This is a genomic window from Chryseobacterium sp. UNC8MFCol, assembly GCF_000482305.1.
GTDB lineage: Bacteria > Bacteroidota > Bacteroidia > Flavobacteriales > Weeksellaceae > Chryseobacterium > Chryseobacterium indologenes.
The window spans coordinates 115344-210789 of record NZ_KI535291.1 but is presented as its reverse complement, the minus strand read 5'-3'; the positions used below and the strand labels follow the sequence as shown (position 1 = coordinate 210789).

Here is a 95446-nt window from a genome sequence, read left to right as displayed (position 1 = left end):
CTATGGTGAGATTTTTTGTTTTATATTCGTTTCATGTGTTATTGCTATATTCTTTATTCAGAGTCTTTAGATAAATATTATATCGGACATTCATGCGAAGACTTGCAGGAAAGACTGAGAAAACAACAAGCAATACAACAATCTTAAATAGTAGCAAAATAGCTGCTATCAAATTCAAATGTCATAATTTTGTCATTCTTTATTTTAATTCAATGAAAAATTTAAACTTCATTATTGCAAGTTGTTTACTTGCTGTGACGACCTCGTGTAAGACAGTAAATCCAACATCTGCCACAACAGGTCAAAACGCTCCTTATCAAAATCTGGGACATAACGGAAAGATTTACTCTGCCTTTTATCAGCAACGAGCCGCAGAATATGAAGCGCTTTGTCTGCAAGCTTACAATATCGCTAAATTTCGTCTGGATGAAGCTCTGACACAAAAATCAGACAGGCAGCTAGCTATTGTTTCAGATATTGACGAAACTTTTCTGGATAATTCCTATTATGCCGTTGAGCGTTCAAAAATGGGAAAAAACTATGATCAGAAAACATGGGAAGAATGGACGGCAAAAGGAATTGCTACACCTCTTACAGGTGCGCAGGAATTCTATCAGTATGCAGCAAGCAAAGGCGTTCAGGTTTTTTACATTACCAATCGTGCCGAGCATGAGCGTGCAGGAACTCTGAAAAATTTAAAAAAGTATAATTTTCCTATTCAAAATGATACCAACCTTATTCTTCGGTCAAAAGAAAGCAGTAAGGAAAACCGTCGTAATGATGTTGCCAAAAATTACAATATCGTTTTACTCTTAGGAGATAATCTTTCAGACTTTGCCGCGATATTTGATAAAAAGACCGAAGCAGAAAGGTCTGCAGCAGTAAAATCTTCTGCTAAAGATTTTGGTAAAAGGTTCATTATCATCCCCAACACAGGGTATGGAGACTGGGAATCCTCATTCTACAACTATAGATACGACTACACTGATCAGAAAAAAGATTCATTGATGTATAATGCTGTGAAAAGTACTCCCTAAATTTTCGGATGCATATTTTCAGTCATATAACACATTGTATAATACCTGCAACCTCACCCATCAAGTGGTGGGGTTTTTAGGTATTCCGTCGGAACACGCCCTACTTCTTTCCGCTCATTTGACGTTACAAATATCTATTTTCTTTATTCCTGCCCTTCTATGCGTACCTTTAATTTCGTATTGATAAGGATATCACAGAATTATTTTTTTACCAACGTTTGGTTCCCTGTTACCTCATCCTTTTTTATCATATAACCATCGGCTAGGTCAAGTGTCCAGCCTTCACCTGATATTTTCTTGTCTTCTGCCTGATTCGGATTGGTGATGGAAATTTTATCCCAATTGGGGCTCGTCAGCGCTCCTTTTTCAACGGTTAGTACTCCCCATTTATCCGTAACTCTGATTACAGGGTAAACCGTTCCTTTATCTTCTACCGGAATAATATTTCTTGGATCAAAAGAGACATTCATTTTCTCAAATTTTATTTCAAAATGAGGCTGCTCAATAAATTGAGATTTATACTCGGCAATCCGTTTTTTTTTCTTCTCTTCCCTTATTCCTTCCTCTTTAGCAATTGATGAACCGTTATAAAACAAAGACTCTTTTTTGACAGCATTTTCTAAATCTGATGAGATACTGATCTTGAATGCTTTCACAAAATAATCTGTTAAATCTGTTTTTGCCGTGATGTTTTTATTCCAGTTTTTATCTTTACCATAAAGCAAATATCCATAAACAGGAATTGTATGGTAGGCAAACGACCGGACAAATGTTGGATTATTGAAAAAGCCATTAATCCCGTCGGTTAGAAACTTTGCTGTTTCCCTTTTATTTCTGTTGCTGACAATTACGCCTGTAAACTCTGCCATTCCCTCATTTAATTCCAGAAGGTTTTCACTTAATGCAGATCCGTCATACAAGTTGTGCCGGTACTTTCTAAAAGACATCGCACGGGTAAGATGTTCCTTCAATTCTTTTTCTGAGACTGATTGAATAGCCTTCTTCAGTGCCTCAAGTTCTAACCGGAGATACATTCTACCATCTCTTTGATCCAGATGATTATTTTCTGTATTGTTAAGTTCAAATCCTAATAACGGCTGTATACGGTGGAATGATTCATGAGCCAGTAAGCCTATCCTTTTCTGTTTATTTTCAGGAAGCGGCAACATAATCATTGCCCATCTTTTTCCCTTCCAATTGATCGCTGTATTGGCAATATTAATGTTTACAGGTAAAATCCCCGTATATACATCAGCATTTAATTGTAGTAACCCTTCTGCATCCTTTTCGTTTGCGAAAATATCTCTGGTTTTTGGATCAATAAAAAGAACCGGACCGTATAATGCTTCATTCCATAACGAAGCACTTTTCTGAGAAGCTGTTTTAAGTTCATTAAAAAAAACGGAAATGCTATCATGTGAAATTCGCGGGCTTTGTCCGTTTATCGAGTAAAAAAATAAAGAAAAACACAGGATCGTAAATTTGCTTGCCCTCATAATTAATTAGTTTATTCATCATATTTCCCTGTTAAGACTAAAGGAAATGTGAATGTTACAAATATAACAAATTACGTTATTGAAAATGCCAAAGAAGAAACCTAAAATATTCATTTAAAGATCTCCTGTGCTAAGCTTCTTTGAGTTTCCATTGGGTTTTGGATGCTTCATATTTCTTATTTTTGTACTCTTCACGTTTCATTTTTCTGTATTCCCAGGGAGATATGGCATGCACATCCTGCCAAAGTCCTGTCTTATTACGTTGAGCGTTTTCCTGTAATTTTCCCAAAGAAAGATCTTTAGAATAAGGATAATACCACCATCCCATTCCGGCCTTTATCAATTCCTTGGAAAGGTATTTATCCTGGTCATAGTATACCTTGGCGATAGAGCGCCCATAACGGTCTGTAGTGGTTTCGATAAAAGTGACCGTCTTACCGAAAACCTGATTTGAAGTAAACTGTTTGGCATTTTTTCCGAACGGCTGGCCTTTTTCAGGACAATCTACCTCGGCAAGTCTTAATTTTTTTTGTCGTTTTCCGTCTATAAGTACGGTAATGGTATCTCCATCTGAAATTTTTATTACCCTTCCACTGTTTTGAGAAAATATCAGTAATGGGAAAAATAAACTCACTAGCATTAATCGTTTCATGGGGTAAAGATAGGAATTAGTACTTTTTGTAAGGATAAAAACCTTTTATTTTGCGATGTTTTGTTGACGTCCACTTGTATTCTATCTGAATTTTACTGTTTTATTTATACCTTAAAAGTCAGGAACCTTGTAAAATGAAGATAATCATCAAAAAAATGGGTGTCTATTTTATACCGCGATAAGTCAATGGTTATTAACAGGGTAAAGGTAAGAACTGCGTTATCTCAAAAAATTAATTGAAAATTATCGTAAATTTTATTTTTTTATTTCAAAAAGTATTGTACCTTTGCAACCGCAAAAACGAAGTAAAATTCGTTATTGATGACCATTAATCGGGGCGTAGCGTAGTCCGGTCATCGCGCCTGGTTTGGGACCAGGAGGTCGCAGGTTCGAATCCTGCCGCCCCGACTTTTTTTAGGGTGCGTAGCTCAGCTGGATAGAGCATCTGCCTTCTAAGCAGACGGTCAAAGGTTCGAATCCTTTCGCGCTCACTTTTAAGACTCTCAATTATGAGGGTCTTTTTTTGTGTTATATTTTTAATAGCAATACCTCAACAAGGATAGAGCATCCCGATCAAAAATCGGGACGGTCAAAGGTTCGAATCCTTTCGCGCTCACTTCTAAGACTCTCAATTATGAGGGTCTTTTTTTGTGGTATATTTTTAATAACAATACCTCAACAAGGATAGAGCATCCTGATACAAATCGGGACGGTCAAAGGTTCGAATCCTTTCGCGTTCACTTTTAAGACTCTCAATTATGAGGGTCTTTTTTTGTGGTATATTTTTAATAACAATACCTCAACAAGGATAGAGCATCCTGATACAAATCGGGACGGTCAAAGGTTCGAATCCTTTCGCGTTCACTTTTAAGACTCTCAATTATGAGGGTCTTTTTTTGTGGTATATTTTTAATAGCAATACCTCAACAAGGATAGAGCATCCCGATCAAAAATCGGGACGGTCAAAGGTTCGAATCCTTTCGCGCTCACTCTATGGTCATCAGGATTTTCTAAATTCTGATGACTTTTTTTTTGACCTTCTAATCCGCTCTTACTCAGCTTAATAAGATTAAGAAAAGCATTCGATTTAGGAGTTCGAAAAGTCTTGCCGTCAAACTCCAGTTTTTGGTAGTAAATTGAACTCGCAATCTTCCTTCTATCATCTAAACTACCTTCGACATATCTCTGCGCTAAATTGGATATACCATCTAATGCTAAAGACAGTTTGCCTGGGATATCTTGATCCTTACCCGCTTTAACAAGTCCTTTCAGATTTTCTTCGAGTTCTTCAAGTTTCTGTTTACATTCTTTTTTGACCTCAGTGTAATCATCCTCGTCCAATCTATCAGTTAAAAACAGATCTCTTGCCTTAGTTAACTTCTGGTTGACTTTCTCAATTTCTGCCATCACTGATTTCCTTTCGTCATCTACATTACCACAATATTTTTTGTAATTCCTTAAAAGAGCTACTTTTAGCAGGTCCTTATATTCAGGTAAGATCTCATATTTTCTTAAGTCATCTACAAACTTTTTGTTTAAATCATCAGAATTATGTCTGAATCCACATTTAGAATTACAGTGATAATAACTATAAAATTTGGTGTTACCTTTTGAAGTACTTGCAGTTAATGTGTTACCGCAGCGAGGGCAGATTAAAATCCCGCGCAAAGGAAAACTTTCATTGCTCAAAACCTTGCTCTCTCCGACCTCAGTCCTACTCTTTCTGCTTTTCCCCTCCAGGACCCGCTGAACCTTCTCAAATAGCTCTTCGCTAATTAAGGGTAAATGTTTCCCTTTAACGTAATGTGCAGGTTCATTCTCAAATTCCGCAATAAAAACTTTTCCGGTGTATACAGGATTTCGGATAGCAACCATGAAGGCATTTCTGGTCAAATTTTTACCCTGCCTTTTATTCATCAGCACGCGTATGTGCTCAGACGGCAGTTCGCCTTTCGCTATTTCTTCAAATGCCCATATAATATTATCAGCCTCGGGATGTAAAACACCTATATATTTCCTTCCATCCTCTGTACATCTGTTTATATATCCGTACGGCGGTGTGCCCATAATCCGGCCTTCTTTTCGTGCCCTCCTCATTCCATAAAATACATTCAGAGCCCTCCTATCATTTTCAACTTCCGGCGTTGAGAGATATATCGCCAGTACGATCTTGTTCTCCGGGATTTTAAGGTCTAAAGGCTGTTCTATTGCTTGAGGCTCTACTTGTAAGCTCTCCAAAACACTGATCATATGATATGCATCCCCAGCATTTCTACTAAACCGATCCCATTTAGTAAATAGGATTAACCGTGGCTCCCGATCTTTCTTACTTCTTTTCTTCAAATTTTTCAGATAAGCGGTCCATTCAGGTCGTTCAAAATTTTTAGCTGAATGATCCTCAAATATTACATTCTGAACTGCAATACCGTACTTTGCACAATATCCCTTTAGCCGCTCTGCTTGGTCTCTTTGTGAATAACCTTTGTCAGCCTGTTCATCTGTAGATACACGAATATACAAATCGGCTATTTTGCTGCCATAGTTCTTTTTCATACTAATACATTTAACTTTGAATAATTTTAGGAATTAACATGACTGGACTGCTGTCCTCGTCTTTATAGGACGGAAATCTGAAATGTAAATCAGCTGTCCCAAATAACTTAGTCTTTCTCATTGAACATTATTTATAATCTCGGTTATCGCGGTTAAACCAATAAGCTGAATGCTAATATTTTATCACCACGAAGGTCATTACAAAATTACAAAAAATAGATTATTCCGGAGAGAAGTACTGTTTAATGGTGACCCTTGTTAGCATATGTAAAAAATCGAGCATTTCGATAGCTTCTTCTTCGCTAACTTTTTTACCGGTTTTGCGGACAGCCTCCATAAACTCGTCTAGGGAAATTTCTTCCAGCTCAATAAAAGCGGATTGCTTCAACATCTCAAGGTTGAATTTTTTGCTTGCTTTGGAAGTTCCATATTTTTTCATATTAGCTGAAACCTTAAGGTAAAGCTATCTTAAAATATTCCCAACAGATCAAGAATGGAAATAAAGTGACTAACTTTTCCTACAATTTCCTATGAATATTTGCTTTCATTTCATTACGGAAAACCGTAAATGCTTTTAAATACATTTACCTATTTTAGTGTATAAAAGCATATTCAAAATAACAGCTGATAATTATTAAGTAGATGGATATTTTTCTCGACTCTCTAAGGCATTGTTTTTTAACTGACATATTGGCCTTAAGGATTGGATGGATGAAGGCTCAAATTAGGTAAAATTCCAAATGTAAGGACAAGGATTTTTGTATAAATGGGACAATTTGTCGTTAAAAAACTTAGGGCATAATTACTGTGATCTACAAATTACAAATTATAAACATATGGCAACCAGTGTAATTGCAAGACAGAGCGGTGACGACTTCCAATCAAAATTTTTTTGGCTAAAAGCCTGTGGATTAAATCTTCCACATACATGCATCAAAAAAGTTGCATGGGAAATGGATTCTACCTTTGGATTCGACGACGTTGTGGTATATTATGAGCCAGCAGCCAAAGAATCAGGGTATGACGTGACAGAAGACTACTACCAAGTAAAATTCCATGTTGACCACAAAAGAGGATTTACTTGCGACGCGCTAATGGACCCGGAATTTATTGGAAATAAGACAGAATCAATTTTACAGAGATTACATAACAATTATAAAAGTGATCCAACTAATTTTGCTTCTAAACGGTACAATATCGTAAATACCTGGGGCTTGGACCACAGTGATAATCTACGACTATTACTTGGTAATAATGGAGGTATTCGACTTGATAATCTTTTTAAAAAAGGACCGAAATCCACAAATGGTAAAATAAGGGAAGCTTGGAAGGCTCATCTTGAAATTCATAGCGATGATGAATTGCGGGAAATACTGGCACCGTTAAGAATAATGCACAGTTTTGGGGATGAACGCCATGTAAAGGATCAACTAAATTCTAATCTTTTACTTTCGGGTTTGAAACCTATACCTGCAGATCAACACTCCAGCAAATATAATGACCTTATTCAAAAATTGCACGCATCAGGCAAAAATATCTTTACTAAAGATGAGCTATTCGACATTTTAAAAGCTGAGGAACTTTATATTGGGAAGGCTACTGATGAGGAAAACTATTTTAAGGTAGGGGTGCGTAGCTTTAGAAAAGGTGCAGAAAATTTGCATAATGAAGTTGATCAAATCAGCTGTTTTCTTCACTGCTTTTCGAGTAGATTTATTTTGGAAGAATATGCTGGAATGGAATTCATTAACGAACAAATAAAGGCCACTGCAGAGAAAATAATTGAAAATAAAAAACCTGTCCTATTACATCTAGATACGCACCTATCCCTAGCAACCTTATTAGGATCTCAGCTCAATCCTAAATATGGCGTTCCAGAAATTACACTTGTACAAAAAACATTTAATGGTAAGAAGTTATGGAAAGCCGATACAGAAACCACACCAGCACAGGCTGCACCTTTTTGGACAATCACAGAGGAACAGCTCAATGAACACGGTGACGAAACGGTCTTGTCAATTAACGTGACACATAACATAATCGAAGATGTAAATGCATTTGTCGAAGAAAATCTCGCCCACGTCAAAGCAATTGTCCACGCAACCATACTGCCAAAAATTGGAGCTACCTCATTAATCAATGCCAATCACGCAGTTTCAGCACTCGAAGAACTAATAAATACAGTTAAAACGGTGAAACGTAAATGCTCAGTGATGGGGAAAGTTCATGTATTTATTGCCGCACCAAATGCCCTTGCTTTCTATCTTGGCCAGAAGATCAGCTTACTTGGAAAAGTGGTGCTATATGAGTTTGACTTTGAACAACAACGAAATGGTGGGTATCATGCCATTTTGGAAATATAATAACTTAATATTAAACCTACATGAAAATCAATTCGTATTTCAATGACTTTTTGTCAAATATTAGACTCACATCTTCTCAAAAAGAGGATTTAAAAAGAGGACATAAAACATTACGTGACCGTCTTAATACAGATGATGAACTTAAGGACATCATTATTTCAACATTCCTACAGGGTAGTTACAGAAGGTCTACAGCTGTCCGACCTTTAAATGGTAAACGCGCAGATGTTGATGTGATAGTAGTCACCAACCTGGACCGAAATGAAATTACACCTCAGCAGGCCATTGAAAAATTTATCCCATTCGTAGAAAAACATTATAAGGGAAAGTATGAAATTCAAGGTCGATCAATTGGAATTGAACTATCTTACGTCGATCTGGATATTGTAATAACTTCTGCTCCGTCTGAATCAGATAGAGAACTTCTAAAATCAAGCAGTGTGACCTCAAGTCTAATGCTTGAAGATTTTACCAACGATTATGAATGGCGCCTGACAAAAGGATGGAGCGATCCTGATCCTATGAAATCTTTTAATTTTTTGGCAGAATCTGTAAAAAACCAAGCGGAGTGGAAAATGGAGCCTTTATGGATTCCGGACAGTGAAGCTGATTCTTGGGACCAAACTCATCCACTAGAGCAGATCCGTTGGACTAGAGACAAGAATAAAAATACAAACAAGCATTTTGTAAATATTGTTAAAGCATTAAAATGGTGGAGGACGCTGAAGCTGACTGACCTAAAATATCCAAAAGGTTATCCAATTGAACACATGATCGGTGATTGCTGTCCGGACGGTGTCACTTCTGTTGCCGAAGGTGTTTACAAGACACTGCAGGGAATAGTTGACACCTACAGTTCAGAGAGATTATGGGGGACTACTCCTGTCCTACCTGACCGAGGTGTACCAGAACACAATGTGTGGAAAAGAGTTTCCAATGATGATTTTATTTCATTTTATGATTCTGTGGAAGAATATGCAGCTTTGGCGAAGGAGGCATTGGAGGCTGAAACTTTAAAGGAGCAAGTAGAAAAGTGGAGAGAATTCTTTGGTGATAAATTTCCATCTTATGACGGAGATGACACTAAAAATACGCTATCCTCTGGCTCAGCTGGGTTTACAACAAGAAAAGAGAATACAGATGCTGGACCAGGTAGATTTGCATAATTTGGAGCCTACCGAAATATTAAAAGCTGCTCGTAGACGACTGGAGGATATTAAAGGTTATCAAATGCTGGAGGACTTGGTCTGGAACCACTTTGTAAAAAAGTGGAAAATGACCTTTAAGATATCCATTGAAAGCTCAGACCAAGACCTAGTGCCAAACGAAACCGTTTGGCATGTTTTAGTTGACCATAAATATCCCGCAGGCAATATTTTGGTGGTGCCTGACCGCAAAGATGGCATTACAACCACTTTTCAACATCAGGATTTTAATCATATCGTTAAAGATCGACCATGGTCCAGCGGTAAATTATGTCTCGACGAGAGTCAAGGAAGCTGGGGAAGAAAACAATATCTTACTGAACCGAAATCCGCAACATCCAGACTTTATTGGCATATCGATAGATGTAAAAGCTGGCTGATCGCCGCCAGCAATAATACTTTGGTTGAAAATGGTGATCCCTTTGAATTGCCAGCATTCCCACCAAGACAAAAATACCAGCTTTTCTTTAACGAAAGCAGGGCTACTTTTGACAGCTGGTGTAAAAGTGATTATAAGGATGGAACTTTCACTTACAAGCAATTGAGGAAGGATATTTATGCAGTCCTTCAATTCAAAAGTGACAATTTTAGCCTGGAGCCGGATTGGGGTAAATACATTACAGATAACCAAAACGGTCATCAGCACGGTATTTGGCTACTTCTTGACAATATTCCTGTAATTAGCCCGTGGCAGATTCCCACTACTTTTGGAGAATTAATTGAGATATTAAATCTTCAAAAAATTGATCTGCTATCAACTTTTGTACGACAAACACAGAATCTAAAGAGACAAGGCTTACATCCTAATGTTGTTTTTTTAGGTTTTCCTGTGGCAGAGCGGATCGGACAGGACCATCATTTAATGCATTGGTTTGCGTTCACATATCCACAATTACCAAAAATAAAAGGATTCCGTCCCAATGCTATCGGCTTATCAAAACATCTTATTAAACTGGCCTTACAGCCTAATAAAAGAATAAACTGGATCAAAACAGATAATTGGAGTCAGGAACAATTAACAAATAGAGGTAGAATGACAAAAAATATGTCGGAAATAAAAGTATTGCTAATTGGTGCAGGATCTGTCGGCTCAATTTTCATTCAGTCACTGGTGAGGCTTGGTATGAACGAAATTAAAGTAATAGATCCTGATACGGTGGTAGCAGGAAATTTATCGCGCCACGTTTTGACTCTAGACTCTGTGGGTGTTCCGAAAGCCGAAGCATTATCAAATCATCTGAACAGCATATTCCCTTCTGTACATAGCACATATGAAAATTCTTCACTTGAGGAGGCCATCAGTCAAAATAAGCTAACCTTATCAGATTTTGATATTATTATTGAAGCGACTGGTCAAGATTCCGTCATTGCTTTTCTCAATGACAGTTTGGTGGATTGCACATGTTTGTTTACATCCATATCAACAGGCTACATGGCAGACACTTTGTACCTCTATATGAGTCGCCTTAGCAGGGGAGAACAAAATTTTTTAAGTGACTTTAATGCAAAATCTAAGAAGTGGCTGGAAATGGATGCAAAAAAGGTAAGCGGAGAAGAACAATTAATTGAAGGTATCGGTTGTTGGCACCCCTTATTCCCTGCTAGAATAGATGACATACAAATGCTTGCAGGTGCCGCAGTGAAAAGTTTTGAAAAGCAGATTTTTGATGGTGACACAGCTAAATTAACCATCATCCAAAAACAATATAACAACAACGATACATTTATAGGTATCAAAATATTCGAAGAATAACGATGGTCTACGCTAATATTGAAAATAATTTAAAAATTCATCTTTCCGAAGATCTACTTTTTGAACTACAAACGTATTGCACCCAGTCCGGACATTTAGAAACCGGAGGAATACTAATCGGACTATACACGGACAATAACATGTCCGCAAAAATTACGGCTGTCACCGGTCCACCCAGTGACTCTAAACATGGTAGAACAACATTTTTCAGAGGAACGAAGGGATTAAAAAAAACCTTAGACACCAACTGGAAAAAAGGTCAGTATTACCTCGGAGAATGGCATTATCATCCCTACGCATTACCCGACCCAAGCTTCCAAGATATCAACCAGATTAAGAAAATATCCACCGATCATAAATATCATTGTCCAGAACCATTGATGATTATTATCGGAATGGACGGAAAAAGCTTCATAAACCGTATTTTTGCGTCTTTAAAAGGGCAAAATTTAATTGAGTTTCATCCGCTAGAAAGAATAACCCCCTGATGTAAATTAAAATGATCCCGTTTCACTTGTATTTCCCCGAATTTCATAGTTTTTTCATTCTTTAATTTTGCAAAGATCAAGAAGAAAACTTTCTGCGTTTTTTCGACATCAACGAAATCGAAAATACACCTATTATTTAGTCTGATTTATCCATTCACTTAAAAATTCATTTACATCCAGTAAATATTGCTCAGCATCAACTTTTGATTTTAACTGTCCGGCATGCGCTACGGCATTTCTGCGTATCCTGAGATCATCGATCTTTTCAATCAGCAAATCCCTCGGCGTATTGAAAATATCTGCCAATTGGGTTACCAGAATCGCAAATTCAGTTGAAGAACAGCCCGGGGTTAAAGAACTCCGACCGAATTTAAATTTTTCCAAAGACGATTGCATACCTCCTAACATCCATTTTTTAACAGGATCGACTCTGTAAAAAACTTTTTTCAACTCATTTTCAAGAGCTCTGCCATATTGCAGTATAACTGGAGAAAAGTCACTTGACAATATAATCGTATTTAATAAGAACTGACCTGATGCTAAATATTTGACCGTTGTAGTTTCGAGCTTCGACGTATCGAATAAAACTTCTAAGTTTGCTTGATAAAGGGATATATCCATTCTCGCGTCAAACTCGTCAATCTTTTCCTCCAATCTAGAAATTTTTTCTTCACTATCCTCCAGATTCGTCTTCATCGATTCAAATTCCAACACAAAGTTATCTCTCCTGATATTGAGTAAGCTCAACTGTAAATTATTTGATTCGTCGAAGAATCCACCATCAAACACTTGGAACGCTATACTTCCATCATGTTGAATTTCAAGAACTTCAACCTGTTTATTCCCACCATTAATATTCTTAAAATGTCGAAGATAAAAAATTTTAACAAGGTCAACAGCATTTTGCGCTGCTACCAAATTTTGAAACTTACGAATCAAGTACTCACTGTGAGTTTCGATAACCAGCTGTATATTGAATTGTTTGTTGGCTTCAAAGAACATTTCTGCAAGCAGGGACTGCCATTTCGGATGTAAATTCGTCTCTGGTTCTTCGATCAATAACAGGCTAGGCTCAAAAATTTCCCTCCAATATTCACCATCTCCATCATAAACTTGGACTTCCCTCTTATTTTTTTCGGCCTGAACACAAATCTGAATGAGCAATAAAATGAGCTGCTTTATCCCGTAACCAAAATCCACAAGCTCGCGTTTCTCGCCATTCAAATCAATTACAGAAACAAAAATTAACTGGTAATCTTGCTTAAAATCTATATAAATCCTTCTCCCGATCTCAAAAGCTTGTAAATATCTATTTAAAAATGAATTTCTATCACCCTGTAATGGAAGGAAGCCCTTTAGTAGGTTAATGAAAGGAGTATTTAAAGATGCATTATAAATTCTTACATGCTGTTCCCTTACTGTAGAAAGGTAATTAACCGAAAACAGACGCTGCTCTAAGTGAGACATAGTCTGTATAAATGCATGCTCAATAACATTGTAGTTTCTTTGATTATTAGTATCAACATCAATCCATTTTAGATTGTCCCTTAAGATCTCAAGACAGCTTGAATAAAAAACACCCTCAATCTCCAGTTGTGGATAAAAAAATTCAGGGGGATCAAAGTCTCGATCTGAAACTTTTAAGGACCCCCGAAGTATTTTCTTCTTTAAGCCTTTATTAAGAAAACTTTCCCATGATCCTCTATCAGCCACGGGCTTGAATGAGCTCATTAATATAGACGGAATAACTCGAAAACCCTCCTTCTCTAAGGCATTTTCCAACCAAACTTTATCGTACTGATTATCTTGATAAACATCATAAATTTCCAAGCCGTCGCTTAAAATGGATTTTAATTTTGCAGTATCGATCCGCCAATTAACAAAACCTATTGGAGGTTCTCCATCGGGTTTCCCAAAAATTCCGTATTTAGTATAAAAATCCCTCTTCTTGTAGGCTGGATCGGCTTTCAGCTTTTCGTACTCTTCAATATCTTTTTTATACTTTCTCAGATCTCTGTCTTTGTCAGCTTTGGAAGCATTCTTATAAGCAAGAGAAAGGAGAACATCGCCATCCAGAGCGTCAGAAAGCTGCACCTCCCTTAATTTCGCCTTGTAAGGATCAGCTGGCAGTACCACAAACGTAAGTGAGATAACTCCATGCCTCATCCCAAGGAAATTAAAGGGCAGCGAAACTGTTATTTTCTTCTTTGTTTTCTTGTAAAGTACATTTTCTAAATTTCCCAGCAGGTGTTCCTGTTCCGTGAGGTCGAGTTCATAAGGAAAAACTTTAGCACTAACGCTATTTTTTAACAGCTGTAGTCCTTTGATTATTGAACTTTTCCCTGAATTATTCGTACCTGTTAATAAATTTATCGCAGAAAAGTTTTCAAGAATTCCTTGCTGATCATCAAAAATTCTGAAATTTTTAAGACCAAAAATGTTTACTGGTAACATTAACAAATTTTATTAGTAAGATTAATTCTCTGCAACCTTAGTAGTTCTCCAAGTATTTACCTCAAATAAAACGGCCGCATCACCTGAATTATTCCAAACGGAACTCTTTAAATCCCAGTAGATAAAATATTTTTTGTTTTTTCCACCATTGATATCAGTTGATCTTTTAATGCCAACTTTTGAATAGAGGACCACTTCGTCACCTTTTTTTACTTCCTGGGGCTTGAACCAGAAAGTGTGCCTCATTTTGTTGGAAATTTTACCTTCATCAAGATATGTTGTGTCGGAAATGATAAAGTAATACAGATTTGTATCTTCCAAAACCGATAATTCAACACGCTCACTTTCCAATGTACCAAAGTCCACCACTTGGTTGATTTTTAATTTCATAATAGATTATATAGCTTTTAAAGCAATTTATGAAAATTTCAAAGGATACCAAACACATTTAAAACCTTTCTAAATATTTTCTTAAATTTAAGTAGGACTATACAGACCTCATAATAAAAAAATATGTTTGAAATTGAAATTCAAGGCTTGAAAATTGCTGTATCTGAACATATTGTAAATGGCCAGCAGGTCTTTAGGCTTTCATTTGCTGATAATAGAAAACCCCTGGTCGTTGCGCGCGCGAAAACATGGAATGGCGATACATGGACAAGCATTCCGCAGGGCCGTCAGAAGGAGGCCGAAGAGTTTGGAAAAGAAATTAGTAAACACTTAAAAGAATAAAACTATGTGTTATTACAATGGACAACGCGTTTCAAGGGAAGAATTCATCAGATTAATGGATCTTGAAAAAGCCGTTATGAACTATGATTTCCTTGATCAGGAAATACATGAAGGTTTTAATTACGGAAATATTGCTGTTTTAAGACCCACCGAAGACCGATGTAATTTCGATATCGTACAGATGGAATGGGGCTTTATACCATCCTATATAAAAAACAGAGAAGATGTCAAAAAAATGCGTTTTGGTTACAAGGACAGTACCGGTAAATGGCGTCAGCCCTACACGACATTGAATGCAAAAGGCGAAGAACTAATATTGATCGATGAAAATACTGGCCGTGAAAAAATGTTCCGGAAGGCAGCACTGGAAAGAAGATGTCTGATCTTATCCAGTGAGTTCTATGAATGGCGCCATATCCATCGACTGAACAAAAAAACCAACCTGCCACTTAAAACAGCTGATAAATATCCATACCATATCGGCTTAAAGGACAAGGCATATTTTTTTATCGCGGCCATATGGCAGAACTGGACTGATAAAGACACAGGGGAAACCGTCGATACTGTTGCCCTTGTAACCACCGAGGCCAATTCATTGATGAGACAGATTCATAACTCAAAGAACAGAATGCCAACAATGCTTCCTGACGAGCTTGCATGGGAATGGATGATGGAAGATCTAACAGAGCAGCGAATCACAGAAATTGCAACTTATCAGATTAAAGCTTCTGACATGGATGCCTATACGGTTGAAAAAGACTTCAGAACAACAGGAAGCCCATCAAAAGCATTTGTCTATTCCGAAGTCCCGGAGTTATCATATGAAGTTTAAAAGTAATCATCAATACAAACTAAATGATGCAACTTTTTTAATGGTTTGCTTTTCCTTATTTTGTAATTTTATAAGCAAATCGATATTATGGAAAGTACAGCACGAATTAAAGTTGATAAAGATATCAAGCCTTTGAAAGATCTTAAGTCTTGGAAACCTTTTGAGTTTATTGTTGGTGAAAAGTATTATGTCTCATTTCAAACGGGTTATGCAGTTCCTTGTAAATTGGTCGAGGTTTATCAAGAAGGACACCGTACGAGGCTTTTGATCGACTGTAAAAATCCAAGCTATAATGGAACTTATACTTTGTTTCAGGAAGAACTTGGACGTACACCAGAGGAAGCTGCGATCAATAAATTTGGACTTTTTTAGAAAGGTCCAGTTTTATTAAGTAATATCCCTTAGGCAGCTTGTATTTTTATGTCTTATTTCTCCGCAACTGCTTCAAATAATCCAGGATAGCTCTTCACTATACCTTGCTTATCCACAACAATTAATTCTACAATCATTAGGAATAATATTTCTGAAAACTTTAGCTGTATTATACAAAGGTCAGGGATGGGTGGCGAAGTGCTTTCCGACCCATCCGAGACTAATAATTAGGTAAGTGTGTTAGATCATCAAAAGATAAAACGGATCATAAATATTTGAATATCGCCAGGACCTTCGCAATGTAATCCTCAGCTGTATACCTATCGATCACATCATGGGTACACACAGCGTCATTATAGGTATGACCTGCACAGTTTCTGAGATCTTTTATATATCTAAAGGTATCAAATAGGCTTTCTGCATTATTGTAGTCACTCCAAAAACTTCTTAGAAAATTGGAAAATTCCAATACTAGTGGTACAGAATTATAATTGTACATAGCATTGCTTGTTGGCGATATGCTATGTAGTAATTCAAAGATTTGGGTCAAATTCCCGAACTTATAATCAGTAGTGGAATTTTTGCTATAATTCTTCAAGTGATCGATCATTACATTATTTCCATTAATTAGAATTGTGCCACTGCCATTTCCCCTAGGTAGCGGTAAATTATCAATAATGTGATTAATTTTGTCTTTATAGTGCGCATCTTCTGACCATATAGTCACGTTCGAACTGTCGATATAGTTCGTGAAATCATCCATCCATTTGATCATTTCAAATTCCACTGCACGACCAAACTGTATGATAACAGGAGCAAAATCGGCGTCATTGTCTAACGTTATCAATAGGAATTTACCTGTTGCTAAATATTGTAGCGTTTTATTATTATCGATTTTGCTTTCATCAACTAATAATTTTACTTCTGCTACGTATTTTGAATAATCGGTTTTTTCCAGGAAACGATCAATCATTTGCTGCTGTTGCTCTAACCCTAGCTGTAATTCAGATTCTATCTTATCTTTCTGCCTTTTGACTTCATTGATTTCTTCTTTAAGCTTGGCATGATCAGAATATGCACCTTCCAATTTATGCTGCAGCTGTTCCAATTCTCTATTTTTTTTATCAAGAGCAGTTTTGGACGCTATTTGCTTTTCTTTTATTTCGTCATAATCTTCAATAAAATGGTTTCTTTGAATGTTGAACAAGCTTAGCTTTAGATTATTCTGCTCATCAAAGAATCCCTTGCCAAAATATTGTTCATAGTCTATACTGCCATCTTTCTCAATCTTTACGTGACTGATATAATTTTGTTTGAAACCTGCTTTAACGTCATGGGGCTGATTAAAATAATACATCTTGACCTCACTGGGAGAAATTACTTTGTTGCCTATGTATTCCTGGAATTTATAGATAAGATATTCACTATGGGTTTCAATGAGAAATTGGATATTGAACCTGCTGGCGGCATCTATAAATAACTCTGCCATTTTTGACTGTAAAGATGGATGAAGATTGGCCTCCGGTTCTTCTATCAAAAGCGTCGATGGCATAAAATAAGTAGCTTCCTTTTCATAATAACCTTCATTACCATTAAAGTCGTATTCATGGTTCCTTTGGTACATAAAGGCAAGCGTAGCTATCTTCAGTATGATAGGAAGAAGTTGTGACACACCGTATCCCAGATCGACCAATGCTGTCCTTGTACCGTCAAAATTTATTAGGAAAATTTTGGTCATACCGATAGATTCATCCCTATCCACTGACAGTTCTTTTCCTATATTGAAACCTTTATTTTTGATTTCACCATTTTTATCCTTAAATTCTCCCTTGCCGATCCAGAAATTGACAAAATCCTGTATTTGTGGATAGCTTTCTAGATAGATAGATGTGAAATCCCTTACGATCTGTACGTCTTCCCCATTCTGCTCGTCTATAAACCATGCCCTATTTCTTCCGCGTGCAGTTGGCAAAAAATGGATTCGATTTAAACTCTCAACCTTTTTCTTGACAATTTCCGTAAAATCTTTTTCTATGGCCTGCGACAGATCTGAATAAATATCACTACTATCTGTTGTTTGAATCCAGGGCGAGTCGAAAATACTTTGTACGCTTGCTTCGTTACTGCCACTCTCCTCCTTGGATTCGGCTATCACAATGTCTCTACAGACGCCATAATACGTTCGGGAAAAGTTGTCATGGAAACAATTTAAGATCTTTTCATGATTGTTTTCTTTTCCATTAAGAAGTGCTGTCGTGACCATCTCTTCTATTTCAGACAGTTTTGACTTTTCGTGCTCCGATAATCCCGAATAGTTGGAAAATATGCTTTTTCCAGCTACCCTTTTTTTAAGAAAGTCTTTATAACTCTCGCGCTCGTAGGAAAAAAAGTTTTTCTCAAGCGAAATGGATTTGTATTTATCGATTCTACTAAAAAGGTTAATACTGCAAATATCGACAGTCTCTTCATCCGGCTCTGATTTTTTCATCTCCTTTAAAGGATTCTTTAAGATGAGCCTGATGATTTCTTTCAGATCAATACTTGTGGACATTTCCCAGTAATCGGCTTCTTCATGACCGTATCTGAATGCAATCACATTGGACCAGTGCAAATATTTACCTTTCCTTACAATCGCAATACTTTTGATATCATGGTTTACCACATCCTCTTCGATGGCACCTTTTCTATAGATAAAGCGGTTCAGTCCATACCTGATCTCAAGCATTGCATCTATTTCTCTACTTCCGCCGATTTTAATCGGAAATGCAAATACTAGATCTGAATCATCCTCAAAAATAGGCCTTTCCGTGGTTTGTGAACTATACTTCTTATGGAAATTAGAAATCCTTGAGTACATTTGCTCGCTCTGTTGATTCGAGTCTTTATAATGCTGCAATGCTTCCCGGTTAAAAATACGTTCCATATTTCCCAGTTCATGTTGCATATTCTTAAAATCCAGGTGTTGCGAAACAATCCCGTCTTTGTAATTGTGGACCATGAACTGAATTGCTTTAAAAACAGAGCTTTTTCCAGCATTATTTGACCCAGTAATAATCGTAATAGGTCCAAACTCAAGATTTTCCTTCTTGCTAAATGTCCTAAAATTCTGTAGGCCAATTCCCTCTAAATTTGGCATTATGATAGTTTAATATTTTATAAATTATGTATTTGAAGAGTCTTTGAAGTAACTTTAATTAAAAAATCACTACACCACACTTCGAGATGAATTATACCATGCTTTGCAGCACAATATATAACCTGGTTCAAGATACCTACTTCTACTCCTTTGTTTCCGCAAACTGCACTTACTGAAAATTAAATGCTATACAGTGTCAGGAATCTAATTAACGGTAAATGTGCCATTCCCCTTAAGGATCAGAAAAGAACCCTGTTTCACATTTTTTCTGATACCGCTGAACTTGCTAAAACTGCCCGTCAGCACCATCTGTTCATACCGTGTGGAATCAGCAGATTCCCAGTCCATTCCGCAGGGAACACCTTGAGCCCTCACGCTGTCCGCCGTCATTTTAGAATCCAGGTTTGCCCGCTCTAGCCTTGCATAACTGATGCGCATACATCCGCCTGGGTCCTTTGCAACAAGATAAAATAGCTTTATTGGTTCCTTACTGTCGGGTAACTTAAGGTCAAACTGTTCCGTAATGGTATCGCCTGCCACTTTCCAGTCCGCGTGGCCTGTGGCAAAGTCTTTTTCAAAAAATATTTTGGAATTTGCGCTGTTAGTGCATGCTGATGCAACTAGGTACAATAGGAACATGCCTATCACTTTTTTAACTGTTTTCATATTTTTAGGTTATTAGCTGACACTAATTTAAAAAAAAAATCATTTTTATCTGCTTAAAACATAAAGAAAGTGATACTTGCTGGGATTGGCCCCTAAACTCAAAAAAATAAGCAAAATACTGAGGTCACTGACCTTTGTCAGTACATATTGAAATCAGCATTGCACCTCGAAAAGGTGACATAAGTGTCTTCGTCAAAAAACTGAAAATCTATATTTATTACAATCAAGTAAATAAGTGATTTCCGTATTTTTTTATCGTGTTTTACGGATTACGCAATAACCAAAATTTGCTTAGTAAACTATTAGAAGGCTCGTCTTAACAATTTCACTCACATCCTTAATAAATATGGTATTGAAAAAAATACAAAACATGCTCAAAACCTCGATTCGCCTGGACTTCATCAATAAGATCTGTCAGATGGTCTGTTATGTAACTGGTGCTATACTTTCCATTTTGCCGATTACAATGCACCAAAAACCAATCCCGTCGTTCCACCAAAAAAGCCCGTGAAAATATTTGCAGTATATTCTGCGGTTAGAGATTCATTGATGAACCTTAGCGCAATATCTATATATTAAGAAAATGCCTGATCCTTTTGATAATAGACCGTGCTGGTTTTTCTAAATCTACAATTCGATGTGATTCAGTGATATTACGGAGCTTTATATAATTTTCAAAACTAAAGTAGGTATTTTCATTGCCGTATTTTTCAAGACAAATCACATAATAATTGGTCTGAAAATCTTCGATTGCGTATTCCTCCTTATTGATAATATCTGCCCATTGATAAATTTTTTCAAGCAGGTCTCGTTTGAGCAGGTTTTCCAGCGGATCATTCAGATCCTGATCCTCCAATACCCTCAAACAGCAATCAATTCTTTCTAAATTCAGCATTAAATCGAATTCTCTTTTTTGCGGGAAATCTTTAAAAGAATAACCAAAATAACCCTCCGTAATGCAGCGTCTTTCGACCGGGTGCATTTTCAAATACTTGTATAACAATCCAGCCTCAATATCATTGATGCTAACTCTTATGCGAATATCATATAGAACTTCCATTACAAATATTTATACAAAAAACTTTCTTGCGATCGGTACGTCAGATAGCGAGCGTTTGACCGGCGGCGTTAAAAATTCTTATTGATACCCAAGACGATATGGAAAGGTATCAGCTTCTGCGTGTACAGGCTCTCACTGATATTATCGATAGAATACTTAGTTATGCTATTGGAATTCAGCAAATTATTCCCCTGCAGATAAATATCGCTATTGTATTTTTTCCACGTGTAGTTAAGCTTGATATCCCAAAAATGAGTTGGATCCTGACCTGTATTCCCAAATTTATAATATTCCATCGACGACTCGATCCTGAACATTGGACTTACCCTAAAATATACATTCGCGAAGGCTTTTTGATCCTGATAATTGTTTGAGTTTACATCCGAGACAATCTTATTGAAGGCGATCTCATAACCGAGTTCATAATTGAAAAATCCCATAAAACCTGATTTCATCTCGAAACCTGTTTTGAGGTTAGAAAACCGTGATTTGATCAGAGGCCCGCTATTGATGCTGTTTTCATATTCCGAATCCGAATAAGAACCTAAAAGACTTATTCTGGTCTTGATAAAATTCAGGTATTTGCGAAGTTCCAGGTTAGCGGAAAACGTGCTGTTATCTTTTACCAGGATCGCCTGACTGAACGTAAAAGTTGGATTCACGATCATATTATTTGAAAGGTAGCTGTCATTTTTTGAAAAATTAGCGTTAAAGGACAGATATTGCGAGCTGATCTGCCCAACGTTATAGCTCAAGTTAAAACTGTAGCTTGGTAGCATTGAAAACCCTACCTCACTCTTGTTAAAATTTCTGTTTCCCTGATAAATGTATCCAGTATAGACATCGTTGATGCCTACTGTTGAAAATTTTCTGGATGCGCTTAAACTGATATTTCCGGCCCTGCTGTTTTCATACCCGATACTGACGGTCGGAAACAGGTGAAATCCTGCCGTATTCTCGTCTCTGAGATCAGAGTAAATAAACTGACCCAGCATCGTAGCGCCATAACGCCACTTCTTGTTTTTCCGCAGGTATTTTCCCTGCGCATACAGGTTATTCTGCTCAAGCGACACATCATTACTAAAAGTCCGGTCATCGTAATTAACCTTATTGTTGTCCGCATCAAAAAGTGAAAGATCCGAAGATAACCGGTTCCTCCGATATTCATTTCCTGCCTGAATCTCAACCGATTCTTTTTCCGAATATTTTTTAAGGTAGGAAACCTTAACTCCACCAAAATTCATTTTTGAGCTTATGGTCTGCCGGGATTTTCTGACGTCCGGATTACCGGTGACTTTTTGGAATACATCATTATCATCAGTAAAATCATAAGGCCTATCCTGAAAAATATATCTTGCAACAGCAACTACAGCTTTGGAAGAGTCAATTTTCTTGGTATAGACGAATTTATTCTCAGTAGACAACAGCCTGTTGGTTCCTATCTGTTTATTCAGCTGTTCATTGAAGACAAAAATATTATCGTTGTTTTCTCTCAGGGATGATGTTTTACTGTAAAACTGAAAATTCGAATTATTCCTGAATTCCTTTGAAATTTCCAGTTTTCCGACCAGATTCGTGTTGTTCTGTTTCCAGGTCTTATCCTCAACGTTTGCGAAATTTTGTCCCGCATAGTTGAACCGGTAAAAACTGGAGATGTAATTTCTGTTCTCGATGTCGTTGAATACAGTGATGAATTTAATTTTCCAGTCATTCTTGAAGTTGTAGATATAATTCAGTGAACCAAGCTTATCATTGTTGAAGTTGGTACGCTTATCCTGAAAGATGCTGTTTTTTTGATGAAGATTCACAACCGACAGTATACCCACGTTCGTCCCCACATTCTCAACCTCATTCTCCGAAGCCGGATCTATCAGGTATTCAACGCCTTTCATTTCGTTCAGTCCGAGATTGTTCGCATTAAGAAGAAAATAGACCTTTCGTCTCTTGGTGAAATTCATCACGTTGACCTTCCCCTGTCTCATGTCCTCTTTGTAGCTTGTCGAAGCAAGCAGTAAATTCCCGAACCATTTTCCCTTCGCATCTTCTTTTAGTGTAAGATTAAGGGCGATACGGTTTGTATTTTCGATGTTCTTTAGCAGTTTATTCTTGGAGTAGTTCTCCAGCACCTGAACTTTTTCAAGGGGTTTGGAAGGCATATTCTGTGTAAGGGTCTGATAACCTTTTTCAAAGAGGTCATCATTTTCTATCATGACCCGCTCAACCTCCCTGTTCCTGAATTTTATTTTTCCGTCACTTTCAACCGTGATGCCGGGAAGTTTTTTTAGCAGTTCTTCCACATTACGTTCTGTTCCGTTGGAAAAACTCAGCACATTAAATTCAGTCGTATCTTTTTTTAGCCTGACCGGTGTGTTCCTGGTAATAACAACTTCTTTGATTTCCTTGATTTTATCCCTGCTAAGTTCGATAGCGTTAAGATCGATAACTGAGTTCTTTTTGATGAACGAGATCGGAATATTTTTCTTTTCATGCCCCGCCGCGGTAACCTGCAGGTTAAAGCTGCCATATTGATCCGTATTTAACGAAAAGCTTCCGTCCTTATTGCTAAAGACGAAAGCTATGATATTATCATGTGTATCCGTAAGAATGATACTGGCTCTAAGAAGCGGCTGCTTACTATCTGAAAGTACAGTTCCTGCAATCTTCGTTTGCGCGGAGATCTTAAGAATTAGTATAAAGGATAATAAACATAAATATTTCATTAAGGCTTCTTGGTGTCAGGTTCCCATTCAAAGTGGGTTTCCATTGACATCTCTCTGATGTTGGGCACTTCGTACTCGGTTCCTGCTGGCAATGCAGCGATAGATTTGTTCATATCGTCCTGCAAGATAACATTTTCCAATTCTATCATTTTTTTGAACGGCATAATGGGGTCAGTCGTTTTTTTCTCAAAAATTGCTAGAATTTTAGGTGGAAACTTATCCTGCGAATTTAATGAAATTGTTTTTGCAGTACCCCTTATAAAACCATCTTTATCCTGAAATTCCAGAATAACACCAGGTAGTCCCTTAAGTTTCCAAGGAAACACTTCGACATTTAGATCCTTGGTGAACCATACCGTATATTCTCTTCCCCTAAATTTAGCGATGGCCAGAAAGGCTTTGTAACCGAGAATATCCTTGGATTCCTTCGTGATTTTCCAGTCAAGGTTCTTCAGCTTTTCGGAAGCTAATTTCGGGAGCGGCTGTTTTTCCTTTTTCGGAACCATGTACACCCGCTGGTAGAGATTTTCATTGGAAAAATCATAGTCATAGACATGATACGGATTAATTGATGTAAAGTCAGTTTCTATTAATTTTTTATAACTGACAGATGGATCGCTGGCAAAGAAAAAATAAGAGTTTTTTTGATCACTTATGACAAACGATTTTAAATTACTCATATGCGCAAAAGTATAATCGTACTCCACGATAATTTTATCCTGAGCGCCAGCATATCCAAAAATGGCCAGCAATAAAAAAGTTAATACGTTTTTTAAGGCCATAAGTCAATGTATGGATCTAGTGTATGTACATAAGTGGTTGTAGTTGAACCTTCCAGCTGTCCCGAAGCACAGGGTGCCGCAACACGTGGACCTGCTACAGATCTAACATAATTACCTTGCTTATCCTCATATTGCGTGATGGTCTGCGTGAAACAGCCAACAAGCTTCTTCTTGTTAACTTTTTTCACTCCGGGAGCGGCATAAGTTAAGCCACTTAAACCTAGAACGGTCGCTGTTAAAATGATTCTTTTCATATTTTTTTATTTTAGATTAAGGACAGCTTGTTGCTTGGTTAGGATCTGAACCTGGGTTCCATCCACCTTCTGTTCTAACTTCGTAATACGTGGAGGTTGAACCTTCCGCCTGTCCCTGTCGGCAATTGACAGTATATTTTGGACTAGCCGAAGAATACAGATACTGTCCGCAGGTATTTTCAACGTTTACAATAACTTGGGCGTAGCAGTTTCCTTTGAACCACTGATCCTGATCAAGATCCTTTTCGATCTCAATGGTGTTGGCAAGAGCAAACGATGATGATCCTGCAATTAGGAATAAACCTAAAATGAGTTTTTTCATAAGATAAAATTTTTGTTGTTTATTGGTAATTATTCATATTCCTTACTCAGGTGAGTAATGATTCTACTTTTTTGAACCTGTTTTTCCTACAGATTTATAACTGATCTAAGCAGTTAAGGAAAACCTAGCCAATAGACAGCGAGCGGATGGATCTGATGGACATAGGTTGTTTGCGTAGAGCCTTCCAACTGCCCTTGTGCGCATTCAACTGACACTCTCGGTCCCACCGAAGAACTTACATAATTACCCTGAAGATCTTCATACTGTGTCACTGTCTGCGTAAAGCAACCGGCAAGTCGCTTTTCAGCAATAACTTTTTTTACAATAGGTGAAGAAGCATAAGATAAACCAGTAAACCCTAAAACGGTCACGGTCAAAATGAATTTTTTCATAGATTTTAATTTAATTATGGTTGGATTAGTTACAGCTTGATGGTGTTTGCAAGCACGTACGAAATTGTGCCTGACAGCGGGGATAATCCCAGGAAGAGTTTTTTCATAAGTTTTTAGTTATTTAATGGTAGTCAAATATATAAATTTTTATCACACAAAAATGATATTTTTAACTTATATTTAATATTTTATGTAATATTTTCTCCTAAAGACCGCCGATACGGCCTTTTATAAAATACTTACTTCACTAGTCTTGGATAAAATACAAGCTATTATTGTTCCCAATAAAACAATTTTCAATAAAACATTGTCTTCTGAAATAGAGAGTCTCCACTCTTAGCGCTTACAATTAAAAAAGCGAATAATTTTTATTAAATGGGCCTACGAATTAGGGCTGATTCTGAATAAGCACAGTGCTGCACTTTCAAAAGAAAAGGCAGGAAAATCGACATTGCAGTGGAAACAGACAGCTAAGAAATCGGCATGAATAATCGGTAACTAAAAATTTTAGGGGTATTTTATTGAGATGCATTGGCCATCACGATACGTTTTTATTATTTGAACAGGGCCATTTTCTGAATAATTCCATTCCCCGGTTCTCGTGCCGTTGATATAGTACCCGTCCTCCATCATGTTTCTGTTGAGGGTAATATCATAACGTTTTTCAATCCAATAGCCATTTTTTAAGTGATTTTTGCATAAGCCCTTTAGCTGGTAATCGCCCCATTTCTTATCAACTGACGGTGTGCTCAGGTAATCAAGGTACAGACCGTCTTTAACCTCATACTTTAAAATTCTATTAGCTGCCGGTGTCTTAAAATGGGTAGTGATTAGGCTTTGGTTGATCTCACTGTATCGTTGATATGTTTCTTCCGAATGTAATGCTTCATAAAGTAACAAACTACTATATTCTGCAGTCGACAAGTCATTAATGAGCAGAACAGCCTGATAATCTCCATCCTCGTAATTAACTTTTATATAAAAGCCCTTAAAATATGTGTCTCCAATAACCAGATCTTTATATTTATAAAATTGCAGTAAGGTATCATTAGATGAAACAAACAGATCCCACATAAAAGGTCTTTCTACATCTCTTTCCAGAGCGTGCCTCAATCTCTTTCGCAACTCAATGATACTATCCTGTGCTGTTATTATTTTTTGAATGGCATCTTTATCAATACCTCTCACTAAAGTTGAATCCGGCGCAGAAATTTTATTAGTATTGTTCCCTTTGTTTGTGAGAAAAAGGGAAAAAAATATGCAAGTAATAATAAAACGTAACATAAATTCCTCTTTACTATATCTATAAATACTTATCACGATAAATTGGTCGTCCCATATCCCTGCATTCTTTTGCACAGCATGAATTCCCCCTGATAACCTCCGCACTTGCTCTTCCAATAATTTCTTAAGACGGTGCTTGGAGTAATGAACACTTTGCTAAAATCGAGCTATCGTTCACACTATTCTGTTGCTTCTAACTTTGTTAGCCTTCTATATTCAACAGAGTACCGCGTTGCCTGCTTGGGATCATATTCAACTGTCACGTTTTCATCGTTTTTAAATTCTGCATTATCAGACCAGTTGTAAGATCCTGTTATGACTATTTGATTATCAATAACACAAAATTTATTGTGCATCAATCCACCTCTAACCCCTCTCTTTAACTTGACATTTGGGACAAGATCAATGTTAACACCGTGCTTTTTGTTGATCCCATCATCATAAATGGCAATTTTAACCTCTACGCCCTGCTTCTGCTTTTCCAAAATTTTCTGAAACAACACTTTATTTGTAAACCAAGCTATTACAAGTGTGATCGAAACTTCAGCACTATCCAGTGCATCCAGGATTCTATTTTGGATATCCTGGAAATGAGCTTGGTTTACAACTGGCGGCGCTTTGACAACGACGCCGCCCTGCACATGATATTCCCCATTAACAACGCTGATCCCATATTTTTCAGGGTGCAATATCTCTTGAATTTCTGGAATTAAACCTGTATTGTTTTTTATAAAGTCATTAAGCAGTTCCCTTAATGACTGACTGTCGTTAAGTTCCGCCAACCTCTTCTTGGCAAACTCTGTCCTTGACGGACGTTGATTATTGGGCTTTCCAATATCCGGCAGTCCCATTTCATCATAAATATCTCTAAATCCAAATTTATTAAAGAGACTGACAATTTCTCTACCTTTCTTGCCGTCAATTATATATGCTGTAAGTTTATCTATGGCATATGGTGTAATTTTCATTTTAATCAAAATAATTTTAAGATGGTCTATATTTTATTGTGCCGTTGCGGCAATAGTTATGCTTATAATGCAAGATAACAATTTACTATTTTAAAATCTGTATTCCCGAAATTTTTAAAACATGAAAGAAAATCCGGGCTTCCATTCACAAGTCGGATACAGATCCAACTAACTTTACCAGTGCTATCCTAAAAAATTTCTAAATGGGCCTCGCACTAGAAATCATACTGAGTATATCAAATAGCTATTACATCATCTGAAGAATAGGGGGAGCTGCTTTATCTGTTTTGCTGGCGTGTACCTTAAAGCAACGGGCTTTGTGCTACAAGTCCTCGTTCCTGCGGGCTTTCCACGTCAATCCCTCACGCGAAATCATTTTTTTTAATCGCTGTTTTCAGATAAACCTTAAGGTTCTTGCCATTCACGGCAAAGCACATTTCCTCCATCGCAAACCTTAAGCAAAAAAGAGCTTTTTATGCCTCCCATCATAGCAAATCGAAAGCTATCCATATCCGGTCCCACGGGCAAATACCTTTCAATTACCTATGAAATAACACTGCCTTTAAAAACGCTTGAGAATCTATTGGTTGTACAAAGATTTGGAAATCACTTTTTATCAAAAGAACAGTCGAAAAAGACATTCAAAGGTACATCGTGCAGCCAACCCACATTCCGCAAAAGACTACGGCATAAACACGTGCCGCCCCCCTATCCCATCCTTTATTCCGTTTCCTTTTGCCTTACAGCAATTGCCCGATTTACTGATTGACTTTCTTTTTTTTCCTGTTTTTTCTTTTGAAAAAAATGCTTCGGGGCCGAGGCTCAGCACGACAGGAAGAATGAAAAACTTAACAGGATTGTAGAACAACTAAAACAAAAAGTTATGAACATTTCAGGAAGACTGACACAAGATGCAACGGTCAGTAAAACAACAACAGGTAAGGAAGTGGTAAACTTCAGTGTAGCGGTAAATGAGGGCTACAAAAACAGACAAGGGGAATGGGTGGACAATACCGCATTTATCGAATGTGCCTACTGGCGAAGCGCAAAGCCAGTTTCTTGGCTCAAACAGGGGCTATATGTCGAACTAACGGGGCAGATCAGTGCAAGGGCGTGGACTGGAAAGGACGGCAACCTAAAAGCAGGGCTGAACTTCACAACCTCCTATATTAAACCCGCATGGGGTACAGCATCGGAAAAAGATTCCGTACAAGCTAGTAGAAAACAGGAACCTGTTAACACTGCCAAAGAGGACGAAAAAGACGACCTCCCATTCTAAGCAGGACAGCGCAAAATCAAATCATTTTAACCCTGTAATAAATAGAAATCATGGGACATAATTTAAATTTCAACAATAGAACAGGCAGATATTCCTTTTTCAGTGTTAAGGAAAAGGCTTGGCACGGCTTGGGGCAGATCGTGCAGGACTACCCGACCAGTGCCGAAGCAATCAGACACGCAGGACTGGACTACGAGGTGCAAAAAAGCCCTCTTTATACCAAAGGTTCGGGCATAGTGGAAATTTCTGACGGCATCGTTATACAGGACACTGAAATTGAAGTGCCAAACTATTTTGCCAATATCCGCACGGATAACAATACCGTACTCGGTGTAGTTGGTAGAGACTACCACATCGTTCAGAATAAAGATGCCTTTTCATTTTTTGATTCTATCGTAGGTGGTGGCAGTGGAATACTGTACGAAACCGCAGGGGCACTCGGACAGGGCGAACGCATATTCATTACCGCAAAACTTCCTAACTATATCCGCATAGGAAATTCAGACGATGTCATTGAAAAATACATCTTCCTGACCACAAGCCATGACGGAAGCGGAAGCATAACGGCTGCCTTCACTCCTATCCGTATCGTCTGTCAGAACACCCTGAACGCTTCCCTGAGAAATATGAGCAACGTTGTACGCATCAAACATACCGCAGGGGCTAAACAACGGCTCAATGATGCACATAAAGTCATGGGACTGGCGAATAATATGACCACGCAGATGGACGGTATTTTCAACTATTGGTCAACGATCAAAGTAAAGGACAGCGAGGTCAGAAAACTGATACAGCTCGCCTTATGCCCGAACAAGGAATCATATAACCTGCTCAAAAAAGGTGCGGAGGACGAACTCTCAACAATGTTTAAAAATACCGTGGATGATGCCTTCGCCTATGCCATGATGAACGACACACAGCAACTGGAAACGACCAAAGGAACGCTGTTCGGAGCATACAATGCCGTCACTGGCTATTTTCAGAATGTCCGCAATTACAAGGATGGAGAAGCGAAATTACAGAGCATTGTACTTGGTGGTACTGCACAGCTCAAATCACAGAAGGCGTTTGACCTCTGCACTTCATTTGAGAAGATAGGAACGGACATATTTCAGTTGAATTAAGCAAATCTTAACAGGTGGCAGAATTGAAAAAAACTGCCACCTACTTAAAACACTCGATCATGAAAGCATTAACAGAAATGAACAACACGGAAAGGGCGTTTGCGGTAGCAAGGCTTTTCCCCGATCACTTTGGAACTTTGACCGACTTTATAAAAACTGAAATAGCACACCTGCGGGAAAGAGCAGGATATCAGAAAAGCGTGGCCACCCAATTGCGTTGCAAGTGCAGATTATTGGTACAGGCTTGTAGAAAACGCTGAGCAGACAATCGAAAAATTCGGTGTTCTACTTTACAGAAACCCGAGGATTTTTGCAGACCAATTTTTCTATCAGGACAACTGCGTTTTTGGTATCCACTGCCTGATCAGACTGGCAGGTTCGCAGGACTTACCACCCATGCTGAGACTGGCAATAGAACTCTATTTCGGGGACGACAAGGTGGTCACCATCGACTTTAAAAAGAAACCTTAAAATTTAAAAAAATGAAAAACTTACAGCAGATGAACAATTTGGAGAGGGCGTATTTACTCGCAAACCTATTTCCCGATGAACTGCAAGGGCTGACCGAGTTCATGAAAAAGGAAGCCGATCTATTCACGGAAAATCGGGAGCAGGTCTATGCGCAGTGGACAGAAAAAAATATAGATGCTGACCTCTGGTTTAGGTTTATAGCAAATTTTCAGAACAGCTACAAAAGGAACGGTACAAGACTGTACAGAAATAAAAAAACGTTTAGGGATCAATTATTTGACGGCTACGATTCCCTGTTTACTTTACACGCTATCCTGCATTACACCGAGAAGAAAGAATGTAGCAGTGAATTAAAGTATGCTATATACATGCTGTTTGGAACAAGGAAACTTATTATAATCAACTTCAATACTTCGCCATGAAAAAATCAGCTAAAATGACGGATGTCATGCTTTTAAAAGCATTCAGCGAGAAAGGGCGGAATAATCACGAGGTAGCCATTATCCCCCTTTGGGGGGACTGGCTACAAAAGTCAGTGGAGACAACAGACCTGCTCGAACTGCTGAACGTGGAATCCTTTTCGGGCTACATCGCCCGAAAAGATCACGGCATTTCTTTCCTGCTGTGCAGGACAGCAAAAATACCATTCTACGAGCAGTGGCTCGATGGAAATGAAATTGCTTTCTTGGAAGCTCAGGAATGCGAAATAGAACAGCTATGCAGACATTTTGATTGCATCAAAAGTGACAGCCTTCGCGTACATCCGAACGGGATGGCAAATTATGAAGCATTTGAGGACATGAAATTCAGGACGGTTGATTTCGACCTCAGACTGATACAGGAAATACTAACCTCCAAAAATTAAACATCATGACACGATCAAACTTACATATCACCTTATCCAACGGCCAGCAGATTATCTGTGTTGCCGATAGCTCGAGCGCACCCGAACAGGGCTACATCGTAGAGCAATTATTCATTCCCCTGCTCAGCTTTAACAACAGTCATAGCGAAATTGAACTGCTTAAAAGACACTGTACAATGGACGAGAGACGTGCTAATGCAGATTACCGCTATTATATCAATTTGGTAGATAAAGAGGTAACCATGTTTGAGGAACATTTTAATTACACTTCGGAGAAGTTCAGAAAAGGGAAAGAAATAACGCAACGCTATACAAGCTACGTAGAAAATCTAAATGCCAAAGATCATGGATAATCAAACTGATACTGAACCGAAAGCATTACAGACTATTGCTGAAATGCTGATGCAGTTCGGACTTCTTCACGTTCTGAACATTCGCCAAGAAGACCGGAAACGACTGCACATGGTCAGGGAATGCCTTGAAAAAATAATCCATGACAACGGCTTCCGCATGAACTACGACAGGAATTTAAAAAACAATCTCATAAAACTTTAAAAAATGGAAACACTGGCTAAATATAAGTTCGCAGACTGGCTCTATAACAGGTTTGTCGAAAATTACAAAAATCAGAACATTACCGAAGCATTTACCTTCTTGGATATTCTTTCACGGTATCAGATGTTCGCAATGGAAGTGCGTAAACTTTCCGATCAGCGCAGGCATATCAAAGAACTATATCGGGATATTCAAAAGGCACTTAAAAATGGAACGGCACATAAACTATTTCTAACAGGCGAGGAAGGTGCAGCACAATTTAAAAGGGAAATGAAAGCCTATGAAAATTACCTGCGGGAACAGGGCTTTTCAGAATCCTATATCACAGAATGCGTAAGCGATAAAGCAATGAACTATTATGGAAACAGCTAATTTTTTCAGACAGATTGCGAAGATGGACATTAACAGCAAATTGACGCTATCCATTACAAAGGCAACAGAAAGCACGATACTCGTATCTATCTTGATTGAAAACGACAGTTGCGGGGACAAAGCGAAGAATATCATTCCCCCTTTTAACCTGAAAGGAAGCCCCGAAGAACTGGACAGTGGGTTCTTTGAACACATCAAAAAACCTGTTCAGATGGCAGACGGACTGATTTCAAATATGCAGAACTTTCTTAAAGGTCTGGAGACGGCTCAGGCGAGTTCCGCAATGGAAAAACAGAAATCAGACAAAGAAAAGGCTAAGGGCAAAAAATACGGCGAAGCAGTCCAAAAAGCCGATGCCCTCGCTAATGCAGGCAAATACAAGGAAGCTTGGTCTGCTCTGCCAAAAGTCGCGGACTATCCTGAGCATAAAGAAGAAATCAGAAAAAAACAGGACAGCTACGAAAAACAGTTTGTCCCCGATCTCTGGTCAGCTTCGGAGCCAAAAGCAGAAAAGCCCGAACAACAGGAGTTTAACCCTTAAAATACAATATTATGTTAGTAGCAACAACACTTCAGCGGGTATTTATCCTCAAAGAAAAAGAACAGGAGATCAGGCTTGATGATCCTGAACCGAAATGGAATCTACAGGCGGTACTCAATTTTTATTCGAGCAACTACCCTGCCCTGACAACAGCGAAAATTTCACGTCCGACAATCGTTGACGATATCGTAGAATATCGCTTCGAGACGGTAATCGGAACAAAAGGTTAATCCAAAATTCAAAACCCATGAACCATGCAACAAAAATATCCGCAGACGGTAAAACTTCCTACTCTCGAAAGCCAGTCACAACTGCACCGCCAATTGGGCGAGTTCACGAAATGGATGAAACGTCCAAAAGATGCAGGCGAACTCCGCAGGGACAGACGGCAGTCCGTACCACCTGCGATGTTACCAATGCCTTTTTGAAAGTGCAATTCTATTCTAGGTTGCAGGAGCCTGAAATTGGAGAAAAACACCACAGTACCAAATTGGAGAGGGAATTTTATCAGTCCCTCTCCATGATCTCCAAAAAACTGAATATTTCGGTACAGGATTGTAAAAGCCTTCCGTTTCCGTACAACGTTTCTGAGTCGCTCAAACATTTTAAAGAGCAACTTAAAATCCATACCAACGACTGGAAAGAAATTAGGTTGGTCAACGATGGAACAAGTACATTTTTTGCTCGGGAAGACAGATATAACACAGGTTCCACATTATACTATATCCCTGTGATTCCACTTTATACGATCTTACATAAAAGAAAGACAGTAAAATCCAGTAAATTATTGATCTCGGTTTATGCTTACATCTATCAGGTGCTTGCTGTACCCTATTATAGAAATGAAGACAGCTATCTGCACTCGATGTATGACATGCTTGAAAACTCCTATGCCGAAGAGGATGAGGAGGACGAGTTTAACGATGAAAGTTCATTGGAGTTCAGTGATGCCGAGCTGATCGGAGATTTTATCAAAGAGTTAATTACAGATAAAAAGCATCTGCTGTCTTTTCAGAAACTCCTTACCACCTTTAAACCAAAAAATAATTTTGAGAGCGATGTCCTTCGGATTGCCAGTTCTTTCTATGAAATTTATCAGACCTATCCAAATGTACGTATTGACCGCAAATACTTCCCCTTGCGATACAGGGAAATAACCGATGAATATGACCGTCCCATCACAATGGACAACTATGTTTCATTCTGCGCATCTATCACAGGAAATCTATTTGAAACACTCTGCGACTTCGTAAACAATGACCTGCAGGAATGTTCCGAAGTAGATGAACCAACACGATTTTTACCCTTCGACAACAGAAAAATTGAAAACAACAACTTCAATTTTGAAAACAAGGTTTTTGATTCCATCGACAGCCTTATCAGACTTTGGCAGGAACATAATTTTTAACAATTGAAATCATGGAAGATATTACAAACAGTTTTGGAACCTATTTTGAGCCAATATGCGCACTGGTATTTTTTCAGGGTAATAGCGGATATAATGAATCTTATGTCGAATACTTTGATATGGAAAATGGCGTGCCTGTAAATCCGCATCCCCTTTCAGTGATGGAAGGTCAAAGGCTTTCCACGGCATTGCAGGTCAATGAGGAAAATCTGAACCTCCTAAAATCGGACGGCATCCTGCAAAGCAACCTGCTCTCCTTTGATGCAACATCATCTACAATAGTCTGGTTTACAAAAGCAGGATTTCGGGAACTTTTCTTTGATAAGAACCTCGGTATAAAGTCAGGTAAAGCGCATATTCCTCCCTTGATATGGATCGCAGACCGACAGACACTACATCTGTATGCCCTTTCAACAAACAGAAAACCCATGCTGAACACCCCCCTCTATTATGCCCCATTTTTTAATGTCTATGAAAATGGATCGGTTTGCATGGGTACGGTAGATATTGCCACCACTGAAACAGGATCAGTCAATGAGCTGATGACCCTGTGGGAGAATTACTTTTTCAACAGTTACTTTTCCCATCTAATGTCTGACCATAATCCTGTTAACGGGAACTGCGTGATACTGTGGGAAAATCTTGTAGGTACTGGAAAAAATTTTCCGAATGACAAGCTCGTAAAAACAGCTAAAAAACTTAAAGACATTTTGTTATGAGAAAAGCGAAAACAAATATCCATTTTTTGGACAATTACCTGTTAAGCCCCACAAATCCGATACGTGTCCATGTCATCGGTGCAGGTGGCACAGGTTCAAAATTTATGACCGCCCTGATGGAAATCAATCATAGTTTACTAGAACTTGACCACCCTGGTTTGGATGTACATCTGTGGGATGATGATATTATTACTGCTTCCAATATCGGAAGGCAACGCTTTGCAGAATCTGAAAAAGACCTTTATAAATCTCAGGCGATCATCAACCGTCTCAACCGATGGGCAGGTACAAACTGGAAAGCAGAAACAAGAAAATTCCAGCGTGAAGATAATGGCAATCTGCCAATAGGCGCAGGGGCATCGATTTACATATCCTGTACAGATACCGTTACTTCACGGATCGAAATTGCTGAAATACTTAACAGTCTCGGTAAAGAATATGGTTTTCACAGGGACAAAGGACGTTATTGGTTAGACATGGGCAATACCAGATTTTCAGGACAGGGATTATTGTCCACGATCGGAAAGATAGAACAACCGACCTCAAAAAAATTTAAGACTTTTGAAAAACTGCCGTCAATCATTGAGGAGTATGGCGAAGTTATGCGAAACTCCGAGCAAAATGATGATACGCCAAGCTGTTCACTTGCTGAATCACTAGCCAGACAGGATCTTTTCATTAACAGTACCATTGCACAATTGGGGGCCTCCCTTCTTTGGAACCTGCTGAAAAATGGAATGACAGAAAATCGGGGCTTTTTTCTGAATCTCCAAAATTTTAAATCTCAACCTATCGCAGTCGGCAGTTGAAAAAACTGCCGGCGGCCAAAAGCCGTTGGCTTTTGGCGCAAAAATCGGCTGCAACGGCTTTCTCCATCTACTTATCCCCGCTTCGACAGCCGTTGCGGGTTATTTGTGGGATACACTGTATCCCAGTGGCTTCGCAGATAAGTCTTCTAATAATTTTAATCTTGAGACTCATCTGAATCGTTATTGTTACCTCGTTTTTCGAGCGGCGTAACATCATTTAAAACGTTAGGAATTCCCTGTTCCCTGTATTCGGAGTAGACACTGACCTGAATTACTTCTCTCGTATCTTTCCAAAGTATGACACTTAAAAAAGCTAATGACATCTGAACTTTAAGGTCTTGATCACCAGCTTCACTATCTAAACTCCATCTGTCTCTTGTGGAACGGTTTTCCGCTTTGTTGATATCTATGACCGAACCGTAAATCTTTAAATTTTCATTAATCAGTACAAGCTGTAATTCATCGATTTCATTCTGCTGCAATACCCTATGTTCTATAGCGGGCAAATCCTCTTTTCGCAAAATAAAAAACAGATCTTGGGCGCCAAACTCTGTTGCTGGTATAGCTATTACCTGATCTTTAAATCCACTACCGTCAATAATCTGCTGAACCTGATACTGTAGATTAACTCCAACAATCACCACGCCTGACTGTCCATTTATCAATTTTGTTAATCCCGTAATGAGATCTTCCGGTTTAAGCAAATATCTTTTTGTTCTTGCAATTGCAAAAGAGTTTGGTATATACTTCCTTATACTTTCTCTCACCAAGGCCGAGGCTAAAAATGAATCAGAGTTCATATGAGGGATATCGCCTTCGGTGAATGCGGATTTGGAAATCAACATCGTACTGCCCGAAACCGTTAGTTTTATTTTAGCTTTTTCGTGCTCTTCATCCGCTTCAATAAAGATCGGATTGTACTCTTCAAAAGCCTGTTGCAGAACAGCACTGGAAGCTTCATAAAAATGTTGGATCATCTGCGGTGAAAGCTCCGCCTGAAGTTTTTGCTGTCCAATTTTGTCGATTATATCTTGTCTTAATTTTACTAGAAATTCTCTCAATTCTTGCTCTTTGGCTTCATCTACCTCATAATTCAAAGTTCTAAGTAGCTCAGAATTCTGCAAAACATCATTTAAGCATTGCTCAAAGAAAGTCATCCGATCAAGCCAGTTACCCAGCTCTATTATTTCATCGGGTAAATTTGGTGCGACTATAGTCTCCCGATACCGCTGAGATTGACCTATGAAAAATTGCCTGATGAACAGGACTGCGATATAACAGCATATCCAATAACTCACCTGTCTTCTATTGCCGAGATTGTCAAGCTCGGGATAATAATATTTAAAGTCAATGGGTGCACCTATATTTTTGAATTCATTTCCGAAATACTCGAACCACTGGAATATATCAGTCATTGTTCTTGGCAATAAAACATATCTTGGTGGCTGTGCTTGCGTGTATTCTAAAAAATACTTCAATACTTCATATTTGCCACGATAAAGCATAAGGCCTCCCAGCGCATAATGAAATTCAAGAAACCGCTGGCGTTCAAGATTCCTTTGTTTAATGTCCTCCGAATTGCTGATCACTCCCCCAGGTTCAATGTTTGCGATTATTAATCTTAATCGGTGATCATAATACTGATGTGAATGAGCCCAGAACATTTTGACCAACTGTGGAAAATCACAGATCGTATAAATATTCCACCATAGTGTCCTATATGTGTCATCGGATATGATGATCTCCTCAAAATCTTCACCGAGAAGCCATACTCCACTGACAGCTCGATGCTCAATGCCCCGCAGTTTTCGGTTGTGAACCACTGTAGCTTCTTCATTGATCTTGTTGACCATAAAATAAAGATCAACGGGATATACCAAAGCTTCATTTTTCGGATGCTTCCTTCTGATATTTGCAAATGTTTTGTAATAAAACTGCAGCAGTGTTTCCTGCAGGTGCTCGTCCTGCTTTTCTACTGCATAATATGTGAGTTCATTGATAGCTTTTAGATAATATTGCCGCTTTTCATCATTTTCCGGAAGCTCATCATTTTTTCTGATAATGTGACTTAATAACGCTGTAGATTTTCCATTAAAAAGACTGACTTTCTCTAACCATTTAAAGAACTTGACAGTTAACACTATCGTAAAAGCAAAAACAACAAAATTTGCTGAATTATTGATAAACAAGTTATCCCAGCCGAAAGGCGGTTCCACTTTAAAAATTATAAACAAAAACGAAAAAAGGGTTGCGAAAAGAATGAGTTTAAATGTTGAGATTTTGAACTCCCTTCCTCTAATCGTAAAATTAAAAGGTTTTTGAGGATCTTCATAGTTGAATAAAGTTAAAAGATACTCGGATTGATATTTGTCGCCGATATTGGAGGTTTTATCCACAATTATGGGATATGCAATACCCAGGATCGCAATATCTATGGCTACACAAATTTCAACAATATTATCAATATTTATCATAAAATCTATTTGGTCTTTAATTGGCTTCTTGCTAAAAATGAAAATATTAAAATTAATCCAGATATTTAGAAGACTTTTACGGTTTTCCGCAAGGATTGAAATAATAAATTATCATGGATCGATGATGATACCGTCCTCATATTTATTTTTACGGATAAAGTCTGAAAATGATATTCCGTTTATTTCAGTAAATAGTGCGGAAAAATTTGTTCGGGAAGCAATCCCACATTCTTTCGCCAGCGTCGCACTGTTATATTTTCGGTACAGTGGATCGGTAATCAGTTTTTCAGTAATATAATTTATGCGCAATTCACTAAGATATCGATTGAAGCTTGCTCCCTTATGCTCGTTTATGACATTGGAGAGGTAATTGGAATTGACCTCAAACTTCTTTGCGACGGATTTCAGATCTATCTTTTGTTCAAGAAATTCCTTATTCACCTCAAACTCCGTTAGCTTGCTCAGAATTTCATCAACAACGTCCTGCCCTATTTCGGTTCTGCTATAATGGCGTATTCTAAAAGTACCGTCCTGAATCGGTATAGGAGAACTACTGCCAAAGTTAATACCAAACAGGCTGTTGTTTCCTGCGCCCTTCTTTCTTGACCTGATGCGCAAGACGACATAGAAGGCAATGAAAGCAGTAATAAAAATTGCCGTTATAATCAGCCAACCTCTCATTGATATCTGCCTTTCAAGCAGCGCTTTCTCCTGTAGAAGCCTTTTGGTATCATATTCTTTATGGATTTTAGAGGAGAGGTAAATAAAATCCTTTTCTAATACCTTATCAACTTTAATAAGCTGGGTAGTATAATACAAAGCTTTACTCGCGTCATTTTTCTCTTTATAATAAACGATAAGGTCTTCATAAACATCCCTTACTTCGGGCAGCACGAAAGAATGACGGTTAAAGATCGAATCAATTTTATCAAAATTCTTAATACCCTCTTCGGCGTGCCCCAACTTCCATTGAGCCTTTCCCAGATAAGCATAAGATACCGTCAACCATGAAAAGTCATTGATTGCTATCAGGTTCTGCAATGAATTTTGGAGAGATCGGATTGCGCCGTCAAAATCACCTTTCCGATACCTGTTTATCCCCTCTTCCTTTAAAAAATAACTGTGTTCCTGTTTATAATCACTGTTCTTCCATGTATTTCCCAGCCCCATAGCAACTAGCGAATCGGCCTTTTTAAAATCATGCAGGTTCCGATAACACACCGCCATCTGGTGTAAGGTATTGTTATATCCGCGCTGGTTTCCATACATGAGGTTCGGGTGCAGGTCTTTCTTGGTTTCATTTTCAAAAAATTGCCGTGCTTCCTCGAAATCACTCAGCGCATCGGCATAATATCCGATATAACTTTTTACAACACCGATATGGTAATTGATCTTATTGCGGTAATATGGATCTTTTCTGCTCTTGTTTTTTTCAAATGCTTTTAAATATTCATTCAGTGCAAGCTTATATTTTTTTAGATAGAAGTAGTAAACAACTCCCTTACTCAGATAGGCACTGCTAAGAAGGCTGTCATTCTTCTTTTTTACAGCAACGGATATTGCACTATCTGCATATTTTAATTTTAGTGCGGGATCAGGTGAATAGTACCTGGCGTCAGTGTAACCCAGGTACAATTGCATCTGGTTTTCTTTGGCTTTTGCCATTCTGATCAGCTTTTGAACCAGCGGTAAAGCCGTTGAATCATTTTCTGCCCTGCTTTCATATTGTCTTTGGATCAGATAAAATTCGCTCAGTTTTTCCTTTTGTGCAAACAACGATTCACACAGAAAAAGGAATATGATTGACAAAAAACGAAAAGGCAGGTGGTTCATGGCTAAGTATTACCATAAAATTAAGAAAAAATACAATATACTACATAAATCACCGCACAGATTGTTGGCACACCATCTACTTCATTTATTTAATACTGATTATCAAATACTTACAAACCTATAAATAATAAATTATATCACCGTCCGAGGATTCTAATACACGTCCGACCTTGCTAATACACTATTAAAAAGATCGCAAAGCAAAAATTTTCTAGGGTTGTAATAGTTCATTTTCTTTCAGTTCGTTACACTTCGGGAAACCACTATTAATAGACTGTCCGTGTATGTCCTAAGACCACAAACTGTTTCAAACTAGCGCGAAGACTGATAATTTGGTCACCAGAATTCAACACGTCTCGGCCGAGATAATCCTAAAAATTTTAACATGAAAAAAAAGACGATTATCTCAATATCGATAATCCTTTTCTCCCTTTGCTTGACGGAATCGTGCAGACAGGACGAAATGGATATGGCACCGGAAAATACCAGCCTGGTGCAAAAAGGAAAACAGAAAACGACGTATCAAAAAACAGAGAATGATACGGTGAAAACAGCATCTAATTTACAGTTCGACGATAGCGGCGTCGAGATAGCAGATCCGCCTCCAAAAGATAAGGATCAGTGGAGACACTAACCTGTCCGTGCGATTTAATACGCTGTCCGTGTCCCTTCTGATACAACAAGTTCTTGGAATTGACCGAAAAGGCACTCTAAATTTGATGAAATAAAAATTTTGAAAACAGATTTTTGAATTGTCAAATAAAGCCTGCCTTCGAAAAATTTATAACAACCACCAAACTATCACATCATGAGAATTAAGAACATCATTTCCGAACTGATCATTTTTATCCTCATCTTATTATGGGCATATACATTCGCCAGTAAAATCTTTGATTTCGACACATTCAATAGGCAGATTAAGGGTGCTTATCTGTTATCTGCAGGAGGATTTGCCTTACCTTATATTTTACAGGCTGTACACCTCGCGATTGTTATATTACTGATCAAGAAGAACTGGAGAGGCTTAGGACTATTAGCTTCCATTTCCGTCATAATCATCTATACGGCATACCTTATTTACATTTTAAAATTTGCACCTAGCATTCCATGCTCATGTATAGCCGTATTCCACGGTATGAACTGGAACGACCAGCTTTATTTTAATTTCATTGCACTGGCAATTAATAGCATTGGTCTGATCACTTTTTCATCGCTAAAGCGAGCCCCACACGATAGTGTTCAGACCACTTATAGCTAAAAAACTAATAACCAAACAGGGGTAGCCAAAAACCTGAACAAAGAGTAGGCGAAAAACTAACCAAAGTTTAGCTTTTTGATTTAAAAAGCACCAACATCATGAAAAATTTAAGAATTACACTAGGAGTTGCAGCAATTGCAATCGGAAGTTTCGCAGCTTTCTCTTTTGCTCCGGCAAAAGTTGATTCAAAAGTAGCTTTATTAGAATTTTACGTGAATCCAGATGGCTCACGAGGAACGCAAGTTAGTGGTAAAAATCAGTGTAATGAGGCTACCCCGACTTTGTGTTCACAAGAATACAATACATCAACTGGGCAACCAACAAATGATCCAAACAAAATGCATTACGGCATACGTATAACCAACTAAGAATAAGCCAGCCATATAAAAAATTTAAATGGCTGGCTTTTTTTATAATTTAATTGCTTATAATAAATTCTCAATAAATCTAACAAATTCCTTCGTACTAGATCGTGGTTCCGGAGGTGCAGATGTTATTCTTCCCTCTTTATCAACTACAATTAATCTTGGATAAGCATAAATATTTAGATATTTCATCATCGGATGATCCTTGCTCTGACCTTCAGTAAAGAGTTGTAAAGAATTTATACTTGAATACTTTCCAATTCCATCCAACCATAATTTCTTTTTATCGATTCCAATGGAGATAAATTGTACATTTCGGCCATGCATTTCCTTTTCAATCGATTCCAAAGCAGGTACCATCAGCTTACAGCCGCCACATCCATTGTACCAAAAATCAATTACGAGCACTTTGCCTCTAAAATCCTTTAAATTGTGTAAGGTTCCCGTAGAATCAGGCAATGTAAATTCGTAGAATGGTTTGCCTTGCGCTAACTTTTTTTCAGTTTCTTCATATAATTTTACAATAGTAGAATAATTTGGATTGTTGAAATCCGCGTTTTCACTATAAAATTTATAAAGATTTGTTGTAGTTGAATCAAAACCACTTTTAATTGCTGCTATTACATGTTTTGACAAAAGGAAATCTTTTATTTCCGGATACTTTATGAGATTCTTCTCTAAAATTTTCGCATATTCAAGTCTATTCACTATTTCGAAATCATCACCTCCAACGTTGTATGGGTTTTTAAATTCTGACAATATTAAATAAGATCCAATCATTCCACCATATTTAACCATATTTTTTTTAAAAAATATATGCATCCGATTTTTACTAATAATATACTTATTAAATAAAGTTCGAACGGAATCACTATCACTTCTTTTGCTCGATCTAAATGTCGGCCCCATCACTAATGAATATAGTTGTGCTTTTAACAAATCTTTATTATTATTTGGAACAGTATTATTTTTAGCAAGAATAGAATCAATCGCACTTAATTTTTTATCTGTCGTTTTATATTGATAAGTTAAGCTTTGCAGGTGAAATTCAGGATCAGATTTATAGATTTCAAATAATTTGAAAAAACATCTTTGTACTAATTTAAGCTTCTCACTTCCTTTACCACTAATTTTAATTTTGGTTATACCCCATCCGAAAAATCCGACATCTTGGAAAGACGGTAAATCAAAGACGAGGTTGTCATTAGGCTCAACCAAAACTGCATAATCTCCAGGAAAGGTTACATACTTATTATTTATTATTAAATAAACATAGCTCGTATTTTTTAAGTCGAACGAAAATCGACACTTTCCATTCTTTATTAAAACCGTATCGCGATAACTTTTAGATTCTAAAGGTAACATAGGGTTCTCGATAAAGATTGTCGCTTTAAGTTCTGTGGTATCTTTTTGAGGGATATTGATTTGAATGCTTGTACTAGCTTGCGAAAAAGCAAAACTTGAATAAAGTACATATATCATTGTAAAAATAAAATTTTTCATATTTAGTATTTATTTTGTTCAATGTGATTAAAGTTGATCACATATGAAGGAATAGGCAAGACATAACGAGGATCGTTAGCTGGCAGTTCATATGTATTTTCACCAATAGAACGTTTTAAAGTTTGCTGAAAATGACCATCTCGATTCAATCTTTTAAGATCCTGCCACCTTAAACCTCTTGTTACAAGTTCTTTTCTTCTTTCTTTCAAGATCAGATCCAATGCTTCAGCGTTACTATTGGCAGCAAATTGAACAAACTGATCTTTCTTATATCTATTGAGAGCTAACTGGTTAAGATATCTCAATGCTTTATCTTTATTGCCTAATCTTGCTTCTGTTTCCGCAAGAATTAACAAAACTTCACCTGTTGTGGTGCCAGTAAAGAGAGTATTAAGAAAGTGGCCCTTGAAAGTTACTTTATTGTCCTGTTCAGTTTTAAAATAAAGAAATTTCCTTAAATCACTATTATCGTATTGGTTGTATAACATCTCGTTAATCCTTCCTGTTGTGGGATTGTTTGAAACTTTCACCATCGCCGCGCGAACATGAATCTCTTTAGATTGGATATTTAACGGACGTGACGCAGAAATGTTTATTATTTGATTAAAGTCTTGCACAAATGAGTTGTATTTTAAAGCAGAATCAGCTGATTTTTTAGCATCTTCATAATTATCCATAAATAATTGCGTTCTGGCCAAAAGTGCAAATGATCCGGCCTTGGATACGCGAGAGTAATCTTTCTGATTAGCTGGTAGATTTCTTACGGATTCTTGCAAATCCGAGATAATTCTTTGATAGGTTTCTTCAACAGATGCACGTTTTATAGCCTCTTCAATATCATCATCTAACTTCAGAGGAATTCCCAAATCTGAGTTTGCTGATCTTTTATCATAGTACTTGCTAAAAGTCATAACCAAGTTTAAAAATTGCTTGGAACGATGATATAGAGCAGTTCCATAGATTCTATTATAATCCCCTTTGTTGTTTTCGTTTATTGTTATGGAATGTAGTTTTTTCAAAACTACATTGCAAATTTGAATTTGATTGTAAGCACATTTCCATTCGTTCATTTGCATTGGAAGTAAGTTTTCCATGTCGACCCCGTTCTGCCATGTAATTAAATCACGATCAAAACCATAAAACAATTGATTAAATTGCTGTGGCGTGAATTCATAATCATCGCAAGCTGTTTCAACAGACCCCCGACCGTCATATTGGAAAACGTCCGCGTTAAGGAGTAAATCTAAGTCATTTATAGTAGTTGGTACAATCAACTTGATGTCCTGTTTTTCTTCTAACCATTTATCTGAACAACTAGTCCAGAAACAACATAACCATATTGAGGTTAGAGTAATAATTAACTTTCTCATTTTATTGGTATTAAAAGTTGGCGTTCAATCCAATTGTAAAACTCTTTTGTAGTTTAGAAAATGGAAAATCAGGATCTAAACTACTTTTATTTGCTTTCCACAGGATACCAAGATTATTTGCGATAGCTGCAATACGTAAATTTTTCAAGTGTAATGGCTTTAAAATTTGTGGACTCAATGAATAAGAAAGGACAATGTCCTGAAGTCGTATATGATCACCTTTTTCAACCAAAACCTCAGAATTTTTATAGTAATCATCTGCGAGACCGTTTCCAGGATAAACCTGTGCAGGTACATTAGTATTAGTTTCATCGCCAGGTTTCTGCCATCTATTATAAAAATCAGCATGAGAAGTATAGTTGCTATACAAAGCAGTGTACATGATGCTATTACGCTTAAAATAATATCCAAAACGGTATGTTATATTGAAAGAGAGTTCAATACCATTGTAACTGAATGTATTTCTAATTGCACCAAAATATGGAGGAAGCGCATTTCCATTATAAACAAGGTTATTTGTAGGATCTAATGAAAGCTCCTGAGTAATTTGCGTGTACTGCATTGATGGAGAATCTTTCAAAAAACCTCTAGCTTGTCCTGTTTCAGGATCTAATCCAGCCCACGGGTAAGAGTAGATACCAAATAATGGTCTGCCCACCACTGGAGAATAAGAAATAGGATTACGATAGATACTATTATCGCTAAGAAAGCTGCTTAATGACGTCGGTCGTTGATATTCTGTGACCTTATTTTTTGCAATAGAAAATAATGCAAAGGTATTCCATTTGAATTTTTCGCTTGTGATATTTGCCGAATTAATTTCAACATCCAGCCCATTTCCAGACATATTAGCTACATTTCCTCGATAAGAAATAAATCCCGATGTAGGATCAATTGCACTATTGCCGATCAGATCATTACCTTTCCTACTAAAGTACTCCACACTTCCAGCGATACGTTTGTTTTTAATGGCAAAGTCAATACCGATATTCCACATTCGATTTTTCTCCCATCTTAAATTTTTATTTGGGGGATTTTGCAAGGTTGCAGCAGGTAGCTGATTAAAGCTATTGTAAGTCAGCATCGCAGTAGTGTATGCAGTCACTGTTCGGTCCACGTTTCCGCTATAACCAAAGGTTGACCTTATACTTAACTCTGGAAGCCATTGGATTTTATAAAAATCCTCTTTGCTCATATTCCATTTTCCCCCCACAGACCACAACGGAACAGACTTTTCATTTGTGCGAACTCCAAATAAATTTGATTGGTCAATACGAGCACTGGCCGACAGCACATAACGGAGGTCATAATTATAACCAGCATTGAAATAGTAGGAACGGATTCTGTCTAATGTTGCAAAATAGTTATTACCATGAGCGATTAGGCTTGTCCACCCTGTTCCATACATTTCAAATTCATTTACGTAATCAACTGGGATACTTGAACCAACAGCTGGATCAAAGCCATATAAACTGCTAGAAATACCATTAGATTTTGTTTCACGCACTTCGAATCCGGCAATTGAATTAAGCTGATGTTTATGCCATTTTTTGTCAAAATTTAATTGAAAGCGCCCATTAAGAGCCTTTAGTTCACTATTAGTATTATCCAATTTTCCACCAAGCGGTATATTACGCTTCATTACACCGCCATTAAACGTAGTAAACAGATTGATTTGATCTCGCATGAAATAGCTATTCTGATCGTAAAAACTGCGAGAATTTATTTTCTGATTTTCATATTGGAATCGACCTTCGGCTGATAACGATTCAATTATTTTATACTTCAGTGCAGTGTTAATACGAGCTTCTGATTGCTTAACTTTGTTATCTTGACAATCTATTTCATTCAAAGGAATAAAATCCCAATTTAGTAAACCCTCTGAAAGGGCCCTCTGCTTCAAAGTATTACTATAATCTTTTGTCAAGACAGCAGCATTTCCATTTTCATCTACAAGTCTTGCATAAGGATACATCTGCTCCCGCCCCATATTGCTGAGCATCGATGTTACATTTGATATAGATTGAGTATTTTGGTTATAGGATAATCCTACCGAAAGCTCCAATTTTTCTATTGGACGAAACACCTGGTTGCTGTTAAGGCTTATCCGATTAAAACTATTACCTTTTTCCGAGTTTCGGTTTTTATCATAACCCGCTGAAAAATAGTAAGTATATTTATTGGCTCCTCCGCTAAGATTTAAAGCGTACTGCTGCTTTACAGTATTTTGATAGAGATACTTACTCATATCTCTTCGTAAATCTCCATTTCTGAGTGCATTGATCTGTGCATCGGCTTGCTGGGAACTGAGTAGCCCATTTTTCTGATCACTAAGAATACTTACAACAGGGGAATATGGCGGGTTTTCAGCGGTATTACCTATCGTAAAATCATAAAATCCTTTTTCAAAAAGCATTTTTTCAATATCAATGAAGTCAGTTGGTTTGATCTGAGGAATATAGTTCAGATCAGGCTTCTGTCCGATCGTGAGATTAGAGGTAAAACCTATATTCATCGGCTGGTCTGCTCGTCCTTTTTTAGTTTTTATGACGATCACACCATTACCAGCACGAACTCCCCAGATGGATGCCGCTGCTGCATCCTTCAAAATATCAATATCCTCAATGTCGTTCGGATTGATATTGTTTATATCCCCCTCATAAGGAAAATTGTCAACGACAATTAGCGGCTGATCGTTACCAAAGATCGTTGCCTGTCCCCGAATTGTTAGCTTCGGAGATCCTGAACGCTCGTCAAATAAAATAGATGGTGCAATACCTTTCAGCCTGCTGATCACATCGGTCGAAACCTGACGATTAAAAGTCGCATTGTCAACTTTGGAAAATGATCCCGTAGCCCTCTCCTTGGGAATAGACTGGTACCCACTCGCAACAACACTGACCTCCTCTATCCTATTGGAATTCGTGACAAGTACGATTCGTTCGGCACTCTTCGCCGGAACTTCCATTCTTGCGTAGCCCAGATAGGATATCATCAGATCTGAATCAGAAAATTCACCGGGCAATTCAAATGATCCCGCACTGTCGGAAGTAACTGTAAAATTTGTTCCTTTTACCTGAATGGTGGCGCCAACAAGTGGATTGCCATTTTCATCTACAACCCTCCCCCTAATTGTTTCCTTATTTTTTGAAGGGGGTGTATTTCCGCTTGCTGGTTTTTCTTTTAAAATGATAATGCCATCGGCGATCTTGTAGGAAATCGGCTGGTCAGCAAACATCTTATTCAGTACCTCGGTAATGTTGGCATTTTTAAGGTTGATGGAAATTGGACCTGCTTTTTTTAATAGTTCTTCACTATAGGCAAAGTCATACTTTGTGCTCTTCCGTATTTCGGAAATCGCCTTTGAAAGTGGCGCTTTCTGCAGCGAAAGGCTGATCTGCTGCGCCTTAATAGCAGTACCGCTAGCAAGAAGCATAAAGAATAGGGTACTCTTTAAGCCTGCACGCAGCAATTTTTTCCTGCCCGAAAACATATCCGCCACCTGCGGTATATTTTCCCTGTTGGAAAAATCATGTTTTTTCATAGATTTGTGTAGGGTTAATTATTAGTTGCTCGAAACTCTAGTATATAGACCCGATCGCCGGAGTGCGCTAACACTCCGGCATTATTTCAGGCCAACATATGAAACAGTAAATCTTTATTTCTTGATCTCAATCCTCCTTCCGCTCATTTTAAAATTTAAATCTGTAATTTCTCCAAGTGCATAGAGTACGCTTGTCAATTTTTTATCCCGGCTAATTGTAGCATATACTTTTGTACTGGGAACATTCTTATAATCCACATCGATATCGTACCACCGCTCCAGTTGCCTTAGCACCTCCACCAGTTGTGCTCCTTTAAATTGGAATTCATTCTCAGTCCATCCAATAAAAGACTCCGCATCAACTTTTTTGACGTCAATACCACCAAGCACAAATCTACCCTGCTCCCCGGGTTTCAATCTTACTAACAACTCATTTTGTAAATTTCTCAATTCAACACTTCCGCTAATAAGTGTTGTCCTAGAATATTCCTCGTTAGCATACGAATTGATATTGAACTTTGTTCCAAGAACCTTGACCCGCTGGCCTTTTGATTCAACTATAAATGGCCTTGAAGCATTATGCGTAACATCAAAATAGCCCTCACCTTCAAGTTCAACCAATCGCTCCGCACCTGCAAATTTTGTAGGATACTTAAGTTTGGATTCGGCATTCAGCCAAACGGTCGTTCCATCCGATAGCACTGCTTTATATTGTCCTTTACGTGGTGTTGTAAGTGTCGTAAACTGCATCTTTGACGATGAAACAGCTTTGCCATCCAGATAGGTTACACCACTGACATCGCTCTTCACGGTCTTTCCTTGCAGATCAATGACCTGACCATCGTCGAAAGTCAATGTCGCCTGATCCTTACCCGGGTCAATGTCGGCCGTGGCCATATTGACGGTTTCATGAATGGACTGTCTGGACTGATAATACCTGTACAAAAGCAGGGTAAGCGAAAAAAACAGGAATACGGCGGCAGCGGAGGTCCAAAATACAACACGCTTATAATGGGATTGTCGTTTCTTCAATACCCCATGTAATTTTTCAAGTTCCGAAGTAGTGCTGGCACCAGCAAGCTCCCGCTTTAAAAGTTGTTTGGCAACATGCTCGTCGTCTTTCAGGTGTTCAAAGAAAGCACGGTTCTCACTGCTTTGACTGAGCCAGACCTCAACCATCTTCTCTTCGAGAACGGTCAGAACCTCTCTTCGTAAAATCTTTGTCAGAAGGGGGACAATCTTTAACTCATCAAGAATACGTTGCTCATCCATCGGTTTCATTTTAAATAGAAACCCGAAAAGATACCGCGTTGTCTCAAAAAAGTTAAAAAATCAGGAATAAATCATTAAAAGTGCTATCCCGGCACCTGAAAGGGATTTTTTCAACAGTGAAAGTGCTCTTGATTTTTGGGTATTTATCGTACTGACGGGAATACCGAGCTCCTCGGATATTTCCTTTGGCGTATCACCGCTGACAAGCCTGCCCATGATAAGCCGGTATTGTTCCGGCAACAGATCAATTGCTCGGTAAAGCTCCTCATATACTTCGGTCTGAACAATACTATCCAGTACATTTTTTTCAAACTCGTCAAAGTTTTTGGAGTATAGGTCAAACCGCTTTTGGTTCACTTTTTCCTTTTCAATAGCTTTGATACAGCTATTTTTCACGGATATGTAGAGAAACGCTTTGATATTTGACAGCGTTTCAAATCCTTCCCTCCGGTCATATAATTTCAGAAAGATGTCCAGCACAATTTCCTTTGAAATTTCCATCCCGATATTAAGAAGTAACCGGTCTGCAAAAAATACCAATGAAGAATGAAACATCGTGAAGATACGGTCAAAAGCCAGTTTATCACCGCTTTGAAACTGGGAAAGCAGTGCCCTTTCGTCGATCACATTTCGGGATGTCATAATAGGGCAATTGGTAAATGATAAAGTAAAGTTAGATAATATTTATATCATTTGAAAATAAATGAAAATTACTGTTTGAAACAAAGTTAAATCAAGGATCTGTATTCAAAAGATTTGCATGGATCACATCGGTCAGTGCTTCTTTAAGTTTATTGGTGTTCAAATGAACTGGATTCTTTTTTTGCAAGATCTTATTTGAACTATCAACGTTTAAAGAAAGCATTACGTAGCGCTGTCTTTACAGTAATATTTTTAATTAAAGGTTGTATAAACAGATAATAATTGCTATTTTTCGAGCGAAATATAACCATATTAACTCTGTTTTATTAAGTGAAGCATCCTTTAAAAGAAGATCTCAAGACGCAGGTACTGATTTTGCCAGCCAATAATGGAGATTCCATTATTGTAAAAACATTTGATAGCCAAGGCAATCCTTTTAATATTGTTATTGATGGAGGAACGCCGGGAACATTCGAAGAAGTGCTGAAAAAACAGCTGAGGGCCCTACCGGTAATCAATTTAATGATTCTTACCCATATTGACTCCGACCATATCGGTGGACTTATCAAGTTTGTAAAAAATTCATTTTTTAATCCTGATCAGGTAGAACGTTATTGGTTTAACTCCAAGAATATTAAGTTTACGAGAATTGGAGAAAATATAAGTACCGGTCAGGCCAAAACGTTGGAAGAGCTTCTTATTGATAGGGGAAATATAAAAGATAAGTGGCACGAAGATATTATTGTTGGAAGTCAACCTGTCCTACCTGAAGGTATTGAAATCGAAATTCTTTCTCCATCGCAGGAGATACTCGATGAACTTTATAAGAAATGGCCTGACCTCAGCGAGGTTTATAATAAAAAGCTAAAAGATTTAGCTATTTCTTCATTTAAACCTTCACAGATACCGCGTGGTAGCCTTCAAGATCTTGCCCTAGCGGATGATACGCCGCAGAAAGATATCTTCGAAGATATTTTTAATAGTTCATCGATCGCTTTCATGCTCACGACATTTGACAAAAAATTTCTTTTTTTGGGGGATGCACATCCTCACTTTCTGGAACAGATCCTCGAAAAAAAATATTCAGCTGATAATAAATTGAAGGTAGATTACGTAAAAATATCACATCATGGTAGCAAGAATAATACAACAAAAGCTCTACTGGATATGATCGATTGTGATAAATTTATAATTTCAACAAATGGTGGCAGCTCAGACCATACACATCCTGATAGGGAAACAATAGCTCGAATTGTCTACCATCCCCAAAGGATACTGTCGGGCTATTCCAATAGACGTACAATATATCTAAATTATCCTAAGGCTGAAATAGAAAGAAGAGCAGGACAATTTCTCAACGACCTTGATATGGAACATGGTAATTGGGAAATAATTGATAACCATTGCACTTTTGACAAATGACAGAAGACGTATTAAATAGACCCTGTGTTCGAATCATCTTACGGATCGGAAATGTTGATGTAAGTCTTGGAACTGGAACATTAGTTAAAGGTAAGGACGGATTTTACGTTGTTACTGCTCACCACTGTATATATGGCGACAAGAACGCATATCCTAACATTCAGCTACATGAAATAATTGTAGAAAAGCAGTCAACATTCAATGCTCCCTTTGATCCGATCAAAGTGACTGAATTTACGGGTTCAAATTTTGAGGACGATTGGGCAGTGATCAAAGTCAGTTTTGAGGACGATGACGGAAAACATCCTGAAATATGTGCCACAGTAGGTTTTAAGCGTGATGACCAGGTACATTTTACAGGTTTTCAAGCCGTAAATAAAGACGAATTACGCCCCTTTAAAAGCAAAGTTTTAAATGGGATTTCAGGGAGCGAATTCCGAATAACACTCGTGGATCAAGATACTTTCAAGTCCGGGGGTGACCATGCAGTCGGACTTTCGGGAAGCGGCGCATTTTTGGCAAATGGATTGAGGCTAGTTCTTATCGGTGTATTGAAAAATGTGAAGGGCGATGATGCGCTGAACAATGATATCAAATGTTGCAGTATGGCTGAAATAGGTGCGCTTATTGGGCTCGAATTTTGTGAGACAGCAACAATAGACTCCGAAGGTGATCATTGGGCAAGCGGTAGGTTTGATGACATAATTGTCACGGACAAAAGAAACCTTATTGACAAGGTCCTGGATGTTATTCCTAACTTTTCCAAAATAAGGATGCAAAGAATGGCACGAGACCTTGCTAATGGAAAATCTGAAATGACATCCTATATTTTACCGCGAGATATGAGTGCGATTAAGTATCGGGTATTCGATAAGTGTAGGGCAATACTGGAAGATTTTGTAGAGCAAAACACTGATACAGTTTTGACAACAGATCAGATTGATGAGCTCATAGAAAAGTTTACAGTATGTGGATTTCAAATCTTTGAAGAAAAAGCTAAGATGTTCAGATATCCCAAGATGGACAAAGATTTGATGGAAAAGATGATTCTGGATCTTATTAACGAGTGTTATCTTTCATTTGATGAACAAGGAATTTATGCAACAAAATAGAATTTCAGCAAAAAAAAGATTGATGTTTATCCAAAAGGAGGACTACAATTTTCTGGCCTACAGTACGATTATTTTGCTGAAGTCGCTTGACTGCACTGCCGAAACGAAAAAGTTCAAGGATTTTAGAAAGATCGCATATCTTGTGGATTTTGTCAATGAGGGTGGCGTGCCCAGCCAGTTCGAGAGGGAGCGACTTGCTGATATTTATGCCAACGCACAGATAAAGAAAAAGTTACTGCATCATCTGGTAATCGTGTTAAAAAATAGAAATCTGATCGGAGTTTCCGTAAATAAATCTTCGCAGACTATTGACCTTTGGCTTAATTATAATGAGATACCTAAGGATTTCTTTGAGCTAAAAATGTTTGAAAACGAAAGTCGAAATGTAAGAGAACTCAGGGAAACTTTAACGACCAGGGTTAGAAGTATGACTATAAAGACCTTGGTAGAAAGAATATTCAACGATAATAACATACTAACGTGGGGAGTTTAATTGTAAAAAAAATAAAATATTCTGGAGAGAAATACCATTACGAATCTCCCGAACTTACCAAAGGGATCAATATTATTCTTGGCGATAATGGTTCTGGAAAGAGCACATTTAGTTATTTTATTGAATATGCTTTAGGTGGAAAAATCAAACCGTTTGAAGATGATCATGTCGATTCCAGATACTCTCTTATAATAGAGGATAGCAACAATTATGTCAATATAGATCTATTAATAAATGATATTCCATATTCCCTGAAAAGGTTTATAAATGGCAAAGATATTTTTGTCGACAACGGTAAGTTTGTAGAATGTTATCCGCTAACCAGAAGCAAGCAGTCTACTTTTATTTTCTCGGATTGGATCTTAAAGGAGTTGAATATACCTGTATTCGAATTAAACCTTGGCGCAGCACACTGGTATTTCAATTTCAACGATCTGTTCCGCCTTCTTAACTACGATCAAAATACAGAACCAAGAAAAATATATAAATCGCCTGTTGCAGAAAATTTTATAGCTGACTCTATTATTATAAGGAAATCAATTTTCGAAATTTTATTGGGAATGTCTTCTGCAGACTACTTCAAAAAATTGGACGACTTAAAGGATGCGACAAAAAAAAGAGACACTTCAAAAGCAATTTTTCAAAATTATGCTGAGACGCATGAGATATCCGAAGATAGCGAAACTTTAAATAATCGGAAATTAGAAGTTATCGAACAACTGGAATCACTGGAAGAAGAACGGGACAATTATCTTTCTAAGGAAACGACTGTTGATGATAAAATCGGCGAGTTGGCCAATATACAATCAATGTTATATAATCTGGAAGTTGAAAACTCCCAAAAAACAGTACTCCTAAGAACTTTACAAAATGAACAGATGAAAGTTCAGCAGTTACACCGTGAACTTGAGGAAGAAATCCAGCAAATTCGGAAAATCATCTTCACACATGATCAGTTGGATCTGTTTTCTATGGAAGTATGTCCGTTCTGTATGAATAAAAAAGAAGTTGTAAAGGGAATATGCGTATGTGGGTCGAGGTTCAATGACGATGATTATGAAAAGTTTGTTTACAATTCAAGCGAATACGAGGATATCTTGTCCCAAAAAAGGAAAAGCATTACCGCTATAACTTTTGCAAAAGATTCATATGTAAATGATATAAAAGTTCTTAATCAAGAAATATCCAGAAATAAAGAACTGATAGAAAAATATACAGCAAAACTTAAAACGGTGATTGAAACTGCTGAGTTTGCCGGTAATACCACAGTAGTGGATGATTTTAATGACAAAATTTTTGAAGCAAAAGAGGAATTGCTAAATATAAATTATGCTCTTAAAACAAGTGAGGAATTGGAAAAACTGCACGAAGACCTGAAGTCTAAGGAGAGTGAATTTGAAAAAGCAAAAGGCATCTACTACGCAGCTAAAGCTGCATTTGACAAAAATAATGCAAATACAATAGAGCAGTTTAATTCAGTTTACAACGCTTTGTTATCCAAATCATCATATGAGAGCACATTGGCATTTATTGATGAGGATTATATGCCATTTATAGATAACCGTGAATACAAAGCCAACAGTAGCGACGTGCCTAAAAGGTTAATGTATTACTTCACTATCTTAACACTTGCTTTAAAAATGCCTTCTGTTAAACACCCCAGATTCCTTTTGATCGATACTCCCGAAGATTCCGGAATCGACACTGTACATCTTAATCAAAATTTGGAACTCCTCATGGAGGCTGTCAATCTTGGTCGCCAGGAAGATGGTTCCATTAAAGATTTTCAGGTAATACTGACAACGGGATATGGCAAGTTTCCTGAATCGTTCGAAAAATACGTGATTGAAAAGTTCTCAAAAAAAGATGGTGATTTTATATTGAAGCCAAATTTATAATTTTTAGAAATGATTATTGTTGATGAGCTTAGAAAGAAATTGGCATTGTCATTTAGAAAGAAAAATTAATCTTTTCAGGAACGATGATTGAAACGTATATAAACATTTCAGTAAACAGAAAAACAGATATTGATGTGATCAAAGATATATTGATCAGAAATAAGATAGATTCTCCTATTTATATAGCAGAGTATGAAGGCCATTTTAATATTTATTTTACAAGTACTTATGAACAGTGGGAACTTGACAAACAAATATGTCAGTCATTTCCTGGCTATGATCTGTCAACAGACATGCAGCGCGGAAGAAAAGAAATACGGTTAGAAATATCTAGGCATCAATCTGAACTCTGTACAACAGATTGGGGTTACCCGATTGACAACCCCTTGAATGAAACTAAATACCTTATTAAAAAGGCAAGCGAAAAAGGCAACGATGCTCCCATTAAATTTAATCCCGAAATCAGGGTGCTTTTCGGTTCCGAGGAGCAAACTTATTATATCAATATCATCCCGGGCATCAAGAACTCGACTCAGGAAAAGGGATTCTTGCTGCTTAATGAGTTTAAGTGTGAGGCTGACCCGGAGATTACCGATTTCTTTCCGGATACCTTATATAAAACCCCTGTAGATGCTTTTAACAGTGGTAGAGATAAAATAGAAGACACAGTCAATAAAGATTACGCAGAATATCAGGCAATAAAGAAAAAACAAAGGCAGCAAAGAGAAAAATTTCCGAGAAAAATAATCCGTGAATTCATCAAAAACTGCAATAGCAGTAATTATGATGATATAGTCAAAGATTTAGCGCCGGACATCCATTTCGAGATTCGGGTCAACTGGCGACAAAAACTGACCAGCTCAGGACTGGACGAGTTCAAAAATTACCTCGAAGCATCCTACCAGGAATTATGCAAAAGGGATTTTAAAATTAAGTCTTCATGGTCATTTCATGATCAAGATGTAAGAATTATCTTAGATACATTCACTCCTCCTGCAAAAACAGACGAAGCACCAAAGAACAATTATAGAATCTTCCTTAACTTTAGGATCGAAGAGGCTAAAATAACCCAAATACTTTTAGAAAAGTAACCATTTACATCTGAAACATTCTTTTTCAGAAATCCTCTTTATTGTACCAATAGTAGGAGATAAATTTATTCAAAGCTGATAAATAGTTTTAATCAGTTTTGAATAAAGTTAAATTGCTCCATTATACAATTTATAAACCAAGCACAAAATTTAAACAATCATATTGTGCGCCCACAAATTCGGACCTCCTGAATATACTTACAGTTTTTTTTGCCTTTTGTCAAAAGATTTTACTTTTTATAGGCTTAATTTAGTTTCAATAATTCAATAGTAAAAGAAATAAAGCTACACTAACCTATAAACCATATAACATGTTAACAAACATTTTCAGAAACTTAATTTATGCAGTATTCACAATCATGCTGCTACAGTCATGTGAAAGGGATATTGAAACATATCCTCAAACCGACGAAACCACGGTAGCCAAAAAATGGTATGAAGACAACGGGAAGCCTTTTCCCTTAGATTGGAAAAAAGCACAGCTCATAAACGGAAATAATAATACAACCCTGGTGGTTCCCGTGGAGGACGGCACAATCCTAGGCTGGGGATATTCCATGCAGCAAAACCTGGTTTTTACTATTGAAGGAAGTAAAGTTGCTAACGCTAATAAAGTGAGCCTTTTCGCAGACACACGTACTGTGGCGGAATTCTCAGAACAGGCTATCTCCAATTTCATAAAAAAACAAGTGAATCGAAATGAGGATCTGGGCAAAGTATATTATATGGTATATGATCTCGATGATACCTTGTTATACAGTCAATCACTTGACTCGAGTGGATTGAAAAAGGTAAACCTTCAATTGAAGATGAAAGACGCCGATACCAACGTAAACAAAGAAAACGCCAAACCTGACACAAGTAAAAATATACCTGTTGTATGCAGCGAGTGGTATCTGGTAGAATACTTTGACGACGGTACTGCATATTGGACTTATCTTTATACAACCTGCAGCGGTACCGCAAGCGGAGGTGGCGGTGGCGGAGGTGGTGGTGGTAGTAATGGAGGTGGCAGTGGAGGCACATCTTTCGTGGCGGCTGCACCTGTAACTACTATAAATATTGAGCAGCGACTGGATTGTTTTAAGAATATTGTCGATAACGCAGATACAAAATATAAGGTTACCTTGAATGCACACAGAATAGATTTAAATTCTGATAAGCCTGGTCACGCATATCTAACGATTGAAAAATCAAACGGAACGCAGCTTCAAAGACTTTCTTATGGCTTCTACCCGCAATCTGTTGCAGGATCGGCTACAATGCAGCCAACGCCCAGTGCAATGGGAGAAGAATCAAGCGATGAATACCGAAAAAGCGATGCAAGATATAGTTTATCTGTCACCAAAGCGCAATTCAATTCGATAATCAGCCAGTCTATTGCCCTATCGAAAGTCCCTTATGATCTCAATGAAAATAATTGTACACATTATGCTACCGATGTATTTAATTTACTCCTTCCAAGCAACGGACAGTTAAACAATAATGGCTTTTTAACGCCGGATGGCGTTTATACATATTTAGCAAATTTAAAACAGGCGGGCAATCCAAATGTAGCATTAGGTCGGATCCCCCCTCCAACGAGCACAAATTGTCAATAAAGGATATGAAAAGAAAATTTATTACAGGAATTATACTATCTGTTCTGGTGATACCCAATACACCGGTTATAGGTACGGAGATATTGAAGGCCATTGATGGTGACCATTTTCGATATGCTAATGCAAACGCTTCTTTTACCAGCATTCAGTATATTGATACATATACTCCTTGGATGAGCAAATGGGTAACATATGGATTTATCTATGATACTAAGCCGGAAATGGTCAATATGGAAATTTTTAGGCTGTATAGAATTAACCCACTGTGTTTTTGGCGCTGGCGCTATTATTTAACCGTAAGCAAAAATTTCGAATACCGCGACTGGGAAAAAATAAAGCCGAACAGAGTTCCCTTCAAACCATTAAATAGATGGCAGGACTTCTAATTTTCCCTAAAAAGATCAAATGGAAGTAGCCTAGTATTTTTCTTTAATAAGCGACCTACAGTTGGAAAAACTCTCATTTTATGGGAGTTTTTCTAATAAAATCCATCAAAGTAAGATCATACCCAAAATATGTGCAACGGTCTTTCATACCTAAATAATGAAGATCGCCTGCAACTAAACAAAAGAGAGATGAAGAAGAAAACAATTAGAATGATGAGAAAAGCAATTATTATAGTGCTTACCACTATGATCGTAGTTCCCAATCTGCCTTTCATAGGTAAGGACATTTCGCATCGGTTAGATGAGGGATATTTCAGATATTCCAATTTAGATGGTTCATATACAATAACCCAAGATTTTAATTTTAAAAGCCCTGGTTTCTCAGCGCTTCATTTTGAACAATGGATAAAAAGAACATCTCCCTCTGAAGAAAACCGGAAACTTTACAGATTGTACAAAATCAATCCATTATGCTTCTGGCGATGGAGCAATTATCTTAGACATGGTGTGCATTTTGACTATATGGACCCAAGTGTCATTGAACAGAATATGGATAAGAAAAAGGTCTATACTAATAAAGTAATGTAGTATTAGGTCGTGTAGTTCAGAAGACTAACACCGATAAACAAAAAAGGATATGAAAAGAAAATTTATTATAGGAATTGTACTAAGTGTTCTGGTTATACCCAATACACCAATTATAGGTACGGAAATAGTGAAGGCCATTGATGGTGACCATTTTCGATATGCTAATGCGAACGCTGCTTTTACATCCATTGATTACATGGAAGTTTATCAACCATGGATAAGCAAGTGGACAACTTTTGGATTTATCCATGATACTAAACCGGAAATGGTCAATATGGAAATTTTTAGATTGTATAGAATTAACCCACTGTGTTTCTGGCGCTGGCGCTATTATTTAACCGTAAGCAAAAATTTCGAATACCGCGACTGGGAAAAAATAAAGCCGAACAGAGTTCCCTTCAAACCATTAAATAAATGGCAGGACTTCTAATTTTCCCTAAAAAAAATCAAATGGAAGGGCCTAGTATTTTTCTATAACAAGCAACCTGTATACTAGGAAAAACTCTCATTTAATGAGAGTTTTTCTAATAAAATCCATCAAAGTAAGATCATAACCAAAAATACGTGCAACGGTCTTTCATACCTTAAGTAATGAGGATCGCCTGCAACTAAACAAAAGAGAGATGAAGAACAAAAATATAAAGAAAGTAATGCTAATAGTGCTAGGCACTATTCTCCTGATTCCAAAACCTGCCTTTTATTGGTAAAGATATCTCCCATCATTTAGATGAGGGATATTATCGATATGCAAATTTAGATGGCTCATATACAATAACCCAAGATTTTAATTTTAAAAGCCCTGGTTTCTCAGACCTTCATTTTGAATATTGGGTAAAAATGACATCTCCTGCACTGGAAAACCGGAAGCTATACAGATTGTACAAAATCAATCCATTATGTTTTTGGCGGTGGAAAAACTATTTAGTTAATGGTGTGCATTTTGACTATATGGACCCCGATATCATCGAAAAGAATATGGAGAAGGAAAAGGTCGATGCCTCTAAAGTAATGTAACATTAAGTCGTGTAGTTCCCCCAGCTAGCACGAATTGTCAGAAAAGGATATGAAAAGAAAATTCATTAAAGGAATTGTACTATTTGTGTTGGTTATACCCAATACACCAATTATAGGTACGGAAATATTGAAGGCCATAGATAGTGATCATTTTCGATATGCTAATGCAAACGCCGCTTTTACCAGCATTGAATACATGGAAGTTTATTCCCCTTGGATGAGCAAATGGACAACTTATGGATTTATCCATGATACGCGACCGGAAATGGTCAATATGGAAATTTTTAGGCTGTATAGAATGAACCCATTGTGCTTTTGGCGTTGGCGCTATTATTTAACTGCTAGCAGACATTTTGCGTATCGCGATTGGGAAAAAATAAATAAAAACAGGGTTCCCTTCGAACCATCTAATAGATGGCAGAAGTTTTAATTTTATATAATTAGGAATCTTTACGCTTGGAAAAACTCTCATTACATGGGAGTTTTTTTTGAATACATCCATAAAAAAACGCATCTTTAAAAGATGCGTTTAAAAACTAATAACCATGAAACGTATGAAAACCGTAAACAGTCTAATACGTATGTTTGAAATATATTATATTTTTAATCTTAACTAATTATATGACCTTTAATCGAGATAAGATCTCAATTTTCAGTTGCAAATTTAAGCATAATTTCAGATCTGCCTACGGATTCCCGTAATCTCATTAATTCATTTTCCTTATTGATAGCATTAAAACATCTTTTTTCTAGGAAGACCAATTTCACTTTCCTGTGGATAAGGAGCACGGAAAGTCATACTGACATCTTCTTTGATCCGTTGCTGGGCCTCATATTTCTTTTCCTCATCGTTCGAATACCTTGGATCAGCAATAAATGGCATCTTTGCCATCTTGGTGATGGTAATTGTCGGAAAATGAAAATCTACCTCCACTATGCCCAATAAAAGATAGCAACCCCCACCCTGAAAAGGATACTTTTCAAGGCAGTCCGGAAAATGGGCTGTGTCAAAATAATTCCCCTCGACATCTATCCACGTTCCAAAGAACATTGTCCCCCGCTTGGTCGGAACATGTTTCCTTGAAATAAGGTACGCTAGCATCTTGACTTCCTTTTTATGATAGGCAGTCAGATCTTTGGCCATGACAGTTCCCCTATATTTTGTCTGTAAAAGATCGAAAGGTGTACAGGATACCGGAAAACTTAAAATCTCGATTTCATCGAAGGCATCCTCAAACACATTTCTTTTTAATTCCGGAAATTTGTATTCCTTGATCGGTTCTTCAAAAAGAGTCTGAAATCTTTTCTCCGGTTTAAAATCCCCCAGTAAAATGCGCGCTTTGAGCAATAGTTCATTCTTTGGAACACCTGAAAAACGAAATGCTCCGATAAAGATCAACGTTTGCAAAGTCTCAATACCAATTGGAACCCTCTTGATAAAATCTTCCATTGACCTATACTCCCCATTTGCCTTTCTTTCCTTTGGTATCAGCTGAGCAAGTTTCGATTCGACTTTTTCAAGAAGCATCAGTCCCAGATATATTTCCTCTCCATAAATCGTTGTTTCGTACTCGCTTTTATTGACACATGGATTCAATATAATACCCCCTGACATCCTTGCCTCATGTACATAGACCTCTGTCCTATAGAAACCGCCCATATTATTTATCGCCGAAACCATAAACTCCAATGGATAATAAACTTTCAGGTAAAGCGATTGATAACTTTCCACTGCATAGGAAGCGGAATGGGCCTTACAAAATGAATACCCTGCAAAAGATTCGATCTGCCGGTAAATTTCTTTACTCAGCTCCTCAGGATGCCCCTGCTCTCTGCAAGATGCAAAAAAATCATCCTTCACTTTTTGAAGTGCACTTAATGACCTACCTTTTCCGCTCATTGCTCTTCGCAGGATATCCCCGTCAGCAGCAGAAACCCCTCCATAATGCAATGCGATCTTGATCACGTCTTCTTGATATACCATAATGCCATAGGTTTCCCCTAACTGCTTCTCAAAAACAGGATGGAAATATTCAAACTTGTCCGGGTTGTTATGCCTAAAGATGTATTCCCGCATCATTCCCGATTGGGCAACACCTGGTCTGATAATGGATGAAGCAGCAACCAATACTTTATAGTTATCACACTTTAACCTTCTGAGTAAACCGCGCATTGCTGGTGATTCAATATAAAAACAGCCTATGGTTCTACCCTGACTTAAATATTCATTGCATTTTTGTTCATCTTTAGAAATCGTAGTGTCTTTTATATTGATTCTAAGTCCCCTTTTTTCTTCCAGTAGTCTTACGGTATCGTTAATCGTACCAAGCCCTCTTTGTGATAAAATATCAAATTTTTCAAAACCGACCTCTTCAGCAACATGCATATCCCATTGTACAATGGGAAATCCCTTTGGTGGCAACTCTAGGGCTGTAAAATTTGTCAGCGGTTCCTCGGAAATAATAATCCCGCAGGAATGCATACTCCGCTGGTTGGGAAATTTTTCAAGCAGCTTCCCATACTTCTGCACCTGCTTTACTATATCGTCCCGAAATACACGCTCTGGATATTTGCTGAGCTCGTCAAGCTCCTCCTTGGGAAGTCCAAATGCTTTGCCTACTTCCCGAATGATAGAACGGTATTTAAACTCTACATTAGTACCGCAGAAGGCGACATACTCTTTACCGTATCTATTGAAAATATAATCCAGAATAATATCTCTTTCCTGCCATGACCAATCAATATCAAAGTCAGGCGGACTTTTTCGGTTAAGATTCAAGAACCTTTCAAAATATAGATCAAGCTCAATCGGACATATATCTGTAATACCGAGACAATAAGCGACTATCGAGTTCGCTCCGCTCCCACGTCCCACATGCATAAAGCCCATGCTATTACTGTATCGGATGATATCCCATGTAATCAGAAAATAACCGCTAAAGTTCAATTCGTCGATGACCTTTAGCTCTTTCTCAATCCGCTGTTTTGCCTGCTCATGATTTCTTCCGTACCGTCTTTCCAATCCCGCATAAGCTAAACGGGTCAGAAGTTTAAGGTCATCGGCCTTTGTACCTGTATAATGTTTTCTATTTCTGGGCGTCGAAAACGCAAAATCAAAGCTGCATTTTGAAAGTAATTTTTGCGTATTCTCAATAATTTCGGGATAGTGACGATAAATTCTATGTATTGAATCCACAGAACGAAAATATTCCGATTTTCTGCACACTTCTTTTTCCGGCAGTTTTGAAAGAAGTAAATTGTTATCAATGGCACGTAAGATCCTATGAAGATTATATTCCTTCTTTGTACTAAATGTAACCGGGTAGAGAACAACCATTTTTGATATTAGCCTTTTTAATTCGGGTCGTATCAACACATTGAGTTCATCCTCTCGGATACCGATATATTCATTATCACGAAGATTTTTAGGGAAATTATCCAAAGGATAAATAATAAAATTGTCCCTTAAATCCGGCTGTACCGGTAAATCGACCCCATCACAATTATACGAAGTAAGCATTCTGTTTACTTCTGACAGTCCTCTAAAGTCCTTAGCAATTGTTATATAGTACAGTTCACTACCTTTACGCACTTCCACTCCTACAACCGGGCGAATATTATTTCTTTCACATTTCGTTTTAAATTCGTAGATACCGGTTACCGTATTTATATCGGTTAGAACAAGTTCCTCTATTCCCAGAGCTAATGCCTGCGAAATAAGTTCATCTATGGAAAGCGTTCCATAACGTAGGCTGTGAAAGGAATGGCAGTTTAAAAACATACTTGCACATGCTAACGTGAAAAATTAAAACCTATAGCACGACCTACCGCACCTTTACCGAAACGGTTTTTGATATTGTCCATTGCCTGATATAAACTAATGAGCTCTGCATTATCTTCAAAAAGGTTCATCTGGTAGCTACCGTGAACAAGATCTGTGAATCGTAAACCCACTAAACGTAGACGCATCCGGCGTAAATAAACCTTATCAAAAAGTTCCAATGCTACCCTAGCCAATGTATGGTCAGAAGAAGTATAGCTCACCCGGCACTGTTTGGATTCTGTATCAAAGTTTGAATACCTGATCTTGATCACAACTGTAGAAGTCAGCCACTTTTCCTGACGGAGCTGATGGGCAAGCTGCTCTGCCATACCCGATATCAGGCTTTTAACCTCAAAGACATCCATTGTATCACTGCTAAAAGTCCGTTCTTTTGAAATTGACTTTCTTTCGGAATAAGGTATAACAGGGGTTTCGTCAATACCATTCGCCTTTTTCCACAGATCGACTCCATTTTTTCCGATCATCTGCTGTAGGACATCAACAGGCATTTCTGAAAGTGTGCCGATAGTCCGGATACCGACTCTCGAAAAAAGCTGGAAAGTTGCACTGCCGACCATCGGCATTTTTTTTATAGACAAAGGATTTAAAAATGACTGAACGCCAAATGAAGGAATCTCTCGATGTCCGTGAGGCTTTGACTCGCCAGTCCCGATCTTACTTACCGTTTTATTCGTCGATAGTGCATAACTGATGGGTAAACCTGTTTCCTTCTCGATCTTGGCTCCGAGTTCATTGGTCCATTTATAAGCTCCGAAAAACCTGTCCATCCCAGTTAGATCCAGATAAAACTCATCGATTGAAGCCTTTTCCATTACCGGGGCACTTTCCTCGATCACCTCAGTGACCATATGTGACATCTTGGAATACAGTTCCATATCACCCTTAACAACTTTTGCTTGCGGGCAGAGACGAAGCGCCATTTTCATGGGCATAGCTGACCGTACCCCGAACGTTCTTGCTTCATAGCTACATGAAGAAACAACACCCCTGTCACCTCCACCAATGATCAGTGGAATCCCGTCTAAACTGGAATTTATCAGTCTTTCGCAGGACACGAAAAACGTATCCAAATCCAAATGCACTATCGATCGCTCCATATTGTTTACTAATTTATTTAGCAAAATTGATAAGATTTTTCACAATTTATATTACATTTGTTGTGAAAAATATTCACAAAATGTCAACACGCTCTATTTTAGCTGATAACATAAGGTATTTAAGGATGCAGCAGATACCGGAACTCTCGCAACAGCAGATTGCTGACAGGCTGTTTGTGACAAGAGTTTCTTATGCAAAATATGAGACTGCAAAAGCTTCGCCTCCGCTGGAAGTTTTGCTAGCGATTTCAAGATATTACCACATCAGTACAGATCTGCTGCTGACTGTAGATCTAAGAAAATATAAGCTGCAGGAAATGCTTAACCTTCCGGATAATAGAATCCTGCTACCCATAAAAACTGATTCATTAGGAGAAAATAAAATAGAAATAATACCCTATAAAGCCTCAATGGGCTACCTGTCAGGATATGCTGATCCAGAATATATTGAAAGTCTGCAAACAATGTCACTACCATTCCTACATAATGGAAAATATAGAGCTTTTCCAGCAATAGGCGACTCAATGCCTCCCTATCAGGATGGCACTTACATTGTCGGAAAATATGTTGAGAGTATTCAAGATATCAGTGTAGGCAAAACGCATGTACTGGTAACCCGCACAGGATTTACCTTCAAACGCATTGAAACTATCAACGACAGTTCCATTACCGTAAAATCTGACAACACATTTTATGATAGTTACGATATTTCATTTGCCGACCTTTGGGAGATTTGGCAATATGCAGGCAGCTTTTCATCTAAAGAACAGGAAATAATTGACTTCGCTGGAGATGACATAAAATCAATGCTGATAAAATTGATGCAAGAGGTAAGGGAATTAAAAGCCCGATAAATACTTAATCAACATCCTTTTTATCAATGATACTTTCATAAAATTCATTTAGCTTTTTCACCAAGGCTTTAAATACCTCCAGATCAGTTGCAGTCTCCTGGAGACCCAACCTTTGTTTGCACGAATTATACCGTTTCACAAAACTGGAATCACTTAGGTGCCCATGTAATTGTCTCAAATCATTCAGCACAAATAGAGGTGCAATCAATGTTTCTGCGTCACTTTTCAAAAGCACTCTCTCAATGAACAATGATAAAAGCTTTAAACTGCCTAACTTTCTACCTTCTTTATTTACTAAATCTTCATTAGCTAAACCAGATTTTTTTAAGATTTCTCTTAGCGATTGATCTTGAATATTCTCTACAAGATATTTATTTAAACTGAGAAACGCAGAAAATACCTGCTCCCTTTCTTCCATTATGGGGGGCTTATAATATTCAGATAACTTGGTGACATCAACTTTGGTGAGATCTATTCCAAATTTATCTCTAATTTCAGAATTGAATTGATTTTTTAAATAAAATAAGCGTGTTTCGTTATCAGAATTCTGAAAAGCATCATTTGGAGAATATGGATTCTGACTTAAATAAAATTTTGAAAAAACTTCATGATCGGACGGAACGTTTGAGGCTTGAAATCGTTTCAGATGGGGCTTCATATCTTCATCCCTGAAATCTTCATCAAGATCACCAAGCCATTTAAACAATTTTCCATTTCTGTTAATTCCAAATCCCCAACTAAATAATGGTTCTCCCTTAAAATATATATTACAGGAAGAAAACGAGGTAAATTTTACTGTGTAATCAGGATGGCCATTATAATAAATCAAAAGATCCTTATCGAAGAAAATCGGAGTCAAATATCCATCATCCTCCGGACGATATAATCCTGGAATTATATAGTAATCTAAAGGATCATATTGAAATCCCAAATGATCATATCGCTTAAATCTCTTTTCTGAATCCAGCTTTGAAAAAACGTATTTCAAAGGCATGTCAAAAAACTCCCCTTCTTTTATTTCGTCGATCATTTCATCTCTAAACTTCATGAAATTATCACCGGGAAGAATACTTTCCCTGTCACCGCAGCTCTTACATAAATAAAAAGGTATTTTGATTCCGAAACCTTTCTTATTATCTGCATCATTGAAGTTTACCCCGGCAAATTCAATAAATCTATAATCCCCACATTTTTTACATTTAAGCGGATGTACCATACCTAAAATTTTAAAGTTTTTGTCGAATCTTTATAAACAATGACGATTTGTAATTCAGCTAGCTTCCCAGTTTTGCAAAGAAGCCGATCCTAATTTAGCTTTACCCAAATATAAAGAAATTGAACTCACGATAGACAACTTCATTCTTTGCAAAATCAAACCTAAGTCAACATAAATAACAACCCTCTGAAAGATTATCGTTTTAATCTAACATCTTCATATTTTTTTCTTTCCGTCTTAAGAGAAACGAGCCATTCCAGATACATCCCTTCAGGCATATTTCTATACCCAATCTTGTGAATATAATTGTACTCTTTGTTCAATGACGAAAGAAGTTCCTTTGCTTTTGGATCAGATTTTTCCATTTTCAAATATTGTTCCTTGTGAGTTTCTGCCCGCAATAGTAATGCTGTTATTAAATTTGGACTGACTTTCAAGGCCCTTTCAGCACATTTTAGCGCAAAGCTCCCGTCACTTTCAGGAAAAGACCGTTTATAAGCATTCGCCAGATCGACTAAACATAAACCGAGGCTTTCGCGATTATCTAATGCTTTCATATAAATCCCATTTTCAATGGCATTTAAGTGAATAAATCCCGATGCCATCAACCAGGCGTCCTGCGGAAAGATACCGCTGGTTAATTCTGTATTATACCAGCCAATGGATTTTATATTATGTTTGATATAAATATGGTTTGGTGCCAGCGCAAGATTTGCTTCAACGCCGATTTCCTCCGCAAGAATTTTATAGAGGTAAGGTAATGAATTACAATTTCCTCTCTGCGTAGTTACCAGTTTTGAAACAAAAAGGCTTGTCAGATCTTTGTTTCCGAAAACATCTTCAAAATCGTATGTAAATGGTTTATAGTGTACCATATCTTGATCGATTAAAATAGGTGTCTCTTCACATATAACTGAAAAAATCGATGCATATTTACTAACTTTATCTTTATCTGTTTCATTATAAGTAAGCTCCCGATTTCGAAGAATAGTTTTACAGAAATTTGCCATAAATTTTATTTTCCTGTTTACTTCAACCGTATCTAACTTACCTTGATAATATGCATTCTCCGTACTCAGGACAGCCACTTTAAAACTATATTTCTGCTTATCATTGAGCATATTATCAATAGTTAAATATGCTTCATTATAAAATCGGTTCTCCTGCGATTTCACCAAACCGGCAATGAAAATAAATAAAGAGATATAAAAGTATTTCATAATTAGGTTCCCAAAAATGGGTGTATTTAATTGTTCTGATTATCCAGATGATCAATGATATCGATCACCAATATATCATCGGTTTTCCGACCATATTGTGAAAGGAAGTGATCTATTAAGAAACAAAGCTGGTTAAGTGAGCAAAGACGTTCGAACCATATTTGTTCTTCTTTTAGTAATCCCACCATATCGTTGCGAGATCGAAAAAATTTATAATCTGCATCAGTACTTACCGTGAATTCTGCATACAGAATAATGTTCTCGTAGTCGGTATTGCTCAGGTCACCACTAAGCAGTTCATTGATTGTATTCGTCCTTACCGCCTTAATAATTTTATCTAATTTCATGGTTATCCACTTTTCATAATAGTTTCAGTCAACTAGATTCAGTACTTTCCAGCCATCATCTTTTATAAAACCTACCCAAAATTTATTACTTACCGTTGAGCCATCTTCAAATATTATCCTTTCCTCAATAAACTGCTGCCCTGCCCGACTATCAAGCAATGTAAATACCCTTTCTATGTTTTCGAAATTTGGAAATCCATTCCTTTCAAGATCTTCTAATAATGATATTTTAAGAACGGTTTTAATTTTTGAATGTATGTCCTTGCTAAATTCCAAATTGCTTTCAAGCAGAACATTTTCAGCTTCCATATCAAAATCCTTACACGAAAGAACACCTTCCATATTTTTTTCACTGTAAAAATTCTCAAGTGCAATAATTGCCCCTTCCGCAGTTGAACGGTCTGCCTTAAATAAATCATTTCCAAGATCAATCCGAAATCCACAGTGTATCTCGAAATCAACCTTTTTATCTTCCGACAATGTCTCATTGTAATATCGAATTGTATAACCTCCAATCAACCGCTGATCCACAATTAACATCCAATCTATAGCCTCAGCAATCAAAATACTATAGACCTCGTTGTTTTCTGGCAACACGCCGTGGTAACGGCCGTTCTCAACTCTGACATTTTCCAACCACACAAAAATTTCGTTCTTATTCTTAAATTTAATGGCCGAATAACCGCAATAACCATCACCAATTATTTCATTGAAATACCAAATTGTGTTTTTTGCCTTATATAATAAGTAGAGATAATCGTCATTTATCTCGAATTCTAAGATATTTTTCATTTAGTGAGTCAAACTAGGCGGGTGTTAAATTCTTGTATTAAGATGCCTAAAAAAGCTCCTAACACCCTAAGTTCTTTTACAAGATGTATACAGTTTTTTATTACTTTACAGCAATCTGCCATCCATCAAAAACACTACTGTTCTTTTCTGCTATTTTAGACATATCTTTTGCCCATCCAACAACTGCCTCTTCGTTAATTGAGACAGGCATTGTGTAACCAATCACGGCAAAATCCTTTTTATCCTGGATCTGCCTATATGCAGCCGTATACCCCATTAGTTCTAAGTATTTATTTAATTTCTTTGCATTTTCCGCACTTGAACATATAAAGAAGAATTCAATTTTATGTTTTGAATTTCTTTCAATTCCATTTTTGTACAAATCAATAACCGCCTTTCTATCTAACTCCTCTATGGCCTTTTCGTCATCAGAATACGTCGACTCAATAATCTTGTAGTCTACAACAGAAGACGAATCAACAATCACTTTGTCTGTCTTCTTATCGCAAGAAAGACTAATTGCAAGAACTAATAATACAATTAATACTCTAATCATCTCTGCGCTTTTTAAGAAAAGTCTGGATAAACGAAATTATATTTTCCAATCTTGATTCTTTCTACGATAGCAAATGGGGGAATTACAATTCCTACCTCCGCGTTGGTATTCTCGCCTACCAGTTTACCTACCTTTGTGAAATCTTTATCATTAATTTTCCACACATACCAGTTTTCGGAAACCTTTATAGGTTCTTCACCGACTTTTTTGCCATAATCATTTGTATCTCTAAATAGAATATTGTCTATGGCAGGATAAACAGTACTTTTTCCCTCCTGCGTAAACAAAGCTTGTTTTACTCCGATATTAATCATTGTATGTGCATGAAAGTCAATCTCTCCCGCTGTTACTTCCGCAAAATCAGGAATTTCATTACTTGGATATTCTCTTTTGAAGGAACGGATAACGTCACTATTTAATTGGGTTAAATCGTTTGCTATATATTGAAAATATTTCTTTTTCCCATTATCCAATGTTACTGAAAACATATCACCGATCTCCGTTTTAACTCTTTTTGCCATTTTATTTCTTTTTAAGGTGCTTTAACCCCAAAATTACTCCAATATTTGGGAGCAATTGAATTTATTTTATTTAATAACTGACCTCCATTTTTCTGTAGTCCATACTGATTGATCAAATTCTGTTCTGCTACGCGAGCTTCCTGCAATGTCATTCCAGAAGCACCTTCTATTTGTCTGAAAAATAGACTGCCCTTCTCACCGCCCTTAGCAGCATGTTGAGCAAATCTAGAAGCAAATGGCTGGCTGGTTCTTCCAATATACTTAACTTCCCCTGCAGCATTTAAGCCTTCATATAATCCATGTAGCTTTTCCGTTGTTTCGGTAGCAACTGTTGCCCTTCTAATAATAGCATTTAGAGCACCTCCTGTTACTGCACCAATGACAGCATCCTGAACTAATGGATTTTCCGCAACAAGTGTTTGAATCTCCGTTTTTCCTCTTGAATCTGGAATTCCGCTTATTGTTGGAGCATTAGGATCGCCAAACATCGCCATACTTAATCCAGGCGCCATATCGCCCGCGTGAATTAGGGGATCTAAATTGGTCATAACCCCTAAGGGTGCTAAAAGAGAATTGTTGGTATAAGAACCATTAGCATTTAACGCTGTTGTAGTTCCATTTTCAGTTGTATAAGTTCCTGATTTTCCTAAATAGGTTTCATTAGCTCCAGCCGTGGATTGACTTGTAGCATTGTTATTCCAATAAACAGTATTTGATTCCCTATTATGCACCCAATCAAAAGCCGCTCTTCCATCAGGATCAATATTTTTAATGGGATTATTAAAGGCATAATTGTAAGGTGTCCAATTCGAAAACTCCTCGCTTAAAGGATCGGGACTGATCCACCTGCCATGCGTATCACCAATCGGTTGTGCATCGGGATCATCTAAATTTACTTCAATAAAATCAACGATTTCCCCTTTTTTAACATTAAAAGCAACAGAACCAATGGTAACAATACTATCCTGATCATGAAATTCAAGATACTTTCCCTTGCTCAGCGTAGCTACCTTCGGATAATAGCCATATTTTTTAAATGGGTTACCCGCCTCAATATTTTTTCTTCTTCTTTCCGCCTCAACTGGCGTTAAGGAATCTCTGGTTTTTAGAACCTCACTCATGTAAGGTCTTGCTTTTTCCTCTTTGGTAAGTTTTACCGGATTGACCCACACCTTTTTGCTGGTCAATTTCTTATTCTGTTTTACCTGCGCTTGGTTAAATCCAATAAAAAACAGCAGAATAAATAATAAAATCCTTCTCATATTTAAGTTTGTAATTCGAATTATCTGGTTATAAAAATTCCTTTGGAATAGCATACACTTTAGGACTTTCCTTCTTAGGTGTAATTGCCTTTACTTTTTTAGCTTGTTCACGCTGTTTTTGAGCGTTGAGTAGTCTTACCCGTTCCGCAATCTCATCACTTTTTTGCTTATTTTCAGTGCTTTTTAATGAGCCTAACCATTGTTCATACTGCTCTGGAGGCATTTGGGCAAAACCTGATTGATCGATGTAATCAAAACCAGCCTTGATACCCAGAAACTGATCTTCCAGCGGCGGATAGCTTCTGATCTTTTGCAGCTGTTCTTTATTTTCAGGATCGATACCTACACGGTTACAGGCCTGCATAAACCTCATTTGGTCAGCATTACTTTTCCATAGAGTTGCGTTAATATTGTTCGGATTCAGTTCCAGTGCCTTCCCCAAAACTTTGGCAACAAACTCATCATAGCCAAACTTGTGTATATACCCACTGGCGAGATCCACATAGGTCTGAGAAAGAACATCTTTCTTTGTTAAATTTTGCATATAAAGCTTATTCTTGAGGGCTTCAGCTTTAATATATCCTGAATTCAGAACAAAGGAATTTGCTGAAAACATGCCGTTGGTCAACTCTACGCTCAACACTTCGCCATCATTATCCTTAAAACGTATATAAGAATGGTTGGGTGACATAACCAAAAAGGCTTCTGCACCGATCTGTTCTGCCAAGATCAAATACAACAATGGCATAGAATGACATTGTCCACTGTTTGTTTTCATTAGTTTGGAAACAAACATTTTACTGTAGTCCTTTGCACCCATATAATCATCAAAATCATATTTGACTGCTTTGTGGACAACTTTTCCATTCTGCTTGGTATCCTGTGCAAAGTATTTGAAAATTGAAAGGTTTTTAGCAACATTGTCAGATTCATCAATACCATTTTTCTTAATATCTTGCCTGATTATCGAAGTCGCTTTCTGTATCTGCTGCTGATAAGCCGACTGAAAATTCCTGTCATTATTGTTGTATGCATTTTCAACGATAAATACAGCATCTGCAAGTGTATACCCGTCGGGATCGAGCTTTAGTAAATTATCATAGGCCCTGTAGTAAGAATCAGTTCCTTTCTTTTCGGATAAAGAACTGAGATTATAGCGTTTTGCATCAGCTTCTTCCCTTATTAAAGCCATCTGGCGTTCAACCTCTTTGTTAATCTCTTCCTGATCGTCTTGGTGGGTAGTCTTTTTTTTATAAAGATTTGAATTAGCATTAATATTTGGGGAGGCAGGTCTAGGGGTGGGTTGATTATTCAGACCCGCAGGTATACTGTAAAGATTGGTGACATTAGGTCTTTGCGGCAGATTTGGAATCTGTCCATAGATATAGTGATAGCATAAAAATAAGCTAAATAATAATATTTGTCTCATCTCATAGGTGTGTTTTTTAAGGTTAATTTTGGCTTCGCAATATATTTTAATTTATAACACTAGGGTATCCGTATTTTCACGGAAATATTATCAGATTCTCTGATCGATTGTTCTTTATCAAAGATCTAAAAGCGAAATTATTCTGTCAGAACGACAAATCATGTCGTATAATAGATAAAATTATAAGGTATTAAACTGATGCATTCCTGGGAAAATACAAAAGGCATGAAACCAGATACGTCATCTTTGAGAGGTACTGCGAAGAACCCATAACCTAATGACGACCTAGCCCATGCCCGTATGACGATGCACAGGCGTAAGTCTGTCAATAGGAGGTTATTTGGAAGTTTCGCAGTTTTCTCAAACCTTTTTGACAGCTTACGCTTTATTTTCGATAAAATTTAGGGTGCTAAGATATAAATATTTTTATAAACGATAATTATTATCACTAAAATATGATATAGCTTTCAAAAATTCTGATAAATGGTTAAAATCGCCGATAAAGTATAATTCAGTTAAGTGTTCACACCACAAAAATGCAAATATATTACTAAAATAGACAATTTTAATAAATTATACTTAAATTTGTAGAACTGCGAAAATCCTAAATAACCTAGAATGCCGTTATTTTCACGTCATACAAACAATCATGATCTTATGTTTCAGCAAATTTATGATACATATTGGAATCGCATTTTTGTTATGGTGGCCCGAAAAGTCAAAGACCGCGATGATGTATTCGACGTTATGCAGAATATCTTTTTTCATCTATGGATCTACAGGAATTCACTTACCCAGCGCAACGCTGAAAGTGCAATCGTAAAAACTTGCGTTCAGGAGATTTCAAAATACTTCACGAATCTGAATAAGCAACCTTATACCACAGAACTAAGTAATCTCCAATTACCCGATGACTCTGCCGAAATGCTCCAGGCTCAGCTTGAAAAAGACAGAGAACTCGAACTTTTGAAGTTGAATATTGACCAGCTTCCTCCCATAAGAAGGAAAATTTTCACCATGAACAAGTATGAGGGCATTACTCAGGAAAAAATCGCAACACAACTCAATTTATCTACTAAAGCTGTAAAAAAACAGATCGGAAAGGCACTTATATTTCTTCGAGAACATCAAAACCATTCTTAAATTTTGTTAAAATCAGTTAATTTCAGTTAAAGTTGTGTTTACATGGGGGGCTATTATTGCCGTTTTCGGGTATACATAATAAAGCCCTTTATTATGAACAGGAGAAAACACTCCCAACCAACTGCGATAGATGAAGCAAAAGAGTTATGGGATAGCCTCACAAATGATTCAGACGCAGATATAGAGCCTCCTACAGTGCAGGAAGCAAAAGAGTTTCATCAAAAACTTTATGCGAGAATAGAAGCACATGAAGCACAAAAGAGAAGGAGAAAGACGTTCCGTTATTCTTCCATGCTGATCGCCGCTTCCCTGGTCATTATTTTTAGTATAATAGCCTACAGAACGCTCCTTCTACCTGATGTATATAGGGCATATCATGATGATTTGAAAGTTACTTTAAAGGATGGATCAACAGCTATCTTGGCAAAGGGAGCTATATTAGCGGTCGAGAAATCATTTCCAGCAGCAACAAGAGATGTCTTTCTCACAGGGGATGCAGTTTTTAATGTAACCAAATCCAAAAATCATCCCTTCATCGTACATGCCGGACTTTATGAAACAAAAGTTTTGGGTACAGTTTTTAAAATTTCTCAGCATAAAAAAACCTTCAATGTTGATCTGTATGAGGGCAAAGTGCAGGTAATAAAAACTGAAAAACCAGCGGAAACATTTATTCTACATCCAAAAGAAACCTTCTCCAATCAAGGCTCAAAAGATGTTGCGACCATTGTTGATACTAAAAGTACAGGTCAATCTCAAACCAACAACTCGGCGACTGTTTCATTAACTGATTTAGAACTTTCTAATGCCATAAAAATTTTAGAAAATACCTACGGCATAAAAATTCGGTTCCCGCCAGCAGTTGCAAATTCAAAAATTAGTGCTACAAAAGAAAAAGCCACAGCAGCGGATTTGATAAGACTCATCTCACTCAAACTGAACCTAAAAACCACAAAAATAAATGATAAAACATTTCAATTGGAGGAATAGACTATGGGCAATCCATACTCCTGCCCTAATTCCGTACTCCTAATGAACCTGGTGTGGAAGAATACAATAAAGAGACCGACGGGTGCAACCGTCGGCCAAGAAGTATTCAACCAATAATTGTTCGATTGATTATTAATTATAAATACTAATGCAAAAATAATGAAAAAACTTTGCAGAGCAGTACTATTGATTCTCTTCTTATCAATACGCTGCCAAGGGCTGTATGCCCAAGAAAAACTCTTCACAAAGAGGGTAAATTTTGAAACTGGAAAAACAACTGCATCAGAAGCTGTAGGGAAATTTCTATCAGAAAATGTAAAAGATAAGATTTACTCAAACGATGATCTTAAGGATTATTCGGTTCAGCCAACTAAATGTAAAAATGAACTGGTAATGGACTGCCTTAATAAAATTTTGAGGGATGTTCCTGTCGAAACTTTTATCGACAATAATAGCGTTATCATCAGGCCGAAAAAAAATAAATCAACCTCGGCAACTATCGAAAACTCATCCCCTATACTTGCTAAAGCCGATACCACAACCACAGTCTATAATACAAAAGTTATTGATGAAGTTATCCTGAACGCCGGATACTATAAGGTCAGCAAAAAAGAACAAACCGGAAGTATTGCTAAAGTTAGCGCTAAAGAAATCGAAAACCAGCCTATATCAAATGTGCTGGCAGCAGCACAGGGACGTATGGCCGGGGTCAGCATTGTGCAGAGCAGTGGTGTTCCTGGCAGTGGCTTTCAAGTCCAGATTAGAGGTAAAAACTCGTTAAGAAGTGATGGCAACAATCCGCTGTATATTGTCGACGGCGTTCCAATAGGTAATGAAGTGAAAACGTTTGGATTTACATCTGCCATTTTGCCTATGTCAAGTATCAGCCCTTTAAATAGTATCAATCCGAATGATATCGAGAGTATTGAGGTGCTAAAAGATGCGGATGCGACCGCAATCTACGGTTCCCGCGGTGCAAATGGGGTCATTCTCGTCACAACGAAAAAGGGTAAATCAGGCAGGCTAAGCGTGTCATTAAACTTATCATACGCACTCAGTAACGTAATGTCGAGATTGAAAATGATGAATACTGAACAATATCTCAGTATGCGGAGGCAGGCATTTTTCAATAGTGGAATCAGCACTTATCCAGCAAATGCTTATGACGTTAATGGTACATGGAAAACGGACAGGTACACTGACTGGTCTAAAAGTTTAATAGGAAATACAGCAACCGCATCCAATACCCAACTACAATTAACAGGTGGTAGTGAAACAACATCATTTCTTCTAAGCTTGGGGCATAATGAACAGTCCACTGTTTTTGGCAATGATTTTAAATATACCACAAATAGTATCACCACTAATATTGCACACCGGTCAAAAGACAAAAAGCTGAATCTTGCGGTTTCAAATATGTTCAGCATTCAAAAAAACAATGTTATAAATTCGGACATCACCCGAAGTGCATTTTCTCTATCTCCAAATGCACCTGCCCTTTACAATGATGATGGCACACTGAATTGGGAGAATAATACCTGGAGCAATCCCGTTGCAGCTTACAATGCTACATACTCGAACCAAAACATCCAGTATCTGACAAATCTTAACATCGCATATGATCTGTTTAAAAATATCATACTAAAACTAGGTGGAGGGGTTAATTATCAAGCTTTTCAGGAATGGAATATCAGTCCAAATACCATCTATAATCCTGCGTATGTAACCGGACAGTCAAGTGCCTATTCAAAGGCTTCCAAAAACAATCAGAATAGACTATCTTATATCCTGGAACCACAGATTAACTGGAAATTCAGCCATGAAAAACATGCCCTTGATATTTTGGTAGGAGGTACATTTCAAAATGAAAACAACTCTTATGGCTCAATGAGCGGTACAGGCTTCGAAAGTAATGCACTAATCCACAATATATCCGCAGCAAAAACAAAAACAATCGAAGATCAATACAACACGCAATACAGATATGTCGCATTTTTTGGAAGAGTAAATTACCAACTTGATAAAAAATATATCCTGAATATCACCGGTAGGCGTGACGGATCAAGCCGTTTTGGACCAAATAAGAAATTTGCAAATTTTGGCGCGGTAGGTGCAGCATGGCTATTTTCCGAGGAGAATTTTCTGAAAAATTCGAGTTGGCTCAGTTTTGGAAAATTACGTGGAAGTTTTGGAACAACAGGTAGCGACAATATTGGTGATTATGGGTATCTGGATACCTATACCGTCTCTTCATCCATTTACGATGGTATAACAGGTCTGCTCCCTTCCCGCCTGTTCAATCCCGATTTCAGTTGGGAAAAAACCAAGAAACTTGAAGCTGCAATCGAAGTGGGATTATTCAGGAATAAAGTAAATATTAATACCGCCTGGTACCGCAACCGTTCATCCAATCAATTAGTGGGCTACCAGCTACCTACAATGACTGGCTTTTCCTCTGTACTTGCGAACTTGGATGCCACGGTGCAGAATACCGGATGGGAATTTGAATTGAATGCCAGACCATTTTCCAAGGGAAAATTCCAATGGGAAACTTCATTTAACATAACTTTTCCCAAAAATAAACTAATTTCTTTTCCGGGACTAGACGGCTCAACATATAGTAATACCTATGTTATTGGCCAACCAACCTCAATTGTTAAGTTATTTAATCTTGAAGGAATCGACCCTAAAACCGGGACTTATATTTTCACAGACTACAATGGAGACGGCAAAATCTCTTCTGCGGACGATGCCAAAATAGTTGAAAACATCGGAGTAAATTTCTTTGGCGGTTTAAGCAGCAGCTTACATTATGAGAACTGGGATTTCTCTTTCTTATTTCAGTTTGTAAAACAGAAAAGTAGAAATTACAACTACATCATCCCTTCTCCGGGGATAATGAACAATCTTCCAGTCGAAGCGTTGGATGTCTGGTCGCCAGAAAATCCGGCTGGCTTTTATCAGCCATATAAGGCCAATGCATCGCCTAACCATTCAATATTCCAGAATAGTACGGCATCTGTAGCAGACGGGTCCTTTATCAGGCTAAAAAATGTAGAATTAGCTTACAATATCCCTTTAAAAAACACATCATTCAGAAGTATAAGGATATACTTTCAAGGCCAAAATCTCATCACGTGGACAAAGTATTTTGGCATTGATCCGGAATTCACAACTATTGGCTACCTCCCGCCTTTACGCACATTCTCATTTGGTTTAAAATTAAATCTTTAAAATATCTCAAAATGAAAATACACATATTTATATATACAATACTGGCGATTTTACTACTACAGGTTAGTTTATCATGTGAAAAAATCCTGGAAGTAGACGTGCCCGAAAACCAGATTCCTACTGAATCCGTTTTTGAGACCGTGCAGACAGCTCATGCTGCACTTGCTGAATTATACGCTGGATTATGGAACAGTTCACCGCTCGCTGGGAACCAAACAGGTAGATTACTGGGAAGTTATACGGACGACCTTACCTATTATGGAACAAATTCTACGACGGGACTTTACGATATTTTTCAAAATCAGCAGATTGATAGCAATGCTGCAATAAGTACATACTGGGCCTCAGCATACAGATTGGTGTATGTATCAAACGCCATATTGGAAGGGACAGAAAAATCTACAACAATTCCTGCCACTGAAAAGCAGCGAATCAAAGGTGAAGCACTATTGGTAAGATCAATACTGTTCTTCTACCTACAACAAATTTTTGGCGATATTCCCTATCCTACTTCAACAGATTATCAGATAAATCAATCCTTATCAAAAATCCAATCATCAGAAGTGCTGACCCAATTGGAAAATGATCTCAACACCAGCATATCATTACTTACTGATGCTTACAGAAGTACAGAAAGGATCATTCCTAACCGTAAGGTTGCGCAGCTGATGCTTGCAAAAATCTATATGCTACAATCCAAATGGAATAATGCTGAAACTTTATTGCGAACTATAACTCAAAGCTCCCTTTATCAACCTGAAAATGATCTCAGCAAGGTTTTTACAAAAAGTGGATCACATATTCTGTGGCAATTAAAACCAAAAAACAATGGCGATGCAACCCAGGAAGTAACTGCCTATTATTTTACAGGGGCAGCCCCTTCCAATTATGCGTTATCCCAGAACTTGGTAAACATCTTCACAGCTGCCGACCAGCGTAAAAATCAGTGGATGGCAACTGTTACTGTAGGACAAAATACATGGTACAGGGCCGCAAAATATAAGGCACTTACAAATAATACTTCGGAATTTTCAGTTGTATTTAGATTAGAGGAGGTGTATCTCCTTTTAGCGGAAACGCTTGCCCAACAGGATAAAATAGCTGACGCACTTCCTTACCTGAATGTAACAAGACAACGCGCAACATTGTCAGCACTTGTGATGCCGATTTCAAAACAGAGCTTACTTGATGAAATCCTATTAGAAAATAGAAAAGAATTCTTTACTGAAATGGGGCATCGATTCCTCGACCTTAAAAGGATGAATAGATTAAATGACCTTCTACCCATTAAAACAAATTGGAAAAGTTACCATAGCTTTTGGCCTTTGCCGCAAAAAGAGTTATTGCTAAATCCTAATCTGAACCCACAAAATACCGGATACTGATTATGAAAAAGATATTAATTTTTCTATTAATCCTTCTAAATATTATAGGGAACGGCCAATCTAAGGTTACTTATGATACTTTACAGCAATGGATATCAAGATATCACACCATAAATAACCTTACCTATTCGCCCGATACAAACTTTGTGGCTATGCGAAAAATATATTCGACCAACAGCGATACCGCGGTAGTATTGGACGCCAACAGAACAAATAACCAGCTGGCAACCATACTTAAAATGCCAAATAATATGTTCTTAAAAAACAGCAGTTTATTCTCCTACGGAAATGGAATAGCACAGCATAGCAATTTACATAAGAAATCAACGGTTAAATATGAAAATGTGAGATTTGCAGATATCCTTTTTGAACTAAATCAGTACCTCATTATGGATAAAAGTGGAACATTTAAACTGTATGGTTCAGCGAATGAATTATTGCAATCAGTGGCAAATAGCCAAATGTTTACAACAGACAAAAAAAATTTATTATTTCTGAATTTTAAAGAAGGAACAATAAATAAAGTAGCACGCATAGATAGTGATAAAAAAGTAATTTTGTTTGAAACCCAAAAGGAAATTACGCAAATGTTGTTCCCTCCTTCTGGCAAGGATCTCATTCTCTGCATAACAGATCCGAAGACCCGTAAATTGCAGCTGGTATTTATTGATACGCAATATGGAAAACAAACAATATTATCAGGTATTGAGCCACAAAAAGCTGACTTCGTTGAAGTATCTCCGGTTAAAGATGGTAAGGCATATTTTATTACCTTCGCAAGTCGACGAAAACCATCTAAGGAGAATTTTTTAGATATATGGTACGGGAGAGATAATAATCTAGGCGCTAAACAGGCAGGATCAACAGACTACCTTTATTATCTATGGAGCAAGGATACAAACAGGACATATCAGTTACCCAACACTTATCCAATCTACAGTAACATTGACAGTGAGAGGTATGTTTTGGCTTTTAATCCATTGGAGGAATTTAAGAATCTAACATTTCATCCATTCCTTAATCTGAAACTATATGATACATTAAGGGGAACTTTTACCGAAATTTTTCATCAGGTTACAAAGGACATCGTACATTCCTCTGACGGCCGTTTTATTATCGCACTAAACCCAAAAGATCAAAAATGGAACCTCTATGAAGTAGAAATTGACAGACACATAATTATTGATAATCAAAGTTTACAGAATCCTACGTTTTCCGAGGATTTTAAAAACATCCTATTTGAAAGTTCCAATGACGTCTATATTTTTGACATAAAAAGCCAAACACTATTCCCAGCTGGAATTTCAAAAGAACAAGAGGCTAGAATTTTAAATGCTGAGCGAAGAACCACGAATCCTGTGTTTGGGTTTAAAATGAATATGTTTAGCAGTAAACGTCCACTTTTGATTAGAACAGTAAATAAAATTTCAAATAGCAGTACTTACAGTTCTTTTTACAAAGCCAAAATAAAAACTGTCATTCCTACAACAAAAAATCGGATTAAGGACATTAAGTACGACCAAGATTTGAAGAATTTAGTAACAATCGAAGAGAACTACAATATGGCACCCAAGATATTCTCTTTGAAAGCTGGAAGCAAAAAGAAAATCGAAATTTTTACTACTAAGGATAAGACTGGACAAACTCTAAAACAGGAAATTATACAATATAAAAATTCTCTTGGAATACCTTTGAAGGGTGTCCTTTACTATCCCACAGGATATGATCAAAGTAAAAAATACCCAATGGTGGTTTACATTTATCAAATTAAAAGCACGCTATCCAATTTTTATTCCCTTCCAGCAAATGAACCTACAGGCGTAAATAGACGTACCCTTTTGGAACATGGTTATTTTGTGTATGAACCGGATATCGTCTTTGATGGTGGAGGACCTGGTCTTGCGGCATTGGACTGTATAAATAGCGCACTCGATGCCTTATCCACATACACTGCCATTAATAAAAATAAAATTGGACTGACGGGCCATTCCCTGGGCGGATATGAAACCAATTTTATTGCCACGCACTCCGACCGATTCGCCGCTTTTATTGCAGGTGCAGGATATAGTGATATAACTTCCCGCTATTTTTCCTATGATTATCATGAACAAAAGCCTAATCACACCAGATTTGAGACCGGACAGTATGAAATGAACAAACCTTTTTCGGAGGATAAACAACTTTATCTAAAAAACAGTCCAATAAATTACGTGGAAATGGTTAAAGCGCCTGTTCTGATTTGGAACGGTGTTAAAGACGATATTGTACCTGCTGAACAGGCTATGGAATTCTTTATGGGACTAAAGCGGAACAATCTTCCTACAATCGCACTATTCTATCAACAGCGAGAACATGATCTGGGATGGAATACCAAAGAAAGTATGGATATGAACAGAAGATCACTTGAATGGTGGGATTATTTTCTAAAAAATAAAACCAATATTCCTTGGATCGAAAAAGAAATTAAAAGGGATGCTACATAGCATCCCTTTCACATTTAAAGCCAACGTCTAAGGTAAGATTTCGTGCAGAACCTTTCCACATTCTGTTGGACTGATAAATCTTTGCAAGTCCACAGAATTATCAGCAGACCAGGTACAAACAGGATTGGTTTCCTCTTCACCACACATTTGTTCGGTCTCAATACACAGACCTTGGCTTTCATCAAAGCGATAAGCTGTTTCGTTAAATTTTGCCATGTTTCCGGCAACTGCTGCTCCGGCACCCATTGCTACAATGAGTGCAGGCAATAATAATTTTTTCATCTTAATTTGTTTATAATTTCTCTGCCTACTCTTAGTGGAGGTTTTCGGCTTCCCCTCTTACGTAATTTTTTTTGATAATATCGCGAATGCGGTACCTTACCACTTCGTCTCCACGTAGAACATACATATATTTCTCAGTTATCAAAAAATCATGCATTTTCATCTCCTTTTTATTATATATGTAAAAGCTTCCAATGTATTCCTGTCGGTCGGTTCTATACATATCTATCACCTTCGCGGCTTTCCAAGCTTCCCTCGATTCAAGCTTACCCATGAGATCAGATTGGTTAAAGAGTACTCCACCGAATGCAACACTCTGACGGTTTACCTTCAATGGGGGTGCGTTCATTTTGTGTCTACCGTCAGCAAGTTTTGTTATTTTGATCTGGGCAATACGTGTTGTATCAATAGTATTGAACGTATTCTTTAACCTAAGCCGATTATCCATAATTAGGTATTCATTTCTATAGAGGTAGGTGTAAATCAAGTTGTTCTGAGACTTGTCATAAGTTATGTTACCATCTACATCGAACACACCATCGATCTGCTTTTTTAAATGCTCTGGAAATAACTTTATCTTAGGGTCTGAATTTAGATCAAGGAGTGCCAGTGTAAATTGTTTCGTCGCGCTGCTCTGTGTTCTCAGCGCAAACCGTGCTGAATCCAAAACAATAAGCTGATTAAAATAGGCATCTTGAAAACTTAAAGTTTTAGCATGTGGATTTCCTAATCTACCACGGTAAATTATTGGTATAGTACCGTCATAAAAATAGTAAAATCCATTATTGACCTGCAACCTCAAATTAGAAAATTTATGGTTCATATTGTCTGGCTCGATCTTCATTAACTGCATGCTATTGAGTGCTGTATCTGCGGTCGTCAAAATCTGCGGAAAGATCCTATTTCCAAGATAGATATGTTCATCATCATAACCAGCAAAATAATAGTCAGGTCTGCCCAGGTCAAGAATCTTTTTTTCTTCAATAACTGGATGAACCAGGAAGCGTCTTGTGAAATTATTTTCCTTTTTCACAATGTGCTCTGACCCTAGAAATAATAAAATTACAATTCCGCAGCTCAGCACAGTTGTAATAGTCGTAAAAGCTAAAGTTGTACGCATTTTAAAACCGCTGTTCCTACTGAGCGCCACGATTGCACCAAAAGATAATAAAACAAAGCAAATATTGAATATAAGATGTTCTTTCCAATCCAATTTTTCCAGTATACCTCCACAACTACAGGGTATGAAATCACTATAATTCAATATGAGGTAGATGTAAATAGTGAAAGCGATCATTAATGCCAGTGATGCGTATAACCCTAGAAGCCTGCTAGCGGGCAAACATAACGCAATTGCTACCACAAATTCGATTATCAGGATCAGGTATGATATAATTCCTGCGTACGCACTTAATAAAGGAGACTGAGCAAGTTGTACCTGGAAGTTTGCAAAGTCCAACAACTTACTGGCAGCAGCATATATAAAAAGCAATGCAAGAAGAATGCTTACCGTCTGTACAAAATACTTTTTTATGAAGCTTATCATAATCGCTGGCATTGATTATGACAAATTTCGGTCTTGTGCTAAAAATAAATATTGACAATATTAACAATTATATACCAATATGCAATAAACTTATACCAATATGCAACAAAAGTATGTACAATAGTAACTAAAAGAATTATAAATTAGCTAATCGAGGAATTGTTGTCAGACCGACGCCATGACGCGTAAAAGCTTTATACATATTCTGATAATCCAGAAATCTGTTTTTAAATGCCACTTCCTTTAAGCTCATCGGTGTAAATATAATATCGCCTACAGCATCCAGCATTTTTCCCTTTAACCAAAAACTGTAGAAAGAATCGCCAAAGCAAATTTTACAGTCACGTTGAAAATTACTATAATTATATCCTTGGCTTTCAATAAATTCCTTTAACGTCTGGCTATTATTGGGATTATAGGATTTCACTATCTCCTTAACATAAATAACATTTTGAGGGGTGTTTTTAATTTCCTCTTTAGGTAAATTGAGATCAACTAGATGCAAAAAGCCCCTCTTTACACTCTCTGCCCGGCATAAACCTACTACCAAATGCATATTACTTTGATCCGTATAACGAACTTGAACCGGAAATACATCATTAAATGCAGGCCTAGTCTGGTTAAGATTACGTACCACCTCTTTAATCGACCGATCATAACCATTATCTTCCGCAAAGCTGTAATAGCCGAAATGATCTTTGGTAAACGCATTTTCCGGTATGAATTCAAGGTTTTTTAAAAAAGAAAAATAAAAATCAGTAACGACTTTAAAATGCTTAGATATTACATGCAGATCAGAAAAAAGGACTGCGGACTTCACAAAATTTAGTTTGCAAAATATAGATAGATTTTGCTCAGCTAAAGCATCCAATAATGCGACGATGTAGAAATTCATTGTATCTTATTTTGTTATCTTAAAAGACCGATGTCAGCTTCAGCAATAAAATAAGTTTCCGTATAGTGTAATATATGGTCTATCGTATGGTCAATTTAATCTTTTTACCATAATAATGAAATAATAATGTACAAATCACATTTAATGTGCCCGAACTTAATCGCCAAACTATTAATTGTAACAAGAAAGGACAGCCTAATGGCTGTCCTAACAAGCATGCTTCCACTCTGGTAGTGTATGGTTTCTGCTTTACAAATATCACAAAATTTATGAAAACAAATTATCTAACCGGCCCAATAATGATCGGACCTAGCTTTTTGTTATTGAATTGAAAAGAAATTTGCTTTTCATTACCAAAACTATCAACTATCCACACGTCAAATTGTTGTGAAACTAAAGATTCTGATGTATAATACAGGCGAAATTCTTTTTCTCCCAACGGATAAAGATCGTTTGGCAAATAAGGTTTATATCCCGCATAATTTAAACTGCCCTGCCCATCATTTTGAAAATACCTTAGCCGATATGTATTATTTGTATAGTTTCCAGAGGAAATTATGGAAAAGCGTATTTCCACACTTTCACCAATCCCGATCTCCTTTGGAACAGGCATCACCTTCACTTCAAAAGGAAAAACCTCCTGCACATCCAAAACCTCTTTCTCACAACCGGAAAGTAATGTAATACCAAGAATGGCAATAAAGCCTAGAAAAGCCGAACCTATCGACATTTTCATCGTATTAAATATATATTTCATTTTATTCTCTGATTTTTAAAAGTTAAAACGTAAGCCTATGCCCGTCGATGGTCTAAACCGCTCAAGATCGGTTCCCCATAAAACCCTTATACGACCTTGCAGCATAAATACGATTCGGTCTGAAAGATACGTCTCGAGCGACAATCGGCCGCCCGTCCCAAAAACAAATCCATTTTTGTTTTTTAGAAGGCCGCCATCAAAAAGTATGCTGTCGCCCCTATTGACAGATTCATAGCCTGCAACTGCTGTTACACCTCCGTTTAGCGTAATAACTTTCCTTGCATCCGATAGAAGCTTCTTACTATACCCTATCTCTCCCAGAAAGTCCTCCAAAGGAATTTCCCAATTTTTGTAATCTATGGTCTTTCGTTGATATTCCAGTCCCCAGATCCAGTAGTTGCCATGTTTTGCAAAACTGTTGAGTGTCAGATTTAAATAGAAATCTTTGCCTACCCTTTCTGTATTTAGAAGTCCCGTATTAATTTCCAAAGATTTCTGTTTATACACCATGCGCTGCGCACACAATGGACTGCTCATAATGGCTAGTACTAAAAAGATGATATACTGTTTCATGCTTCTCTGCTTATTGATTAACCTTGATATTCATTTCAGATACGGGCTTAGCGGCAACCAGGTCCGAATTCTCAACCTCCAGCACCTGGTTTCTAGCTCCATTCCTTTCAAAAATTTCAATCCGAAGTACCTGCTCATCGGTGATTGTAAACTGATCAAGAAGTATCACATTGCCAGCGATCGAATTATCTGAGATTACATCAAGACCTGGATACTGCCTTAAAGGAACTAATTGTTTTTCCTGAGAAACCGTCCTTTTTGCAATTTGTTTATCCTCGATTTTATAAGTACAAAAATCTACTACAAAAGGTACGTTCGATTTATTTTTCACTTCCAGATGGACGTAAAACTTACCGTTATGGACGTAAATACCTTTGAGAAGCGACTGAATTCTATACGACCTGGAAGCGATGTGACGGACATATCTTTTATTCTGCTGATATATGGTCTTCAGTACAACTTCTGTTAAAGAAGGTGGATTAAAGCCAAGCTCTTCAAATTGAACGTTTCTTCCTTCCTCACGCTCAAGGTCATTTTTCATTTTCTTTAGATCGTAACTCAAGGTATATGGATCAGCATTGTAAATAACATTAAAGCTATAAAATTGCCCATCCTCCGTAATAACGGTAAAGTTAGTTTCCTCTGCAAAATCCTTAACTGCTGCCTTTATACGAAGGACGTTCTGCGCATCCTCAGCTTTTTCCGCAATCAGATAATTCGATCCCAGGTCTGTGTACCTGATCGCTACCGGAAAAATCAGGTGACAGGTTTTATTATAGGTAACTTCCAGCCTATAAGGTTCGACCCTTCCCGCTTCAAGAGACTGTTGTCCAAAGGTCTTGATGAACAGTGATACAAAAAGCAGGATCATAAGTATATTTTTGATTGATATCATAGTATTATTATTGTTGTTATATTACTTTTTTGTCAACAGCAGTACCGGATGCCCTGATCTCACTGTAACCTTAACAGCTCTTAGCTTCTTAGAAAAAAAGCCGGAAACTCCCTGTATCAGGCCCCGGCTCAGATCACTGGCAACCTGCTGGCCCGCAGAACGTGACATCGAAATATTCATTCCTGAACTCTGGCTCATGTTAGCCGCGATTTCTCCTGCTGCATTGATCTCATCTGTTCGTGGGACAAGTAACCCGAGCTGACCGTCCGTGCCGTAAACAAGAATTTCAACGGGAATTATATTTCCGGATACTTCAACTGAGCTGATCTTTAGCTGCAGCCTGTTTCCCTGAAATTTGGTATCGGCAACCAGTTCGGTTCCTTTGGGAACATGATGTCCGCCAATGGTTGCATTTTCGGATAGCCTCAACTTTAGTGACCCATCGCCTGATAATGTTTTTGTTTCCATCACCATTGCATGTATACTGTTGCTGACAATATCGCTCTGGGTAACCTGTCCGGGCGTTATAAAGCCCATGTTACGCTCTGCGATCCCGTTTAAAATCTCCGATGCGTCCTCTTCCCTATACAGGGCTGAGACAACGCTTTTTTTAACACCCTTCAAACTTTCGGTTTTCCCTTTACTGCCTGGTAAAGCATTTTTTTTAACTGGAGTTGAATCCAAATTCTGACCAACATTGACCGTAGTGCTCGCGGGTACCGCATTTGCTGACGGAAGATAGCGCGAAGCCATTTCATATGATTTTTCCATTAATGCGAGCTGATCCTTATAGGTAGGTGCCTGCGGGACATCTTTTTCTGAAAGCCTATCTTTGAGTTCATCTACCTGTTTGCGCAGCGCCAATTTCTCACGGTCATCATCCCTGTAAAAAGAGCCCAGAGTTTGCTGTGCATTCTGATAACTGCTCAACGAACTATTCTGTGCACCGCCGATCCCATATCCCCCAGAGTTTCCTGCAATAATCTTCGAAACTGGAGCTTCACCGTTAACCGATGTGTCTGCACCACTCCAATAATCTGACAAAGACATCAGGGAATTACGCTTTGCGGCTTCCCTTTCCTCAACCATCTCTTTTTCATATGCTTTTTGTTTATCGGCCTGCAGTCCTTTATCCGTTGCCTCGGGCACGGCATTTTTTAAACCTTTGTCTTTATTTTCCCCACCACTATTTTTAGGCTTAAATATTAAGTAAAGACAGGCGATGAAAACAATGGCCATCAGGCCAAAGATGATGGGCTTTTTAAGCTTATCATTTTTTGAGGAACTACTTTCCGGATTTTCTGTAGAATCTTCATCCACAATTAAACTGATCCTCTTATTCTCTTTCTCTTCCATTGTGTATAGTTTTAGGATTTCTAACAGAATCTTTCAAAGAAGATTCATTATGAATTACTGCGGGCACCTCAATATGGCTTATATCGATTTTATCCCCTTTTCCCAGATCATAAAATACCTTGACCAGCACACCTACGCCCATAAGCAGATAGAATGCGAATAGATAAAGTACATATCTGATCTGTTTGCGGACGGGTAAATTCCGCCATCTTAGATCGAGCTTCTCAAGCTCATTATCAATTGTTGTTCTAATATTTTTCATTTTCTAAATTTTGAACCATAACGCCTCCCCCTTTTATGGAGAGAATTAATTTTCTCTACCGCTCTATCACTTCCTCATCTTTATTGGTAAGGACTGAAAATTTTAAGATCTGGAAGCCCTGTGGATTGGTATCAGATCGCACACTGTTAAGCAGATTACACGAAGTGACAAGACTTCTTCGGGTAAGATTACTCGATCGTATGATGAACTGTTTAGCATAGGTAGTTACAGAATATGGGTACGAATTAAAATCACAGATCACACTGTCTACTTCTACACGTTGCTGCACATTTCCTGATATGATCCGATTATAATAACCTTTTTCGGACAGATCATGATAGTAATCAAAGGCACTTTTGTCAGCAAGATCAAAAGCTCGTTTCATATTACTTTCAATGGCAGCCTTATCAGGGGCCAGCGTAAAGAATAGCTCATGAAATCTTCTGACGTGCTCACGGGCTTCAACAGGTCGATTTATTGTTGCATCCTGAGAAAGTGCCAACATGAGTGACTTTCCATTGTCCAATACGTAAATCTTTTCACGTTGCAATGCAGCGAAAGAATAAGACTTCCAAACCACAAATGCTGTTATACTCAGGCACAATACAGCAAAGACAATCGCGTAAAGCCTAATCTGTTTGAAACTATTTTCAATGTTTCTTAGCATTCTGAATTCCATAATCAATTGCTTTTTTGTCCTTGTCCATTACTTTTATTATCCAGCAGCTGACCACCAATATTTCCCACTGCTGCTCCAGCCGCAGCTGCACCAACATTTCCTGTGCGCATGGCGGCCTGACTTACGTTACGGGTAAAGTTTCCGGCACCGCCAGCCTGAATAATCCAACTGGTAACAGTTGGAATGGTAAAGTATCCAACAATTCCTATGATCATAAAAATCAGGTAAACACTATTCTCGGGATCTGGAACAAATGAGGGATCACTTAATAGTTCTATATCCCGTTGTACACTCATCGCGTTTATTTTCGCAAGCATGGCACTGAAAAGATCGGCCACAGGAAGCCAAAGATAAACACTTATGTATCTGCTGAGCCACTGGGTAAGAGTGCTCTGAAATCCATCCCAGACAGATATGGCAAATGCAATCGGCCCCAGTATCGAAAGAACGATTAAAAAGAAAGTCCGGATCGTATCAACCACCAGCGCCGCAGCCTGAAACAGTAGTTCTAGGATTTCCCTTAATTCTTTTTTGATTTCCTGCTTGATATTGTAGACTGCCTGATCCCTATACATACTGACCATCGTTGCGATATCATCAAATGACCATCCCAGATCATCAAGCTTTTTGTCAAACTCCTCGTCCGATACCAAATAAGCTGTTGCAGGATTCCGTAGCATCGCTTCTTTTTCCAGTACATCTTTTTGCTGTTGCAAGGTATTGAGATCCAGTACCTGCCCTTCCAACATTGAATGAGTTCCCTTAACAATTGGACTAAGTACTCCGTTAATTGTCCCTAGAACGATTGTAGGGAAAAACATAATGCACATGCCTATCGCAAATGGTCTTAACAGTGGAAAAACATCAATTGGCTCTGCCCTACTTAATGCCTGCCAAACCTTTAGCGCCACATAGAACAGTGCGCCCAGACCCGCCACGCCTTTTGCTACAACAGCCATCGTTTCAGAAAGGGGCATCATTTCATCATAGAGACCTCTTAGGATCTCATGTAAGTTGTTAAATTCCATAACTGTCAGAATTTGTTACCAATATTTTTGATTAGCTGTGCCATATAAGTCCATGACGCGCTTCGTGTCATTCTGCTTTTTAGCTCGTAGGATGCTCACAGAGATATTTTTATTGGTGTAATATCTTACAAGGCTATGGTATTCTTTAACCTCTTTATACACTCGGTCGATAATCTCCATACGCTCCTTATCATTCAATGATAAGCTGCTTGAACTGACAATCTGCTTAAGTTCTTTCAGCAGTTCAGTACTCTCGTTAAGCAACGCGGAATAACCGTTTCCTATCGCTACCAGCTCGGCCGTAGAAAAATTCTTATCGTTCAGCATTTTCCCAAAATTGTTGACGTATAAGTTGCTTACATCCCCGACCAGTAAAACGGTCTGCTGAACTTTTCTTGCATCTTTAACCAGGTTATTGACTGCCTTCAGCTTGTCGTAGTACTCTTTACCCTGTTCATAAACTTTCTTAACTTCATTGAAGTTCTTGACCACATTGCTTACTGTACTTGAGGTTTGTACTATTTCATTGGCGGAGTTCAATATTCCTGAAGCCAGATTGGTTGGATCAGTAACTACCCATTGTGCATTTGCCTTTTGTGTGATGACAAGTAATAATGACATCAGCACGGTCATTAATAAATTTTTCATTCTTTAAAATTTTAGGATTATTTAATTTTTTGCATTGTCTGTGGCCGAAAGCCCTTTGATTTTCCGAAGCGAAATCTTTTTGATGGCAGCTTCCACATCGCCGCCCATTTCGTGGGATAGATCCATCACTTCCATTTTCTCCGATTCCTCCGTGGTGTATGCCAGATACTCCTGCTCGCTCACTTCTGTCGCGTAGACCGCCGAATGCGTTCCTCCAAGTCCGATCCATACTTCCTTATATTTGCGCTTTGGATCATTGTCCTGATTGATCGAAAGTATCTGCGATTTTTCGCGTTCCGTAAGTCCGAGCATTTTTTGGATGTCGTCAAATTTGTTAGCGTATTTCCGCTGGTCGAGTAAGATCTTGCAGTCACTGTTATTGATAATTGTTTCCTTGACTATCGGAGACTGTATGATATCATCCACTTCCTGAGTCACCACGATAGCTTCACCAAAAAATTTCCTGACGGTCTTAAATAAATAACGAATATATTCAGCCATTCCTTCTTTCGCTATGGCCTTCCACGCCTCCTCTATAAGTATCATTTTACGGATTCCTTTTAACCGCCGCATCTTATTGATAAAGACCTCCATGATGATGATCGTAACTACCGGAAACAGGATTTTGTGATGTAGGCTAAGCACCCAGCGCCTTGTCGTATTGCTACGGTAGGTTTCCAGATACTCGCCCCCGAACCGTACGTACACCTTCCAGCGTATACGGCTCTCCACTAATATTTTCAGTCTAGCTTCCATGATGTACTTTCATATGACAGTTATGGCATAGTGCCATAGTTTTACGTTTCCTTGCCATCATGTGGATTTCCCAAGGCGCTTTACCTTTTTGGATGTCCTTAAGTTTCCTCACATGGTGCATTTCAAGTTCACTTGTCTCCCCACATAGTTCACAGCTCCTTGCTTTCAGCCTGTCGACAAGGCTTGTCCGCATTTTAGCGTAGAAGTAGTTGGGAAGTTTATCAAAGAAAGCCTCCTTGGCTACAATCTTCCGTCCGAATCCATCTTTATAAAAAGTCCTGAACCTCACTTCACGTTTCTTGTTCGTGTAGGTGACGGTAAACACACCGTGTTTCATGTACTTTCTACAGATGTTGGGTACAGTTGTCCTGTACTTTGCAGCAAAGGTTTTGTACATACTGTATTCCATGATGTAGCTCATGTTATTGATAGTTCCGCTGTTCAGGGCAATCGAATAGTAATTGTAGAAGCCTATAAGTTCAGCGTTGTATTTGCTTAGGATTTCAAGGTCATCGTTGAATATCAGTCCAGTCCTCGGTCTCGGTTTCCATTGCTCTTTACCGTTGTGGAGTTTTATTTCCAGTGCTTCGTAATCGAGCAGTTTCTTCCTGATGGTTTCCCGTGGTATCTTGATAACGATTTTCTTGTGGTAAGTCCTAACCATTTTTCCGCTGGCGTTCCGTCTGGTCAGATTGGATTTTCTTACAGTCACATCAAACGAAAGGAATTTCGCAGGTTTTTCAGAATGGGTAATCAGCGTTTTCTCTGTGGACAGTACCAGTTTCAGTCTGTCGTTCAGGAACTGTGCGACATCCTGTTTTATCTGCTTGCAATCTTCGAGACTTCCGATTACACCGATGAGAAAATCATCTGCGTACCTTACGTATTTCAGTTTCCTGTAATCTATGTCCATTTCATCACAGCTTGGAACCAAGGCTCTTTTTCTATCAATTTCCCTGATGCGTTTACCGAGCAATTTTCTGTCGGCTACATCATCTTCGGCTTTCAGCATTGCCACAGCAATCCTCTTTTCGTACTCGTATTCTTGGCGCAACCTGCTTCTTTTGCGTTCTTCCCCTTTGTCGAATGATGTGATGTATTCCTTCATGAACTTATCCAGCTTGTCGAGGTAGATATTTGCCAGTATCGGACTGACAATACCTCCCTGCGGTGTACCGCTGTAGGTCTTGTGGAATACCCAATCTTCGATATACCCTGCATTCAGGAACTTTCGGATGAGTCTTAGAAAGCGTTCATCGGCGATGCGTTCTTTCAGTATTCCTATCAGCACATCGTGGTCGATGTTGTCGAAGAAACCCTGAATGTCCCCCTCGACGAACCATTTGGCACCGTTGAAGGACTTGCTTATCTGCATCATTGCCGTGTGACAGCTCCTGTGCGGTCTGAAACCATGTGAGGTATGTTCGAAACTGTCCTCATAAATGGCTTCAAGTATCATCCTGATTACTTCCTGTACCAGTTTGTCATCGAATGACGGTATGCCCAACGGACGTCTTTTCCCGTTTTTCTTCGGGATGTAGGTACGCCTTGATGGACGGGGTCGGTAGCTTTCATCCCTGATAGCTCCGATTAACTTGTCGATGCGCTTTAGGCTCATTTCATCTATGGTCAGCCCGTCAGACCCTTGGGTCATGTTGCCGGGCTTGGCATAGATGCGTTGGTAAGCTTCATAATACATCTCTTCGTTGAACAGAATGCGGTAGAGCCTTTCGTACTTATAGTCCAAAAGTTTGCTGTGCTCCGCCAGACTGTTTAATACGCTTTCTGGATTTCTCATAATGTCTCTCACATTTTCCGTTAATTGTATTAAATAATATTAGCTGTCTCCCTTCGCCATGTACAAGGCTTTCCCTTGCTCGGACTACTACGGAGACTCCGTTGCCATATCGGATATTCAAGGGTCTGCACCCCATAGCCACGCCTGTGGCTTTCCGACTTAGGCAATCCACGTTTAGCTGCATAACAACAATGGCGTTACAGATTGTCGGATATGACTTCCGTCCTTTAATGCATATTGCACTTGCGCCGTAGCCTGTTCATGCTTCCCCTCCTCAAGGACTGGAAGGGAAGTGCTACGGTATGACGAGTTCAGTTGTCTTACGTCATAGATACAACGAGGAGCCGCTTGGACTATCATTCAATCAGTATGGATTTTATCCTCATATCTGTTACTCATCCTGCTATTCAGTCGTGGCCTGACAACTGGCCAACTCATAGCTTTTGCCGACATGCTACACTCCCCGATATTTGGTTTCCCTCACGGATAAGTCGGCGGATGATGGATCATTCAAAGAACACTAATCCAGTACTCTGCCATGAGTACATTTGTTATGCAGCCTTTACGTGCGCACCTTTGATCGCATCAATTTCAAAAACAATAAATCGCTTATTAAGCAAATCAAGCTCTTTTTCTGAGTTTAGTAAGTAGTCGTATTCACCGCCTTTATAATAGGGTTCCAGCACATTTAAAAAGTTCGCCAGATCAAAATCCTTCTCCCGTACTTCCTTATCCAAAAGGACTTTTTTGTAGTCGCCTTTCACGTATTCGTAGAATCCGTTAAAACATGGTATTTCATTACTGTTTTTAATCCTTTCGATATATCCTGCGACTGCATTGGACAGTGCCACTTCCTCACTACGTTTGGGAGCTTCGTCGTCCCTTTTCCATAAGGTCAGGATCAAGGTCTTAATGCTTTCTCTTTTCTCGATATCAAAGACATTGTCTTCGGTAAAGAACGGATTGAATGAGATTGGGTTGTCCTCGGTGTAGGTGAAATAAACACCGTCTTTTCCTTTTGTCTTCCCTTTGATCAGTTCGCAAAGCCCCTGATAGGAATTACCTGTATCTACCAAAAGCACATGAGTTCCCTGTTCATAATACTGTCTCACCATATGATTGGTAAAGAATGATTTTCCACTTCCATTTATTGAGTGGGCTGGCGGGCTACTCAATTAAGAATAGCCCGCCAGCCCCCGCTTGGACCTAGAATGAAACGGTTTCTATTCGTCGTAATCCCCTTTTTCATCGGTAGGTCACTGATATCGACGTGCACGGGTTTGCCCGTCAGCCTGTCCGCAAGCTTAATCCCAAAAGGAGAAAGCGAATCCTGATAGTTGGTTTCCTGCGTAAAAAAACATAGTGCCGGTTCGATGAAAGTGTAAAAGGATTCTTCTGAAGGAAAATCGCCGGCATTGCCGGGAATTCCCGCCCAGTATAAAGTGGCAGCATCTACGGTATTATGGCGGGGCTTGCATTCCATTAGCGCAAGCGCACTTCCTACATCATTTTTCAGGTTGCGTAGCTCCTGTCGGTCTTCACTCCATGCGAAGACATTGTAATGCGCCCTGATTGAAGGCGATCCGTGGGAATGAGCCTCGTTCAGATAACGTTCTATCCATTCCTTATTGATCTGGTTTGCCCGGCTATAACGTGCCAGTGAATGCATATTTCTGGCTGACTTCTCAAATTTTTTGAGGTTTTCAGAACTATTATCGATGAACAGGTACTGGTTATAGATATGGTCGCAACTGAGCATCAGTCCCACAGGACTGGCAAAAGACAACATACAGTCGCTGCGATCTGTTGAAAGTCTGTCGTACCGATTGCAGTCAGAAACAGTACCGGGAAGATCATCGGTACTGGATAAGGTATGAAGTACCATCCTTTTGCTTCCGATTCTGACTTCTTCTGCTCCCAGAGCCATATCCTGCAAAACGGGATTGGTCTCATGCGACAATGTAAAATACTGTTCAAGGATTCCGGATTTCCCTTCACTTCCCAGAATTTCAGCTTCACCCAGCTGATCCATTGTTATATGACCACTGTCATTGATAATACGCTGGAA

The 95446-nt window shown here is 37.9% G+C and carries 88 protein-coding genes, 2 tRNA genes and 2 pseudogenes (1 of these 92 running past the window's edge); 44 read left to right on the top strand and 48 right to left on the bottom strand.

Annotated elements, in window-relative coordinates; translation table 11 throughout:
• Window positions 1-33 precede the first annotated feature (33 nt).
• Both M030_RS25320 and M030_RS0118735 read left to right on the top strand, forming a co-directional pair.
• Window positions 34-147: a GIY-YIG nuclease family protein gene (locus M030_RS25320; RefSeq protein ID WP_115596894.1), complete on the top strand. Its 114-nt coding sequence runs from the start codon at window positions 34-36 to the stop codon at window positions 145-147.
• A gap of 65 nt (window positions 148-212) precedes the next feature.
• A complete protein-coding gene (locus tag M030_RS0118735) occupies window positions 213-1037 on the top strand; it encodes a 5'-nucleotidase, lipoprotein e(P4) family (RefSeq protein WP_027374896.1) in 825 nt (274 codons plus the stop codon).
• Window positions 1038-1237: 200 nt separating this feature from the next.
• Here M030_RS0118735 and M030_RS0118730 read toward each other — a convergent pair whose 3' ends face one another.
• Complete coding sequence (locus M030_RS0118730; protein WP_034722864.1) at window positions 1238-2533, bottom strand: hypothetical protein; 1296 nt, start codon at window positions 2531-2533, stop codon at window positions 1238-1240.
• 130 nt (window positions 2534-2663) lie between these two features.
• The gene (locus tag M030_RS24520) at window positions 2664-3185 is read right to left on the bottom strand and encodes a thermonuclease family protein (RefSeq protein WP_034722862.1); all 522 of its coding nucleotides are present in this window, start codon (window positions 3183-3185) and stop codon (window positions 2664-2666) included.
• A 333-nt stretch (window positions 3186-3518) separates the two neighbouring features.
• Here M030_RS24520 and M030_RS0118720 point away from each other — a divergent pair.
• A tRNA-Pro gene (locus M030_RS0118720) sits at window positions 3519-3593 on the top strand.
• Window positions 3594-3602: 9 nt separating this feature from the next.
• Window positions 3603-3676: transfer RNA gene (locus tag M030_RS0118715), tRNA-Arg, on the top strand.
• A gap of 418 nt (window positions 3677-4094) precedes the next feature.
• Here M030_RS0118715 and M030_RS24515 read toward each other — a convergent pair.
• Window positions 4095-5738, bottom strand: a complete 1644-nt coding sequence (locus M030_RS24515) for a recombinase family protein (RefSeq protein ID WP_051585174.1) — start codon at window positions 5736-5738, stop codon at window positions 4095-4097.
• Window positions 5739-5958: 220 nt separating this feature from the next.
• A complete protein-coding gene (locus tag M030_RS0118705) occupies window positions 5959-6177 on the bottom strand; it encodes a hypothetical protein (RefSeq protein ID WP_027374894.1) in 219 nt (72 codons plus the stop codon).
• 397 nt (window positions 6178-6574) lie between these two features.
• Between M030_RS0118705 and M030_RS0118700 the strand changes: the two genes are divergently transcribed.
• Genes M030_RS0118700 through M030_RS24510 form a run of 4 tightly spaced genes read left to right on the top strand, consistent with a single transcriptional unit; the run spans window position 6575 to window position 11547 of the window.
• Window positions 6575-8101 (top strand): SAVED domain-containing protein, encoded by a 1527-nt coding sequence (locus M030_RS0118700; protein ID WP_027374893.1) that lies wholly within the window; start codon window positions 6575-6577, stop codon window positions 8099-8101.
• A 20-nt stretch (window positions 8102-8121) separates the two neighbouring features.
• Complete coding sequence (locus M030_RS0118695) at window positions 8122-9267, top strand: SMODS domain-containing nucleotidyltransferase (RefSeq protein WP_027374892.1); 1146 nt, start codon at window positions 8122-8124, stop codon at window positions 9265-9267.
• Window positions 9170-11059, top strand: coding sequence for a ThiF family adenylyltransferase (locus M030_RS0118690; RefSeq protein WP_081806358.1), 1890 nt, complete (start codon window positions 9170-9172; stop codon window positions 11057-11059). The genes M030_RS0118695 and M030_RS0118690 overlap by 98 nt, the downstream gene beginning before the upstream one ends.
• A 2-nt stretch (window positions 11060-11061) precedes the next feature.
• Window positions 11062-11547, top strand: a complete 486-nt coding sequence (locus tag M030_RS24510) for a Mov34/MPN/PAD-1 family protein (RefSeq protein ID WP_051585173.1) — start codon at window positions 11062-11064, stop codon at window positions 11545-11547.
• A gap of 132 nt (window positions 11548-11679) precedes the next feature.
• Here M030_RS24510 and M030_RS0118680 read toward each other — a convergent pair whose 3' ends face one another.
• Window positions 11680-14001, bottom strand: a complete 2322-nt coding sequence (locus tag M030_RS0118680; protein WP_027374890.1) for an AAA family ATPase — start codon at window positions 13999-14001, stop codon at window positions 11680-11682.
• Window positions 14002-14022: 21 nt separating this feature from the next.
• The gene (locus M030_RS0118675) at window positions 14023-14391 is read right to left on the bottom strand and encodes a hypothetical protein (RefSeq protein ID WP_027374889.1); all 369 of its coding nucleotides are present in this window, start codon (window positions 14389-14391) and stop codon (window positions 14023-14025) included.
• A 123-nt stretch (window positions 14392-14514) separates the two neighbouring features.
• Between M030_RS0118675 and M030_RS0118670 the strand changes: the two genes are divergently transcribed.
• From M030_RS0118670 to M030_RS0118660, 3 genes are all read left to right on the top strand, one after another.
• Window positions 14515-14733, top strand: a complete 219-nt coding sequence (locus tag M030_RS0118670; protein ID WP_027374888.1) for a hypothetical protein — start codon at window positions 14515-14517, stop codon at window positions 14731-14733.
• Window positions 14734-14737: 4 nt separating this feature from the next.
• Window positions 14738-15565, top strand: coding sequence for an SOS response-associated peptidase (locus M030_RS0118665; protein ID WP_027374887.1), 828 nt, complete (start codon window positions 14738-14740; stop codon window positions 15563-15565).
• A gap of 87 nt (window positions 15566-15652) precedes the next feature.
• Window positions 15653-15937 carry a hypothetical protein gene (locus M030_RS0118660; protein ID WP_027374886.1) on the top strand — a complete coding sequence of 95 codons (285 nt, stop codon included), beginning with the start codon at window positions 15653-15655 and terminating at the stop codon, window positions 15935-15937.
• Window positions 15938-16202: 265 nt separating this feature from the next.
• Here the strand turns inward: M030_RS0118660 and M030_RS0118650 are convergent, their stop codons facing one another.
• The 10 genes from M030_RS0118650 to M030_RS0118605 form a co-directional block, all read right to left on the bottom strand.
• Window positions 16203-19073, bottom strand: a complete 2871-nt coding sequence (locus M030_RS0118650) for a DUF3696 domain-containing protein (protein ID WP_027374885.1) — start codon at window positions 19071-19073, stop codon at window positions 16203-16205.
• A 204-nt stretch (window positions 19074-19277) separates the two neighbouring features.
• The gene (locus tag M030_RS0118645; protein ID WP_027374884.1) at window positions 19278-19739 is read right to left on the bottom strand and encodes a hypothetical protein; all 462 of its coding nucleotides are present in this window, start codon (window positions 19737-19739) and stop codon (window positions 19278-19280) included.
• Between the two features lie 568 nt (window positions 19740-20307).
• Window positions 20308-20799, bottom strand: coding sequence for a hypothetical protein (locus tag M030_RS0118640; protein ID WP_155860287.1), 492 nt, complete (start codon window positions 20797-20799; stop codon window positions 20308-20310).
• A 68-nt stretch (window positions 20800-20867) separates the two neighbouring features.
• A complete protein-coding gene (locus M030_RS0118635; protein WP_027374882.1) occupies window positions 20868-23519 on the bottom strand; it encodes a TonB-dependent receptor in 2652 nt (883 codons plus the stop codon).
• Window positions 23519-24301, bottom strand: coding sequence for a GLPGLI family protein (locus tag M030_RS25060; protein ID WP_027374881.1), 783 nt, complete (start codon window positions 24299-24301; stop codon window positions 23519-23521). Before M030_RS25060 ends, M030_RS0118635 begins: the two co-directional genes overlap by 1 nt.
• The gene (locus M030_RS0118625) at window positions 24292-24555 is read right to left on the bottom strand and encodes a hypothetical protein (RefSeq protein WP_027374880.1); all 264 of its coding nucleotides are present in this window, start codon (window positions 24553-24555) and stop codon (window positions 24292-24294) included. The genes M030_RS25060 and M030_RS0118625 overlap by 10 nt, the downstream gene beginning before the upstream one ends.
• A 16-nt stretch (window positions 24556-24571) precedes the next feature.
• Window positions 24572-24877: a hypothetical protein gene (locus tag M030_RS0118620; protein ID WP_027374879.1), complete on the bottom strand. Its 306-nt coding sequence runs from the start codon at window positions 24875-24877 to the stop codon at window positions 24572-24574.
• A gap of 113 nt (window positions 24878-24990) precedes the next feature.
• Window positions 24991-25269: a hypothetical protein gene (locus M030_RS0118615; RefSeq protein ID WP_027374878.1), complete on the bottom strand. Its 279-nt coding sequence runs from the start codon at window positions 25267-25269 to the stop codon at window positions 24991-24993.
• Between the two features lie 507 nt (window positions 25270-25776).
• Window positions 25777-26553 (bottom strand): hypothetical protein, encoded by a 777-nt coding sequence (locus M030_RS0118610; RefSeq protein ID WP_155860286.1) that lies wholly within the window; start codon window positions 26551-26553, stop codon window positions 25777-25779.
• 179 nt (window positions 26554-26732) lie between these two features.
• Window positions 26733-27521 carry a phospholipase D-like domain-containing protein gene (locus M030_RS0118605; RefSeq protein WP_027374876.1) on the bottom strand — a complete coding sequence of 263 codons (789 nt, stop codon included), beginning with the start codon at window positions 27519-27521 and terminating at the stop codon, window positions 26733-26735.
• Window positions 27522-28404: 883 nt separating this feature from the next.
• On the opposite strand from M030_RS0118605, the gene M030_RS0118590 reads away from it, so the two are divergent.
• From M030_RS0118590 to M030_RS0118535, 13 genes are all read left to right on the top strand, one after another.
• The gene (locus M030_RS0118590; RefSeq protein ID WP_027374874.1) at window positions 28405-28800 is read left to right on the top strand and encodes a single-stranded DNA-binding protein; all 396 of its coding nucleotides are present in this window, start codon (window positions 28405-28407) and stop codon (window positions 28798-28800) included.
• Between the two features lie 50 nt (window positions 28801-28850).
• Window positions 28851-29924, top strand: coding sequence for a DUF932 domain-containing protein (locus M030_RS0118585; RefSeq protein ID WP_027374873.1), 1074 nt, complete (start codon window positions 28851-28853; stop codon window positions 29922-29924).
• A gap of 77 nt (window positions 29925-30001) precedes the next feature.
• Window positions 30002-30184, top strand: coding sequence for a hypothetical protein (locus M030_RS25640; RefSeq protein WP_155860285.1), 183 nt, complete (start codon window positions 30002-30004; stop codon window positions 30182-30184).
• 222 nt (window positions 30185-30406) lie between these two features.
• Complete coding sequence (locus tag M030_RS0118580; protein WP_027374872.1) at window positions 30407-30817, top strand: hypothetical protein; 411 nt, start codon at window positions 30407-30409, stop codon at window positions 30815-30817.
• Window positions 30818-30930: 113 nt separating this feature from the next.
• Window positions 30931-31260, top strand: a complete 330-nt coding sequence (locus tag M030_RS0118575) for a hypothetical protein (RefSeq protein ID WP_155860284.1) — start codon at window positions 30931-30933, stop codon at window positions 31258-31260.
• Between the two features lie 5 nt (window positions 31261-31265).
• The gene (locus tag M030_RS0118570; protein WP_027374870.1) at window positions 31266-31613 is read left to right on the top strand and encodes a hypothetical protein; all 348 of its coding nucleotides are present in this window, start codon (window positions 31266-31268) and stop codon (window positions 31611-31613) included.
• Window positions 31606-31815 (top strand): hypothetical protein, encoded by a 210-nt coding sequence (locus M030_RS0118565; protein WP_027374869.1) that lies wholly within the window; start codon window positions 31606-31608, stop codon window positions 31813-31815. Before M030_RS0118570 ends, M030_RS0118565 begins: the two co-directional genes overlap by 8 nt.
• Before the next feature lie 3 nt (window positions 31816-31818).
• Window positions 31819-32187 carry a hypothetical protein gene (locus M030_RS0118560; protein ID WP_027374868.1) on the top strand — a complete coding sequence of 123 codons (369 nt, stop codon included), beginning with the start codon at window positions 31819-31821 and terminating at the stop codon, window positions 32185-32187.
• Window positions 32174-32728, top strand: coding sequence for a PRTRC system protein E (locus M030_RS0118555; protein WP_027374867.1), 555 nt, complete (start codon window positions 32174-32176; stop codon window positions 32726-32728). Before M030_RS0118560 ends, M030_RS0118555 begins: the two co-directional genes overlap by 14 nt.
• Window positions 32729-32739: 11 nt before the next feature.
• On the top strand, window positions 32740-32958 hold the full coding sequence (locus M030_RS0118550; protein WP_027374866.1) for a PRTRC system protein C: 219 nt from the start codon (window positions 32740-32742) through the stop codon (window positions 32956-32958).
• Window positions 32959-32975: 17 nt separating this feature from the next.
• Window positions 32976-34136 carry a hypothetical protein gene (locus M030_RS0118545; protein WP_155860283.1) on the top strand — a complete coding sequence of 387 codons (1161 nt, stop codon included), beginning with the start codon at window positions 32976-32978 and terminating at the stop codon, window positions 34134-34136.
• An 11-nt stretch (window positions 34137-34147) separates the two neighbouring features.
• A complete protein-coding gene (locus M030_RS0118540; RefSeq protein WP_027374864.1) occupies window positions 34148-34855 on the top strand; it encodes a PRTRC system protein B in 708 nt (235 codons plus the stop codon).
• Window positions 34852-35664, top strand: coding sequence for a PRTRC system ThiF family protein (locus M030_RS0118535; RefSeq protein ID WP_027374863.1), 813 nt, complete (start codon window positions 34852-34854; stop codon window positions 35662-35664). Before M030_RS0118540 ends, M030_RS0118535 begins: the two co-directional genes overlap by 4 nt.
• Window positions 35665-35819: 155 nt before the next feature.
• Here M030_RS0118535 and M030_RS0118530 read toward each other — a convergent pair whose 3' ends face one another.
• Both M030_RS0118530 and M030_RS0118525 read right to left on the bottom strand, forming a co-directional pair.
• Entirely contained in the window at window positions 35820-38138 is a 2319-nt protein-coding gene (locus tag M030_RS0118530; RefSeq protein ID WP_027374862.1) for a hypothetical protein, read from the bottom strand.
• A gap of 111 nt (window positions 38139-38249) precedes the next feature.
• Window positions 38250-39914: a helix-turn-helix domain-containing protein gene (locus M030_RS0118525; protein ID WP_051585172.1), complete on the bottom strand. Its 1665-nt coding sequence runs from the start codon at window positions 39912-39914 to the stop codon at window positions 38250-38252.
• Window positions 39915-40356: 442 nt separating this feature from the next.
• Here M030_RS0118525 and M030_RS25635 point away from each other — a divergent pair, with 442 nt between their 5' ends.
• The 3 genes from M030_RS25635 (at window position 40357) to M030_RS0118510 (ending at window position 41597) form a co-directional block, all read left to right on the top strand.
• Entirely contained in the window at window positions 40357-40605 is a 249-nt protein-coding gene (locus M030_RS25635; protein WP_155860282.1) for a hypothetical protein, read from the top strand.
• 174 nt (window positions 40606-40779) lie between these two features.
• Window positions 40780-41229, top strand: coding sequence for a MauE/DoxX family redox-associated membrane protein (locus M030_RS0118515; protein ID WP_027374860.1), 450 nt, complete (start codon window positions 40780-40782; stop codon window positions 41227-41229).
• Window positions 41230-41327: 98 nt separating this feature from the next.
• On the top strand, window positions 41328-41597 hold the full coding sequence (locus tag M030_RS0118510; RefSeq protein WP_027374859.1) for a hypothetical protein: 270 nt from the start codon (window positions 41328-41330) through the stop codon (window positions 41595-41597).
• A gap of 57 nt (window positions 41598-41654) precedes the next feature.
• On the opposite strand, the gene M030_RS0118505 is transcribed toward M030_RS0118510, so the two are convergent.
• From M030_RS0118505 to M030_RS0118485, 5 genes are all read right to left on the bottom strand, one after another.
• A complete protein-coding gene (locus M030_RS0118505) occupies window positions 41655-43097 on the bottom strand; it encodes a TlpA family protein disulfide reductase (RefSeq protein ID WP_027374858.1) in 1443 nt (480 codons plus the stop codon).
• A 2-nt stretch (window positions 43098-43099) separates the two neighbouring features.
• Window positions 43100-44467 (bottom strand): RagB/SusD family nutrient uptake outer membrane protein, encoded by a 1368-nt coding sequence (locus M030_RS0118500; RefSeq protein WP_027374857.1) that lies wholly within the window; start codon window positions 44465-44467, stop codon window positions 43100-43102.
• Between the two features lie 10 nt (window positions 44468-44477).
• The gene (locus tag M030_RS24500; RefSeq protein ID WP_051585170.1) at window positions 44478-48011 is read right to left on the bottom strand and encodes a SusC/RagA family TonB-linked outer membrane protein; all 3534 of its coding nucleotides are present in this window, start codon (window positions 48009-48011) and stop codon (window positions 44478-44480) included.
• Between the two features lie 114 nt (window positions 48012-48125).
• Window positions 48126-49283, bottom strand: coding sequence for a FecR family protein (locus tag M030_RS0118490; protein WP_185097402.1), 1158 nt, complete (start codon window positions 49281-49283; stop codon window positions 48126-48128).
• Between the two features lie 60 nt (window positions 49284-49343).
• On the bottom strand, window positions 49344-49925 hold the full coding sequence (locus M030_RS0118485) for an RNA polymerase sigma factor (protein WP_027374855.1): 582 nt from the start codon (window positions 49923-49925) through the stop codon (window positions 49344-49346).
• Window positions 49926-50255: 330 nt separating this feature from the next.
• On the opposite strand from M030_RS0118485, the gene M030_RS0118475 reads away from it, so the two are divergent.
• The 11 genes from M030_RS0118475 (at window position 50256) to M030_RS0118425 (ending at window position 59960) form a co-directional block, all read left to right on the top strand.
• Complete coding sequence (locus tag M030_RS0118475) at window positions 50256-51347, top strand: ComEC/Rec2 family competence protein (RefSeq protein ID WP_027374854.1); 1092 nt, start codon at window positions 50256-50258, stop codon at window positions 51345-51347.
• A complete protein-coding gene (locus tag M030_RS0118470; RefSeq protein WP_027374853.1) occupies window positions 51344-52459 on the top strand; it encodes a trypsin-like serine protease in 1116 nt (371 codons plus the stop codon). Before M030_RS0118475 ends, M030_RS0118470 begins: the two co-directional genes overlap by 4 nt.
• Window positions 52446-52952 (top strand): hypothetical protein, encoded by a 507-nt coding sequence (locus tag M030_RS0118465; protein WP_027374852.1) that lies wholly within the window; start codon window positions 52446-52448, stop codon window positions 52950-52952. Before M030_RS0118470 ends, M030_RS0118465 begins: the two co-directional genes overlap by 14 nt.
• Window positions 52940-54850 (top strand): ATP-binding protein, encoded by a 1911-nt coding sequence (locus M030_RS0118460; RefSeq protein ID WP_027374851.1) that lies wholly within the window; start codon window positions 52940-52942, stop codon window positions 54848-54850. The genes M030_RS0118465 and M030_RS0118460 overlap by 13 nt, the downstream gene beginning before the upstream one ends.
• Window positions 54851-54933: 83 nt before the next feature.
• The gene (locus M030_RS0118455; protein ID WP_027374850.1) at window positions 54934-55941 is read left to right on the top strand and encodes a hypothetical protein; all 1008 of its coding nucleotides are present in this window, start codon (window positions 54934-54936) and stop codon (window positions 55939-55941) included.
• 311 nt (window positions 55942-56252) lie between these two features.
• A complete protein-coding gene (locus tag M030_RS0118450) occupies window positions 56253-57542 on the top strand; it encodes a hypothetical protein (protein ID WP_155860281.1) in 1290 nt (429 codons plus the stop codon).
• Between the two features lie 5 nt (window positions 57543-57547).
• Window positions 57548-57928 (top strand): hypothetical protein, encoded by a 381-nt coding sequence (locus M030_RS0118445; protein ID WP_027374848.1) that lies wholly within the window; start codon window positions 57548-57550, stop codon window positions 57926-57928.
• A gap of 189 nt (window positions 57929-58117) precedes the next feature.
• Window positions 58118-58516, top strand: a complete 399-nt coding sequence (locus M030_RS0118440) for a hypothetical protein (RefSeq protein ID WP_155860280.1) — start codon at window positions 58118-58120, stop codon at window positions 58514-58516.
• A 49-nt stretch (window positions 58517-58565) separates the two neighbouring features.
• Window positions 58566-58946, top strand: coding sequence for a hypothetical protein (locus M030_RS0118435; RefSeq protein ID WP_027374846.1), 381 nt, complete (start codon window positions 58566-58568; stop codon window positions 58944-58946).
• Window positions 58947-59353: 407 nt separating this feature from the next.
• Window positions 59354-59530 carry a hypothetical protein gene (locus M030_RS25630; RefSeq protein ID WP_155860279.1) on the top strand — a complete coding sequence of 59 codons (177 nt, stop codon included), beginning with the start codon at window positions 59354-59356 and terminating at the stop codon, window positions 59528-59530.
• Window positions 59531-59579: 49 nt separating this feature from the next.
• Window positions 59580-59960: a hypothetical protein gene (locus M030_RS0118425; protein WP_027374845.1), complete on the top strand. Its 381-nt coding sequence runs from the start codon at window positions 59580-59582 to the stop codon at window positions 59958-59960.
• 303 nt (window positions 59961-60263) lie between these two features.
• On the opposite strand, the gene M030_RS0118420 is transcribed toward M030_RS0118425, so the two are convergent.
• Both M030_RS0118420 and dinB read right to left on the bottom strand, forming a co-directional pair.
• On the bottom strand, window positions 60264-63311 hold the full coding sequence (locus tag M030_RS0118420; protein ID WP_027374844.1) for a DNA polymerase III subunit alpha: 3048 nt from the start codon (window positions 63309-63311) through the stop codon (window positions 60264-60266).
• Window positions 63312-63322: 11 nt separating this feature from the next.
• Window positions 63323-64471, bottom strand: coding sequence for a DNA polymerase IV (gene dinB, locus M030_RS0118415; RefSeq protein ID WP_027374843.1), 1149 nt, complete (start codon window positions 64469-64471; stop codon window positions 63323-63325).
• An 80-nt stretch (window positions 64472-64551) separates the two neighbouring features.
• Here dinB and M030_RS0118410 point away from each other — a divergent pair, with 80 nt between their 5' ends.
• Window positions 64552-65325: an XRE family transcriptional regulator gene (locus M030_RS0118410; protein ID WP_034722856.1), complete on the top strand. Its 774-nt coding sequence runs from the start codon at window positions 64552-64554 to the stop codon at window positions 65323-65325.
• A 4-nt stretch (window positions 65326-65329) separates the two neighbouring features.
• On the opposite strand, the gene M030_RS0118405 is transcribed toward M030_RS0118410, so the two are convergent.
• The 8 genes from M030_RS0118405 to M030_RS0118370 all read right to left on the bottom strand — a co-directional run bounded on the left by M030_RS0118405 (window position 65330) and on the right by M030_RS0118370 (window position 72668).
• Window positions 65330-66373, bottom strand: a complete 1044-nt coding sequence (locus M030_RS0118405; protein ID WP_155860278.1) for a hypothetical protein — start codon at window positions 66371-66373, stop codon at window positions 65330-65332.
• Window positions 66374-66735: 362 nt separating this feature from the next.
• A complete protein-coding gene (locus M030_RS24495; protein WP_034722854.1) occupies window positions 66736-67761 on the bottom strand; it encodes a hypothetical protein in 1026 nt (341 codons plus the stop codon).
• A gap of 26 nt (window positions 67762-67787) precedes the next feature.
• Window positions 67788-68108, bottom strand: coding sequence for a hypothetical protein (locus tag M030_RS0118395; protein WP_027374840.1), 321 nt, complete (start codon window positions 68106-68108; stop codon window positions 67788-67790).
• A gap of 24 nt (window positions 68109-68132) precedes the next feature.
• On the bottom strand, window positions 68133-68900 hold the full coding sequence (locus tag M030_RS0118390; protein WP_027374839.1) for a DUF2314 domain-containing protein: 768 nt from the start codon (window positions 68898-68900) through the stop codon (window positions 68133-68135).
• A gap of 100 nt (window positions 68901-69000) precedes the next feature.
• On the bottom strand, window positions 69001-69456 hold the full coding sequence (locus M030_RS0118385) for a ribonuclease E inhibitor RraB (RefSeq protein WP_027374838.1): 456 nt from the start codon (window positions 69454-69456) through the stop codon (window positions 69001-69003).
• An 11-nt stretch (window positions 69457-69467) separates the two neighbouring features.
• Window positions 69468-69977, bottom strand: a complete 510-nt coding sequence (locus M030_RS0118380; RefSeq protein WP_027374837.1) for a hypothetical protein — start codon at window positions 69975-69977, stop codon at window positions 69468-69470.
• Between the two features lie 11 nt (window positions 69978-69988).
• Window positions 69989-71239, bottom strand: a complete 1251-nt coding sequence (locus M030_RS25915) for an RHS repeat domain-containing protein (RefSeq protein ID WP_027374836.1) — start codon at window positions 71237-71239, stop codon at window positions 69989-69991.
• Between the two features lie 28 nt (window positions 71240-71267).
• Window positions 71268-72668, bottom strand: a complete 1401-nt coding sequence (locus M030_RS0118370) for a hypothetical protein (RefSeq protein ID WP_027374835.1) — start codon at window positions 72666-72668, stop codon at window positions 71268-71270.
• Window positions 72669-73325: 657 nt separating this feature from the next.
• Between M030_RS0118370 and M030_RS25055 the strand changes: the two genes are divergently transcribed.
• From M030_RS25055 to M030_RS0118345, 5 genes are all read left to right on the top strand, one after another.
• Window positions 73326-73811: a sigma-70 family RNA polymerase sigma factor gene (locus M030_RS25055; protein ID WP_185097401.1), complete on the top strand. Its 486-nt coding sequence runs from the start codon at window positions 73326-73328 to the stop codon at window positions 73809-73811.
• Window positions 73812-73904: 93 nt separating this feature from the next.
• Complete coding sequence (locus tag M030_RS24485; RefSeq protein WP_051585169.1) at window positions 73905-74801, top strand: FecR family protein; 897 nt, start codon at window positions 73905-73907, stop codon at window positions 74799-74801.
• Window positions 74802-74960: 159 nt separating this feature from the next.
• The gene (locus M030_RS0118355) at window positions 74961-78035 is read left to right on the top strand and encodes a SusC/RagA family TonB-linked outer membrane protein (protein WP_027374833.1); all 3075 of its coding nucleotides are present in this window, start codon (window positions 74961-74963) and stop codon (window positions 78033-78035) included.
• 11 nt (window positions 78036-78046) lie between these two features.
• Window positions 78047-79420, top strand: a complete 1374-nt coding sequence (locus M030_RS0118350; protein WP_027374832.1) for a RagB/SusD family nutrient uptake outer membrane protein — start codon at window positions 78047-78049, stop codon at window positions 79418-79420.
• A 2-nt stretch (window positions 79421-79422) separates the two neighbouring features.
• Complete coding sequence (locus M030_RS0118345; protein ID WP_027374831.1) at window positions 79423-81903, top strand: alpha/beta hydrolase family protein; 2481 nt, start codon at window positions 79423-79425, stop codon at window positions 81901-81903.
• A gap of 27 nt (window positions 81904-81930) precedes the next feature.
• Here M030_RS0118345 and M030_RS0118340 read toward each other — a convergent pair whose 3' ends face one another.
• The 15 genes and pseudogenes from M030_RS0118340 to M030_RS24480 all read right to left on the bottom strand — a co-directional run.
• Window positions 81931-82170, bottom strand: coding sequence for a hypothetical protein (locus M030_RS0118340; RefSeq protein WP_155860277.1), 240 nt, complete (start codon window positions 82168-82170; stop codon window positions 81931-81933).
• 46 nt (window positions 82171-82216) lie between these two features.
• The gene (locus M030_RS0118335; RefSeq protein WP_027374829.1) at window positions 82217-83743 is read right to left on the bottom strand and encodes a DoxX family protein; all 1527 of its coding nucleotides are present in this window, start codon (window positions 83741-83743) and stop codon (window positions 82217-82219) included.
• Window positions 83744-83867: 124 nt separating this feature from the next.
• Complete coding sequence (locus M030_RS0118330; RefSeq protein ID WP_027374828.1) at window positions 83868-84626, bottom strand: helix-turn-helix domain-containing protein; 759 nt, start codon at window positions 84624-84626, stop codon at window positions 83868-83870.
• A 280-nt stretch (window positions 84627-84906) separates the two neighbouring features.
• Window positions 84907-85383, bottom strand: coding sequence for a DUF3872 domain-containing protein (locus M030_RS0118325; RefSeq protein WP_027374827.1), 477 nt, complete (start codon window positions 85381-85383; stop codon window positions 84907-84909).
• Window positions 85384-85398: 15 nt separating this feature from the next.
• On the bottom strand, window positions 85399-85920 hold the full coding sequence (locus M030_RS0118320; RefSeq protein WP_228375285.1) for a conjugal transfer protein TraO: 522 nt from the start codon (window positions 85918-85920) through the stop codon (window positions 85399-85401).
• A 46-nt stretch (window positions 85921-85966) separates the two neighbouring features.
• Window positions 85967-86827 (bottom strand): conjugative transposon protein TraN, encoded by an 861-nt coding sequence (gene traN, locus M030_RS0118315; RefSeq protein ID WP_228375283.1) that lies wholly within the window; start codon window positions 86825-86827, stop codon window positions 85967-85969.
• Between the two features lie 45 nt (window positions 86828-86872).
• A complete protein-coding gene (gene traM, locus M030_RS0118310) occupies window positions 86873-88207 on the bottom strand; it encodes a conjugative transposon protein TraM (protein WP_027374824.1) in 1335 nt (444 codons plus the stop codon).
• Window positions 88188-88469, bottom strand: coding sequence for a hypothetical protein (locus M030_RS0118305; protein ID WP_002981471.1), 282 nt, complete (start codon window positions 88467-88469; stop codon window positions 88188-88190). The genes traM and M030_RS0118305 overlap by 20 nt, the downstream gene beginning before the upstream one ends.
• Before the next feature lie 55 nt (window positions 88470-88524).
• Window positions 88525-89148, bottom strand: a complete 624-nt coding sequence (gene traK / locus M030_RS0118300; RefSeq protein WP_027374823.1) for a conjugative transposon protein TraK — start codon at window positions 89146-89148, stop codon at window positions 88525-88527.
• A gap of 2 nt (window positions 89149-89150) precedes the next feature.
• Window positions 89151-90176 carry a conjugative transposon protein TraJ gene (gene traJ, locus M030_RS0118295; protein ID WP_027374822.1) on the bottom strand — a complete coding sequence of 342 codons (1026 nt, stop codon included), beginning with the start codon at window positions 90174-90176 and terminating at the stop codon, window positions 89151-89153.
• Between the two features lie 15 nt (window positions 90177-90191).
• On the bottom strand, window positions 90192-90824 hold the full coding sequence (locus M030_RS0118290; protein ID WP_027374821.1) for a DUF4141 domain-containing protein: 633 nt from the start codon (window positions 90822-90824) through the stop codon (window positions 90192-90194).
• Window positions 90825-90845: 21 nt separating this feature from the next.
• Window positions 90846-91454, bottom strand: a pseudogene (locus M030_RS0118285) (TraG family conjugative transposon ATPase); the annotation flags it as partial.
• A 115-nt stretch (window positions 91455-91569) separates the two neighbouring features.
• Window positions 91570-93378 carry a reverse transcriptase/maturase family protein gene (locus tag M030_RS0118280; protein ID WP_027374819.1) on the bottom strand — a complete coding sequence of 603 codons (1809 nt, stop codon included), beginning with the start codon at window positions 93376-93378 and terminating at the stop codon, window positions 91570-91572.
• A gap of 174 nt (window positions 93379-93552) precedes the next feature.
• Entirely contained in the window at window positions 93553-93738 is a 186-nt protein-coding gene (locus tag M030_RS25625) for a hypothetical protein (protein WP_155860276.1), read from the bottom strand.
• 215 nt (window positions 93739-93953) lie between these two features.
• A pseudogene (locus M030_RS24480) lies at window positions 93954-95446 on the bottom strand (TraG family conjugative transposon ATPase); its annotated part runs 471 nt beyond the window's last position; the annotation flags it as partial.

Bases quoted from the DNA above. Each gene is read 5' to 3' on its own strand.
- M030_RS25320 (WP_115596894.1), top strand. From the start codon at position 34: ATGTGTTATTGCTATATTCTTTATTCAGAGTCTTTAGATAAATATTAT.
- M030_RS0118735 (WP_027374896.1), top strand. From the start codon at position 213: ATGAAAAATTTAAACTTCATTATTGCAAGTTGTTTACTTGCTGTGACG.
- M030_RS0118730 (WP_034722864.1), bottom strand. From the start codon at position 2,533: ATGAGGGCAAGCAAATTTACGATCCTGTGTTTTTCTTTATTTTTTTAC.
- M030_RS24520 (WP_034722862.1), bottom strand. From the start codon at position 3,185: ATGAAACGATTAATGCTAGTGAGTTTATTTTTCCCATTACTGATATTT.
- M030_RS24515 (WP_051585174.1), bottom strand. From the start codon at position 5,738: ATGAAAAAGAACTATGGCAGCAAAATAGCCGATTTGTATATTCGTGTA.
- M030_RS0118705 (WP_027374894.1), bottom strand. From the start codon at position 6,177: ATGAAAAAATATGGAACTTCCAAAGCAAGCAAAAAATTCAACCTTGAG.
- M030_RS0118700 (WP_027374893.1), top strand. From the start codon at position 6,575: ATGGCAACCAGTGTAATTGCAAGACAGAGCGGTGACGACTTCCAATCA.
- M030_RS0118695 (WP_027374892.1), top strand. From the start codon at position 8,122: ATGAAAATCAATTCGTATTTCAATGACTTTTTGTCAAATATTAGACTC.
- M030_RS0118690 (WP_081806358.1), top strand. From the start codon at position 9,170: ATGACGGAGATGACACTAAAAATACGCTATCCTCTGGCTCAGCTGGGT.
- M030_RS24510 (WP_051585173.1), top strand. From the start codon at position 11,062: ATGGTCTACGCTAATATTGAAAATAATTTAAAAATTCATCTTTCCGAA.
- M030_RS0118680 (WP_027374890.1), bottom strand. From the start codon at position 14,001: ATGTTACCAGTAAACATTTTTGGTCTTAAAAATTTCAGAATTTTTGAT.
- M030_RS0118675 (WP_027374889.1), bottom strand. From the start codon at position 14,391: ATGAAATTAAAAATCAACCAAGTGGTGGACTTTGGTACATTGGAAAGT.
- M030_RS0118670 (WP_027374888.1), top strand. From the start codon at position 14,515: ATGTTTGAAATTGAAATTCAAGGCTTGAAAATTGCTGTATCTGAACAT.
- M030_RS0118665 (WP_027374887.1), top strand. From the start codon at position 14,738: ATGTGTTATTACAATGGACAACGCGTTTCAAGGGAAGAATTCATCAGA.
- M030_RS0118660 (WP_027374886.1), top strand. From the start codon at position 15,653: ATGGAAAGTACAGCACGAATTAAAGTTGATAAAGATATCAAGCCTTTG.
- M030_RS0118650 (WP_027374885.1), bottom strand. From the start codon at position 19,073: ATGCCAAATTTAGAGGGAATTGGCCTACAGAATTTTAGGACATTTAGC.
- M030_RS0118645 (WP_027374884.1), bottom strand. From the start codon at position 19,739: ATGAAAACAGTTAAAAAAGTGATAGGCATGTTCCTATTGTACCTAGTT.
- M030_RS0118640 (WP_155860287.1), bottom strand. From the start codon at position 20,799: ATGGAAGTTCTATATGATATTCGCATAAGAGTTAGCATCAATGATATT.
- M030_RS0118635 (WP_027374882.1), bottom strand. From the start codon at position 23,519: ATGAAATATTTATGTTTATTATCCTTTATACTAATTCTTAAGATCTCC.
- M030_RS25060 (WP_027374881.1), bottom strand. From the start codon at position 24,301: ATGGCCTTAAAAAACGTATTAACTTTTTTATTGCTGGCCATTTTTGGA.
- M030_RS0118625 (WP_027374880.1), bottom strand. From the start codon at position 24,555: ATGAAAAGAATCATTTTAACAGCGACCGTTCTAGGTTTAAGTGGCTTA.
- M030_RS0118620 (WP_027374879.1), bottom strand. From the start codon at position 24,877: ATGAAAAAACTCATTTTAGGTTTATTCCTAATTGCAGGATCATCATCG.
- M030_RS0118615 (WP_027374878.1), bottom strand. From the start codon at position 25,269: ATGAAAAAATTCATTTTGACCGTGACCGTTTTAGGGTTTACTGGTTTA.
- M030_RS0118610 (WP_155860286.1), bottom strand. From the start codon at position 26,553: ATGTTACGTTTTATTATTACTTGCATATTTTTTTCCCTTTTTCTCACA.
- M030_RS0118605 (WP_027374876.1), bottom strand. From the start codon at position 27,521: ATGAAAATTACACCATATGCCATAGATAAACTTACAGCATATATAATT.
- M030_RS0118590 (WP_027374874.1), top strand. From the start codon at position 28,405: ATGAACATTTCAGGAAGACTGACACAAGATGCAACGGTCAGTAAAACA.
- M030_RS0118585 (WP_027374873.1), top strand. From the start codon at position 28,851: ATGGGACATAATTTAAATTTCAACAATAGAACAGGCAGATATTCCTTT.
- M030_RS25640 (WP_155860285.1), top strand. From the start codon at position 30,002: ATGAACAACACGGAAAGGGCGTTTGCGGTAGCAAGGCTTTTCCCCGAT.
- M030_RS0118580 (WP_027374872.1), top strand. From the start codon at position 30,407: ATGAAAAACTTACAGCAGATGAACAATTTGGAGAGGGCGTATTTACTC.
- M030_RS0118570 (WP_027374870.1), top strand. From the start codon at position 31,266: ATGACACGATCAAACTTACATATCACCTTATCCAACGGCCAGCAGATT.
- M030_RS0118565 (WP_027374869.1), top strand. From the start codon at position 31,606: ATGGATAATCAAACTGATACTGAACCGAAAGCATTACAGACTATTGCT.
- M030_RS0118560 (WP_027374868.1), top strand. From the start codon at position 31,819: ATGGAAACACTGGCTAAATATAAGTTCGCAGACTGGCTCTATAACAGG.
- M030_RS0118555 (WP_027374867.1), top strand. From the start codon at position 32,174: ATGGAAACAGCTAATTTTTTCAGACAGATTGCGAAGATGGACATTAAC.
- M030_RS0118550 (WP_027374866.1), top strand. From the start codon at position 32,740: ATGTTAGTAGCAACAACACTTCAGCGGGTATTTATCCTCAAAGAAAAA.
- M030_RS0118545 (WP_155860283.1), top strand. From the start codon at position 32,976: ATGAACCATGCAACAAAAATATCCGCAGACGGTAAAACTTCCTACTCT.
- M030_RS0118540 (WP_027374864.1), top strand. From the start codon at position 34,148: ATGGAAGATATTACAAACAGTTTTGGAACCTATTTTGAGCCAATATGC.
- M030_RS0118535 (WP_027374863.1), top strand. From the start codon at position 34,852: ATGAGAAAAGCGAAAACAAATATCCATTTTTTGGACAATTACCTGTTA.
- M030_RS0118530 (WP_027374862.1), bottom strand. From the start codon at position 38,138: ATGATAAATATTGATAATATTGTTGAAATTTGTGTAGCCATAGATATT.
- M030_RS25635 (WP_155860282.1), top strand. From the start codon at position 40,357: ATGAAAAAAAAGACGATTATCTCAATATCGATAATCCTTTTCTCCCTT.
- M030_RS0118515 (WP_027374860.1), top strand. From the start codon at position 40,780: ATGAGAATTAAGAACATCATTTCCGAACTGATCATTTTTATCCTCATC.
- M030_RS0118510 (WP_027374859.1), top strand. From the start codon at position 41,328: ATGAAAAATTTAAGAATTACACTAGGAGTTGCAGCAATTGCAATCGGA.
- M030_RS0118505 (WP_027374858.1), bottom strand. From the start codon at position 43,097: ATGAAAAATTTTATTTTTACAATGATATATGTACTTTATTCAAGTTTT.
- M030_RS0118500 (WP_027374857.1), bottom strand. From the start codon at position 44,467: ATGAGAAAGTTAATTATTACTCTAACCTCAATATGGTTATGTTGTTTC.
- M030_RS24500 (WP_051585170.1), bottom strand. From the start codon at position 48,011: ATGAAAAAACATGATTTTTCCAACAGGGAAAATATACCGCAGGTGGCG.
- M030_RS0118490 (WP_185097402.1), bottom strand. From the start codon at position 49,283: ATGGATGAGCAACGTATTCTTGATGAGTTAAAGATTGTCCCCCTTCTG.
- M030_RS0118485 (WP_027374855.1), bottom strand. From the start codon at position 49,925: ATGACATCCCGAAATGTGATCGACGAAAGGGCACTGCTTTCCCAGTTT.
- M030_RS0118470 (WP_027374853.1), top strand. From the start codon at position 51,344: ATGACAGAAGACGTATTAAATAGACCCTGTGTTCGAATCATCTTACGG.
- M030_RS0118465 (WP_027374852.1), top strand. From the start codon at position 52,446: ATGCAACAAAATAGAATTTCAGCAAAAAAAAGATTGATGTTTATCCAA.
- M030_RS0118455 (WP_027374850.1), top strand. From the start codon at position 54,934: ATGATTGAAACGTATATAAACATTTCAGTAAACAGAAAAACAGATATT.
- M030_RS0118450 (WP_155860281.1), top strand. From the start codon at position 56,253: ATGTTAACAAACATTTTCAGAAACTTAATTTATGCAGTATTCACAATC.
- M030_RS0118445 (WP_027374848.1), top strand. From the start codon at position 57,548: ATGAAAAGAAAATTTATTACAGGAATTATACTATCTGTTCTGGTGATA.
- M030_RS0118440 (WP_155860280.1), top strand. From the start codon at position 58,118: ATGAAGAAGAAAACAATTAGAATGATGAGAAAAGCAATTATTATAGTG.
- M030_RS0118435 (WP_027374846.1), top strand. From the start codon at position 58,566: ATGAAAAGAAAATTTATTATAGGAATTGTACTAAGTGTTCTGGTTATA.
- M030_RS25630 (WP_155860279.1), top strand. From the start codon at position 59,354: ATGACATCTCCTGCACTGGAAAACCGGAAGCTATACAGATTGTACAAA.
- M030_RS0118425 (WP_027374845.1), top strand. From the start codon at position 59,580: ATGAAAAGAAAATTCATTAAAGGAATTGTACTATTTGTGTTGGTTATA.
- M030_RS0118420 (WP_027374844.1), bottom strand. From the start codon at position 63,311: ATGTTTTTAAACTGCCATTCCTTTCACAGCCTACGTTATGGAACGCTT.
- dinB (WP_027374843.1), bottom strand. From the start codon at position 64,471: ATGGAGCGATCGATAGTGCATTTGGATTTGGATACGTTTTTCGTGTCC.
- M030_RS0118410 (WP_034722856.1), top strand. From the start codon at position 64,552: ATGTCAACACGCTCTATTTTAGCTGATAACATAAGGTATTTAAGGATG.
- M030_RS0118405 (WP_155860278.1), bottom strand. From the start codon at position 66,373: ATGAAGTTTAGAGATGAAATGATCGACGAAATAAAAGAAGGGGAGTTT.
- M030_RS24495 (WP_034722854.1), bottom strand. From the start codon at position 67,761: ATGAAATACTTTTATATCTCTTTATTTATTTTCATTGCCGGTTTGGTG.
- M030_RS0118395 (WP_027374840.1), bottom strand. From the start codon at position 68,108: ATGAAATTAGATAAAATTATTAAGGCGGTAAGGACGAATACAATCAAT.
- M030_RS0118390 (WP_027374839.1), bottom strand. From the start codon at position 68,900: ATGAAAAATATCTTAGAATTCGAGATAAATGACGATTATCTCTACTTA.
- M030_RS0118385 (WP_027374838.1), bottom strand. From the start codon at position 69,456: ATGATTAGAGTATTAATTGTATTATTAGTTCTTGCAATTAGTCTTTCT.
- M030_RS0118380 (WP_027374837.1), bottom strand. From the start codon at position 69,977: ATGGCAAAAAGAGTTAAAACGGAGATCGGTGATATGTTTTCAGTAACA.
- M030_RS25915 (WP_027374836.1), bottom strand. From the start codon at position 71,239: ATGAGAAGGATTTTATTATTTATTCTGCTGTTTTTTATTGGATTTAAC.
- M030_RS0118370 (WP_027374835.1), bottom strand. From the start codon at position 72,668: ATGAGACAAATATTATTATTTAGCTTATTTTTATGCTATCACTATATC.
- M030_RS25055 (WP_185097401.1), top strand. From the start codon at position 73,326: ATGTTTCAGCAAATTTATGATACATATTGGAATCGCATTTTTGTTATG.
- M030_RS24485 (WP_051585169.1), top strand. From the start codon at position 73,905: ATGAACAGGAGAAAACACTCCCAACCAACTGCGATAGATGAAGCAAAA.
- M030_RS0118355 (WP_027374833.1), top strand. From the start codon at position 74,961: ATGAAAAAACTTTGCAGAGCAGTACTATTGATTCTCTTCTTATCAATA.
- M030_RS0118350 (WP_027374832.1), top strand. From the start codon at position 78,047: ATGAAAATACACATATTTATATATACAATACTGGCGATTTTACTACTA.
- M030_RS0118345 (WP_027374831.1), top strand. From the start codon at position 79,423: ATGAAAAAGATATTAATTTTTCTATTAATCCTTCTAAATATTATAGGG.
- M030_RS0118335 (WP_027374829.1), bottom strand. From the start codon at position 83,743: ATGCCAGCGATTATGATAAGCTTCATAAAAAAGTATTTTGTACAGACG.
- M030_RS0118330 (WP_027374828.1), bottom strand. From the start codon at position 84,626: ATGAATTTCTACATCGTCGCATTATTGGATGCTTTAGCTGAGCAAAAT.
- M030_RS0118325 (WP_027374827.1), bottom strand. From the start codon at position 85,383: ATGAAATATATATTTAATACGATGAAAATGTCGATAGGTTCGGCTTTT.
- M030_RS0118320 (WP_228375285.1), bottom strand. From the start codon at position 85,920: ATGAGCAGTCCATTGTGTGCGCAGCGCATGGTGTATAAACAGAAATCT.
- traN (WP_228375283.1), bottom strand. From the start codon at position 86,827: ATGATCCTGCTTTTTGTATCACTGTTCATCAAGACCTTTGGACAACAG.
- traM (WP_027374824.1), bottom strand. From the start codon at position 88,207: ATGGAAGAGAAAGAGAATAAGAGGATCAGTTTAATTGTGGATGAAGAT.
- M030_RS0118305 (WP_002981471.1), bottom strand. From the start codon at position 88,469: ATGAAAAATATTAGAACAACAATTGATAATGAGCTTGAGAAGCTCGAT.
- traK (WP_027374823.1), bottom strand. From the start codon at position 89,148: ATGGAATTCAGAATGCTAAGAAACATTGAAAATAGTTTCAAACAGATT.
- traJ (WP_027374822.1), bottom strand. From the start codon at position 90,176: ATGGAATTTAACAACTTACATGAGATCCTAAGAGGTCTCTATGATGAA.
- M030_RS0118290 (WP_027374821.1), bottom strand. From the start codon at position 90,824: ATGAAAAATTTATTAATGACCGTGCTGATGTCATTATTACTTGTCATC.
- M030_RS0118280 (WP_027374819.1), bottom strand. From the start codon at position 93,378: ATGAGAAATCCAGAAAGCGTATTAAACAGTCTGGCGGAGCACAGCAAA.
- M030_RS25625 (WP_155860276.1), bottom strand. From the start codon at position 93,738: ATGATAGTCCAAGCGGCTCCTCGTTGTATCTATGACGTAAGACAACTG.